Below are 113,277 nucleotides of genomic sequence, written 5' to 3'. Positions count from 1 at the left end.
TGCCAGCGCACCAGCAAGGCGGCCACCACCGCCGCCACGGAACCGAGCAGGTCGCCCAGCACGTGCAAGGTCGCGCCGGCCAGGTTGATGTCGTCGTGGGCATGGCCGTGCAAGGTGCGCAGCACCAGCAGGTTCACCAGCAGGCCAATCACCGCCACCACCAGCATCATCCCCGACAGGATCGGCTCCGGATGGAACAGCCTCGCCGCCGCCTCATAGGCAATGAAAGCCACCAGCGCAAACTGCGTGAGCGCATTGACGAAGCCGGCCAGCACTTCGAGGCGTCCATAACCGTAACTGCGGCGCGCGTCGGCTGGCCGGCGGGCGAACCAGGCGCCGGCGACGGCGAGCAGCAGTGCGAGCGCATCGATCAGCATGTGGCCGGCATCGGCCACCAGGGCAAGCGAGCCCGACCAGAAGCCGCCGACCATCTCGACCAGCATCATGGCCGCGGTCAGCACGAACGCGAAGATCAGCTTGCGCTCGCGACCGCTGGCGCCGTCGTGGCCATGGCCGTGCGCATGATCGTGATCATGGCCATGCGCATGGTCGTGCTGTTGATGGTCGTGCGTGTGCACGTGGGCCGTATTCATGGGCGAATGCTAGGAACCGGGGGGCCCGTTACACAATCACGGCGGACCGGGCCGCCGTCGTCATGGCGCAAACTGGGCGTCGTGCGCATGCGCCGCGCGATGCGTGCGCAGGTTGATGAAATGCGCCGTCGCCACCAGCAGGCCACCGCAGGTCACCAGCACGCTGTGCAGTGCAATGGAATAGTGCTCGGCGAATGTCACGCCGGTGATGAGCAGGGCCAGCCCCGGCAGTGCAAGCAGCAAGGGAAGCTGTCGATGGTGGTGGCGATAGCTGCTGAGCAGGCTGGCCAGCGCCAGCGCGCAGGCGAACATCACGAAGCCGCGTTCGAATCCCTGGCCAGCCAGGAAACCCAGCCCCAGCAGCGGCAGCAACGCGAGCACGAACGGCAACGCGGCGCAGTGGATCGCACAGAGGAACGACGCCATCGCGCCGACCCTGTCGAGCAGTGACCACCAGCGGGATTTGTTCTCTTGTCGGGCATCCATCGGATCGGACCGGAGCGCATCGCAGGTCGGGCTGGGTCAGCCCCGGAAGCGACATGTTACATTATAACGCCCCTGGCGCAAACGACCCCGACCGGGGCAGCCCGCGGGCTGCCCGTCAGGCTTTCCGGCAGTTCTTGCAGAGGCCGTGGACTTCCAGGGTCTGCGCCTGGGGCCGGAAACCGAAGGCCCTGGCCTGGGCCTCGATCAGCTCGGCCACGCGCTCGTCGCACACTTCCTGGGCGCTGGAGCAGTTGTCGCAGATCAGGAACGGCACCTGGTGCGCCTCGGCCGGGTGATGGCAGGAGACGAAGGCATTGATGGACTCGAGCTTGTGGATGAAGCCGTGCTCGAGCAGGAAATCGAGCGCGCGGTACACCGTGGGCGGCGCCGCATTGCCGTGGCGCTCGCGCAGCTGGTCGAGCAGGTCGTAGGCCTTGACCGGCTTGCCGGCGGCCGCGACGAGCTCCAGCACTTCCTTGCGCAGCGGCGTGAGGCGCAGTCCGCGTTCCTCGCTGGCATGTTCCACCGCACGCACGAAGCTCCTGGCATCGTCGTGATGGTGGTGGTGCACATGCGGCTTGAAGACGGTTTCGGTCAAAGCTTTCACCTCGCTGCCGATCATACACCGCCACCGGGGCCAGCCCGGCTCAGCGCCCCGGCGGCAGCGGCGGTGGCAACGCGCCTCGCTTCGGCCGCGGCTGCACGAGGATCACGATCCAGCCGATCGGACCGAGCGCAGCCGACCAGGCCAGGCCGGCCACCGTACGCCCGCGCCACCAGCCGAGCAGCGCGCCGACCGCCACGAACACCACGTTCCACCAGAACAGGGTCGTCCATGGCACCAGCGCCAGCAGGTTCAGGAAGATGTGCAGGAACGCGTCCGGGGCGTCCGGATCGACGCCCTGGGTCGCCTTGGCCAGCAACTCATCCATGCCCATTCCTGCGCGCCGCCGGCACGGGGGCGGAGCCTCAGCCCCGGGCCCGCGCGATGGCGTCGTCGATGCGACGCAGGGCCTCGGCCCGGCCCGCGAGGAATACCGTGTGGTCGATCGACGGCGACACCTGCGTGCCGGTCATCGCCACGCGCAACGGCTGGGCGATCTTGCCCATGCCCAGTTCGAGCGCGGCAGCCATCTGCTCCACCGCCAGATGGATGGCTTCAGGCGTCCACTCGCTCGCGGCGAAGCGTGCCCTCGCTTCATGCAGCACGGCCACGGCACCGTCGTTCTGCAGGTGCTTGGCCACCGCCTTGTCGTCCCATTCGGTGATCGGCCCGTACCAGATCTTCGCGCGCTCGGCCATTTCCTTCAGCGTCTGCACGCGGTCGCGCAGCGCGACGATGACGTCGGCGGGCCGCGGTCCCTGGCTGAAATCGATGCCGGCCTGGGTGAGGTGCCACTCGAATTCCGGCGCGATGGCGGCCGGATCTTCCGACTTGAGGTAATGCTGGTTGAGCCAGGACAGCTTGGTGACGTCGAAGCGCGACGCCGCCTTGTTGACGTCGCTGATGTCGAACAGGCGCACCATCTCCTCTTCCGAGAAGATCTCCTGGTCGCCATGCGACCAGCCCAGGCGCACGAGATAGTTGAGCAGCGCGTGCGGCAGGAAGCCGTCGTCGCGATACTGCATGACGCTCACCGCGCCATGGCGCTTGCTGAGCTTCTGCCCATCGGGGCCAAGGATCATCGGCAGGTGCGCAAACTCCGGCACCGGCTTGCCAAGCGCCTTGTAGATGTTGATCTGGCGCGGCGTATTGTTGACGTGGTCGTCGCCGCGGATCACCTCGGTGATGCCCATGTCGATGTCGTCGACCACCACGGCGAAGTTGTAGGTCGGCCAGCCGTCGGAGCGGAAGATCACCAGGTCATCGAGTTCGGCATTGGCCCATTCGATGCGACCCTTCACCTTGTCATCGAAGACCACCGTGCCTTCCAGCGGATTCTTGAAGCGCATGACGCGGTTCGGATCGTCGCGATAGGGCTCGTTGCGGTCGCGGTAGTAGCCGTTGTAGCGCGGCTTCTCGCCCTTGGCATACGCAGCCTCGCGCATGGCCTCGATCTCGTCCTTGGATTCGTACGCGTAGTACGCCAGGCCCGCCTTCAGCAGCTCGTCGGCCACCTGCTTGTAGCGCTCCAGGCGCGCGGTCTGGTAGATCGGGCCGTCGTCGTGGTTGAGGCCCAGCCACTGCATGCCGTCGAGAATGGCCTGCACGGCCTCTTCGGTAGAGCGCTCACGATCGGTATCCTCGATGCGCAACACGAACTGCCCGCCGCGACGGCGCGCTTCCAGCCAGCAGTACAGCGCCGTGCGGGCGCCGCCGATATGCAGGAAACCGGTGGGGCTGGGAGCGAAACGGGTGCGGACGGTCATGGGATGCTTTCGACAAGGACTCAAGGGAAGTGAACGATTTTAGCCGATACGGAGTCATCCGCCGATGCATGCTTCACCCTGCCAGGGCGGCAGGTCGTGCGCTGGCGGCCCTGGGCTGCCTGGCGCTTGCCCTGCCCTGCCATGCGGACAACCCGGGCTATGACCGGCCAGGCCTGGGATTCACGCCAGCCGTGCTGGACCCGGGCCAGGTCACCATCGAACAGGGCTTGCCCACGTGGACGCGTGATACGCAAGGCGGCATGGTGCAGTCGCAATACACCACGGACAGCCTGATCCGGCTCGGCATCGGCGGCCCTTTCGAAGCGCAGCTGGGCACCTCGCCGTTCAATGCCATCCATCAGCAAGGCCAGGGCACGGACGCCTGGAGCCATGGCCATGGCGACACCATCCTGGCGCTCAAGTACGCGCCTTCAAAACCCGGTGACTTCTTCACCTGGGGCCTGCTGGGCAGCGTGGAATTCACCGATGGCGCGCAGGGCGTGCGCAGCGATCGCCGGCAATACTTGCTTGGCGCCGACCTGAACTGGCAGGTGGCCGACGCCGACACGGTGGGTACTTACCTGGAAGACGTGCGCACCGCTGGCCAGGACCAGCTGACGGTGGCGCTCAACGAGAACCACCAGCTCAACAAGAGCGTCACCGCTTATGTCGAGGCCGCCTGGGTACGCCTACCCGGCGCTGGCAGCGGCACCGAGGCGGGCGCCGGGCTGGCGTGGATGGTCAGCCAGCGCGTGCAGCTCGATGGCGGCCTGCGGCACCGCCTCGGCGGACATGCCCAGCAATGGATGGCCAGCGTGGGCGTCTCGGTGTTCCTCGGCCACTGATCCGTTCGGGACCATGGCCGAGGCACGCCGCTACTTGACGTGCACGGTGATCTGCCGGGACACCAGCGGCGGATCGAACGGAATGTGGTTTTCGTCCGCCAGCTCCAGTTGCAGCGTGTGCGTGCCCGGCGTCAGCTTCACTGTCGTTTCGGTCTGGCCGTTGCCGAAGTGCAGATGCTGTTCGTCCTTCGGGATCGGCTGGCTGGCGGCGGGCAACTCTTTCACGTCGACCAGCAGATGGTGATGGCCGGTGCCTTCCTTCTTCACCCCGGCCGGTGCCACGCCCATGCCCTTGAGGCCGAACACCACGGTGACGTCCGGGCCGACCGTGGCGCCGTCCTTGGGCGAAACGATGTAGACCTCGGCGCCCGCGGGCGCCTTCGTCGTCGGCAGCGCCGGCGCATCGGCAGCGAATGCACTGCCGGTCAGGGTAGCGAGTGCGAGGGCAAGCAGGATGCGTTTCATCGGCGTGTCTCCACGGTGAAAGGTCCATCCAGTGTACTCGCGAAAACTCCGGCATGGCTTCGCGCTCGGCCGGCGCCCGGCGCGCGTCACGAGGACGTCACATACACGCCATGCCGCCGCAACGCCACGGGTGGAACCTGCTCCGGGCCAGCCAACGGTATGTTCTAGTGCGCATCGGCATTGTCAGCGAAACCTATCCACCCGAAATCAATGGCGTGGCACTGACCGTGCACAGCCTCGCCGCCGGACTGGCGTCACAGGGGCACACGGTCGACCTGATTCGCCCCCGCCAGCAGCAACCCTTCAATGACGAACCGGGCATCGTCGCCCTCGAGGTACGCGGTGCATCGTTGCCGCGCTACCCGGGGCTTCGCTTCGGGCTCCCTGCGGGCGGTACGCTGCGGGAGCGCTGGAAGCGCCTGCGACCCGATGCGATCTACGTGGCGACCGAGGGCCCGCTGGGCTGGTCCGCCGTGCGCGCCGCGAAGCACCTGGGCATACCCACGGCCACCGGCTTCCATACCCGCTTCGACACCTACGCCGACCACTACGGCATCGGCTTCCTCACCCCGGTCGTGCGCAACTACCTGCGTCGCTTCCACCGCCGCGCGGCGGCCACGCTGGTGCCCACCGATGCGCTCGCGCAAGAGTTGTCCGCACTCGGCGTCGAAACCGCGCGCCTGCTCCGCCGCGCCGTCGACACGCAGCTGTTCCATCCGCGCCACCGGCTTGCCAGCCTGCGCGAACGCTGGGGTGTCGATGGCAACACGCCCGTCGTGCTGTACGTGGGCCGCATCGCGCCGGAGAAGAATCTCGACCTGGCAGTGCGCAGCTTCCGCGCCATCCAGCGCCACGTGCCGAACGCGCGCTACGTATGGGTCGGCGATGGTCCGGCGCGCGCGGCGCTGCAGGCCGCCAATGCGGACTTCATCTTCGCCGGCATGCAGCGCGGCGAGTCGCTGGCGCAGCACTACGCCAGCGCCGACCTGTTTCCTTTTCCCAGCCTCAGTGAAACCTTCGGCAACGTCATTCTCGAAGCCCTCGCCTCCGGCCTGCCGGTGGTGGCTTACAAGGAAGGCGCCGCACGCGAGCACCTGCGCAATGGCCACAACGGCTACTGCATCAGCCCGGGCGACGAGAAGGCCTTCATCGAATCGGCGACCACGCTGGCCTGCAACGCGAGCCTGATTCGCCACATGGGCCGCGCCGCGCACGCAAGCATCGCCAATCTTTCGCCGGACGCCGTCATCCGCGAATTCGAGCACCTGTTGCGTGAACTGGCCGAGGAGAACGTGCATGAACGCGATGCCGCCGCTGCACACGCCTGAACTTCCCGCCGCCCCCAGGTTCGCGATTGACCGCCGCATGTGCGTCGCGGCCAATCGCTGGGGCACGCGGCGCGCCGTCGGTGCATTCTTCGGCGTCATCAGTCGCCTCGGCGACGGCGTGTTCTGGTATGCGCTGATGCTGGCGCTCGCGCTCATCGATGGTCGTCGCGGCCTGCTCGCCGCGGCGCAGATGGCCGTGACCGGACTCACTGCGCTGCTGCTGTATCGCCTGCTCAAGCGCTGGACCCGCCGGCCACGCCCGTTCCGCGCCTGCCCCGGCGTGATTGCCCACGTGCCGCCGCTGGACGAGTTCAGCTTCCCTTCCGGCCATACCCTGCAGGCGGTGAGCTTCACCGTCGTCGCACTCGCCTGGTATCCGCTGCTCGCGCCGCTGCTGCTCGGCTTCACCACCCTGGTGGGCGCCTCGCGCGTGATCCTCGGCCTGCATTATCCCAGCGACGTCATCGCGGCCACGGTCATCGGCACGGCACTGGGCGCACTTTCCCTGTGGCTGCTGCCGCTGCACGCATGGATCGGCTGAGGGGCGACCCGGGCACGCATTGCGCATTCCTTCCGCAACGCGTCGCAACCTCTTTGCGCTCAAGCGGATAGCCCACCTATCCACAAGCTTTTCCCGCAGGCATCCACACTCTCTGTGGAAAACCGCGCAGGTGCCGCGCTGTCACCGCGTTGCGCGCGCTGCGCAATCCTTCGCCACGGCGTCGCAATGGCATGCAGCAACAAGCAGTTGCGATGGTTTTCCACAGCTTTGTTCGTGCTGCATCCACAGCCGCTGTGGACAACGTACATGCAGGCAGTGGCGCACGATGGCCAAAAGCTGCGCACGGCGTGACAAGTGCTTGTCGCCAAAGCAGTGAATCGCGCTTGTCCACAGGCTTGTACGGAGGACATCCACCATCGCTGTGGAAAACTGCACGACCCGCGCGGCGCCCTGGTCAAAAGCTCAGCACGGTGTACCAAGTGTTTGTTGGCAAAGACGCGATGCGCACTTTTCCACAGGCTAACCCGACCCGCATCCACACGCGCTGTGGACAACTGCCATGCGAGGCAAAAAAAAACGCCTCGCTGGGCGAGGCGCTGTTCGCGTTCGTGCAACCGGTGCGATGGCGATCAGGCCGCGCGCGGCGCCTTCATCATGATGCCGAGCAGGTCGGCCAGCTTGTCGCGCATTTCGCGGCGATCAATGATGAGGTCGATCGCGCCGTGGTCGACGAGGAACTCGGAACGCTGGAAGCCTTCCGGCAACGTCTCGCGCACGGTCTGCTCGATCACGCGCGGACCGGCGAAGCCGATCAGTGCCTTCGGCTCGCCCACGTTGATGTCACCCAGCATGCCCAGGCTCGCCGACACGCCGCCGGTGGTCGGGTGGGTCAGCACGCTGATATACGGCACGCCGGCATCGCGCATGCGCGCCAGCGCAGCCGAGGTCTTGGCCATCTGCATCAGCGAGAACAGGGATTCCTGCATGCGGGCGCCGCCCGTGGCGGAGAAACACACCAGGGCGCTGCGATCGGCCAGCGCGCGCTCGGCGGCGCGGGTGAACTTCTCGCCCACCACCGAACCCATCGAGCCGCCCATGTAGGAGAACTCGAACGCCACGGCCATCAGCGGGCGGCCCTTCAGGCGACCGCTCATGGCGATCAGCGCGTCTTTTTCGCCGGTGGACTTCTGTGCCGCCACGATGCGGTCGCGGTACTTCTTCGAATCACGGAACTTGAGCGGGTCGCTCGGTTCCATGCTCGCCCACAGTTCCTGCGCGGAACCCGGGTCCAGCAGCGAATCCAGGCGCGCGCGCGCATCGATATTGTGGTGATGGCCGCACTTGGGGCAAACCATCAGGTTGCGTTCCAGTTCCGGCCGGTACAGCACCGTGCCGCAACCGCCGCACTTCTCCCACACGCCCTCTGGCACCTTGCCCTTGCCGGCGATGCCGTTGCCCTGCGTGCGGGCACGCGGAGTCATGATTTTCTGGAGCCAGTTCATCGCAACACCTCAAACGTTCATGACGCGACGCCGCGTCAGACGCGACGTGTCCTCAATGCGCATCCAGCGCGGCGCGGATCGGCGCCAGGAAGGCGCTGGCCCGCGCGGTGATGTCGTCGACATCGTCCGCACCCGCCAGCCGCTCCACCAGGGCGCTGCCGATCACCACCGCATCCGCGAAGCCGGCGATGGCCCGGGCCGACTGCGCATCGCGCACGCCGAAACCCACGGCCACCGGCGCCCTCGAGCTTGCCCGGATATCGGCCACGCGCGCGGCGATGTCGCTGGTGCTCAATCGTGCCGCGCCCGTGATGCCGGCGAACGAGACATAGTACAGGAAACCCTGCGCCGACCCGCACAACTGCACCATACGCGCGGGTGCGGTGGTGGGCGCCGCCAGCAGGATCTGCTGCAGCCCGGCATCCCGCAGCGGCTGCAGCACGGCCGACTCCTCCAGCGGGCAATCGACCACCAGCACGCCATCCACGCCGGCCTGCACCGCCTCGGCGGCGAAGTTGCCGTAGCCATGGATCTCGATGGGATTGAGGTAGCCCATCAGGACGACCGGCGTGTCCGCGTCGCGCTGGCGAAACTGCGCCACCCAGCCCAGCACGTCGGCCAGGCCCACGCCTTTCGCGATGGCGCGTTCGCTGGCGTGCTGGATCACCGGACCGTCGGCCATCGGATCGGAAAACGGAACGCCCAGTTCGATCACGTCGGCGCCTGCAGCCACCAGCCCGTGCATCAGCGCGACGGCGTGCTGCGGCGACGGATCGCCCGCCGTGACGAACGGAATCAGGCCCGTGCGCCCGGCCGCCTTGAGCTGGGCGAAGCGGCGATCGATGCGGCTCATACCTGCACTCCTTCGCGCGCGGCGATCGTATGCACGTCCTTGTCGCCGCGACCTGAGAGGTTGCACAGCACCAGGGCGTCCTTCGGATACTCGCGCGCCAGCTTGATCGCCTGCGCCACGGCATGGCTCGACTCCAGCGCGGCGAGAATGCCCTCGGTGCGCGCCAGCAGGTGGAACGCCTCCAGCGCCTCGTCGTCGGTGACGCCAACGTATTCCGCGCGGCCGGCATCCTTCAGGAACGCATGCTCGGGGCCGACGCCGGGGTAGTCGAGCCCCGCCGATACCGAATGCGTCTCGGTGATCTGGCCGTTGTCGTCGCACAGCACGTAGGTGCGGTTGCCATGCAGTACGCCGGGCCGGCCGGCCGCCAGCGACGCGGCGTGGTGTCCCGTCGCGATGCCCTCGCCCGCCGCTTCGGCGCCGACGATGCGCACGCCTTCGTCGTTGAGGAACGCATGGAACAGGCCGATCGCGTTGGAACCGCCGCCGACGCACGCGGTGATCACATCCGGCAGGCGGCCGAACTGTTCGCGCACCTGCAGCCGCGCCTCGCGCCCGACGATGGAGTTGAAGTCGCGCACCATCAACGGATACGGGTGCGGCCCGGCCACGGTGCCGATGATGTAGAAGGTGTCGGCCACGTTGGTGACCCAGTCGCGCATCGCCTCGTTGAGCGCGTCCTTCAGCGTCTTCGAACCGGATGTCACCGGCACCACCTCGGCGCCAAGCAGCTTCATGCGGTAGACGTTGATCTTCTGCCGCTCGATGTCGACGGCGCCCATGTAGACCACGCACTTGAGCCCGAAGCGCGCCGCCACCGTGGCACTCGCCACGCCATGCTGGCCGGCGCCGGTCTCGGCGATGATGCGCGGCTTGCCCATGCGCCGGGCCACCAGCGCCTGGCCCACGGTGTTGTTGATCTTGTGCGCGCCGGTGTGGTTCAGGTCCTCGCGCTTGAGCAGGATGCGCGCGCCGCCCACGTGCTGGGACAGGCGCTCGGCGTGGTACACCGGACTGGGACGGCCGACGTAGTACTTCAGGTCGCGATCCAGCTCGGCCAGGAAGTCCGGATCCCGGCGCAGGCGCAGATAGGCCTCGGTCAGCTCGGCCAGCGGCGCCATCAGGGTCTCGGCCACGTAGCTGCCGCCGTAGTCGCCAAAGCGCCCGTGTTCGTCGGGGTAGGCGCTGAAATCGGTGATCTTGCTCATCGAGCCACTCGTCAGCCAGCGGCGGAAGGCCTCCGCCATGCGCCCGCCAAGCTACTCCAACGAGGCCCGCTCCAAAAGCGATATGATGACCATGACACGTCAGGAAAACTCACCTATCCATGCCGCGCACCCTACCCTCGCTGAACGCCCTGCATGCCTTCGAGGCGGCCGCCCGACTGGGAAGTGTCAGCCAGGCAGCGCGCGAACTGCATGTCACCCATGGTGCCGTGAGTCGACACATTCGCGCACTTGAGGACGAGCTTGGCCTGGCCCTGTTCCAGCGCCAGGGACGGGGGCTGGCACTGACGCCCGCGGGGCAGCGCCTGCGCGACACCAGCACGGCCGCGTTCGCCCAGCTGCGCGAGGCCTGCGACGAGCTGCGCCAGGACGGATCCCGGGCTCCCTTCGTGCTCGGCTGCCCGGTGAGCCTGCTGGCGCGCTGGATGATCCCGCGACTGGAGCGGCTCATCGCCGACCTGCCCGGGCTGGCCCTGCACCTGCGCCCGCAGGAGGCGCCGGTCGACGATGCCCTGGCGGGGCTGGATGCGGCAGTGCTGGCCGGCGAGCCACCGTGGCCGGCGGCCTGGCAGGCCTACCCGCTGGCGCGCGAACGCGTCGGACCGGTGGTCAGCCCGTCGTTTGCACAGGCGCATGGGCTGGCCGCCCGCGGACCCGAGGTGCTGCTGCAGCTGCCGCTGCTGCACACGCTGTCCCGTCCCGGGGCGTGGTCGAGCTGGGCCAAAAGCACCGGACTGGCGGAACCCGCGACGCACCCGGCGCACGGTTACCCGCACCTCTATCACCTGCTTGAAGCCGCGGTGGCCGGCCGCGGCGTCGCCATCGCTCCTGCCCATCTGGTGGCCGATGACCTGGCGTCGGGTCGCCTCATCGCGCCCTGGGGCTTCCAGGACACCGCCGCACAATGGGTGCTGGCCACGCCGGCACGCCTGCCGGCGGAGCGGTCGGCCACCCTGGCCGCGTGGCTGAAGCGCGAATTCGAAGCCCCGGCGCAGGCTCAGAGGTAACGCCGGATCCGCTCCAGCAACTTCGCCGACTGCGCTGCGTCGAGCTCGCCCAGCCAGCCGCGGCGCGCTGGCGGAATATGCGCGGCGGGGTCTTCGTCGGCAAACACGTAGTGGTCGAGCAGCTCGCGCCACGCGGCGCGCTCGGCCGGCGGCAGCGACTTGAACAGCAGGATGCAGTGGAGCAGTCCACCCAGGCGCGTGTTCGGCACCATGCCGGCGCCATGGCTGGGCTTCCACCAGTAATTCACCAGCGCATTGAGCGGCCCCAGCGAAGCCACGTGGTGCCACCACATCGGCGGGATATAGATGGCATCGCCCGGTTCGAGGTCCGCCACCAGCGCATGCTCCATGGCGAGCTTCAGGCGCGGGAAACGCGGGTCATCGAGCCGGTCGAGCCGCGCCATGCTGATGGCCGCTCCGGTGGGCGCGAAATCCAGCGGACCGATGTAGAGGTTGCGCACCTGCTCCGGCGGAAACAAGGTGAAGCGCCGCGCCCCGCACACCACGCAGGCGACGTTGTGGTACTCGTCGAAGTGCGCAGGCGTGGTGACCCGGTTGCCCAGCCACACGCGCGGCTTGATCGACGCATCGAGCAAGGGCATCGCGTGGTCGGCGGGAAATCCCGGCAGGCACGCCTCCACGGCTGCACTCTGCAAGGCCACGCCCGGCGCATCAGCCTGTCCTGCGGTCTGCAGCAAGCGTTGCAGGCCCTGGCTGACGGTCACGCGGTGGCGGCTGAAGTTGAACGCCTCGACGTCGCCGCGATAGCCGATCACGCCTTCTTCTTCGGGTGGCATCAGCAGGGCGTCGACCGGCGTGCCATTGTCGAGCGCCGCCAGGCGTGCGGCGAAGGCACGATCCGATTCCGCCGCCGCCTGCACCACCGGCCACTGCCTGACCAGGCCCCGGATCACCAGCGGGCGTTCGTGGCGAATGATGTCGTCCAGCGCGCCGGCCTGGCCGTCGTAACTGAACTCTTCCATGGAAGCTGGCATGTCTGACCCGGGCACAGGGAGCGATCGTCAGGCCATGCTAGCGTGCCGGCCCCGAGGCCGTCATCGTCAGCTCATCGACGCGCGTCGGCGGCGCGCACGGCGTGCACGAAGGCTGCCATCTTCTGCGCATCCTTGATCCCGGCGGCCGACTCGATGCCGCTGGCAACGTCCACCGCCCACGGGCGCGCGATGCGGATCGCCTCGCCGACATTCGATGCCGTGAGGCCACCCGCCAGGATCAACGGCTGCGACAGCTTCGCCGGCATCAGCGACCAGTCGAAGGCCCTGCCCGTGCCACCGGCCTCACCGAGGCCATGGCCGTCCAGCAGCAGGCCGGCCGCACCGGGAAACGCACGCAGGCGAGGCAGCGCGGCCGCGCCCTCGCCCATCGCGATAGCCTTCAGGTAGGGTCGGCCGAACTGCGCGCACCAGTCGTCCTGCTCGTCGCCATGGAACTGCAGCAGGTCCGGCTTCACGGCGTCGATGACGTCCTGCACGAATGCCGCCTCGTCATCCATGAACAACGCCACCGTGGTGACGAACGGCGGCAAGGCGCGGGCGATGGCACTCGCCGTTTCGGGCGACAGGCGACGCCGGCTGCGCGCGGTAAAGACCATGCCGATGGCATCCACGCCGAGCTCCGCCGCCAGCAGCGCGTCCTCGACCCGGGTCATGCCGCAGCATTTGATGCGGGTCACTGGCTCACCTCTGCGGGGAGTCCCCACCGCGACTCGTAGCGCGGGCCGAGGAAGGTCAGCCCCGAGGCGAGCGCGGTCGGACCGGCGACTTCGCGATTGCGCCCCGCCAGCAGTTCGCCGATCCACGACACCGGCTGTTCGCCGCGCCCCACCGGCAGCAGCGAGCCGACGATATTGCGCACCATGTGATGCAGGAAGGCATTGGCCTCGATCTCGATGACGACCTGCTCGTCCTCGCGGCGCACGCTCACCGCCAGCACTTCGCGTCGCGCATGCGCGGCCTGGCAGGACACGGCGCGGAATGCGCTGAAGTCATGCTCGCCGATCAATACCTGCGCCGCCTCGTGCATGCGTGCGGCATCCAGCGGCAGGCGCTCCCAGGTGACGTAGCGGGCATCCAGCGCGGCGCGCACCTGGCGATTGAGGATGCGGTAGCGATAGCGCCGGCTGCGCGCGGAAAAACGCGCATGGAAGCGCTCGTCCACCGGCTGCGCCCACAGCACCGCCACGCTGGGCGGCAGGTTGGAACAGGTGCCGAGGACCCAGCTGCGCATGTCGCGCTGCACCTCGGTGTCGAAATGGACGACCTGGCAACGGCCGTGCACGCCGGCATCGGTGCGCCCCGCGCAGGTCACGTCCACCGGCTGCGCGGCAACGAACGACAGCGCCTGCTCCAGCGCGCCCTGCACGGTGTCACCGTGGCTCAGCCGCTGCCAGCCGAAGAAGTCGGTGCCGTCGTATTCGATACCCAGGGCGATGCGCATGAAGAAAGCGGACACAAAAAATGGAGGCGCACAGCGTAGCAGGCCCCAAACGAACCCGGGCCGGCAAGGCCGGCCCGGGTGGGAACTGCGTCGATCGGACGAAGAGCGTCAGCGGATGCTGTCGAGCAGGCGCTTGGCCACGTCCTTCTGCATCTGCGTGCCTTCGTGCATCACTTCCTCGAGCATCGCATGGGCACCGTCCGGATCGCCCATGTCGAGGTAGGCACGCGCCAGGTCGAGCTTGGTGTCGACCGGGTCGTCGCTGAATTCGCCGTCGTGAGCCACGCTACCCGCGGCCAGGTCATCCGCCGGCTCGGCGAACTGCCAGGTCGAGGCATGGGTCTTGACCTCTTCCTCGACGTCCTGCTCCAGCGTGGCGGCCGAGGCATGCGCCGGCGCGGCGTCATGCGCCTGGGCCGGGCGCGGCGTCAGGTCGAAGTCGAAGTGGTACTCACTGACCTTGTGATGGGTGTTGGCGGGCTGCGACGGAATCGGCGGCAGTTCGTGGTCGTCGCGATCTTCGGCATAGCGGCCCAGATCGAAATCACCGAGCGCCTCGCGCTCGTCCTCGTCGCGCGGCGGCAGCGGCGCGCCGTGGGCGAACAGCGGATGCTCCGGCACCAGGTCCTCGCCCATGTGCACCACGTCCTGCCATTCCGGCTGCTGCGGGTCGCCGATATGGGCGTGCATGGCCTCGGCCGCGGCCTCGAAATGGTCGACGTCGCGGCGGCTGTAGTAGAGGCTCACCAGCTCCAGGTGCAGGTTGATGTCATCCGGATGCTCGGCCAGCTGGTCGAGCAGTTCGTCCTGGTCCGGATCTTCGCTGCCCACATTCGCCAGCGCCGCCGGACCGAAGCGGTCGGCCAGTGACGGGGACCCGGCCACGGCGGCCGGCTTGCGGCCACGGCCACGCAGGGCGAGCAGCAGCAACAGCACGGCGGCACCGGCACCGGCACCCCACGCCCAGGTCTGCATGTACCAGGGCTCTTCTTCCGCCACCGGCGCCGGCTTGGCGGCCGGCGTGACCGCAGGCTTCGCGACCGGGGGCTTGGCAACGGCGGCGGCCGTGCTGGCGTGCGCCGGGGCGCTGGCACTGGCGGCGGCGGCAACGGTGGGCGCCGAGACGGCCGGGGCCGGCGCGGCTGCCGAGCTGGCGGCCTTGGCCATGCTCTCGGTGGCCGTGGCGGGGGTCGATGCGGTATGGGTCGGTGCACTCACGGCAGGGGCGGGCTTGGCCCCCGCCTCGGCCGGGGCGGCGGCAGCCTTGCGGGCCTCGGCCAGCTTGTGCTGCAGCTCGGCAATCTCGCTGTCCTTGAGCGAAAGCAGGCGCTCGTTCTTGCCGTTGATGTCTTCCAGGTCCTTCAGGCGCGTCTTGAGCTCGTTGCCCTGCTGCTGCAGGGTGGTGAGCGCCTCCTGGCTGCGCAGCAGGTCGTCGTGCAGCGCGGCCATGCCCTTTTCGGCCTTCTCGGCCTTGCCACCACGACCGGCGGCGCTGTCGGCGCCCTCCTTGGCCGGGACGAGCGCCAGGTGGTCGCCGGCGGGAGCCGACGCCGTGGGTGCCGACGAGGCGTTCGCGCGCGTGGCCGCATCGGCCACGGTGGTCGGCGTGCGGGCGGCGCCCGAGCGCCAGTCGCCGTTCTGGCGGCGGACTTCGGCCACCGCCGCCGCGACGGCCATCGCCTGCGCATCATCGCGCGACGGCACGCGCAGCACGGCACCCGTCTTGAGGGCGTTGATGTTGTCGCGGTAGAAGGCGTCCGGGTTGGCCTGCTTCAGCGCCAGCAGCATCTGGTTGACGTCGACGCCGTCCGGCGCCGTCTGGTGTGCGATGGCCGAGAGCGTCTGCCCGCGCTCGACCGGGCCAAAGCTGCCGCCGGCCGCTACGCGCGGCGCAGGCGCCGGGGCCGGCTTGGCCGGCTTCGCTTCCGCGGCGGGGGCCGGAGCCGGCGCCGGGGCGGCGGCCGTGCTCTGGCTGCTGGCCGGCGCGGCGGCAGCGGCAGCCGCACGGCGGGACGGCTTGGCGGCCGCCTGCACCGGGGCGCTGGTGGCCGGGACGCTGGCGGCGCTGTTGGGCGGGTCGAGCAGGATGGTGAATTCGCGCAGGCTCTTGCCGGTACTGTTGTTCACCTCGACCAGCAGGTCGAGGTAGGGGTCGTTCACCGGCGCGCTGCTGGTGATGCGGATGACCTTCTTGCCATTGCCACCGTCGACCACGGCGAACTGCAGCGGAATCGTCGGGCCGGCGGCGACACCCGCCTGGGCGGCGTCTGCGGCCGAAGCGAGGCGCGCGGAGAGATCCTGCAGCTCGGCCGGGCTGGCCGGATTGAGCGGTATTTCCGCCAGCAGGGGCTGGCCCAGCGCTGACTTGACCTGAATCTGCCCCAGCTCCAGTGCCGCTGCCTGGCTGCTGCCCAAGGCGAGCGCCAACAGCACCGACAGTTTCAACGAACGATTCATCGTGTATTCCCCCGAACGACCCCGTGACGTTTCTTGTTGGCTTGCCGCAAGGCGGCAGCACCCGGAACGAGGGGTCACTTTAGTTAGGTAACGGCCAATCAACAATAGCGCCGGCCGATGCTTACGCCATCTTGCTGTGGTTTGTTCTTGCCTGCAAAGGCGCCGTGGACCTGCCCGTCGCTACGGGTGCCCGCCACCCTGCGGAGCCGCCTTGAGCGCCTTGAGCTGCTGCTCGAGCTCGGCAATCGCCTGGTCCTGCTGCCTGAGCTTCTCGTCGGCCTGGTGCGTGCGCGCCTCTTCCCGCGCCACGTCACCCTGCAGCTGCCTGACCTGGACCTGCTGCTTGGCGATGGCGTGCTCCATCTGCGCCTGCGCGCGGGCCTGGTCCCCCGTGACCTGCACCTCGGCCGCCCGAGCCGGCGCCACTCCTGCCAACACGCACAACGCCAACCCGGACAGCACGATTTTCATTACAGGTAATCCTTGATAAGCAATTCGGCGATCTGCACGGCGTTGAGTGCCGCGCCCTTGCGGATGTTGTCGGCCACGATCCACAGATCGAGGCCACGTTCATGGGAAATATCCTCGCGGATGCGACCGACGAAGACCGGGTCCTTGCCCGCGGCGTCGCCGACCGGCGTGGGGTAGCCGCCGGCCTTGCGTTCGTCCATCACCACCACGCCCTCGGCCTGCTCCAGCAACGCACGGGCTTCGTCCGCACCGATCTTCTCGCGCGTTTCCACGTGCACGGCCTCGGCGTGGCCGTAGAACACCGGCACGCGCACGGCGGTCGGGTTCACCTGGATGGTGGCGTCCTCGAGGATCTTGCGCGTCTCCCACACCATCTTCATCTCTTCCTTGGTGTAGCCGTTGGGCTGGAAGTCGTCGATGTGCGGAATGACGTTAAAGGCGATCTGCTTGGAGAATTTCTTCGGCTCGACGTCCTGGAAGCTCAGCATCGCGGCGGTCTGCTGGCCCAGCTCTTCCATGCCGCTGCGCCCCGCGCCGGACACGGACTGGTAGGTCGCCACGTTGATGCGCTCGATGCCCGCCGCGCGATGGATCGGCGCCAGCGCCACCAGCATCTGCATGGTCGAACAGTTGGGGTTGGCGATGATGCCGCGCGTCGTGTAGTCGGCGATCGCGTGAGGGTTCACTTCGCTCACCACCAGCGGGATGTCGTCCTGGTAACGGAACTCGGAGGTGTTGTCGATCACCACCGCACCCGCCGCCGCCGCGCGCGGCGCGTGCTCGCGGCTCACCGAGCCGCCGGCGGAGAAGAACGCAATGTCGACGCCGTCGAAGTCGTAGTCGGCAAGATTGCGCACGGTGAGCTGTTTGCCACCGAACTCGAGTTTGTCGCCCGCCGAGCGCTCGCTCGCCAGGGGCACCAGTTCGCTGACCGGAAAGTCCCGCTCGGCCAGGATGGCCAGCAGGGTCTCACCCACGGCGCCCGTCGCGCCGACCATTGCCACCTTGTAGCTGCTCTTCTTGCTCATGTCCCGGTATCAGGTAGGAGGATTCGGAAAACCGCCCCGGCGGTGCCGATCTCCGCATCAGCGGAAATCTAGCCGGGGTGGCGCGCAAAACAACCTGCGACACGCGCGGGCGTGAAAGTCATCACGCTTTGCGTGCGGCCCAGGCGTCCATCACGGCTGGATTGAGCGGCGTGGGCGGCTTGCCGGCCGCCTCGCCAAACCCCAGCGCTGCAATCACATTGTCCGCGGCGATGTTGGCCATGTCGCGGCGCGTATCTTCGCTGGCGCTGGCGATATGCGGGCTCAGCACCACATTGTCCAACGCCAGCAGGCCCGGATGCACGGCCGGCTCGCCCTCGAACACGTCGAGGCCGGCCGCGGCCAGCCTGCCCTCACGCAGCGCCGCCGCCAGGGCCGCGTCGTCGACGATGCCGCCCCGTGCGATGTTCACCAGCACGGCCGAGGGCTTCATCTGCGCCAGCTCGGGCGCGCCGATGGCATGCCGGTTGGCCGCGGTGTAGGGCAGCACCAGCACCAGGTGGTCGGCCAGGCGCAGCAACTCGGGCTTGGACACCAGCGTGGCGCCGCACGCGCGCTCCAGCGGCTCGGCCAGGCGGGAGCGGTTGTGATAGACCACCTTCATGTCGAAGCCGGCCGCGCGGCGCGCGATGGCCTGGCCGATGCGGCCCATGCCGAGAATGCCCAGCGTGCGGCCATGCACGTCCACGCCCAGCCAGTCGTCGAAGCGCATCTGGCTGCCGGCCCACTGCCCCGCCCGCAGCCAGCGCTCGGCGGCCCCCACGCGACGGGCGGCGGCGAGCATCAGCGCCCAGGCATAGTCCGCCACGCTCTCGTTGAGCACTTCGGGCGTATTGCTGGCCAGGACGCCGGCGCGGGTCAGCGCATCGACATCGAGATTGTTGAAGCCCACGCCCAGGTTGGCCACGACCCTGAGCCGCTGGTTGCCCGCCAGCGTCGCCGCGTCCACCTTGTCGGTCAGTCCCACGATGGCGGCATCGACGCCGGCCAGGCGTTCCTTCAGTTCCGAGGGGCTGCGCGGACGCTCCACCGCCTCCGCCTGCACGTCGAAGTACTCGGTCAGTCGCGCCAGCACATCGGGAAACAGGGGACGGGCAACCCAGACTTTCGGTTTAGCGGTCATCGTTACGAACATCGCCTCTGTGCGGGCAAAACTGTCGCGGCAGCCTCGCCTGGATACTAGGGAATGCGTGGACTCACGTCGCCCACGTCGCCGCACTGGGCGCGGTGGCGCAACGCGTGGTCCATCAGCACCAGCGCCACCATCGCCTCGGCGATGGGCGTGGCACGGATGCCCACGCAGGGGTCGTGGCGCCCCTTGGTCACCACCTCGACCGGCTCGCCGGCGAGGTTCACGCTGCGTCCCGGGATGAGGATGCTCGAGGTGGGCTTGAACGCCATGGACGCCACCACGGCCTGGCCCGTGCTGATGCCGCCAAGGATGCCGCCGGCATGATTGGACGTAAAGCCGTCCATCGTCATTTCATCGCGGTGCTGGCTGCCATGCTGCGCGACCACGCCGAAACCGTCGCCGACCTCCACGCCCTTCACGGCATTGATCGACATCAGCGCCGCGGCCAGGTCACCGTCCAGCTTGCCGTAGATCGGCTCGCCCCAGCCCGGCGGCACGCCTTCGGCGACCACGTTCACGCGCGCACCCACCGAGTCCCCGGATTTGCGCAGGGCATCCATGTACGACTCCAGCACCGGGATTTCATGCGCGTCGGGCCAGAAGAACGGGTTCTGCTCGACCACGCCCCAGTCGAAGCTGCCGGGCGTGATCTCGCCGACCTGCGCCAGGTAGCCGCGCACGCGCACGCCATGGCGCTCGGACAGCCACTTCTTGGCGATCACGCCCGCCGCCACGCGCATGGTGGTCTCGCGCGCCGACGAACGGCCGCCGCCGCGTGGATCGCGGATGCCGTATTTCTGCCAGTAAGTGTAGTCGGCGTGGCCGGGACGAAAGGTCTGCTCGATGTTGCCGTAATCCTTGCTGCGCTGGTCCGTATTGCGGATCAGCAGCGCGATCGGCGTGCCGGTGGTGCGGCCCTCGTACACGCCGGAAAGGATCTCCAGCTCGTCCGCCTCGCGGCGCTGCGAGGTATGCCGGCTCCTGCCGGTTGCACGGCGATCGAGGTCGGCACGGAACTCTTCCGCCGCGAGCGGCAGCCCCGGTGGGCAGCCGTCGATCACGCAACCAATGGCGGGACCATGGCTTTCGCCAAAGGTGGTGACGGTGAAGAGTTTGCCGAAGGAGTTGCTGGACACGAGGCTCGGGTCGTCTGCAAGGAAACTCTCACAGCTTAGCGCGATGCGGCCTCGCCTGCGTTTTCCGCCGGGGGCGCGGACCATTCATGCGCCAACAGGGCGAACACCAGGTCATCGACCCACTCGCCCCGGAGCATCAGGCTCTGGCGGAAGTGGGCCTCCTGGCGCAGGCCCAGCGCCCGCATCAGGTTCACGCTGGGCAGGTTGCGCGGGTCGACCGAGGCATGCACGCGATGGACGCCCATGGTGCGGAACAAGGCCTCCAGCACGGCAGCCAAAGCCTCGCGGGCATAGCCCCTGCCCTGATGCGCCGGCGCCAGCGTGATGCCGACCTCGGCCTGATGGTCCGCGGACAGGCAGAGCCCCAGGTCGCCGATCAGCCGGTCGTCCTCGCGCAAACGGATCGCCCGCTGGAACCAGCTCCCCGCCACGGGTGAGGCCATGCCCACCTGGTCGTGGATGAAGCGCTGCACGTGCGCCACGCACTGGGGCTGCCAGCCCTGGTAGCGCGCGACCTCGGGGTCGCCGCGATAGCCCAGCAGCGCTCCGGCGTCCTGCTCGTGCAAGGCGTCGAGCCGTAGCCGGGGCGTCTGCAGCTCCACCGGGCGGATCAGCGGCCCCGGCGCGCCGCGGCAGCGGCGCGGATCGCGTCGGCATGCTCGATGAGGTCGCGGCGCTCCAGCGCAAACACGCCCATCGCACCCACCTTGAACTCGATCCACACGAACGGCACTTCCGGCAGCAGCGCGGCCAGGGCATGCTCGCTTTCGCCCACTTCGACGATCAGCAGGCCGTCCTCGGTGAGGTACTCGGTCGCCTCGTCGAGCATGCGCACGCAGATGTCCAGGCCATCCTCGCCCGAGGTCAGGCCCAGCTTGGGCTCGTGGCTGTACTCGCCCGGCAGCGCGGCGTACTCGTCCTCGGTGACGTAGGGCGGGTTGGAAACGATGAGGTCGTAGCGACGACCCTTCAGGCCGCTGAACAGGTCGGACTTGATCGCTTCCACGCGACCTTCCACGTGCTGGAAGGCGATGTTCTCGCGCGCCAGCGACAGCGCGTCATCGCTGATGTCGACGATGTCCACCTGCCAGTCGGGGTTGTACTCGGCCATGGCAATGCCGATGCAGCCCGAACCGGTGCAAAGGTCCAGCGCACGCTCGACTTGGCGATGGTCCAGCCACGGCGTAAAGCCCGCTTCGATCAACTCGGCGATCGGCGAACGCGGCACCAGCGCGCGGCGGTCACTCTTGAACTTCAGCCCCGCGAACCAGGTTTCGCCGACCAGGTAGGCCACCGGCAGGCGCTCGGTGACGCGACGCTCGATCAGGGCCAGCACGCGCTCGCGCTCTTCGGTGGTCAGCCGGCCCGCGCCATAGGCCGGCGGAATGTCCGGCGGCAGGTGCAGGCTGGCCAGCACGAGGTGGGTCGCCTCGTCGATCGGGTTGTCATGGCTGTGCCCGAAGGTGAGTCCGGCCGCCGAGAAGCGGCTGGCGCCGTAACGGATGAAGTCGATGATGGAGGCGAGTTCGTGGGTCACGGCGGTTTACTGGCGTCGAGGGGTCGCAAAGTATAGCCGGTGTGGGGGCGGGGGCCGTCTGAGGCGTCCCTGGTGGACTCTTTGCCCCTCCCGCTCCCCGCCGCGGAGAGAGGGTGCGGGCTCGCGATCGCGCTGATGCCCGTAGTCAAAGAAAAGCAACCCAAAGAAAATGGCCTGAAAGGCTGGCAGCGGTACGTTGGCTACAACCTTTGGGGTCATGGGCAAGCCACGTGGGCGTTACGTGCTACTTCACGCACAGCGGCTACACCGAGGGGCGTCGCGGCAGAGAGGACTTAAGGCACGCTCCACGGAAGTAACCCTTCTCCCTTCGGGAGAAGGTGCCGGCAGGCGGATGAGGGTTCGGGCGAAGCGCAAGACAGAAAGGCCGAGCAAGCCCCGCACCCTCACCCCAACCCCTCTCCCGAGGGGAGAGGGGCTAAGTGCGGCGGCGCCACGCATTGCCTTAAGCCCTCAGTACATCGCCGCGTCGCGGAGTAGCCGCAGTCCCTGAGGTGACACCAAACGCCAAGTGGCTTGCCCCTGCCCCCAATGCTTGTAGCCAACGTACCGCTGCCAGCTCTGCAGGCTATTTTCTTTGGGCTACTTTTCTTTGACTCCGGGCATCCTGCCCTCCGCCCTTCGGGCCGGCTTTGCCGTTCGCACGCGGTCCTGCGCGTGCGTGGGCCAGCAAAAGAAAAGTGACTCGAGCGTCCCACGGGGACTAGCTTCGCGTCGCCGGCAGGCGATCGAAACGCCCGCTGCGTAAGCGGCACCCTGGCGATAGCACCCGGCTGTCGCCCTATTTAAGAGAGTAGGAACAAAAGCCCCCCCCACAAACGCCCCCATGCGTAATCGCCCCCGCTTCGTTCATACTTGGCGGATGACTTTCAACGTACTCCTCCAATACATGCTGCCCCACCGCGCCCTGTCGCGAGTGGTCTACTGGGCCACGCGCTGGACCTTCAAGCCGTGGAAGGATTTCCTGATCGGCACGGTCGTGCGCAACTACCAGGTCAACATGGCCGAGGCGGCGCAGCCTGACCCGCTGGCCTATCAGCACTTCAATGCCTTCTTCACCCGCAAGCTGCGGGCCGATGCGCGGCGCGCCGATGCCGACCCGGGCATCCTGTTGTCGCCCGCCGACGGCAAGATCAGCCAGATGGGCAAGATCGTCGATGGCCGCATCTTCCAGGCCAAGGGCCAGGACTACACGGCGGCCGAACTGCTGGGCGATGAAGCCAGCGCGGCGCCCTACCGCAACGGCCGCTTCGCCACGATCTACCTCTCGCCGCGCGACTACCACCGCGTGCACATGCCGTTGAGCGGCACGCTGAGGGAAACCGTGCACGTGCCGGGACGCATCTTCAGCGTGGCGCCGTTCGCGGTGGAGGCGATTCCACGCGTGTTCGCGCGCAACGAACGCCTGGTCTGCCATTTCGACGGCGAGCACGGTCCGTTCGTGGTGGTGATGGTGGGCGCGGTGCTGGTGTCGAGCGTGGCCACCGTGTGGGACGGCCTGGTGATTCCGCCCTATGCGTCCTCGATCGGTCGCAAGTCCTTCACCGGCCAGAACATTACGCTGGAGCGCTTCGCCGAAATGGCGCGCTTCAACATGGGCTCCACGGTGATCCTGCTGTTCCCCGACGGCACGGCCGAGCTCGATGCCCTGCCCTCCCAGCAGTCGGTGCGCGTGGGCGAGCGACTGGGCCTGCTGCCCCGGTCCTGACCCGCCGGCGCGTCAAATTATTGGCGCACCCGGTGACGCATCCGGTCGTTTTGTGACGTTTTTGGCGCATCGAGGCGTCGGGCGTGGCTATGCTGCTGGCACAGTGACGCCGCTGCTGGGCGTCCTTCCCAGGCCAGATCGAGGACACCTCATGCGCATCGTGACCCGGCTCATCGCCATGAATCGCGGACGACAGCTCAACCGGCAGTTCCGCGAGATCGAGCAAGCCATCCAGGCCATGCCCAGGCGCAGCCGCGCCCGGCTGGGCACGATGGCCTTGCGGGAAATCGGCCAGGCCTCGCGCAGCGACTTCCCGCACCTGTACGGCACGCCGCCGGAAGAACGTTACCTGCCGTGGGGGCAAGGCACCGACATCGGTTTCGCGCGCGCCCGTTCGGACAACGCCGAGGTCGCCATGCGCGGCATCGCGCTCTGGCTGGCCGCGGCTTTCCACGAGACCAAGAACACGCCCTTCGCCAATCTTGAACCCCACCACCGCCAGCTCGTGCGTATCCTGCGCGAACTGAAGGTGGAACACCGCGCCGACCCTACGCAGCCCTGGATGCAGGCGCCGGCCGCCGCCTGAAGGCCGGGGTCGTGAAGGAACAACGCCGCCCCAGGGGCGGCGTTTTTCATTCCGGCGACGGCAAGGCAGCCCGCCTCAGCGGCAGCTCGGCAGCTTGAGCGCCTGCCCTGGCTTGAGGTGCTGGTGCTTGATGTCGTTCATCTGCGCCACCTCCTGCACCGAGGAACAGCCCAGTTTGCCGACGATGCCCACCAGCGTGTCGCCACGCTTGACCACGTAGCTTCGCGTCTTGGTCGTATTGGCCGTGCGCGTGGCGGGCGGCGCCGGCGTGGACACCGGTGTCGACGGCACCACCGGCAACACGGCCGTATGCAGGTCATTGGCGAGAATCGGCCAGGGACCATCGGCACAGCGCGCTTCGTAAGGCTTCTCCAGCGACTTGGGCACCATGATGCGCACGCCGGTCGGCTGGGCCAGCTGCGGGTCAAGGCGCGGATTGAGGTTGCGCAAGGTGCGGAACCAGCCATCGCTCATGCCACCGGCCGAACCGAGACAGACGGTCAGCTCGGTAAGCGACGCAGGCCGCTTGAGCACGATGCTACCCGGCGCACCGTCCATGCGCGGGAAGCGCAGGTTGTAGCTCTCCGGATGCAGGAACAACCAGGCGGCGGCTAGCACGGCCGGCACGTAATCACGGGTTTCCTGCGACAACTGGTTGTAGATGCGCGGGTCGTAGAAGCTGACGGCGGTATCGTCGCCCACCAGCCGTCGCATGCGCCCCTCGCCGCCGTTGTACGCGGCCAGGGTCAGCTCGAGGTTGTTGTTGAAGGCCTTGAGCTGCTCGTCCATGTACTCGCCGTTGGCACGCGCCGCGGCGGACGGATCGAAGCGTGAGTCGAAGCCATCCTCGGTGTTCAGGCCGAAGCGCAGGCCCGTGGCATACATGAACTGCAGCGGCCCGGCCGCGCCGGAGCGCGAGATCGCATGTACCTTGCCGCCGGACTCCTTGGCGAGGATGCCGAACAACAGCGCTTCAGGCAGATCCTGCTTCTGGTATTCGGGCCACATCTGGTAGCGCAGGAATTCGTAGTTGACGTAGGCGTCCATCAGGTTCGGACGCCATTGGGTCAGCCACATCTCCAGCGCGGCCTTGACCGGACCGTTCATCGCGATCAGCTGCGAAAGCTGCTGGCCACGCAGCAGGGTCACGCTGCGCTGCGCCTCGGGCAGGCTGGCCGCACCGGTCTTGCCGCTGGCACTGCCCTCGGGCGCTTCATCGCCCGCGCCGTCGATATCGTCGCCCAGGGAGAAGTTGCCGTCCTTCAGCCGCAACAGGCGGTCGAAGGCGGAGAAGAAGCGCTGGGGATCGCAGCCCGGCGTATTGCCGCATTGCGCCGAGGCATTCTTCAGCTGGTCAAGCGACGCATCCAGCGTCTTCTGCGAGGCCTGCGCATTGCCCGCGCGCGCCTGCGCCAGCGCGGTCTCGTAGCCCTTGCTGGCCTGGTCGAGTTGCGCATACAGCTGGTTGGCCTGGGGCGTGGGGCCCTTGCCCGTGGTGGCGCAGGCGCCGAGCAGCACGATGGCGCCGGCCAGGGGGGCCATGCGCAGGGAACGGGGGAAGGCACGGAAAAACATGGACGACTTCACTGTCAGATCGAAGGGCCGACATTACTGCGCACCGGGCGCGAGACTCAACACATAAAAATCGTCTGGGCCATCATCGCGGTTGGCTACAATCGCCAGGCAACCAACGGACGGAATGCCATGACTGAGATATTCATCGGCCGCAACGACAGCGCCAGCGTCGGCCTCGACCCGCACTACGGCAATCGTCACGGCATGATCGCCGGCGCCACAGGGACCGGCAAATCCGTGTCGCTGATGGTGCTCGCCGAAGGCTTCTCGAAGCTGGGCGTGCCCTGTTTTCTCGCCGACGCCAAGGGCGACCTTGCCGGCCTGGCGATGCCGGCGGCCGAAGCGGGCGACAAGCTCAAGGCGCGCCTGGCCAGGCTGGACATCACCGACTGGAAGCCGCAGGCCAACCCGGTGATCTTCTGGGACATCTACGGCAAGCTCGGTCACCCGGTGCGCGCGACCATCAGCGAGATGGGGCCGACCTTGCTCGGCCGCGTCCTCGAGCTCAACGACACGCAGGAAGGCGTGCTCGAAGTGATCTTCAAGGTGGCCGACGACCAGGGCTGGCTGCTGCTCGATCTGGCCGACCTGCGCGCCTTGCTCGGTTTTGCGGCCGAAAACGCCAGGGACATTTCCACCCATTACGGCCTCATCAGCACGCAAAGCATCGCTGCGATCCAGCGCGCCGTGCTCAAGCTCGAACAGGATGGCGCCGACCGCTTCTTCGGCGAGCCGGCGCTGGAGCTGGCCGACCTGATGCGGCAGGACATGAGCGGACGCGGCGTCATCAACGTGCTCGCGGCGGACCAGTTGATCCTCAAGCCGCGCCTGTATTCCACCTTCCTGCTGTGGCTGCTGTCGGAGCTGTTCGAACAGTTGCCGGAAGTCGGCGACCTCGAGCAACCGAAGCTGGTGTTCTTCTTCGACGAAGCGCACCTGCTGTTCGACGACGCGCCGCCAGCACTGCTGCAGCGCGTGGAACAGGTGGTGCGCCTGATCCGTTCCAAGGGCGTCGGCGTGTATTTCTGTTCGCAGAATCCGGATGACGTGCCGGGCAACATCCTCGGGCAGCTCGGCAACCGGATCCAGCACGCGCTGCGCGCTTTCACCCCGCGCGACCAGAAGGCGGTGAAGGCCGCGGCCGAGACCTTCGTCGCGAACCCGAGGCTCAACGTGGCCGAAGCCATCACCCAGCTTGCGGTGGGCGAGGCGCTGGCTTCCACGCTGCGCGACGGCGGCGTGCCTTCGCCGGTGGAGCGCGTGATGGTGACCACGCCGACCGCGCGCATCGGCGCCATCACCGAGGCCGAGCGCGCCACGGTACGCCAGCGTTCGCCGGTCGGCGGCAAATACGACGGCGCCGTCAATCGCGAATCGGCCGCTGAAATGCTGGCCAAGCGCGCCGGCGAGAAGGCCACTGACGTGGCAGGCGCCGCGAAGAATGCACCGGCCGGCGCTGCACCCGAGGGTCCGGGCTGGAGCGACGCCGTGCGTGACGCATTGCTGGGAACCAGCCGTCGCCAGGGCATGATCGAGGCCATGGCCAAATCCGCCAGCCGCGCAGTCGGTTCACGACTGGGCCAGCAGATCGTACGCGGCGTGCTGGGCGGCATTTTTGGCGGCAAGCGCTGACACGATGGCCACCACGCCATGACCCGCATCGCCACCGTTTCACCGGACACGCCCTTTCGCGACCGCTTCGTGGCCGGTTTCGGCTATCCGTTGCGCGGGGCCGGGCTGACCACGTGCATCGCACTGGCCGTGGCGCAGTACCTGGCGATCCTGCCGAGCTTCCTGGGCCTGTTCGCGAGTTTTGCGCTGTGGACGGCGACCTGGCGGTATGCCGCCACCTGCATGATGCACACGGCCAACGGTTACGCCGACCCGCCCGATCTCGGCGTGGAGGAAAACCCGGGCGCCGGGCGCGGCCTTACCGTGGCGCACCTGTTCGCCGTCTCGTTGTGCGTGCTCAGCGCCCTGTTCTACCCGCCCCTGGTGTGGCCGCTGATCGTCCTGTTCGCGCTGGTGTTGCCCGCCATCGACATGTCGATGGCCTTTGACGGCGATATCGAACTGGCACTGAGCCCGCTCACCTGGCGCGACGTGATCAGCCGGTTCGGCGCGGCCTACCTGATACCCGTGGCGCTCAATCTCGCGACCGGCGGGCTGATCCTGGCGGCGTCCATCGCCACCGGCCACCTGCCCCGGCTGGTGTCGCTGCCGCTGTTCGCGTTTGCCTATACCTACCTGATCATCCTCAACCTGCACTTGATGGGCGCGATGATCCACCAGCGCCATGAGCGTTTCGGCATCGAGCCGGAGGCCGAAGCCCTGGTGCGCGAAAACGGCCAGGACGATGATGACCGGCTGCTGCATGACGTGCAGGCCGTGGCGGCGACCGACCGGCGTGCCGCCATCGCCATGCTGGTCGCACGCATGCAGAGCCGCAGCGCTCCCACGCCGCTGCACCTGGCCTACCGGCAGCTCTTGCGCGACGAAGGACTGCACGATGCACTGCTCGTGCACGGCCAGATATGGATTGCCGCGTTGATGGCGGCTGGCGAACCCCGTCGCGCGCTGGGGCTGGTGCAGGAGTGCATGGAGATCGACACCGCCTTCGTGCCCGACGATCCGGGCAACGCGGGGGCACTGGCCGAATTCGCCGCGCGCTCGGGCATGGCCCGCCTGGCGCTGAAGCTTTGCCGGGGGTTCCTGGCGGCGTGGCCTCGCTCGCCCGAGGCACCGCGCCTGGGCCTGCTGGCCGCGCGCCTGCTGGCCGACCCACTGGCGCAGCCGACGGAAGCCATCGTGCTGCTCGGCCGGCTGGCCGCTGCGTGGCCGGAACACCCGTTGCGCGGGGAAATCGACGCCCTGGCCGGGCAGCTCGGGCAAAGCCGCCCCGCCTGAACACTTGCGGCAGGCCGGCGCGCGACTGCCCGGTTGCGAGGCTCGCAACCGCGGGTGTAGCTTGCTCTGGCAATCCCCCTGTTGATTGGTGTGCACCGCCCCGCTCGAGAGCGATACCGGCGCTCCCTGGTTGTGTTCGGACCGGCTCACTGGCACCCAAATGCACGAGGAGGATTCCATGCGTCATCTAATGGGCAAGTGTCTCTGGCTGGGCCTCGCACTGGCGACCCCGGCGGTCTTCGCGCAAAGCGCCGCAGCCGCGAAGGAACCCAGCCGCGCGATCGTTTCGCTCTATCGCGTCGCGCCGGGCAAGCACGTGGCGTTCCTCAAATGGATGGCCGATCGCGATGCCATCGACAAGCAGCTCGGCCTGCCGCGCGCGCAGTGGTACGCGCACTTCCAGGGCGATTCGTGGGACTACGTGGCCGTCGCGCCCGTGCTCACCGATGCGCAACAGAAGAAGGAAGACGATGCCGCCAAGGCGAAGGGATTGACCACGGGGCCGAAGTCTTCGATCGAGTTCCGCGAGTTCATCGCCTCGCACACCGACACCTTGACCTTCGGGCCGATGACGGTAAGCGAGATGGCCACCGCCATCAACAACCCGTAGCACGCACGCAGGCCCGGGGCGGCCACGTGCCGCGCCGGGCCGGTGCGTCCGCCAGGCCTGCGCCGGTTACTATCCACCCATGACACGCAGAGCACGGATTTTCCACGCATGACCCGCTGGCGACCGCCCGCCCCGCATTCCACGGCCATCATCACCCGCGAAGGCTTCGAAAAACTCAAGGCCGAACTGGACCACCTGTGGCTCACGCTGCGCCCTGAAGTGGTCAAGGCGCTGGCCGCCGCCGCGGCCGAAGGCGATCGCTCCGAAAATGCGGAGTACACCTATCGCAAGAAGCAGCTCGGCGAGATCGACCGTCGCGTTCGCTACCTGAGCAAGCGCATTCCGTCGCTCAAGGTGGCCGAAGGCGCGCCGGCCGATCGCGAGGTGGTGTTCTTCGGCGCGAGCATCGAACTGGAAAACGTCGCTACCGGCGAGAGCCTGCGCTATCGGATCGTGGGTCCGGACGAGACCGATGCCAAGCTGGGATGGATCAGCATCGACTCGCCGCTGGCCCGCGCCGCACTGAAGAAACGGCTCGACGACGAGTTCGAAGCGGAACTGCCGGGCGGCCCCACGCGCTTCGCCATCGTCGCCGTGAGCTACTGAGCCGGGGCGAAGCCACGGCTCGACCCGCCCCGCCCGGTCAGTGGCCCGCCTGCATCTGCGCGGCGATCTGCGCCTGGTGCGCCTCGTAGAAGCGGATGTTGTCCGGATTGACCCATACCTGATTGAGGTTGCCGGCCAGCGAGGGATCCTTGCGCGCCTGCGCGGCGAGAGCCGCATTCATCAGTGCAATGTTGGCCAGCATGAATTCGCGCGGCGTGAAGCCATGTTTCTTCACCAGCGCCGGAATGCGCGGATCGCCCGCCATGGCCTGCCTGGTCAGGTCGTCCAGGTTGTGCACCTTGGCCGGATCCGGCGCCGCCTGGGGCGGTATGCCCGCCGCGCGGGCTTCCTGGGTCGCTGCCATCAGGCGATTGAACACGTCTTCGTTGAGGGTGTAGTTCTTGATCTGCTGCTTGTCCGCATCCGGCAGGCTCGACGGCCCGAGCTGGGCATGGGCGAGCGGCGCGGCGCCCAGGGCAAGCGTGAACAAGGCAAGGCAGCAGGCGCGAATCGCAGGTCCAAACGCTGGCATGGGGACTCCATCATGGGGTGACGACGACCGACCGGGTCGACTGGCCGCCACACCCTAGCACCCGCCGCTTGAATGCCCGCTCAGCGCCGCAACAGCTGGGCCATCGCCTTGCGGTAATCGCTGTCGATCTGCTTCAGCCGCGCATCCCGGGCCTGGCCGTTGATCCAGCGCCCGTGTTCGGCCTGCTCGCGCACCAGCCGGAATTCCAGGTCGACGAACGGCTGCAGCACGCGATTGTCCGCCACGGCAAAACCCGCGAGGTCCGGGATGCGCGCCAGGTTCGCACGCTCGCGTTCACCGGCGGCACCGGGCGAGTGCCCATAGCCGCGCATGAAGGCGATGAGCTGGGTGCGCAGCGGCTCGGGCATGGCATCGCGCACCACCAGGACGCCGGAGGGAATCAGCGTCGAGCGCCAGATCACCCGGATCTGCGCGGCCTCGCTGGGGAAATTCCGCCGGAACAGTTCCAGGTCCGGGTTGTTGCTGCTTGCCACGTCCACCTCGCCGTTGGCCACGGCGAGCGCATTGTTCTGGTGATTGCCGACCCGCACGCTGGCAAAGAAGGTGTCGGAATTGAGCCCGAGCGGTGCAAACACCTGGGCCTCGGGTGCCACGTAACCGGTGACGGAGAGCGGCTCGCCGCGCGCATAACGCCATCGGCCAGGGCTGGCGAGCAGGCCTTTCAGGCTCTGGATCGGGCCATCCGCGCGCACGATCAGCATGGCGACATTGCCTTTCGCGCCGTCGCTGCGCACGAATTGCGCGACCACACTCATGCGCTGGTGCTGCACGGCCTCGATGGCAAGGCGCCCGGACAGGAAGGCGATATCCACGCGCTGGTCGCCGATCGCGCCGGACAAACCGGCATAGCTGCTGACCGACACGGCCGTCACCGGATGCCCGAGCTTCCGGGTCAGGTCCTCCAGCAGCGGCCGCCACTGCTCGCGCGATTCGGCCGCGCTGCCAATCGGCAGGATGCCGAAATGGATGGGGGTGGAGTCGTTCGGCCCGGCCTCTTCGGCGTGCAGCATCGGGCACAGCCCCAGCAGGCAAACCAGCAGGCTCGCCCAGTGCAACCGTCTCCGAGATCGACCCAAGCGCACCCGACAAGCCGTATCCATCCGCCCGCTCCCAGCGCTCCGCTGCACCGGCGTTGTAGCGCGATTCCCGTGCCGCCGCAATTTTACCGGTGGTAAAGGCCGTGCACGGCGGCTCAGAGGCGCGCGGGAGGCGGGTAGGCACGCCCTTGGCGGAGGGGCTGGTAGCAGGGAGTCTGGCGATGGAAAGCCTCCTCGGCACTGCCCGGATGCCACCCCGGGAGGCCGGACAATGGCAGCGGCCGCAGGTCCAGCGGGTCGTGCAGCAGGCTCCCGTTGGCAATCGCCGCAGCGCAGGCCATGGCCGACTCGCCATGGTTTGCGTCGGCCAGGAACACCAGCGCCTTGCCCACCAGCAGTTTGCCCGGCGCCAGCGCATGCTCCAGCAGCGCATGGCCGAACATCTCGACCGAGGCGCGACCGTCCTGCCAGGCGGCACGTTCGTGCCAGAACAGGCCAAGCCAGTCATGCGCATCCCATAGCGCCAGCAGCCCCGCATCGCGCAGCGTCACGATCACACCCGCTTCGTCGAAGTGCGTCATGGCGTACTGCGCACGCGAGCGCTGCTTGATCCCCATGTGGGCGATTTCGGCAACCTGCCGTGCGTTGAGCGCACGCTTGATGGCCGGATGGCGCAGCCACACCAGCGCATTGAACAGGTCATGCCAGTTCGCTGCGCGTGTGGCGATCTCGCCACGCGCGGCAATGCGTTGCTCGTAGTGCAGGCCGTCGTCGAGCAAGGCCGGCGTCTGCGCCACGAAGCGCTCGGCCATGGCGGCCGGCCTGGCTGCATTGAGTGCGTCGATGGAGGGCCAGTCGGCGCCCTGCAGCCACCCGGCATGGGCTTGCCAGGCAGCCAGCGGCAGGCGCGAAAAGACGGCGGGCTCGACGGCGCTGCGTGCTGGCGCGACATAACGCATCACGCCATCGCCCCGCCGAGGCTCAGCCTGCCAGGCGCGCGTGCAGGTCGTGCTCGTCGGCTTCTTCCACCACCACGTCGACGAACTGGCCCGGCTTCAGCGACTGACCGTTGGCGATGTGCACCACGCCATCGATTTCCGGTGCATCGGCCGCCGAACGCGCGACGGCGCCGTCAGCGCCGGCCTCGTCCACCAGCACCTTGATGGTGCGGCCGATCTTGCGCTCCAGCTTGGCGGCGGAAATCTCCGCCTGCACCGCCATGAACTGCTCCAGGCGATCTTCCTTCAGCTCCTCGGACACTGCGCCCGGCAACTCGTTGGCCTTGGCGCCATCCACCGGCGAATAGGCGAACGCGCCGACGCGATCGAGCTCGGCCTCGCGCAGGAAGTCCAGCAACTCCTCGAACTCGGCATCGGTCTCGCCCGGGAAGCCGACGATGAAGGTACTGCGCAGGGTGATGTCCGGCACCGCCTGGCGCCAGTTGCGGATGCGCTCCAGCGTCTTGTCGATGTTGCCCGGGCGCTTCATCAGCTTGAGGATGCGCGGACTGGCGTGCTGGAACGGGATGTCCAGGTACGGGAGGATCTTGCCCTCCGCCATCAACGGCATCACCTCGTCCACGTGCGGATATGGATAGACGTAGTGCAGGCGCGTCCACACGCCGAGCTCGGACAGGCCCTCGCACAGCTCGGTCATGCGCGTGCGGTAGCTCTTGTCGCGCCACTGGCGCTCGGCGTACTTCACGTCCACGCCGTAGGCGCTGGTGTCCTGCGAGATCACCAGCAGCTCCTTGACACCGCCCTTGACCAGTCGCTCGGCCTCGAGCAGTACTTCATCGACCGGGCGCGAGACCAGGTCGCCACGCATCGACGGGATGATGCAGAAGCTGCAGCGGTGATTGCAGCCTTCGGAAATCTTCAGGTACGCATAGTGCTTGGGCGTGAGCTTCACGCCGGTATCCGGAATGATGTCGAGCAGCGGATTGCGCCTGGGCGGCAAGGCGCTGTGCACGGCACTCATCACGCTGGCGTAGTCCTGCGGGCCGGTGATGGCCAGCACATCCGGATAGGCCTCGCGGATCAGCTCCGAGCGCTTGCCCAGGCAACCGGTGACGATCACCTTGCCGTTCTCGTGCAGCGCCTCGCCGATGGCGTCCAGCGACTCCTGCACGGCCGCATCGATGAAGCCGCAGGTGTTGACCACCACCGCATCGGCCGCGCCGTAGCTGGGCACGATCTCGTAACCCTCGACCTTCAGCTGGGTGAGGATGCGCTCGGAATCGACCAGCGCCTTGGGGCAGCCAAGACTGACGAAACCGACTTTGGGTGAGGCCTGCGACATGGGTGGGCAACCGTAACTATGCGGAAAACGGACCATTATACGTTACGACCACCCCTTTCCCTGAATGGCTAGAATTCGCCTTTGCCGCCAACGGAATCGCAGCCATGGGCCAGACCATCCATCTCAACACCACGCGCATCCAGTGCATCGGCGCCTACCTGGCCGAGCCCGCCGGCAAGCCCAAGGGCGGCATCGTGGTGATCCAGGAGATCTTCGGCGTCAACGCGCACATGCGCAGCGTCGCCGACCGCTTTGCCGAAGCGGGCTACACGGCAATCGCACCGTGCTTCTTCGATCACCTCGAGACCGGCGTGGCGCTCGGTTACGACGAGGCCGGTTATGCGCGCGGCAAGGCGCTGGTCACCGAACTGGGCCTGGAGCGCGCGGTGGAAGACGTGGCCAGCGCGGCGGAGGCGATTGCTTCCGCGGGGCGCATCGGCACCGTGGGTTACTGCTGGGGCGGCACGGTCGCCCTGCTCTCGGCGCTGCGCCTGGGGCTGCCATCGGTGAGCTACTACGGGGCGCGCAACCTGCCCTTCCTCGGCGAACAGCCCAAGGCCCCGGTGATGTTCCACTTCGGCGAGCGCGACCGCAGCATTTCACCGGACATGGTGCAGAAGCACCGCCAGATGCTGCCGCAGATGGAGCTGTTCACCTACCCCGCCGACCACGCGTTCAATCGCGACGTGGGCGACCAGTACGACGAAGGCAGCGCGAAGCTCGCCTATGCGCGCACGCTGGCATTCTTCGACCGGCACCTGGCGCATCGCGCATGAGCGAGACCGGCTTCGTGCTCGACCCGCGACTGCAGGCCGATACGCGTCCCGTTGCATCGCTCGCGCTGTGCGAGGTGCTGCTGATGAACGACACGCGCTTCCCATGGCTGGTGCTGGTGCCAAGGCGGCAAGGCGCGGTCGAGATCTGCGACCTGCCGGCCAGCGGGCAGGCGCTGCTCTGGGACGAAGCCAGCCAGGCCTCGCGCGCGCTGCGCGCCGTCGCGCCCTTCGACAAGCTCAACCTGGGCGCCCTGGGCAATATCGTGCGACAGCTGCATGTACATGTCGTCGGGCGTCGCGAAGGCGATGACGCATGGCCGGGTCCGGTATGGGGCAGCGGTCCTGCCCGGCCTTACGGGGAAGATGCGCTGGAGCCCCTGCTTGCCCGACTGCGCGACGAACTGGCCCGCGTGCCGCGCTGAGCGCGGCCGACCTCCCTGCAGACTGCACAGGCAAAAAAGCCCGCGGATCGCTCCGCGGGCTTTTTGCATCACCGACAGCGATCAGTAATGCTGCTGCGGCGGCGCTGCGTCGCCAGCCTTCGGCGGTGCCTTGTAGTCTTCCAGCTCACGCGCCTTGGTATCGACGACGCTGATCTTCTTCAGCGTGCCGCCGTCGTCGTAGTACACGGTGAAACCGTAGTCGATCTGCAGGCGCGCCATGTACTGCAGGTGCTGCTTGCGGATCTTGGATTCGTCGCTGGGCTCGAGCAGCACGGTCTTGGGCAGCTTGCCCTGATCCTTCAGATAGGCGAAGTGGCTGCCGGTATCGAGCGCCGAGAGCACCGCACCATCGACGACGAACTGGCCGCTCTTGTAGGCCTGGATCACCGCATCGAACTGGCTCTTCATGTCAGCGGTGCGCACTTCGTCCTTGGTGCCGCCGCGATGGCAACCGGCCAGCACCAGCATGCTGCCCAGCAGGATGGCTGCGGCCGCACGGCTCAACAGCGTGGGAAAACGGGTCATGCGGGATCTCCTGCAATGCATCGGTTAAACAAAAGGGAGTGTAGCGCCGCCCCGGACCAACGCACCGGACCCGGACGGCATTCATTCAGCTGTCGCGTGACCCCGGTCGCAGATGCGCGTGGGACGCACGCGGTCCACGCGCTCAGGTGCGCGGCAAGGTCACGCCCTGCTGGCCCTGGTACTTGCCGCCGCGATCCTTGTAGCTGGTCTCGCATTCCTCGTCGGATTCGAGGAACAGCATCTGCGCGACGCCTTCGTTGGCGTAAATCTTTGCGGGCAGCGGCGTGGTGTTGGAGAACTCCAGCGTCACATGGCCCTCCCACTCCGGCTCCAGCGGCGTCACGTTGACGATGATGCCGCAGCGGGCATAGGTGCTCTTGCCCAGGCAGATGGTGAGCACCTTGCGCGGAATCCGGAAGTACTCGACCGTGCGCGCGAGCGCGAACGAATTGGGCGGAATGATGCACACGTCCGCCTCGACATCGACGAAGCTGGTCGGGTCGAACGCCTTCGGGTCCACGATGGTCGAGTTGATGTTGGTGAAGATCTTGAATTCGCGGGCGCAGCGCACGTCGTAGCCGTAGCTCGAGGTGCCGTACGAAACGAGCTTGTTGCCGTCGCGCACCTTGACCTGGCCCGGCTCGAACGGCTCGATCATGCCGTGCTGCCCGGCCATGCGGCGGATCCACTTGTCGGATTTGATGCTCACTCGAACTCCCGCGGGGGCTGTCTGTCGCGCCGGATGGCGTAAAGACCGGCAAAATAGCGGAAATGGCTGTCGCACCGCCAGTCGCCCGGCGCGCGATGGGGCACTTCCCCTGCTGCGGCGTGAGGCTTCCCCGCCGGTCATCCCGTCGCAGGCCGGGCCATCCCTGCGGTAGCCGGGAGCCGCAGGGCTGGCGTGCGACGCCTTACGGCGCCCCCTGCACCATGATCTTGCCCAGCCCCAGCGACTTGTTGCGCGGCTGGCGCGAAAGCCGGCCGGCGGTATGGCGCGCGATTTGCCGGTAACGCGCGGCCAGGTCGGACTCGGGGATCGCCGCCACGGTCGGCGTGCCGCCGTCAGCCTGTTCGCGGATGCGGATGTCCAACGGCAGCGAGCCCAGGTAGGCCACGCCGTACTGCGCCGCCATGCGCGCGCCGCCACCTTCGCCGAAGATGTGTTCCTCATGGCCGCAGCTCGAGCACACGTGGGTGGCCATGTTCTCCACCACGCCCAGCACCGGCACCTCGACCTTCTCGAACATCTTCAGCGCCTTGCGGGCGTCCAGCAGTGCGATGTCCTGCGGCGTGGTGACGATGACCGCGCCAGCCACCGGCACCTTCTGCGAAAGCGTCAGCTGGATGTCGCCGGTGCCCGGAGGCAGGTCGACGATCAGGTAATCGAGCTGTTCCCAGCGGCTGTCGTTGAGCAATTGCATCATGGCCTGGGTCACCATCGGGCCGCGCCAGATCATCGGCGTCTCTTCGTCGACCAGGAAACCGATCGACATGGCCTGCAGGCCGTGCGCCTCCATCGGGATGATGGTCTTGCCATCCGGCGACTGCGGCTTGCCGCTGATGCCGAGCATGCGTGGCTGGCTGGGGCCGTAGATGTCTGCATCCAGCACGCCGACCCTGGCGCCTTCCGCCACCAGCGCGAGCGCCAGATTGGCCGACACCGTCGACTTGCCCACGCCACCCTTGCCCGAAGCCACCACGATGATGTTCTTCACGCCCGGCAGCGGCGCCAGCGCGCCTTGCACCTTGTGCGAGTAGATGCGCGTGCCGACCGACACCGTGGCCACCGCGATGGCCGCATCGGCCTCCAGCGCCTGTTTCGCGCTGAGGGTCAGGGCCTCGACCGCACTGGCAGCCGGATAACCCAGCAGGATATCGACCGAGACACGGTCGCCATCCACGCCCACGGCGCGCACGGCATCGGCCAGCGGGGCGCCGGTATGGGGGTCTTCCAGCTCGCCGAGAATGCGGCGGACCAGGGCTTCGCTCGCCTGCGTCATATCGGATGGTGGGCTGTCATGGGGGTCCGCCATTATGCCAGCCCCGGCCGCCAAACCGGGGCCGCAGGCTTGCGCATTGCAACTTGACGGCCTTGCGCGGCGTCGGTCAGGCTGCATCCATACTGTTTCGTACGGGAGGGATCACTCATGAAGTCACTGCTTCGCCTTGCGGTAGCTGCGTGCCTGTTGCTGGGTACCGGCGCCCTGTTCGCCGCCGAAAACACCCCGGTGGGCACCTGGAAGACCATCGATGATGAAACCGGCAAGCCCAAATCCATCGTGCAGATCACCGACAACGGCGGCGAGCTGAAGGCGACCGTGCTGCAGGTGCTGCAGTCGGACGACGGCCCGCATCCGTTGTGCAAGAACTGCGACGGCGAGCGCAAGAACCAGCCCGTCGAAGGCATGAACATCATGTGGGGCGTGCACAAGGACGGCGACGTGTGGGACGGCGGCAAGATCCTCGACCCCAAGACCGGCAAGGTCTACAAGGTGAAGCTGCAGCCTAGCGCAGACGGCAGCAAGCTCACCGTGCGCGGCTATATCGGCTTCTCCCTGCTCGGTCGCAGCCAGGAGTGGCAACGCCAGCCGTAAGGCGGCGCGACTCCCTCTCCCCGCGGGAGGGGGAGTCCTTCCGGGCGCTGCCCGCTTCCTGCACCCGCGCTGCATGCGCGGATCCCGCCACGGCCGGGGCCACCGCGGCACGATGGTGGGCTCGGTGATGGCCGTCCAGACGTCGGCAAGCTGAGGCAGCGGTGGCACGCGTGCCATAATGGACGGCCCCTTCAGTTGTTGCCGCCCATGAGCCGACGCCTTCTCGTCACCAACGCACTGCCCTATGCCAATGGCCCGCTCCACCTGGGTCATCTGCTGGGTTATATCCAGGCCGATATCTGGGTGCGGGCGCAGCGAATGCAGGGCAACGAGGCGGTGTACGTCTGCGCGGACGACGCGCACGGCACGCCGATCATGCTGGCGGCCGAAAAGGCCGGCCTGTCGCCGGAGACCTATATCGAGGGCATCCGCATCGGCCATGAGGCGGACTTCGCCGCCTTCGGCGTGGCGTTCGACCACTATCACTCGACCCACTCCGACGAGAATCGCGAACTCGCCTCGCTGATCTACACGCGGCTGCGCGACGGCGGCTTCATCGCCCGGCGCGACATCCAGCAGCTGTTCGACCCGGAAAAGGAAATGTTCCTGCCGGATCGCTACATCAAGGGCACCTGCCCGAATTGCGGCACGGCCGACCAGTACGGCGACAACTGCGAGAACTGCGGCGCCACCTACGCGCCGACCGATCTGGTCAATCCGTACTCGGTGATGTCGGGCGCAACCCCGGTGTTGCGCGATTCGGAGCACTACTTCTTCGAACTGGGCAAGTTCGAGCCGCTGCTGCGGGACTGGTTCGCCGGCAAGCTCTCCGATGGCCAGCCGGTGGCCAACAGCGGCGTGGTGGCGAAACTGCGCGAGTGGCTCGACGGCGGCCTGAAGGACTGGGACATTTCGCGCGATGCGCCCTACTTCGGCTTTGCCATCCCCGACGCGCCGGGCAAGTATTTCTATGTGTGGCTGGACGCGCCGGTCGGCTACCTGGCCAGCTTCAAGGCCCTGTGCGATCGCACGAACCTGAAGTTCGAAGATTTCCTGGCGGCCGACAGCCATGCCGAACTGCACCATTTCATCGGCAAGGACATCATCAATTTCCACGGCCTGTTCTGGCCGGCCATGCTGCATGGCGCGAACTTCCGCACGCCCACCGCGCTGCACGTGAACGGCTACCTCACCGTCAACGGGGCCAAGATGTCCAAGTCGCGCGGCACCTTCATCAAGGCGCGCACTTACCTCGACGCCGGGCTGCATCCGGAATTCCTGCGCTACTACTTCGCCAGCATGCTCAGCGACACCCCGGTGGATGTCGACCTCGACCTGAAGACCTTCGAGGAGCGCGTGAACTCGCACCTGGTCGGCAAGTGGGTGAACATCGCCAGCCGCACCGCCGGCTTCGTGCACAAGTATTTCGACGGCCGCCTGGCGCCGGGCTTCAGCCACGAGGAACAGGACCTGTGGCGGCAGCTGCTGTCGCAGTACGGCGATGTCCCCGCGCTGTACGGTGACGGCGAGTTCGCCGAAGTCGCGCGCCGCTTCGTGGCCATGGCCGACCTGGTGAACGGCTACATCGCGGCGAAGGCGCCGTGGGCGATGGCCAAGGATGAGTCGCGGCGCGAGGAACTGCACCAGGTGTGCTCGTTCGCGCTCGCCGCGTTCCGCCTGCTGGCCGGCCTGCTCAAGCCGATCCTGCCGGCCACGGTCGAAGCGGCGGAGCGCTTCCTGTCCGCGCCGATCACCGGCTTCGAGGACGCCTGCGCCGAGCTGCACAACCATACCGTCAACGTGTTCGAGCCACTGCTCGGGCGCATCGACCCGAAGCATGTCGAGGCCATGGTGGACGCGTCAAGGGATTCCCTCGCGCCCGTCGACGCCAAGCCTGCCCCCAAGAAATCCAGGGAACCCAGCAAGACCATGAGCGAAGCCAGCACCGCACCCGCCGCCGCCATCGACGGCGCCGCGATCATCAGCATCGACGATTTTGCCAGGCTCGACCTGCGCATCGGCAAGGTCACCGCCTGCGAATTCGTGGACGGCTCGGACAAGCTGCTGCGTTTCGAACTGGATGCCGGCCCGCTCGGCACGCGCCAGATCTTCTCCGGCATCCGCGCCGCCTATGGCGAGCCGGAGAAGCTGGTGGGCCGCAACGTGGTGTTCATCGCCAACCTCGCCCCCCGCAAGATGCGCTTCGGCCTGTCCGAGGGCATGATCCTGTCGGCCGGCAACGGCGGCAGCGACCTGTTCCTGCTCGATGCGGACCAGGGTGCGACGCCGGGCGCCACCGTCCGCTGACGCCACACGCCGATGTCGCTGGCTGACCGCATCGACGCAATGCTGCCGCAGACGCAATGCGAGCAATGCGGTTACCACGGCTGCCGCCCCTATGCGGAGGCGATTGCCCGCGGCGAGGCGAACATCAACCAGTGCCCTCCGGGCGGCGCCGCCGGCATTGCCCGTCTCGCCGCGCTGCTGGACGTGCCCGCGCTCCCGCTCGACCCCGCGCATGGCGTCGAGAAACCGCGCACGCTGGCGCGCATCGTGGAGGCCGATTGCATCGGTTGCACCAAATGCATCCAGGCCTGCCCGGTCGACGCCATCGTCGGTGCGGCCAAACTGATGCACACGGTGATCACGGATGACTGCACCGGCTGCGAACTGTGCGTGCCGGCCTGCCCGGTGGACTGCATCGCGCTTGAGCTGATGCCGCTGGCGCAGGTGAACGACGCCGGCCACGCGGACGCTGCACGCGCGCATTTCATGCGACGCGAGACGCGGCTCGCGCGCGAGCATGCGCGGCGCGAGGCGGAACTCGCGGCCCGCAAGGCCGATGTGGGCACCACCGTGGCACAAGGCAACCCGGTGCTCGAGGCACTGGCCCGCGCCCGCGCAAAACAACAAGGAAAGACCACGTGAAGAAGGCCGATGTCGTCGAGCTGTTCACCCGCCTGCGCGAACTCGATCCCCATCCCACGACCGAACTCAACTACAGCACGCCGTTCGAACTGCTGGTGGCGGTCGTACTCTCCGCGCAAGCCACCGACGTCGGCGTCAACAAGGCGACAAAAAAACTTTACCCCGTTGCTAACACGCCCCAGGCCATCCTCGATCTCGGCGAAGAGCGGCTCAAGCAGTTCATCAGCACGATCGGCCTGTTCAACAGCAAGGCGAAGAACGTGATCGCGCTGTGCCGCATCCTGGTCGAGCAGCACGCTGGTGAAGTGCCGCACACGCGCGACGCCCTGGAAGCGCTGCCGGGCGTCGGCCGCAAGACAGCCAACGTGGTGCGGAACACGGCCTTTGGCGTTCCGACCATCGCCGTGGACACGCATATCTTCCGTGTCGCCAATCGCACGAGCCTGGCGCCCGGCAAGGACGTGCGCGCGGTGGAAGACAGGCTCGAGAAAGTTATACCGGCCCACTTCAAGCAGGACGCGCATCACTGGCTCATCCTGCATGGCCGCTATGTGTGCAAGGCACGCAAGCCCGATTGTCCGCAATGTGTCATCCGCGACCTGTGCCGTTACAAGGACAAGACGATGGCGGGCTGAAAATGCATGACGAGTGGCACGGTAGCCGCTCCGCGCACTGCAAAACATCATAAATCCATCAGCATTTCGTGCGACTTCCTCAAGCTTGCGAGTGCGCGGCGGACTATCTTCAAACCTCCCCCGGATAGGTCATCCCCGTTAGGAGGCCACACCATGAAGCGCTTGATCATCCCCGCCGTCGTTGCGCTTGGCTTTGCCTGCATCGGGCAGGCCAACGCAGCTGTCGAAACCTACACTGTCGACCTCAATGGCTATGCCATTGTCGGTTTCGTCGGCAGCACCCCGGAAGATTTCGCTCGCGCCCAGCAGCAGGCCAATGGCTGGGAAGTCCAGCGTCATCTCATGCTCAAACCGCAGTCGATGAAGGCGGTCGCCATCAACCAGTCCGAGAACACCGCCATGACCCGCGATGAACTCAGGTCCGCGATCATCGCTGCTGCGCTGGCCAAGGTGCCCTGAGCGGCTACGTGGGCAACGCGCTTTCACTTGCGCCATCTCATTGGCGCTAATACAGGGAGAATGACGGCGGACAGCAGTCCGCCGTCTTCTTTTGCGTGCGCCCCGGTGGCGAAGCCGCCAACCGACCTCGCGCGTCTCACCCGCCAGCGTGACGCATGGCCGGCAGGGCAAAAAAAAACGGCGGGCTAAGCCCGCCGTTTGTCCATCCTTGGGTCGAACTCCATTGCGATAGCCGTACCGACTGATCAGAACGGGTAGTAGCGGAAGCTCGTGAAGAACATGTCTTCCTTGGCCTTCGGCGAAGCGGCGCCGTTGGTGAGCACGCCGTTGACGAAGCCCTGGCCGGCGAAGGCCTCCTTCTCGGTGTGCGAGTACTGCGCACCGAACTGCATCCTGCCGAACTTGCCCTGGTAGAACTTCCACCAGAAGCCAGCCGTGCCCTGCCAGATGTCCTTGGCGTTGCCCACGCAGGTGGCGGCAGCGGCGCCAGCCGTGTCGCAACCACTGTTGTTGTAGGCCGGGTTGCCGTAGCCGAGCTGGACGATGCCGCCGTTGTAGGCCTGGAAGTCCTTCTTGCTGTCCGACTCGCGACCGCCGAACAGGTAGACGTCGACGTCGGGGTTGGCGTGCCAGGTGAGGCCCGTCAGAATCATGTTCTCCTTGATCGGAGCGAGGTTGCCGTTCGGGCTGAAGGTCACGTCAGCCATCTGGGCGCTGCCGTAGCGGCCGATGCCCTTGCCCGACATGCCGGAGATCTGCCAGTCCAGCGTCTTGTCGATGAGCGGCAGCACCGCGCCGAGACCCCAACCGCCGCCCCAGGTGTCGTGGTTGGTGTTGTTGTAGCGGTTGTAGAAGGAACGGGCCAGGCCGAACACTTCGTAATGACCGTAGCCCGGATCGGCCGCGAACTTCACGATCACGTCGGGGATGTGGTTAAGCGACAAGGTGTTGGCCGAGTCGAAGCCCGAGCCGGCGGTGATGTTGTACGCCTGCTGCTGCACCGGCGCCTTGGCCTGGTTGGGGCTGGAGTAGAACGTGGTCTGCGGGTTCTCGATCGAGATACCCAGCCAGTACTTCTTGTCCCAGTCCTTGACCAGGCGGATCTGCGCCTGACGTGCCCAGGTGAAGCCCGGCAGGTACTGGGCGTCGATCTGCGGCGGGGTCAGCTCGGTGCGCGGCATGATGCCCTTGCTGTTGAGCGTGAGCAGCGACCAGTTCTGGCCGGCCAGCAGGTGCAGGCCCGAGGTATCCCAGTCGGAGGTCAGGTAGACGTTGCGGATGCGCGGGTTGAACGAGTTGCTCTCGTTCGAGTTCGCGGTCTGGGCGCCGCCCAGGAAATCCATTTCGATGTAGCCGGCCAGATGGGTGGTCGGGTTCACGTCGCCCTGGGCGAGCGCGGAGAGGCGGCTCTGGCGGGCGCTCAGGCGGAATTCGGCCATGTGCTGCGTCTGCACGTTCTTGTACGGAATCGCGCTGTAGTTGGAGGCGATGTCCGCGCCTTCCTGGGCCGAACGGTAGATCGACTCGGCGGCGAGGAAGCCGCCCAGGGTGATGTTCACGCCCTTGTAGGCGATCTTGTCGGCCGACTTCTTCACCGTGGCGTCGGTCGCGGCAACCTGCTTCTGCACCTGCTCCACGGCGTTGCCGGTGGAAACGTTGATGTCAGACTGCGCGTCGGTACGCTGTTCCAGCTCGACGACCTTCGCCTGCAGGGCCTGCAGCTGCGCCTTCAGCGCCTCGATTTCGGCCGACTGCGTGGACTGGTTCGAGCTGGACGACTTCGCCGGGGCCGGGTCGGCCATGACGTGGAAGCTGGTAACGCCCAAACCGGCAGCAACGGCTACCGCGAGCAACTTGGAACGCATGGTTATTCTCCGCATGTAGGTAGGAATCACCTGGACCGCCCCCTTCGATCTCCGGCCGTCCAAGCACGACGGGGAGAATGAGGTCACCCCTTTACCGTTATGTGCATGTTATGTGACACAACCATGACATTCGCCCCCGCACGTCCCCAAACGGACATGCACGAGGAGTAGCCTGCCGGGCGGAAAATTCGGCATGACTGATATGCTTGCGGGATGGAAAACCTCAGCAACAGCCTGGCCGACCGCATGGCGGAACGGTTCCGCGGCTTTCTTCCGGTGGTGGTGGACGTGGAAACCGGCGGCTTCGATGCCGACCGCGACGCACTGCTGGAAATCGCCGCTGTCATCCTGCACATGACGCCCGAGGGCTATCTGCAGCCGCGGCCGGCCGTTTCCGCCCACGTGCACCCCTTCCCCGGCGCCAACATCGACCCGCGCGCGCTGGAAATCACCGGCATCGATCCGGACAACCCGCTGCGCGGCGCGCTCGACGAGCGCGTGGCGCTGGAACACGTGTTCAAGCCGATCCGTGAAGCGATGCGCGAGGCCGATTGCCAGCGCGCGATCCTGGTGGGCCACAACGCCGCGTTCGACCTGGGTTTTCTCAACGCGGCCGTGCGGCGCACGGCGCACAAGCGCAATCCGTTCCACCCCTTCAGCTGCTTCGACACCGCGACCCTGAGCGGCCTCGCCTTCGGCCAGACCGTGCTCAGCAAGGCAGTGCAGGCGGCCGGCATTCCGTTCGACACGCGCGAGGCGCACTCGGCCATTTACGACACCGAGCGCACCGCGGAATTGTTCTGCACCATCGTCAACCGCTGGCGGCGCCTCGAGTTGTTCGAGCGCGAGCAACTCGACCTCGAGTCCCTTTAAGCGATGTAAAGCTCGACCGGGCCCGGGACGCCCTTCGGCACCCCGGGCTTAATTCGTTTTTAATCAGTGCCATATGACAGTCAGCCCTCGATTGTCATATGGATGAAACATTGAGCTCATTTCATTGCAACACGGCGCGCATGAAATAACGGCGGGCGGGAATCCCCCGAGACCCTTATCGCTAAGGAGCAACCGTGTTGATCTCAACCAAATCTCTGTCTCGCATCGGCACGACCGCTGTGTTCGCCGCGGCGTCGCTGTTTGCCATGGGCGCGCAGGCGACCGACATCACCGGCGCAGGCTCGAGCTTCGTCTACCCGGTGCTCTCGAAGTGGTCCGCGGGCTACGCCGAAAAGACCGGCAACAAGCTCAACTACCAGTCCGTCGGCTCGGGCGCCGGCGTGGCGCAGATCAAGGAAGGCACCATCGATTTCGGCGCCACCGATGCACCGGTGAAGGCTGAAGACCTTGCACAGTTCGGCCTGGGCCAGTTCCCGGTCGTGGTCGGCGGCATCGTGCCGGTGGTGAACATCCCGGGCGTCGAAGCCGGGCAGATCAAGCTCGACGGCACCACGCTCGCCGACATCTTCCTCGGCAAGATCACCATGTGGAATGACCCGCGCATTGCCGCGATGAACGCGGGCGTGAACCTGCCGACCAAGAAGATCACGGTCGTGCATCGCTCGGACGGCTCGGGCACCTCGTTCAACTTCACCAACTACCTGTCCAAGGTCAGCACCGACTGGGCAAGCAAGGTGAAGTTCGGCACGGCCGTCGAATGGCCGACCGGCGTGGGTGGCAAGGGCAACGAAGGCGTGTCCCAGTACGTCAAGCAGATCACCGGTTCGATCGGCTACGTGGAATACGCCTACGCCGTGAAGAACAAGATCAGCTGGGTCAACCTGAAGAACGCCGCCGGCCAGGTCGTCGCGCCCAGCGCCGAGGCCTTTGCCGCCGCCGCCGCCACCGCCGACTGGGGCAGCGCCAAGGACTTCAACGTGATCATGACCAACGCCTCGGGTGCGCAGGCATGGCCGATCACGGCCACCACCTGGGTGGTGATGTACAAGAAGGCGAAGAACGCCGAGCACGCCAAGGTTGCGTTCGACTTCTTCAAGTGGGCGCTGGAGAGCGGCCAGAAGGACGCCGCCGCACTCGACTACGTCGCCCTGCCCGATACCCTGGTCAAGAAGATCGAGGCTTACTGGGGCAGCGAGTACAAGCATTGATACCGGGTCGCGCCGGTCATGCTACGGCAACCGGCGCGGTCTAACGTCAACGCCTGGATGGCACGGCACGGGCCGCCCGATCATCATCGGGCGGCTTGTTGCTGAGCGAACCCAGGCCATGGCACACGTTTACCGACCGGACGGACCCGCACTCCGCCGCCTCCGAGACAGCTGAGGGATCGACATCACATGCAAGCGAACGTAGGCGCCGTCGCCTCGACCATGGCACAGGAGGAACGCGCGCACAGCGACGCGCGGCACGACCGCCTGTTCGCCTGGCTGCTGAAAGGCTGTGCCCTGCTGGTGCTGGCCTGCCTGCTCGGTGCCGCAGGGGCCACGCTGTGGGGCGGGCGCCATGCGTTCGGCACGTTCGGCTGGCACTTCCTGACCAGTTCCACCTGGGATCCGGGCAGCGACACCTACGGCGCGCTCGTGCCGGTCTACGGCACCATCGCCACCTCGCTGATCGCCTTGCTGATCGCCGTGCCGGTGAGCTTCGGCATTGCGCTCTATCTTTCCGAAGTGTCTCCCCCCTGGCTGCGCACGCCGGTTTCCTCGGCGATCGAGCTGCTGGCGGGTATCCCTTCGATCATCTACGGCATGTGGGGCCTGTTTATCTTCGCGCCCTTCTTCGCCGACCACATCAAGCCCTGGCTCACCAATAACCTGGGCAACAAGCCCGACGACGGCAAGCTGTCGTGGGTGGCCGAACACGTGCCCTTCGTGGGTAGCCTGTTCGGCAGCGATTATCCGTTCGGCGCCAGCGTGCTCACGGCAGGCATGGTGCTGGCAGTGATGATCATTCCGTTCATATCCTCGGTGATGCGCGAAGTGTTCCAGACCGTGCCCACCCGCCTGAAGGAGTCTGCCTATGCGCTCGGCTCCAGCACGTGGGAAGTGTCGTGGGACATCGTGCTGCCGTATACGCGCTCGGCCGTGATCGGCGGCATCTTCCTCGGCCTTGGCCGCGCGCTCGGCGAAACGATGGCGGTGACCTTCGTGCTGGGCAACGCGATGAAACTGTCGCCGTCCATCCTCGATCCGGGCGCGTCGATCGCCTCCACCATCGCCAATCAGTTCAGCGAGGCCGCCGGCCTGCAGAAATCCACGCTGATGGCGCTGGCCTTCCTGCTGTTCGTGGTCACCTTCTTCGTGCTGCTGATCGCGCGCTGGATGCTGCGCCAACTGGCCCACAAGGAGGGTCGCTGATGGGCAGCAATTCCGGACTCTACCTGCGCCGCCGCTTCACCAATGCGCTGGCATTGACGCTGAGCATGGTCGCCACCCTGGTCGGCCTGGTCTTTCTCGCCTGGATCCTGTGGGAGACGCTGCGCCAGGGCATTGGCGCGCTCAACTTCAAGCTGTTCACCAAGATCACCGCCTATGGCGAGGACGGCGGCCTGCTCAACGCCATGGTCGGCAGCCTGATCATCAACTTCATCGGCATCGCCATCGCCACGCCCATCGGCGTGCTGGCCGGCGCTTGGCTGGCCGAGTACGCCAACCGCACGCGCCTGGGTGAAGCGATCCGCTTCCTCAACGACATCCTGCTGTCGGCGCCGTCGATCGTGCTGGGCCTGTTCGTCTACACCATCATCGTGCTGCCTACCACGGCGATCACCAGCGGCAACACGACGTTCTCCGGCCTGGCCGGCGGCGTGGCGCTGGCGCTGATTGCCCTGCCGGTGATCGTGCGCACCACCGATGAAATGCTGCGCCTGGTGCCTTCCACGCTGCGCGAGGCCTCGCTGTCGCTGGGCATACCGCAGTGGAAGCTCACCACGCAGATCCTGATGCGCTCCGCGCGCTCGGGCATCATCACCGGCGTGTTGCTGGCGCTGGCGCGCATCAGCGGCGAGACGGCGCCCCTGCTGTTCACCGCGTTCGGCAACAACTACCTGACCTTCAACCCGATGGACAAGATGTCCAGCCTGCCCCAGGTGATCTACCAGTACGCCAACGACCCCGGCGAGGCGATGCATGCCATCGCCTGGGCCGGCGCCTTCGTGGTCACCATGTTCGTGCTGCTGCTGAGCCTTGCTTCCCGTCTGGTCCTTTCACGCAACAAGGTGTCCCATGACTGAGTCCGCTGCCGCCGGCATTCATCCGCAGTCCGCGGCCACGCACGCCCCGATCGCGCCGACCAAGATCAAGGTGCGCGACCTGCACTTCTACTACAACGGTTTCCATGCGCTCAAGGGCATCAGCATGGACATCCCGGAGAAGAAGGTCACCGCCATCATCGGCCCCTCGGGCTGCGGCAAGTCCACCCTGCTGCGCATCTTCAACCGCATCTATGCGATCTACCCGAAGCTCGAAGCCAAGGGCGAGATCGTGCTCGATGACGAGAACATCCTGGACGCCAGCTATTCGATGAACCGCCTGCGCAGCAAGGTCGGCATGGTGTTCCAGAAGCCGGTGCCGTTCCCGATGACCATCTTCGAGAACGTGGCCTACGGCATCCGCCACCACGAAAAGCTTTCGCGCGCCGACATGGACATCCGCGTGGAGCAGGCGCTGCGCAGCGCCGCCCTGTGGGACGAGGTGAAGGACAAGCTCAAGCAGAGCGCGCTGAGCCTGTCCGGCGGCCAGCAGCAGCGCCTTTGCATCGCCCGCGGCATTGCGCTCAAGCCCGAGGTGCTGCTGCTCGACGAGCCGACCTCGGCGCTGGACCCGATCGCCACCAGCCGCATCGAACAGCTGGTGGAAGAGCTCAAGAGCGAGTACACCATCGTCATCGTCACCCACAACATGCAGCAGGCAGCGCGCTGTTCCGACCTCACCGCTTTCATGTACCTGGGCGAGCTGATCGAGTTCGATCGCACCGAGCAGATCTTCACCAAGCCGGGCAAGAAGCAGACCGAGGATTACATTACGGGTCGCTTCGGTTAAAGCATGCGATATCCCCTCTCCCTTCCGGGGAGGGGCTAGGGTGATGGGCCACGAAACCCCACCCTTCCCTACTGGACTCACAAGAGAATCCACATGAGCGGCAGCAGCAAAGAACACATCATCAAGAGCTACGACGACGAGCTGACCCGCCTCACCGGCGAGATCGTGCGCATGGGCGAGCTTGCCGTGAGCCAGCTCGAAGCGGCCATTGACGTGATCGACCGCCGGGACGAGCGCGCCGCGCAGCACGTGGTCAACAACGACGATGCAATCGACCAGCTCGAGCAGGAAATCAGCCACGACGTGGTGCGCCTGCTGGCGCTGCGTGCGCCGATAGCCGGCGACCTGCGCAACGTGTTCGCCGCCCTGCGCATCGCCGCCGACATCGAGCGCATTGGTGACTACGCCGCGAACGTGGCCAAGCGCTCCATTCCGCTCTCGATGGTGGCTCCCATCGCGCCAACCAGTGGCCTGGGCTACCTGGCCGAACTGGCCGCGCAGGAAGTCCGCGATGTGCTGATCGCCTACCGCGACCGCGACGCCGAGCGTGCCTACCAGGTATGGAAGGACGACGCCGAGCTGGACGAGGCCTATACGGGTTACTTCCGCCAGCTGCTCACCTACATGATGGAAGATCCGCGCAACATCACGCCGTGCACGCACCTGCTGTTCATGGCGAAAAACATCGAGCGCATCGGCGACCACGCCACCAATATCGCCGAGAGCATCTGGTACCAGGTCAACGGGGAACCGCTCACGGCCCAGCGCGCCAAGCGCGACTTCACGTCCAACCCGGAACTGACCAAGCTGGGTCACAAGCAGGACTGAGCCTGGCTTGCGCTCGCCCCTCTCCCTCCGGCGACCCGAAGGTAGTCCCAGTGGGAGAGAGGGGTTGGGGTGAGGGTGCGGGGCTTGCGTAGCCTTGCAGGGTCGCGCTCCGCCCGAACCCTCATCCGCCTGCCGGCACCTTCTCCCGAAGGGAGAAGGGTTGCTTCGATGGAAGCTGCATCAGCCCCTCGCCGCCAATTCACGGGGTGAACTTGCTGCCCGCCTCGCGCAATTCACGGCGTGCCCTGGCCGAATGCAGGATGCCGTAGATGCCGATGACGATCCACGCCACCATCATCAGGAAGGCCGGCCAGTTCATCGACGCCACGCCAAACACCAGCGACAGCGCCACGCCGAGCGCACCCAGCACGTTCATCAACTGATAGACCAGCCCGTTGCCGTGCAGCTTGTGTGCCTGCAGCAGCAGGAAGGCGAGCAGCACCAGGACCACGCCGATATAGCCCGCCCAGTCATGCCATAAGAACGTCATCGCTTCTCACTCCTTTGGCGCAATGCCTCGAACAGCACAATGCCGGTCGCCACGGAGACATTGAGGCTCTCCATCATGCCAGGCATGGGAATCTTCGCCACGAAATCGCAGGTCTCGCGGGTCAGGCGCCGCATGCCCTCGCCTTCGCTGCCAAGCACCAGCGCCACCGGCCCCTTCATGTCGATGCTGTACACCGAGGTGTCGGTATCGCCGGCCAGGCCGGTGATCCACACGCCGGCATCCTTGAGCATGCGCAGCACCCGTGCCAGGTTGGTGGCGGCGATCAGCGGCACGCGATCGGCGCCGCCTGCGGAGGCCCTGCGCACCACCGGCGTCAGGCCCACGGCGCGATCCTTGGGCACGATGACGGCGGTGGCGCCCGCCGCCGCGGCACTGCGCAGGCAGGCGCCCAGGTTGTGTGGGTCGGTGATGCCGTCCAGCACCAGCACCAGCGCCTCCTGCCCCGCTGCCGTCAGCAGGTCGGGAAGGTCGTTCTCGCTGCCCAGCGGCGGCGCTTCATAGCGCGCGACGATGCCCTGGTGGCGCGCTTCGCCGGCAATCTTTTCCAGTTGTTCGCGCGGGCGGTGATGCACCGGGATGTTCAGCGCCTTGGCGCGGGTGGCCAGTTCCTGCACGCGCGCATTGCGCTGCCCCTGCTCGACCAGCAGCTCGCGCACGCGCGCCGCGTCGTTGCTCAGGGCCCCTTCGACCGGATTGATGCCGACGATCCAGCTCTCACTCATGACTTGCCTTTTTTCTTGCCGGCCCCGCGGGCCTTGGAGGTTGCCCTGGATGCGGCGTCCTTCATCGCCTTGAACCCGCCCTTCGCCGCCGTCTTGGCCTTGGAGAACATGCTCGTGCCGCTTGCCGGCTTCTTGCCGGCCACGGGCGCATCCTTCTTTGCCGCCCCCGTCGTTCGCGTGCTGGCAGCCGGCGCATTATCGCGCGGGCCGGCATGCGCCGTCGCCTTGCCGCCCTTGGGCAGCGAATAGCGTTCGCCAGCCGCCGCGTAGTCGTAGCGGCGCTCGCCGCGTGCCGGCGGCGGTGTCGCCGCACTGCGCGGCGCGACCAGGCGGAAATCGATCTTGCGATCCTCCAGGCTGGCGCGCAGCACCTGGATGCGCACATGGTCGCCCAGGCGGAACTGGACGCCGCTGCGCTCGCCCTTCAACAGGTGCCGCACCGGATCGAAGTGGTAGTAGTCATTGGAAAGCTGGCTGATGTGCACCAGCCCCGACACCTTCGATTCGTCCAGCTCCACGAACAGGCCGAACGAGGTGACGCCGGTGACAGTGCCCTCGAATTCGCTGCCCACATGCTTGGACATCCACGCGCACTTGAAGCGCTCATCCACGTCGCGCTCGGCTTCCTCGGCGCGGCGCTCACGCTGCGAGCAATGCACGGCCATGGCCGCCATCGCGCTGGGCGTATAGCTGTAGTCGCTCGGCTTGCCGCCGCTGATGGCGTAGCGGATCGCACGATGCACCAGCAGGTCCGGGTAACGGCGGATCGGCGAGGTGAAATGCGCATACGCTTCCAGCGCCAGGCCGAAGTGCCCGCGGTTGTCCGGCTGGTAGGCGGCCATGCTCTGCGAGCGCAGCAGCACCGACTGGATCAGCTCACGCTCGGGGCGGTCGTGCACCAGGCGCAACACGTCGGCGAAGTCGCCCGGGGTCACTTCCTCGACCGGCGGCATGCGCAGCTTGAACTCGCGCAGGAACTGCTGCAGGTCCTCGTATTTTTCCGCCGGCGGCGGCTCATGGGCGCGGAACAGCGCCGGGATCTTCTTCTTTTCCAGGAACAGCGCCGCCTGCACGTTGGCGGCGATCATGCATTCCTCGATCAGCTTGTGCGCATCGTTGCGCTCGGTGGCGCCCATGGATTCCACTTCGCCGCGCTGGTCGAGGCGGAATTTCACCTCCGGCGTTTCGAAATCGATCGCGCCACGGCGCTTGCGCTGCGCCGCCATCAATTTGTACAGCCCGTGCAGGTGCTCCAGCTGCGGCATCACGTCGGCCAGCTCGTGCCGTGCGTCGGCGTCCTCGAGGCCAATGGCCTGCCACACGCGGTCGTAGGTCAGGCGGGCGTGCGAACGCATCACCGCGTCGTAGAACCGGGAACGGACCACCACGCCCTCGGCATCGATCTGCATGTCGCAGACCATGCACAGGCGCTCGACCTTGGGATTGAGCGAGCAGATGCCATTGGACAGCGTCTCGGGCAGCATCGGCACCACGAAGCCCGGGAAATACGTCGACGTGCTGCGTTCGTACGCTTCGCGATCGAGCGCATTGCCCACCTTCACGTAATGCGACACGTCGGCAATCGCCACCACCAGGCGATAGCCACCGCCACGGCGCGGTTCGGCGTACACGGCGTCGTCGAAGTCGCGCGCATCGGCGCCATCGATCGTCACCAGCGGCAGCTTGCGCAGGTCGGTGCGTCCCTCGCGCTCCGCCGCGGTGACTTCCGGCTCGACCTGGGCGGCGTCGCGTATCACGGCGTCCGGCCAGTCGTGCGGCAAGTCATGGCTGGCGATGGCCATTTCCACCAGCAACGACGGCTGCAGGCGTTCGCCGAGCACGGCGCGAATGGCGCCCAGCGGCCCACGGTGCTGCGTCGGCGGATCGGTGATCTCGGCGACCACGATCTGGCCGGAGCGCGCGCCCATGTCCTGGCCCGGCGCGATCATCACGTCCTGGTGCAGGCGGCGGTCATCGGGCGCCACCAGGGTCACGCCGTTGTCCACCACCACGCGCCCAACCAGGCGCGGCGAGCGACGCTGCAGCACCTCGACGATGGCGCCCTGCTTGCGTCCGCGCCGGTCGATGCCGACCACGCTGGCCAGCACGCGATCGCCGTGCAGGACCATGCGCATCTGCTGCGGCGACAGGTACAGGTCATCGCCACCGCCATCCGGCCGCAGGAAGCCATAGCCTTCGGCATTGGCGAGCACCACGCCGGGAATCAGGTCCAGCTTCTGGGCGGGCGCATAGCCGCCGCGCCGTCCGAGCAGCAGCTGGCCATCGCGCACCATCGCGCCCAGGCGCTTGCGCAGCGCATTGAGATCGTATTCATCGGCCAGCGACAGCGCCTCGGCGATGCGCGCCTCGGTCAGCAGTTCGCCGCGCGACTCCAGCAATTCGAGGATCGCCTCGCGGCTCGGAATGGGGCGCTCGTAGCGCTGGGCCTCACGCTCGGCATGGCGATCGGCGACCTGGCCGACGGGCTTGCGCGAAGACGGGTCGATCGCGGAACGCTTGGCGCGGGGGGCGGCCTTTTTGGGTGCCGGGGAACCCTTCGGGGCGCCCTGTTTGCCGTCGCGCGGTTCTCTTTTTTTGGTCACGTCCTTGCCTTTTGTCGGATGTCGGATCGCGAATGCCGCGTTCCGATGAAAAATCGGTGAAAGAATAGTTGACAACCCACCGACACATGCCTAATCTACGCGGCTCACGCAGCCCAAAAAGCACAGCGTGACACCTGCCCAGGTGGCGGAATTGGTAGACGCACTAGTTTCAGGTACTAGCGGGTAAAACCGTGGAGGTTCGAGTCCTCTCCTGGGCACCAATTGTAGACGAAGCCCGCAGCGATGCGGGCTTTGTCGTTTCCGGGGTTTGGTGTTGTGCACCGACGCGACGGCTGGTCGCGCGGCGCGCCCGATCTGCCGCGCGCACGCTGCGCCTTGCGCAGCCCGCCGCAACGCGGCTTCACATCGACTTCACCGCGTCGCGCTCATCACAAGCCGCTGCGACCTTGCGCGCGCGCTCGCATGACAGCTGCATGCTAGGCTAACGATTCCAATCCAGGTACAGCCCTTCTGCCTCGCTGAGGTACGCATGGAATCGTCACCGGAGCTGGACCAAAAGCGTCGGGAACGGACGGCCTTCCTGCTGTTGACCGTAGCCCTGTTTCCCGCGCTCGCCGTGGCCATCATTGCCTCGTACGGATTCGCGGTGTGGATCTGGCAAATGTTCAGCGGCCCGCCCGGGAGTTGACCATGTCCTTCCGCCACGCGCCGCGCGCGCGTCCCCGCAAGCCTGCTGATCGCCACGTGCGCACCGATGGCACGGGGATGGCGTCGTGAGCGGCGAACAGCACATTTCCAGCCTGCTCGTCTGGCATCGGCACGAGGTCGCGCCGGCGCTTGAAGCCCTGGTGGAAACGCTGCCCGGGCTGGATATCGCCCTGCGTGGCGAAGGTCGCTGCGTGATCGTGTGCGAGACCGATGACCAGCGCGCACTGCTGGATCACATCGACGCGCTCCAGGCGCTGCACGGCGTCGTGAACGTGTCGCTGATCTATCACCACGTGGAGTCCCGCGCCGAGCTCGACGAGCCGGTTCGAGCAAGCCTTTCGCCTGAGAGGAGCTGACGTATGACCATGACGCGTCGGGAATTCATACGGAACACGGCCGTCGCCATGGCCGCCCACGTGGCGGGCATCGCCCTGCCGGCGGGTGCCACCAATGTGCTGCTCGAAGGCGACCTGACGCAGCTCAAATGGAGCAAGGCCCCCTGCCGCTTCTGCGGCACCGGCTGCGGCGTCAATGTCGCGGTCAAGAACGGCCGCGTCGTCGCCACCCATGGCGACCAGCTCGCCGAGGTCAATCGCGGGCTCAATTGCGTCAAGGGCTACTTCCTCTCCAAGATCATGTACGGCGCGGATCGACTCACCCAGCCGATGCTGCGCAAGAAGAACGGCGCCTATGCCAAGGACGGCGACTTCACGCCCGTCTCCTGGGACGAAGCCTTCGACCTGATGGCCGGACAGTTCAAGCGCGTGCTGAAGGAGAAAGGCCCGGGCGCCGTGGGCATGTTCGGCTCCGGCCAGTGGACCATCTGGGAAGGCTACGCCGCCAACAAGCTGTTCAAGGCGGGCTTCCGCAGCAACAACCTCGACCCAAACGCGCGCCATTGCATGGCTTCTGCCGTGATGGGCTTCATGCGCACGTTCGGCATGGATGAGCCGATGGGTTGCTACGACGACATCGAAGCCACCGACGCGTTCGTGCTGTGGGGCTCGAACATGGCCGAGATGCATCCCATCCTGTGGACACGCGTGACCGACCGGCGCCTGTCCAACCCGCACGTCAAGGTGGCGGTGTTGTCCACCTTCGAACATCGCAGCTTCGAGCTGGCCGACATCCCGATCGTGTTCACGCCACAGACGGACCTGGTGATCCTCAACTACATCGCCAACCACATCATCAAGACCGGCCGCGTCAACAAGGACTTCGTCAACCAGCACACGACCTTCAAGCGCGGCGTCACCGACATTGGCTATGGCCTGCGGCCGGACAATCCGCTGGAGGTGAAGGCGAAGAATGCCAAGGATCCCGGCGCCGGCGAGGCGATCGACCTCGAGCAGTTCGCCGCCTTCGTGGCGCCTTACACGCTGGAAAAGGCCGTGGAGATGACCGGCGTGGAAAAAGGCTGGCTGGAGCAGCTGGCCGAACTGTATGCCGATCCCAAGACCAAGGTGGTGTCGTTCTGGACCATGGGCTTCAACCAGCACACGCGTGGCGTGTGGGCCAACAACATGGTCTACAACCTGCACCTGCTCACCGGCAAGATCTCCACGCCGGGCAACAGCCCGTTCTCGCTGACCGGCCAGCCGTCCGCCTGCGGCACGGCGCGCGAAGTGGGCACCTTCAGCCATCGTCTTCCGGCCGACATGCTCGTGGCCAACCCCGAGCATCGAAAGCACGCCGAGGAAATCTGGAACATTCCCCACGGCATCATCCAGCCCAAGCCCGGCTTCCATGCCGTGGAACAGAACCGCAAGCTGCGCGATGGCGTGCTCAACGCCTATTGGGTGCAGGTGAACAACAACATGCAGGCCGGCGCGAACCTGATGCAGGAGACCTACCCCGGCTATCGCGACCCGCGCAATTTCATCGTCGTCTCCGACGCCTACCCCACCGTCACCGCGCAGGCAGCGGACCTGATCCTGCCCGCCGCGATGTGGGTGGAAAAGGAAGGCGCCTATGGCAACGCCGAACGGCGCACGCAGTTCTGGCATCAACTGGTGAAGGCCCCGGGCGAGGCGAAGTCGGACCTGTGGCAGCTGATGGAATTCTCCCGGCGCTTCACCACCGACGAATGCTGGCCGGCCGACATCCTGGCCGCCAACCCGCAGTTCAAGGGCAAGACGCTGTTCGACGTGCTGTTCAAGAACGGCAAGGTCGACAAGTTTCCGGCGTCGCAACTGGAAGCCGGCTACGACAACGACGAGTCGGCCGCGTTCGGTTTCTACGTGCAGAAGGGCCTGTTCGAGGAATATGCCGAGTTCGGCCGCGGCCACGGCCACGACCTCGCCGATTTCGACGCCTATCACCAGGCGCACGGCCTGCGCTGGCCGGTGGTCAACGGCCACGAGACGCGCTGGCGCTATCGCGAGGGCAGCGATCCTTACGTCAAGGCCGGCACTGGCTTCCAGTTCTATGGCAATCCGGACGGCCGCGCCGTGATCTGGGCGCTGCCCTACGAGCCGCCGCCCGAAGTGCCCGACGCCGAGTACGACCTGTGGCTGGCCACGGGTCGCGTGCTCGAGCACTGGCATTCGGGCTCCATGACCATGCGCGTGCCCGAGCTGTACCGGAGCTTCCCCGAGGCCGTGGTGTTCATGAATCCCGACGACGCCAAGTCACGCGGACTCAAGCGCGGCGATGAAGTGAAAGTGGTATCCCGCCGCGGCGAAATGCGTTCGCGCATCGAGACGCGCGGCCGCAACCGCATGCCGCCCGGCGTGGTGTTCGTGCCGTGGTTCGACGCCGGCCAACTGATCAACAAGGTCACGCTGGATGCGACTGACCCGATCTCCAAGCAAACCGACTACAAGAAGTGCGCGGTCAAGGTCATGGCCGTCTAGGAGGCCACCGGTATGCGCGACAAGCCTTTCCTCATCCTTGGCGGCATCGTCGTCCTGGTCGTCGCCATCGTGGCTTTTGCCGTGGGCGAAAAGATGGGTCGCGCGCCGGCACCGCACGCCGCGGTCGCGACGTCGGCCGCGACGAGTACGCCGCCGCCAGGCGCCCGGTCGGCACCCGCCGAGGAAGCGCCCGCCGGCGTCCAGATCGATGGCATCCGCCGCGGCGTTCCGGTGGACAAGGAGGGCGCGCCGCCGCTGCTGGCGCGGGTCGAGAACGCCGACATCAAGCGCAATCGCGCCTATCCGATGCAGCCGCCAACCATTCCCCACAGCATCGACAACTACCAGATCGACAAGAACTCCAATCGCTGCCTGCTCTGCCATGCGCGCGCCAATGCCGACAAGTTCCAGGCGCCCCCGGTCAGCGTGACCCATTACATGGATCGTGACGACCAGTTTCTCGCCACCATTTCCCCGCGCCGCTACTTCTGCAACCAGTGCCACGTGGTGCAGACCGACGCCAAACCGCTGGTGGCCAACACGTTCAAGGACGTCGACACCGTGCTCTCCGAAGCCAAGGAGCACTGACGATGTGGCAACGGATCAGGCAGTGGGCCATGGCGTTCTGGCACACGGTGCGCCGGCCAAGCATCCACTACAGCCTCGGCTTCCTCTCCCTGGGCGGTTTCATCGCCGGCCTCATTTTCTGGGGCGCGTTCAATACCGGCCTGGAAGCGACCAACACGGAAGCCTTCTGCACGGGTTGCCACGAGATGCGCGACAACGTGTTCCAGGAGCTGAAGACGACCATCCACTACAGCAGCCGTTCGGGTGTGCGCGCCACCTGCCCCGACTGCCACGTGCCGCACCACTGGACCGACAAGATCGCACGCAAGATGCAGGCCTCCGAGGAAGTGTGGGGCAAGATCTTCGGCACCGTGGATACGCGCGAGAAGTTCCTCGACCATCGCCTTGAACTGGCCGGGCACGAGTGGGCGCGACTGAAGGCCAACGACTCCCTCGAATGTCGCAATTGCCACAACTACACCTCGATGGATCTCACGCGCCAATCGACGCGGGCCGCCGAGATCCACAAGCGCTGGCTGGGCTCCGGGGAAAAGACCTGCATCGATTGCCACAAGGGCATCGCCCATCACCTGCCTGACATGACGGGGATTCCGCAGGGTTGAGGCCCGAGGCAAGGCGGCGTGCGGCCAGGCCCTTCACATTCTGTGCATTGCGGGGCTGCCGCAGGCGAGTAGCGTATCCGCTTGCGACGCAATGGCCGGCGTCATCCTCAGCCTGGTGACGCCCTGCGGGCCACTGCGCCGCAGGCCATGAACGGTACGGATTTACTGCTAGCGCGGTGTGTTCCACGGGGCCGGTGCAAGTTGACCTCGCTGGCGATGGCCGGCGCGCTGTGCGCGGGCCCGGTGCAGGCCGACGAGCATGCCTGGCATCTGGAACTCCAGGGCGAGCTCAGCTCCCCCACCGGTTGGGTGCAAGTACGCGAGAACGCCATCGAGGGCACGCGGCTGCATTTCGACCATGACCTCAACGTCAACCACATGCAGTCGATCCGTCTGCTGGCGTGGAAGCCGCTATCGGACGTGAGCGAGTTGCACTTCGGCTTTTCGACCAGCCAGCTGGACGGCAACGCCACCACCGAGGTGCCGGTGTACTACAACGGCACCACCATCGCGCCCGGGCGACTGGATACCGTCACGCGTTTCCAGGACTTCATCGCGTTCGATGCATCGTACTGGCATCGCCTGATGGATCTGGGTCAGGGCGGCCGCCTCTGGTGGAGCGCCGGGGCCACCTACGTGATGCTCAACTTCAAGCTCAGCGGCACCATCGCCGCTGACAGCGTGGGCAACGAACTCAAGGAAGATTTCTACGTGCAGGAGTTGCCGGTACCGGTGCTGGGCCTGCACTTGCGCTACCCGCTGACCGACGAGCTCCGCCTCACCGCCGATGGAAGCTGGGGCCGCCTGCCGTGGGTCAACAGCTTCCGCACCGAGGGCGGCGAAGTGCGGCTGGCGCAGACCAACTGGGAGGTCGTGCTGGGCCTCGAGTACGCGTTCTCACCGCACTGGAAGCTGGAGGGCTACGCCTTCCATCGCTACTTCGGCCAGGACGAGCGCAGCCACGAGGATGGCAACCAGATCCGCCTGGGCACCAATGGTGGCGGGCTTGGCGTCGACTACGAGTTCTGATCGCCGGCCATGATTCAGCGGCCGGGTGCGGGCTCGACGCGCGGCGGCCCTTTCAGTTCGATCATGTTGCCCTGCGGGTCGTAAAGGTAGATCGACGGGCCCTCGCCCCTGGCCCCGTAGCGCGAGCCGATCTCGCCCATGCGCACACCATGGGCCTTGAGGTGGGCGACGATGGCGTCCTCGTCGTAGTTTTCCACCCGCAGGCACAGGTGATCCATGTTGTGCCCTTCGGTGCCCGGCGCCGCCCCGCCGAGCCGGCCCAGCTTGCCGTCCAGCGCCACCAGGTCGATCAGCGCATCCCCTGCGCGCAGTTGCACCAGGCCGATCTCGTCCTGCCGCCGCTCCTCGCGGCAACCCAGCACCTCGCAATAGAAGCGCTGCAGGGCATCGATATCAAGCACGCGCAGCACAACGTGGTCGATCTGGGCGAGCTGGAACGGGGGTGGCTTCATGGGGGGTACTCGCCAGGCGGGGCCTCACATCTTAAGCCTGCTGAGACTTGCCCGGCACAACCACCAACAGGCCACCCCGACGGGCAGCCAAACCCGCCTCCGGGGCCTTATAATCGCTGTTTAGCGTGTGGTGGGAGAAGCGGCGCGAGCCGCTGCCGAAGGCGCAAAAGCCCGTAATCGCTCAGGCCCCATACCATCACCCGCACCAACACTCTGGAGAGACCGGTTCAATCCGGCGCCGAAGGGGCACGAAGCGCGAGCTTCCAAACTCTCAGGCAAAAGGACAGAGGGGCGCTACACGTGCGGCTTGCACGTCCGGCCGTTGTCGGCCAATTACGGACGCCCCTGTCATGAGTCAGAACGCCAATCCTTCCCTGCGTGACCTCGAACACCACGACGCTTTCATCGAGCGTCATATCGGCCCCAACGACGCCGAGATCGCGCAGATGCTGCGCGTGGTCGGCTATGACTCGCTGGAAGCGATGACCGATGCCATCGTGCCGGGCAAGATCAAGTCGCCGGCTCCGCTGGCCCTGCCCTCGCCGATCACCGAAGTGGAAGCGCTGGCCAAGATCCGCGCCATCGCCGACAAGAACCAGGTATTCCGCAGTTTCATTGGCCAGGGCTACTACGGCACGCTCACGCCCAACGTCATCCTGCGCAACATCCTGGAGAACCCGGCGTGGTACACGGCCTATACGCCGTACCAGGCGGAGATCTCGCAGGGCCGCATGGAAGCGCTGATCAATTTCCAGACCATGTGCGCCGACCTGACCGGCATGGAGATCGCCAACGCCTCCCTGCTGGACGAAGGCACCGCGGCGGCCGAGGCGATGACGCTGGCCAAGCGCTCGGCCAAGTCGAAGTCCAATACGTTCTTCGTCTCCAATGCCGTGCATCCGCAGACGCTGGAAGTGATCAAGACCCGCGCCGAAGCGATGGGCATCGACCTGCACATCGGTGCCGACAGCGAGGCCGGCAGCGTCGAGAGCTACGGCGTGCTGCTGCAGTACCCGAATACCTTCGGCCAGGTCAACGACTACAAGGCACTGGCCGATGGCGTGCACGCGCGCCACGGCGTGGTCTGCGTGGCCACCGACCTGCTCGCGCTGACCCTGATCGCCGCGCCGGGCGAATGGGGCGCCGACATCGTGGTCGGCAACACCCAGCGCTTTGGCGTGCCGTTCGGATTCGGCGGCCCGCACGCTGCCTTCATGGCCTGTCGCGACAGCTACAAGCGCTCGATGCCGGGCCGCCTGATCGGCGTGTCGATCGACGCCGAAGGCAAGCCGGCCTACCGCCTCACGCTGCAGACGCGCGAGCAGCACATCCGCCGCGAGAAGGCCACTTCCAACATCTGTACCGCGCAGGTGCTGCTGGCGGTGATGGCCAGCATGTACGCCGTGTACCACGGTCCGGAAGGGCTGGTACGCATCGCCCGTCGCACGCATCGCCTCGCCGCGATCCTCGCCGGCGCGCTGCGTGACGCCGGCGTCACGGTTGGTCCGGACTTCTTCGACACCCTGCACGTGGTCAATGTCGACGCCGCCGCTCTTCATGCGAAGGCCCGCGCCGCCGGCATCAACCTGCGCCAGATCGACGCCGGCAGCGTCGGCATCAGCCTGGATGAAACCACCACGCGCGCCGACGTGATCGCGCTGGCCGCGGTGTTCGGCGCCACGATCAGCGACATCGACGCGCTCGACGCCAAGACCGGTGATGCCCTGCCCGCCGGCCTGCAGCGCAAGAGCCGTTTCCTCACCCATCCGGCCTTCAACACGCACCACAGCGAGCATGAACTGCTGCGCTACATGCGTTCGCTGGCCGACAAGGATCTGGCGATGGATCGCACCATGATCCCGCTGGGCAGTTGCACCATGAAGCTCAACGCCACCGCCGAGATGATCCCGGTGACGTGGCCGGAGTTCGCCAACATCCATCCGCTCGCTCCGGCCGACCAGGCCACCGGCTACAAGCAGCTGATCGACGAGCTGGAAGCGATGCTGGTGGAGTGCACCGGCTACGACGCCGTCAGCCTGCAGCCGAACTCCGGCGCCCAGGGCGAATACGCCGGCCTGCTGGCGATCCGTGCCTACCACCGCTCGCGCGGCGAAGGCCATCGCGACATCTGCCTGATCCCCGAATCGGCCCACGGCACCAACCCGGCCTCCGCGCAGATGTGCGGCATGCAGGTGGTGGTGACCAAGTGCGACGCCAACGGCAACGTGGACGTCGCCGACATCAAGCGCGCCGCCGAGAAGTTCAGCGACCGCCTTGCCGCGCTGATGATCACCTACCCGTCCACGCACGGCGTGTTCGAGGAAGACATCGTCAGGATCTGCGAGATCGTCCACGAGCACGGCGGCCAGGTGTACACCGACGGCGCCAACATGAACGCGCTGGTCGGCGTGGCCAAGCCGGGCAAGTGGGGTTCGGACGTGTCGCACCTCAACCTGCACAAGACCTTCTGCATTCCGCACGGCGGCGGCGGCCCGGGCGTGGGTCCGTGCGCAGTGAAGTCGCATTTGGCGCCCTTCCTCCCGCGCACGTTCGGCGGTGAAGGCGACGTGGGCATGGTCAGCGCCGCCAGCTTCGGCTCCGCCTCGATCCTGCCGATCAGCTGGATGTACATCACCATGATGGGCGCCAGCGGCCTGCGCCGCGCCACCCAGGTGGCGCTGCTCAACGCCAACTACATCGCCAGGCGCCTGGCACCGCACTACGAGACGCTCTACACCGGCCGCAACGGCCTGGTGGCGCATGAGTGCATCCTCGACCTGCGCCCGCTCAAGGACGCCACCGGCATCGGCGCCGAAGACGTGGCCAAACGCCTGATCGACTTCGGCTTCCACGCGCCGACGCTGAGCTTCCCGGTGGCCGGCACGCTGATGGTGGAGCCGACCGAAAGCGAATCGCAGTACGAGCTCGATCGCTTCATCGACGCCATGATCCAGATCCGCGACGAGATCCGTGCCGTCGACGAAGGCAAGCTCGACCGCGAGGACAACCCGCTCAAGCACGCCCCGCACACCGCCGTGATGGTGTCGGCTTCCACCTGGACCCACGCCTACACGCGTGAGCTGGCCGCGTTCCCGCTGCCCAGCCTGAAGTTCCAGAAGTACTGGTCGCCGGTGGCCCGCGTGGACAACGTCTACGGCGACAAGAACGTGTTCTGCAGCTGCGTGCCGGTCGAAGCGTTCAAGGGCGAGATCGAAGCGTTCAGCGAGCCGAACGTGGCGTAACCCACCCGCTTCGCCCCGATAGTCGAAAGGCCCCCGCGAGGGGGCCTTTTTTCTGGCGTCGTGCGCAGCCGGATGGCCAGGCCTGGCCCCGCCATCCACCTGCATTCGCGGTAAGACAACGTTGTCATGCAAGGCTCGCTCATGACGCGAAGACGTCCAGACGTCTGAATCGGTCTAGTCGCGGCGCACCATGGCAAACCACCAGCAATCACCGGGCAAGAAGGCTTGTTCGCGCTGCAATGCACGAAAAACACGCCGCATGGCGGCATATAGCCATCCGTCCATATCGACGACACTCGGGCTCCGAATTCACAACGGCGGTCACGGTTTGCGCGGTCCTTTGAGGACAACGTTGTCAGGAGTGGACACGAAGTGACCTCGCAATGACTCCGGCAAGTCATCGCATGCACGGATGCATGGGGACGCCCGCTGCCGATCGGATATCGGCCAGTCGCCAGGGAACCAATCCGCCTCAGTGATGCAACACAACCAGGAGACGCTTCCATGCACGTGAAGAAGTCGGTTGTTTGGTTACGCACGGCACTCAACGCGATCGGCACCACCGCGGGTGGCGCCATGGCCATGAGCCTGATGACGCTGGCCCCCGTCCAGGCCGTCCACGCCACCCCTACCTGCGCGGCGGCGTGGAGCGCCACCGCCGTCTATACCGGCGGCATGACCGCCAGCGAGAACGGCACCAACTATGTCGCCAACTGGTGGACGCAGGGCAATGATCCGGCCACCAACAACGGCGGCTCCGGTTCGGGCCAGCCGTGGACGTCGCAAGGCGCCTGCACGGGCGGCACGTCCGGCGGTGGCGGCACCGGAGGCGGCGGTACCGGCGGCGGTGGCGGCCCGACGAATCCGCCTGGCACCGGCGCGCACCTGGTGTTCAGTCCCTACAAGGACGTGACCATCAACCTCAACTGGAACACCAACGTCATGCAGACCGCGGCGGCGACGGGCTCGTCGATTCCCGTGGTCGGCAGCGGCAGCCTCAAGTCCAGCTACGTGACCAACCTCGGTGCCATCACCCTCGCCTTTGCCACCGGCGAATGCGGCAGCGAGAACTGGGGTGGCGTCCCGGGTGCCAGTTTCGCCAGCGCCAATGTTTCTGCGCTCTCCAATGCGGGCGTGTCCTACGTGGTCTCCACCGGCGGCCAGGCGGGCAGCTTCACCTGCGGCAGCACGGCGAACTTCGCCACGTTCCTGTCGCGCTACATGTCGCCGCAGATGGTGGGCGTGGACTTCGACATCGAAGGCGGCCAGTCGCAGGCGACCATCAACAACCTGGTGGCTGCCGCCGTGTACGGCCAGTCGCTGTATCCCAACCTGCGCTTCTCCTTCACGCTCGCCACGCTGGGGGCGTCGGACGGCAGCTACGGTGGCGTGAACAGCCTGGGCGACATGGTTGTGCGGGCCATCAAGGCCTCGTCGCTCACCAACTACACCATCAACCTGATGACCATGGACTACGGCTCGTCGGCCACCTCGTACTTGTGCGTGGTATCGGGCAGCAGCTGCGACATGGGCCAGTCGGCCATCCAGGCGGTGAAGAACCTCGAGCACACCTATGGCATCTCGCCGAACAAGATCGAGATCACCCCGATGATCGGCATGAACGACGCATCGAGCGAGAACTTCACCATCGCCAATGCCGACGCGATCACGACCTACGCGGTGGCCAACGGCCTCGCCGGCATCCACTTCTGGTCGCTCGACCGCGACACGCCGTGCAACCAGAGCTATGCCTCGCCGACCTGCAACTCGGTGCCGTCCAGCACGCCGCTGCAGTACACCAAACGCTTCCTCAGCGACCTGGGACGCTGAACGGCCGCGCGCGAACCGGCATCACGCCTCCGGTTCGCGTGTTCCATTCCGTCCCTCGGAAAAACAAAAGCCCCGCTCGAAAGCGGGGCTTTTGTCATCTCGACGTCTGCACGAACGATCAGGCGAACGGATCGTCCAGCACGATGGTGTCATCGCGGTCGGCGCCGGTGGCGACGAGCGAGAGCTTGCAGCCGGACAGTTCTTCCACGGCGCGCAGGTAGGCGCGGGCGGCGGCGGGGAGCTTGTCCCACTCGCGGATGCCGGCGGTGGATTCCTCCCAGCCCGGGAACTCCAGGTACACCGGCTTGCACTCGGCCCAGCCATCCGCATCGAGCGGGGCCAGTTCACGACGCTTGCCGCGGTATTCGTAGGCGATGCAGACCTTGATGGTCGGCAGGCCGTCGAGCACGTCGAGCTTGGTGATGGCCAGGCCGTTGATGCCGTTGATCTGCACGGCGCGCTTGAGCGCGACCAGGTCGATCCAGCCGCAGCGGCGCGGACGGCCGGTGCTGGCGCCGAACTCGTTGCCGACCTTGCGCAGGCGCTCGCCCATCTCGTCCTCGAGCTCGGTCGGGAACGGACCGCCGCCGACGCGCGTGGCGTAGGCCTTGCAGATGCCCAGCACGTAGTCGATGTCGCCCGCGCCCACGCCGGTGCCGGCGAGCGCGCCGCCCACGGTGGTGTTGGACGAGGTCACGTACGGGTAGGTGCCGTGGTCGATGTCGAGCAGCGCGCCCTGCGCGCCTTCGTACAGGATGTGTCCGCCTTCCTTGCGCACGTCGTGCAGGATGGTGGCGACGTCGTCGACCATCGGGCGGATGAACTCGCCATAGGCCAGCGCGTCGTCCAGCACCGTCTGGAAGTCGACCGGCTCGGCCTTCAGCCACTGGGTGAGGATGAAGTTGTGGTACTCCACCGCCGCCTTGACCTTCTCCGGCAGCTCGTGCGGATACATCAGGTCGGCCACGCGCACGCTGCGGCGGGCCACCTTGTCCTCATACGCCGGGCCGATGCCGCGGCCGGTGGTGCCGATGGCCGACTTGCCTGCGGCGATCTCGCGCGCCTTATCGACGGCGATGTGGTACGGCATGATCAGCGGCGTGGCCGGGCTGATCTTCAGGCGCGAGCGCACTTCCACGCCCTGCGCCTCCAGCTCTTCGATTTCCTGCTTGAGCGCCTGCGGCGACAGCACCACGCCATTGCCGATCAGGCACAGCGCATCATCGCGCAGGATGCCCGAGGGGATCAGGTGCAGCACGGTCTTCTTGCCCTTGATCACCAACGTGTGGCCGGCGTTGTGGCCGCCCTGGAAACGCGCCACGGCCTGGACCCGCTCGGTCAGAAGGTCGACGATCTTGCCCTTGCCTTCGTCGCCCCACTGGGCACCTAGGATGACTACTGACTTGCCCATGATCTTGCTCTCGCTAATTTGAAAATCGGATGCCCCGAAGGGCAGCAAACAGACCGAAGCCTCCATCCGTCATTCCCGCGAGGGCGGGAATCCAGCGCCGTTCAGGTCACTGGGTCACTCGCTAGCACCCGCCCCTGCCCGGGGCCGCCCTTGCGGGCGTTCTGCGTGCGTCGCGCGTGTCCTGCCGGTGCAGGGACGACGCCGAGGCTCCATGGAAAATCCCGATGGCTTCAAGCGGCCCATCCGCCGCATCAATTCAATGCATCAACTGCAGCGTTACCAGCCCGATCCCGATCGCGGCGGCGCCAAACAGCCGCAGCGTGCGCGGCTTCAGTTTCACCGCCTCTCGCATGGTCGCCTGCCAGCCACGGGGCGCGGCAAACAGCACCAGGCCCTCGATCACCAGCATCAGGCACAACGCTGCCACCAGTTCACGCGACATCGCCCCTCACCACTCAGCGCCTGGACGACGCGCCGTCATTGAAATACTTCAGGAACTCCGAGTCCGGCTTGAGCACCAGCACGCCCTTGCCGTCATGGAACGACGTACGGTACGCGCTCAGGCTTCGATAAAACGCGAAGAACTCCGGATCCTGGCCATAGGCCTGCGCATAGATCGCCGCCGCCTGCGCGTCGCCCTCGCCGCGCACCTTGGCCGCGTCACGCTCGGCCTCGGCCTTGAGGATCTGGCTCTGGCGATCGGCATCGGCCTGGATCGTCTCGGCCGCCTGCTGGCCGGTGGAGCGCAGTTCGTTGGCCAGCTGCTTGCGCTCCGCGCGCATGCGCTTGTAGACCGATTCGCTCACTTCGTCCGGCAGGTCGATGCGCTTGATGCGCACATCGACCACGTCGATGCCCAGGTTCTTGCGCGCGGCGATATCCGTCTGCTTGCGCACGCGCTCGGTGATGTCCTTGCGGCCGCCGGCGATCAGTTCCTGCAGGGTGCGCGCATTGAATTCGAAGCGCAGCGCGTCCTTGACGATGGGCGTCAGGCGATTGGCGGCCTGCAACTCGTCGCCTGCGGTGGCTCGGTAATACGCGGCGTTGTCGGCAATGCGCCACTTCACGTAGAAATCGACGTTGACGCTCTTCTTTTCGGACGTGAAATAACGCTCGGGCTGCGCTTCCAGGGTCAGGATGCGGTTGTCGAACGCAATGTTCTGCTGGATGAAAGGCAGTTTGAAATGCAGGCCGGGCTTGTCCCCGGTGCGCACGATGCGGCCAAACTGCAGCACCAGCGCGGTCTGCCCCTCGTGCACGACGAACATGCTGTTGAAGCCGATCAGCACGAGCAGCACGACAATGATGCCGGATACATACTTCATGGCTGCTTCTCCTTGCCGGTCATCGCGTCGTTGCCCGCGGACTGCATCACCGCGCCCACGCCCGGTACGTCCTTGCCGGTGGCGCGATCCAGCGGCAGGTAGATCATGTTGCGGCCACCGGAACCATCAAGCACCTTGGGGTTGTTGGACATCACGTCCTCGACCGTCTCCAGCCACAGGCGGCGACGGGTCACGTCCGGCGCGGCCTTGTATTCCTTCAGGATCAGGTTGAAGCGCGACGCGTCGCCGGTGGCGCGGGCCACGCGCTCGGCGGCATAGCCCTGGGCCTGCGCCGCGATGCGCGCGGCTTCGCCGCGGGCGACCGGCACCACCTGGCTGGCGTAGGCACGTGCGTTGTTCTCGGTGCCCTGCTTGTCTTCGCGCGCGGCATTGACGTCGTCGAAGGCGTCCTTCACTTCCTGCGGCGGGGCGACGTTCTGGAAGCTCACGTCCGTCACGATCAGGCCGGCGTCGTAGATATCCAGCGTGTCCTGCAGGATTTCGCGCGTCTGTTGCTGCAGTGTGTCGCGCGTCTGCGCGATGGCGGCAGGCGTGGCGGCCGTCGCCGGGGCCGTCGCGGTGCCGGCGCTGGCCGGCGCGGCCACCGGCTCGGCGCCCGGGCTGGTGAGGATGTTGTCCATCACATTGGCGCCCACCACCGTGCGCACGGCCGCCTCGGCCGCCTGGCGCAAGGTGTCCTCAGGCTGGCCACTCACCGAGAACAGGTACTTGCGGGCGTCCGAGACCTGGTATTGCACGTTGAAATCGACCGAGATGATGTTCTCGTCACTGGTCAGCATGCGCACCTTGTCGGACACGGAGCGGATCTCCGTGGTCCCGACCTTGGTGACCGTCTCGATGGGACGCGGGAACTTCAGGTGGAAGCCCGGCTGCAGGGTGCGCGAGTACTGGCCGAAGCGAAGCACCACGCCAGCCTGGCGGGTGTCGACGATGGTGTAGCTGCTGAGCAGCAACCAGGCCAGCACCAGGGCCAGCAGGATGGTGAAGATGCCGCCCGCGCCGCCGCCAAGCTTGCCCAGGCGGTTGCGGAACTGCTTGAGCATGTCCTCCAGGCCCGGCTTGCTGCCGGACTGGCGGTTCTTGCCCCACGGATCGCGCTGCCCGTTACCGGGTTCGTTCCAAGCCATTGGGTCAGTCTCCTTGAGGCCGCTGGGAGGCCGGCAACATTGGCCGGAAAACAACACGTTGAACGGGTTTGGACATGGTGTCGGGTGCTTGTCGTGGCAAGTGTACCGCCCGGGCACGGATGGCCGCACAAACACCGGGCATTCTACCAGAGCCGGATGGGGATTCGAGCCGGCGCGTGGTTCCGTCGTGCCAACGGGATGGCACGCGCCGCGTGGCGGCCTATTCGACCGTGCCGAGCAGGTCCCGCAGCAGGGCCGCCTCGGCCGCGCTGCCGCCGCTCAGGGGCGCGATGACGCTGCGTGGCGCATCGATGCTCAGGCGCCAGCCCTGTTCGTCGACAGCTTCCCCGGCAATCGCCCCGGCTGCCTTGAGGCGGGCATGCAGGCGCCCGGCGGACAACGGCAGGCGCAATTCGGACTGCACGCGCTCGCCGCCCAGCAGTTCGCCCAACGCCTGCTGCAGCAGCTCCAGGCCCGCGCCGGTGGCGGCGGACAGCCACACCGCCTGCGGGCGCCCGTCGGCATCGCGGTCGATGCGCGGCTCGCTGCCGGCCAGGTCGATCTTGTTGAAGACCCGCAGCTGCGGCAGCTCACCGGCATCGATTTCCTCCAGCACGGTGTCGACCACCCGCGCCAGGCGCTCGCGCTCCTCGTCGGCGGCATCGCTGACGTGGAGCAGCAGGTCGGCGTCGCGCGCCTCGGCCAGGGTGCCGCGGAAGGCGGCGACCAGGTCATGCGGCAATTCGCGGATGAACCCCACCGTGTCGGCCAATACGGCCGGGCCGCAGGACAGGCCATCGAGCTTGCGCACGGTCGGATCCAGGGTGGCGAACAGCAGGTTCGCGGCGAACACGTCGCCCTCGGTCAAGGCGTTGAAAAGGGTGGACTTGCCGGCGTTGGTGTAACCCACCAGGGCGACGCGGGGCACCGTGTTGCGCAGTCGCGCCCGGCGTTGCTGGCCGCGCTGGGTCTGCACTTTCTCCAGCCGCTTGGTCAGCATCTTCACGCGTTCGGCGAGCAGGCGGCGGTCGGTTTCCAGCTGGGTTTCACCCGGGCCGCGGTTGCCGATGGCGCCGCCGCGCTGGGTGTCCAGGTGGGTCCAGCCGCGCACCAGCCGGGTGGCGAGATGCTTGAGCTGGGCCAGCTCCACTTCGAGCTTGCCCTCGTGCGAGCGCGCGCGCTGGGCAAAGATGTCCAGGATCAGGCCGGCCCGGTCCACCACGCGGATATTGAGCAGCTTCTCGAGGTTGCGCTCCTGCACCGGCGACAGGATGTGATCGATCAGCACCACGTCCGCCTCGAGCGCACGCGCGGCTTCGCCGACCTCGTCGGCCTTGCCGGTGCCGATGTAATAGCGGGGATTGGGTACGTCGACGCGGGCCGGGATGCTGCCCAGGATCTCGGCGCCGGCCGATTTCACCAGCTCGGCGAACTCTTCGGCGCGTCGCTCCGCATCGCCTTCGCCGCGCGAATGCGGCAGGACGAGGATGGCGCGGTCGCCTTTCTTTTGACGATCAAACACGAGGGCAGCATGACCTTTGTGGAAACGCCGCGCCGCGAGCAGGCTGCCCGCGGCGCAAGGCTGGAATGGGAAAGTGTATGTCGATACACCGCCGGGCGATCACGCCGCGGCGGGCCAGGCCGATGGAAACCTGGCGCCTCCCACTCACATGGGTGGTCTGGCCCCGTGAATCAACCTTCGGTTTCGGGAGCCCCGATCGAGGCCTCGTGACCCTCATGACCGTCGTGGCCATTGCCCATGCGTACGTTGCGGCTGGGCACCACGGTCGAGATGGCGTGCTTGTAGACCATCTGGCTGACCTGGTTGCGCAGCAGCACCACGAACTGGTCGAACGACTCGATCGTGCCCTGCAGCTTGATGCCGTTGACCAGGTAGATGGCGACCGGGACGCGCTCCCGACGCAGTGCATTCAAAAACGGATCTTGCAACGATTGCCCTTTGGACATTTCTTGTTCTCCCCTCGCAACGGACGGGTCGGATAAAAGACGCACGAGGCGCCCCGACCCAAGGCAAAGGAATATTAACCACTTTTAAATCGTTGATGAAAGAGAAAATGCACGCTTTGCGCGGGTGTGAACAAGACGTTCACAAAGCCGCTCCAGATGGGCCGGTGCCGTCGAGAAACAGCTGCAGGGCCCGCGAGGCATGCCCGGCCAGACCGGGCCGATCCGGATCGAGCACGCGTGCGTCGAGTTCGCTGCGCAGCCAGGTGATCTGGCGCTTGGCCAGCTGCCGGGTCGCAAAGATGCCGCGATCACGAAACTCGGCCGCATCGGTCTGGCCATCCAGATGCTCCCAGGCCTGGCGATAACCCACCGCGCGCATGGCCGGCAGATCCGGGTGCAGGTCGCCGCGTGCGCGCAACGTGCGCACTTCATCGAGGAAGCCCGCCTGCAGCATGGCATCGAAGCGTTGCGCGATGCGCGCATGCAGGGGCACGCGGTCCGCCGGCAACAAGGCCAGCTTGAGCACGCGCCACGGAAAACGCTCGCCGCTGCCGCCGCGCTGTTGCTCGGACAGGGGCCGGCCGGTCAGCTCGATGACTTCCAGCGCGCGCTGGATGCGCTGCGCATCGTTGGGACCGATGCGACGGGCCGCCGCCGGATCGAGTCGCCCGAGGCGCTCATGCATCGCCGGCCAGCCAAGCGTCGCGGCCTCGGCGCCGAGGCCTTCGCGAATGGCCGCACTGGCCTCCGGCAGCTGCGACAGGCCCTGTTGCAGCGCGCGGAAGTACAAGCCCGTGCCGCCAACCAGCAGTGGAACCCTGCCCCGCGCGGTGATCGGCTGCATCGCCGCGATGGCATCACTGCGGAAGTCCGCCGCCGAATACGGCTCGGCAGGGTCACGTATGTCGATCAACCGGTGCGGGTAGCGTGCGAGCGTCGCCGCATCGGGCTTGGCCGTGCCTATATCCATGCCGCGGTAGACCAGGGCCGAATCGACGCTGATCAGCTCGACCGGAAAATGCTCGCTCAGCGTGCAGGCGAGCGCCGTCTTGCCCGACGCGGTCGGGCCCATCAGGAAGACTGCGAGCGGGCGCTGGTCGATCGGCATCCGCGGATTCTAGTGGCGAAGGCTGCCTCCCGCCTCCGTCGCCACCACCCACCTGCCCTGATCCGCGCATGCAGGCCAGGTCCGCCCGCCGTCAGTCGAGGAACTCCACCTTGCCGCCGACCAGGTGGTACATCGAACCGACAATCTTGATCTTGTCGTCCTTCTCCAGTCCGGCCAGCACCGCGCTGCCCTTGCGGATGGCTTCCATGGTGTGGCGTACGTTGGTGACGGCCACGGCATCGACGAAGGCGTCGTTCTTGCTGGTGCGTGCACCGCTGAACTGCGTGGCCTCGACCGCCGGCTTGATCTTGTCGAGCAGGCCGGTGAGGTTGCCGAGTTTGGCGCTGTCGATGGCGCCCTTGATCGCGCCACAGGCGCTGTGGCCCATCACCAGCACCAGCTTCGCGCCAGCCACCGCACACGCAAATTCCATGCTGCCCAGCAGGTCGTCGTTGGCAATATTGCCGGCCACGCGCGCATTGAAGGTATCGCCGATACCGGCGTCGAGGATGATCTCGGCCGGAGCGCGCGAGTCGATGCAGCTGAGGATCACCGCGGCAGGATACTGGCCACCGGCACTGCTGCGTTTCTGCGCCAGATAGTCGTGCTCCTGCATCTTGCCGGTGCGAAAGCGCTCATTGCCCTCCTTGAACATGGCGATGACCTGGTCGGGCGTCATCGCGTCACGCTGCTCCTTGGTCAGGGCCGCCGCCTGGGCCAGTCCCGGCAGCAGCCAAGAGGCACCGCCAGCCAGGCCCAGGGCCGCCAGACCCAGCGCCGATTTCAACAGAGTGCGTCGCTCCGCATCCGGCGCCGCGCCACCACAGCCGTGCTCGTGCTGATTCATAACGCCTCCGGGGTGTGCCACCAAAGGAAGACGTGTACTGCACGCGGCAGGCCATGAAACCGGCGTGAAGCGCCAGGCTCGCCCCGCCGGACGGCGGCGGGCGCCAGCTTGTTCTTCGGTGCGCCCGGTCACACTTCCCGCAGGCGGTCGTACAAACTTGCGACCCCGGATCCCGGCGCTGCCAGGGGCAACGCTGCAGTGCAGGAGGTCGTCGCCCCGCCCAGCTTCTATAATCGACGTTTTCCTGTCATCCCCCCCACGGAAATACCATGCCTCAGATGATGAAAGCCCTGGTCAAGCGCAACCCCGAACAGGGCATCTGGATGGAAGAAGTGCCCGTTCCCGAGGTCGGCCCCAACGAGGTGCTGATCAAGATGGAGAAGACCGCTATCTGCGGCACCGACCTGCACATCTACAAGTGGGACGAGTGGTCGCAGCGCACCATCAAGCCGGGCCTGACCATCGGCCATGAGTTCGTCGGCCGCATCGTCGAGATCGGCCCCGGCGTCACCGGCTACAAGATCGGCGACCGCGTCTCGGCCGAAGGCCACATCGTGTGCGGCCACTGCCGCAACTGCCGCGCCGGCCGCCAGCACCTGTGCCCGAACACCATCGGCATCGGAGTGAACCGCAATGGCGCGTTCGCCGAGTACATGACCATGCCGGCCTCGAACCTGTGGCCGATCCCGGACCAGATCCCGTCCGAGCTGGCCGCCTTCTTCGATCCCTACGGCAACGCCGCGCACTGCGCGCTGGAGTTCGACCTGATCGGCGAGGACGTGCTGATCACCGGCGCCGGCCCGATCGGCATCATCGCCGCCGGCATCGCCAAGCACGTGGGCGCCCGCAACGTGGTGGTCACCGACATCAACGACTACCGCCTGAAGCTGGCGGCTGACATGGGCGCCACCCGCGTGGTGAACGTGGCCAACCAGTCGCTGAAGGACGTGATGAAGGACCTGCACATGGAAGGCTTCGACGTGGGCCTGGAAATGAGCGGCAATCCGCGCGCCTTCAACGACATGCTCGACTGCATGTACCACGGCGGCAAGATCGCCCTGCTCGGCATCCTGCCCAAGGGCGCCGGCATCGACTGGGATCGCGTGATCTTCAAGGGCCTCACCCTGCAGGGCATCTACGGCCGCCGCATGTACGAGACCTGGTACAAGATGACCCAGATGGTGCTCACCGGATTCCCGCTGCAGAAAGTGCTGACCCACCAGATCCACATCGACGACTTCCAGAAGGGCTTCGACCTGATGGACGCCGGTACGTGCGGCAAGGTGGTCTGCTCCTGGAGCTGAGCGAATCCTGTCACAGCTTCGCTTTCCCGCCGGGAAAACGATGCTGAAGCCTCGGCCGCACGGGTAAACTCTTGCGCGTGCGGCCGACAGAATCGCCGGGATTGTGAAGGTGTGATGCCCCCCGGGCTTCACACGGTCGGCACGCGATGTCATGGGAGCATCGTCGGATGGTCGATCTTTTCAGCAGCCCCCGCATGGCCGCAGGACGCGACCGCGCCCTCGCCGTCTACCGATCACGCCGCGTCCGCAAGGCGCTGGTGATCCTGGCCATCGTGCTGGTGATCTTCGGCCTGCTTGGCTTCCTGGCTGCGCCTTCGATCATCCGCAGCCAGATCGAAAAGCGTGCCAGTGATGCCCTGCAGCGTCCGGTGACGCTGGGCGCCGTGCACCTCAACCCCTATACCTTGCGACTGGAACTCGACCAGCTGCATATCGCCGATCGCGATGGCAAGTCGGCCTTCGTCGACATCGACCAGGCGGTGATCAACACGTCGTGGTCGTCCGTGTTCCGCATGGCCCCGGTGCTGGACGAACTGGCCCTGCAGCACCCGCGCATCCGCATCGTGCGCACGGCCGACCAGCAGTTCAACTTCAGCGACATCGTCGAGCGCTTCACCGCCAAGCCGTCCGACCCGAACGCGCCGCCGACACGCTTTGCGCTGTCCAACATCAGCGTGCATGCCGGCGACATCCAGTTCGACGACCAGGCCATGAAGGCCAGCCACCATGTCGAGAAGCTGGAGCTTGGCATTCCGTTCATCGCCAACCTGCCCAGCGATACCGACGTGTTCGTGCAACCCTTGCTGTCGATGAGCGTGGATGGCAGTCCCGTGCATGTCGAAGGCCATGCCAAGCCGTTTGCCGACAACCGCGAATCGACCGTCAATTTCCGGCTGGAACGCCTCGATCTGGCGCGCTACATGGGCTATGTGCCGACGCCGCTGCCGGTGAAGATTCCCAAGGGCCTGCTCAGCGGCGACCTGGTGCTGCATTTCGTGCAGACCAAGCCCACGCCGCAACTGCAACTCACCGGCAAGCTGCAAGCGGATGACTTCGTCCTCGACAGCAGCAACGGCCAGGCCATCCTCAACCTCGGCCGGGGCACGGCCGACGTGACCGACGTGCAACCGCTGCAGTCGCGCTATGTGCTGGGCTCGCTCGCGCTCGACCGTGCGCAGCTCTACTACACGGCGGGCCCCGAAGGCCACAGCAACTTCGACACGTTGCTGGCGCCGCCGGCGAAAGCGGAAGCCGGCAAGAAGGTCGAGCCGACCGACCTGCGCATTGCCTCGATGACGCTCACCGGCAGCACCATCCACTACACCGATGCCGCCGGCGGCAAGATCGACCTGGGCAACCTGCACGGCGGCATGCAGGGCCTGAGCATGCTGGCAGCGCCCGTGGCAAGGCTCGACATGACGGCGCAGCTCTCCGGCGGCGAACTGGCCATGAAGGGCACGGTGGACCTGGCCAAGGACAAGCTCGTCGCCACGCTGAACCTCAAGCAGGTCGAGATGGCGCCACTGCAGGCCGCCACCTACCAGGGCCTGGCCGCGCGCGTGACCAAGGGCAAGCTCGATGCCACCGGCCAGCTGCAGGTGGACTGGGGCACGCCGTTCAACGTGCACCTGGCCGATGCCCATGCCACCGTGACCGACTTTGCGATGGAACCGCAATTCAAGGGTCACGGCCCGCCGGTGGCGTGGACCACCATGGAAGCCGAGATCACGCAGGTCGACCTGGCGACGCAGCAGGCGCAGCTGGGCACGGTCAAGGCAGCCGGCCTGAGCCTCGATGTGCAGCGCGACAACAAGAAGTACATCAGCCTGGTGGATCTGTTCGCCGCCAAGAACGCCTCCGCGAAGAAGCCCGCGGCCAGCGGGCCGCCGTGGCACTGGAGCATTGCGCATCTGAACGTCGACAACGCGGCGATCGCCTTTACGGACATGGCGGCCGGCGACAAGCCGGTGACGATCAAGGTCGATGCGGTCACCGGCGGCATGGACAACCTGAGCGACAGGCTCAACGAGCCGCGCGACATGAAGCTGTCGGGCACGATCGGCAAGGGCAACTTCGTGGCGAACGGCAAGGTGCAGCCCATGCCGACGCTGGCCGATATCCAGCTGGAGACGAAGCGGCTGGATATCGCGGACTTCCAGCCTTACATCAGCGTACCGCTGAACGTGGTCGTCTCCAGCGCACGCATCACCAGCAGCGGCAAGGTGCACTACGACGGGCGCAGCGCGGAGCCGAAGTTCACCTACAAAGGCAATGCGGCGCTGGAACAGGTCCGCATCCAGGACAAGCTCACCGGCGACGACTTCCTGCGCTGGCGCACGCTGAGCGGCAGCAACCTCGACGTGGCCTATAGCCAGGGAACGCCGCGCATGCACGTGGGCGGCCTGGTGCTCAGCTCGTTCTATGCGCGCGTGATCGTCAACCCCAACGGCACGCTGAACCTGTCGGAGGTCGTGGCCAACCCCGAAGCCGCGCCGGTGTCGGTGACACGCGCGGCGAATGAGCAGCCGGGTGGCGCGGCGGTCCCGCCGAAGGCGCCTGCGCCGGCCGCCACGGCTGCACCGGCCACGGCCGCCGCGCCGTCCAAGACCACCAAGGGCACGACCACCACCGCCACGGTTCCGGCCGGCGCCGCGACGCCCGCGGCGGACATCCGCATCGGCGGCATCACGCTGCTCAATGGCCAGCTCAACTACACCGACAACTTCATCAAGCCCAACTACACGGCCAACCTCACCAAGTTGACCGGCAAGATCGGCGCCTTCGCCACCACGCCGGGCGATCCGCCCGCCTTGCTGTCCGTGCAGGCGGCGCTCAACGACGACTCGCCGGTCGACATCGACGGCACCGTCAATCCATTGCAGCCGGTAGCCTTTCTCGACATCAAGGGCAAGGCCAACGAAGTGGAACTCACCGGCCTGAGCGCGTATTCCACCAAATACACGGGCTATCCCATCACGGCAGGCAAGCTGACGATGGACGTCCACTACACGCTGGACCAGCGCAAGCTCAATGCCGACAACCACATCTTCATCACCCAGCTGACCTTCGGCGATCGCAACGAGAGTCCGGGCGTCAGCCACCTGCCGGTGAAGCTGGCCGTGGCCCTGCTCAAGGACATGCAAGGCAATATCGACGTGAACGTGCCGGTGTCCGGCTCGCTGGACGATCCGCAGTTCAGCATGGGCGGATTGATCTGGCGCGCCATCGGCAACCTGATCGCCAAGGCGGTCACCGCGCCCTTCCGCCTGCTCGGCGCAGCGTTCGCCGGCGGCGAGCACGAGGACCTCGGCTACGTCGAGTTCGACCCGGGCTCCGCCGTCCTCGACCAGGAGGCGCAGGATCGACTCGGCAAGATCGTGGCCATGCTCAACCAGAAGAGCGCCCTGAACCTCGACATCATCGGCCGCATCGATCCGTCGAAGGACCAGGATGGCCTGCGCAAGGTGACGGTGGACAACCAGGTCCGTCGCGCCAAGGCGCTCGACCAGGGTGGCAAGAACGTCGATACGTCGGACGCCGCGCTGGCATCGGTCGACGTGACTCCGGACGAATACGAGAAGTATCTCAGGCGCGCGTACAAGGACGCCGATTTCCAGGGCAAGCCCAAGAACATCATCGGCCTGAAGAAATCGCTGGAACCGGACGAGATGCGCAGCCTGATGGAGACCAACGTGGCCGTCGACGACGCCGCCATGCGCGACCTCGCGCAACGCCGCGCCACCGCGGTGCAGGCGTGGCTGAAGGGCAAACTGGACGACAAGCGGGTCTCGCTCAAGGATCCCAAGCTCGACACCAAGGACATCGACGACAAGGGCAAGACCACGCGGGTGGAATTCGGCTTGCATCAGGGGTGAAGCATTCGGCCTTTTGCCCCCTCGCCCCGCCGGGGAGAGGATTGGAGTGAGCCCCCAAAGGGGGTAAAGGGCGAGAGCTCGCGGTGGCGTGGATCGGGCCTGATCGTGTGGCCTTTCTTTCTTCGTTCCCGAGCGATTTCGCCAGCTTGCCGCTTACGCAGCGGGCGTTTCGACCTCCTGCCGGAGGCCGAGTCACTTTTCTCTTGCTGGCCCAAGAGAAAAGTAACCCAAAGAGAATGGCCTCAAGAGCTCGCGGCAAAGGGCTGGATACAGACCGGAGCGGTCTTGGGGTCCCGATGCGGGACACCTCCGCCTCTGCGTAGCCGCTTCACTGCAACGCGCCTGGGCGTCGAGGGCTTAAAGCCGAGCGCTGCGCGCCTTGGCTCCCCCTCCCCGGAGGGGAGAGGGACTAAAAGCTCGCCTTCCCACACCAGCCCCAAAGGCTCAAAATAGCCTTTTGACCCAGCTGGAATACCCCCCATGAGCTACCCCGGCCAGTCTCGCTTTGCCAGCGAACTCGAATCGATCCGCGAGCAGGGCCTGTTCAAGGCCGAGCGCATCATCACCTCGCCGCAGTCCGCGAAGATCCGCCTCGACAGCGGCAAGGAAGTGCTCAATTTCTGCGCCAACAACTACCTTGGCCTGGCCGATCATCCCGACGTGATCCAGGCCGCCAAGGACGCGCTCGATACCCACGGCTTCGGCATGGCCTCGGTGCGCTTCATCTGCGGCACCCAGGACCTGCACAAGCAGCTGGAGAAGAAGATCGCCGGGTTCTTCGGCACCGAGGACACCATCCTCTACGCCGCCTGCTTCGATGCCAACGGCGGCCTGTTCGAGCCGCTGCTCGGCGAGGAGGACGCGATCATCTCCGACGCGCTCAACCACGCCTCGATCATCGACGGCATTCGCCTGTGCAAGGCCAAGCGCTTCCGCTACGGCAACTGCGACATGGCGGACCTGGAGAAGCAGCTGCAGGCCGCGGACGCCGCCGGTGCGCGTACCAAGCTGATCACCACCGACGGCGCGTTCTCGATGGACGGATTCATTGCACCGCTGGATGAGATCACCGCGCTGGCCGAGAAGTACAACGCCCTCGTGCATATCGACGAATGCCATTGCACCGGCTTCCTCGGCGACACCGGCCGCGGCTCGGCCGAGGTCAAGGGCGTACTCGACAAGATCGACATCATCACCGGCACCCTGGGCAAGGCGCTCGGTGGCGCCCTGGGCGGCTTCACCACCGGCCCGCGCGAAGTGATCGAGATGCTGCGCCAGCGCTCGCGTCCGTATCTGTTCTCCAATTCGCTGCCGCCCCATGTCGTCGCCGCGGGCATCAAGGTGTTCGACATGCTGTCCTCGGCCGGCGACCTGCGCGAACAGGTGAAGGCCAACACGGCCTACTTCCGCGAACAGATGACCAAGGCAGGCTTCGACATCAAGCCGGGCGTGCATCCGATCGTCCCGGTGATGATCTACGACGCCAAGAAGGCGCAGGCGATGGCGACCGAGCTGCTGGAAGATGGCATCTACGTCACCGGCTTCTTCTATCCGGTCGTGCCGCAAGGCCAGGCGCGCATCCGCACGCAGATGAGTGCGGCGCACACGCGCGAACAACTGGACCAGGCGATTGCCGCATTCACCAAGGTGGGCAAGAAGCTGGGCGTGATCTGAGTCCCCACCACCGAAGAGGGCACCAAGCCCTCTTCGTTCGGGCGCAGCGCGTCTTCCATTGAGTGGACCCGAAAAATGCCGGGCACCTGAAAGCTTGCCTGAGATGACTAGGACTGGCCCAGCGCCCGCACCTCAGCCTCGCTGAGGTGCCGCCACTGCCCCTTGGCCAATTCGCCAAGCACCAGTGACCCGATCGCCACTCGAATCAACCGCAACACCGAAACATCGTGGGCCGCCAGCAAACGGCGGATATGCCGGTTGCGCCCCTCGTCGAGCACGATTTCCAGCCAGGCGTTCTTTTCGCCCTGGCGCAACAAGACGGCGCGTCGCGCGGCAAGGCGTTCGCCCTGCTCCGTCACGCCTTCGACCAGCGCATCGAGCAAGGCCTGATCGGGAAGGCTGTCGACCTGCACGTGATACGTCTTGTCGACATGATGCTTCGGCTCGGTGAGTCCCGCGGCCCACACGCTGTCATTGCTCAACAGCAGCAAGCCCTCGCTCGCCTTGTCCAGACGCCCCACCGGCCCCAGCCATGGCAAGCCCGCGCTCTTGAGCAGGTCGTAGACGGTGTCGCGACCGCGCTCGTCCGCTGCGCTCACCACGATGCCACGCGGCTTGTTGAGCGCGACGTAGATGCGCTTGCTGGCCGCCACCGGCTCGCCGTCGAGGGTGATGCGCTGGCGTTGCGCATCGGCCGGGCGCTCGGGATCGAGCACAACCCTGCCATCGACCGTCACCCTGCCCTCGCGCACCGCTTTCTCGGCCTGGCTGCGCGAACACACGCCAAGCTTGCTGAGCACGCGCGCCAGTCCATGACGCGGCTCGGCGGCAGTGCGTACGGGACGGCTGGGTCGGTCAGGACGCATGAAAGGCCAAACGTTGGGATCGTGGTCAGCGCCATGGTAGGCGATCAGCCGCAGGTTGCGCCAAAAGAAAAGCCCGGCCGGAGCCGGGCTTTTCGGTACTGCCGGACAGGTCGATTACTGCTTGACCTGCAACTCCGTACGACGGTTCTGGGCGCGGCCAGCATCCGTGTCATTGCTGCCAATCGGATTGTCCTTGCCGTGGCCGATCGGTCCTTCCAGACGGCTGGCGGCGATGCCGTGAGCGGTCAGGTAATCGAACACGATCTTGGCGCGACGCTGCGACAGATCCTGGTTGTACGCGTCCTTACCCACCGAGTCGGTGAAGCCGGCAACGTTGACCTTGACTTCCGGGTAGCGCTGCAGGGTGTCGACGGCCTGGTCCAGGACGGCGATCGAGTCGGCAGACGGCTCAGCCAGCGCCTTCTTGATGTCCGTCTCGCCCTTCTTCGGGCGATCGAACTTGAAGTTCACGCCACGCAGGTCGATCACGACCTTCTGCGGGCAGCCGTCCGGACCGACGATGGTGCCAGCCGGGGTGTTCGGGCACTTGTCGTCGCAATCGTTGACGCCGTCGCCGTCGCTGTCGAGCTTGGAGCAGTCCGGGGCAACCGGGGCCGGTGCAGCAGCGACCGGGGCAGCCGCCGGCTCACCGAAGCGCGACACGATGCTCAGGCCGAGGAACCAGTCGCCGTAACCGTTCTTTTCCGGCTGGGTCTTGTCGTCCCAGTCGTAGCGGTAACCCGCTTCGACGCGGAAGTCGGTGCTGGCGGTAATCGTCTTGGACACGCCCGCGCCCAGCTCAGCCGCCGGCGACCAGCCGTGGTCGGCCGCGCTCTGGTGGTAGCTGCCCATCACGCCGACGAGGGCGTACGGACGCCATGCGTTCCAGTCGCCGTAGTAGAAGCGAGCGGCCACGCCGTAATTGTTGTTGGCCCAACGACCGCCGCCCACCGAGCTGTCGGTGTCGCGCTTGGTGCGATCGATGAACAGGTCGATCGACGTGTTGGGAGCAATGAAGCGACCAACGCCGAGGCCATAGTAGAACTGGCGGCTATTGGTATTGCGATCGGTGTCGTTGTAGTAACCACCCACCGTCGGGGCAACGTACCAGCGGCCATCGTAGCTCGGCGTGGTCGTCGCACCGGCAGTGTTGTCTTGCGCGTGAACGGCACCTACGCCGCCCAGGGCCAGGGCAATCAGGAAGTACAAGCCCTTACGATTCATCAGGTGTCTCCTTGTTTTATTGGTATTCGCGTCCGTTCCCACCCCAGACGGACAGCGCGCGTCAAAGCTGACTTCAACAGCCAGGGACTTGTGCCGTCCCTTTGCCTTGCGTCCCGATCAAAAAGTTTCACAAGACTGCAAGCGCGGCGGAGTGTAGCAAAACCGTTAACTTCATCGCACGCATAACGAGACGGCGTTGGTGAGCTGTGGTTCAGGCAAGCATGGATTGCATGCAATGCGCACAAAGTTGCTGCGACAACATGTCCGCATGTTCAGCGCATGGAGTGCGCGCACACGCTTGCAAAAAGAAAAGCCCGGCAATTGCCGGGCTTTTCTTACATTGCTTGTCGTTCGATTACTGCTGAACTTGCAGCTCCGTACGACGGTTGCGTGCACGACCAGCATCCGTGTCGTTGGTGTCGATCGGGTCGTTCTTGCCATGACCGATCGGGCCTTCGAGACGACTGGCGTCGATGCCGTGCGCGGTGAGGTAGTCGTACACGATCTTGGCACGACGCTCCGACAGGCTCTGGTTGTAGTCGTCCTTGCCCACCGAGTCGGTGAAGCCGGCCACGGTGACGTGCACCTGCGGATAACGCTGCAGCGTGTCGACTGCCTGGTCGAGCACGGCGATCGAATCCTTGCTCGGTTCGGCCAGTGCCTTGCCGATGTCCTTCTCGCCCTTCTTCGGACGATCGAACTTGAAGTTCACGCCGCGCAGGTCGATCACGACCTTCTGCGGGCAGCCGTCCGGACCGACGATGGTGCCGGGCGGAGTGTTCGGGCACTTGTCGTCGCAATCGTTGACGCCATCGCCATCGCTGTCCATCTTCGAGCAATCCGGCGGCGGCGGCGGCGCGGCGGCCACGGGTGCAGCGGCCGGCTCGCCGAAGCGCGACACGATGCTTACGCCGAGGAACCAGTCACCGTAACCGCTCTTGTTCGATTGGGTCTTGTCGTCCCAGTCGTAGCGGTAGCCACCTTCGACGCGGAAATCGGAACTGTCGGTGATGGTCTTCGACACGCCGACGCCGAGTTCAGCGGCCGGATCCCAACCCTTGTCACTGTTGTTCTGGTGGTAGCTGCCGATCAAACCACCGAGCAAGTACGGACGCCAGTCGGTCCAGTCACGGAAGTAGTAGCGCGCCGCGACACCCCAGTTGTTGTTCGCCCACGAGCCGTTGTCCGTGGGAACGCCGTTGATGTTGATGTTGTCGCGATCGCGCTTGGTGCGATCGAAGAACAGGTCAAGCGAGAAGTTCGGGGAGAAGAAGCGACCAACGCCGAGGCCGTAGTAGAACTGGCGGCTGTTGGTGTTGCGATCGGAATCGTTGTAGTAGCCGCCCACGGTCGGCGCGATGTACCACCGACCGTCATAGCTTGGCGTCGTGGTCGGCTCCGTGCTGGAAGTATTGTCCTGCGCGTGAACGGCGCCTGCGCCGCCCAGGGCGAGGGCAATCAGGATATACAAGCCCTTACGTTTCATCAGGTGTCTCCTCGTTTATTGGTGTACGCGTCCGTTCACCCCAGACGGGAAATGCATCAGTCGTGGACCCAATCTCCTGTCGAACCCACGAACATGACCTCAGAACTTATGAAGCTTGATTACCCGAAACGGGCGCGGAGTAGTTTAGCAAAAGTTAAACTATTGCAAATCGACCCCAAACGCCCGTTCATTTTCTGCTCACGCCGTCTTTACAGCGTGAAGAAACCCAGGAACTCCTGAATGGGCATGGCGTCCAGCCTTGCCGGGTCCGCCGTGGCATTCAGGATCGCCTCGACCCGATGGGTCGGCAAATGGCCGCGCAGGGCTGCCTCGAACTTCTTCAGCAGCAGGGGAATGCCCTCGGCACGGCGTTTGCGGTGGCCGATCGGGTAGTCGGTGGAGACCTTTTCGGTGCTGCTGCCGTCCTTGAAGAAGACCTGGACCGAATTCCCGATGTAGCGCTTGTCGGGGTCGAAGTAGTCCCTGGTGAACTGCGGGTTCTCGCTGACCACCATCCTGTCTCGCAGCGCATCGATACGCGGGTCGGCGGCAACATCGTCGTTGTAGTCGTCGGCGGTGAGGCGACCGAAGATCAGCGGCACCGCCACCATGTACTGGATGCAGTGGTCGCGGTCGGCGTAGTTGGCCAGCGGACCGGTCTTGTCGATGATGCGCGCGCCCGCTTCCTGCGTCTCGATCACGATCTTCTCGATCTGGCCGATCCGGGCGGCGACCTGGCCGTGGAGCTTCATCGCGCACTCGACGGCCGTCTGGGCGTGGAACTCGGCCGGGAAGCTGATCTTGAACAGCACGTTTTCCATCACGTAGCTGCCAAACGGGCGCTCGAACTCGAAAGCCCTGCCCTTGAAGGCCACGTCGTAATAACCCCAGGTTTTGGCACTGAGCGCGGACGGATAGCCCACCACGCCGAGGTAAACAGCGTTGATCGCATGGGTGACGGCGCGACGGCAGGCGTCGCCGGCCGCCCAGCTCTTGCGCGGGCCGGTATTGGGGGCATGGCGGTAGGTGCGCAGGGCGCCGTTGTCGATCCAGCTGTGCGACACGGCGGTGATGATCTGCTCCCTGGAGCCACCCAGCATGGCCGTGGCGACCGCCGTGGAAGCCAGGCGCACCAGGATCACGTGGTCCTGGCCGACGCGATTGAAGCTGTTCCTGAGGGCGTAGCACCCCTGGATCTCGTGCGCCTTGATGGCGTAGCCGAGCACGTCGCGCACCGTCATCGGCTCGCCGCCTTCGCGCGCCGCCTTGCGGCCCAGGTAGTCGGCCACGGCCAGGATGCTGCCCAGGTTGTCCGATGGGTGGCCCCATTCGGCTGCCAGCCAGGTGTCGTTGAAGTCCAGCCAGCGCATCTGCGTGCCGATGGCGAAGGCCGCCTGGACCGGGTCCAGCTCATGGCTGGTGCCCGGCACGCGGGCACCGCCCGGCAGGATCGCGCCCGGGACGACCGGGCCGAGGTGCTTGACGCACTCGGGGAACTTCATGGCCATCATCGCCGTGGCCAGCGAGTCCAGGAGCATCAGGCGCGCCGTGTCGTACGCCTCGCTGGAATCAATCCGGTAGTCGACGACGTAATTGGCGACATCGACCATCGGCTGGTCGGGATCGGGACGCCGGGCGGAGCGGATGTCATGCGCACTCATGAGGCTCGCCTCGTGGCAACACGGGAAACCGCCATGGAATCGGCATGGCCCGCCCCTGTCGTTTGACGCAAACTCTTTCGACGTGGCCCGACTCTGTCGCCGTGGCGAAGAAGCCAGGCCCCATCCCGGCGGGCTCAGCCCACCGGCACGCGCACCCAGCCTTCCATCAGCACGCGTGCGCTTCGGCTCATGATCGCCTTGGTGACTGTCCACGTATCGTCAACCAGCGCCGCCTCGGCACCCACCCGCAACGTCCCCGACGGATGGCCAAAGCGCACCGCCTGCCGCTCACCACCGCCAGCGGCCATGTTCACCAGCGTGCCGGGAATGGCCGCTGCCGTACCGATGGCCACGGCCGCCGTACCCATCATCGCGTGGTGCAGCTTGCCCATCGACATGGCGCGCACGAGCAGGTCGATGTCGCCTGCGGTCACGGGTTTGCCGCTCGAAGCAACGTAGTCGGCCGGCTTGGCGACGAAGGCCACCTTCGGCGTGTGCTGGCGCGTGGCGATCTCGTCGAGCGATTTGATCAGACCCATGCGCAGCGCACCGTGCGCGCGAATGGTCTCGAACATCGCCAGTGCCTTCGCATCGCTGTTGATGGCGTCCTGCAGTTCGGTGCCGCTGTAGCCGATGGCGGCGGCCTCGACGAAGATCGTGGGAATGCCGGCATTGATCATGGTCGCCTTGAGCGTGCCCACGCCCGGCACCTCGAGGTCGTCGACCATGTTCCCGGTCGGGAACATGGCGCCGCCGGCGCCCTCTTCCTCGGCGGCCGGATCCATGAATTCCAGCTGCACCTCGGCGGCCGGGAACGTCACGCCGTCCAGTTCGAAATCACCCGTTTCCTGCACCGCGCCGTCGGTCATCGGCACATGGGCAATGATCGTCTTGCCGATATTGGCCTGCCAGATGCGCACCGTGGCGATGCCGTTGCGCGGCACGCGCGCCGCGTCGACCAGGCCACCGGCAATGGCGAACGGACCGACCGCCGCCGACAGGTTGCCGCAGTTGCCGCTCCAGTCGACGAAGGCCTTGTCGATCGCCACCTGGCCGAACAGGTAATCCACGTCGTGACCCGCGCGACTGCTGCGGGACACGATCACCGTCTTGCTGGTGCTGGAGGTGGCGCCGCCCATGCCGTCGATCTGCTTGCCGTAGGGATCGGGGCTGCCGATCACGCGCATCAGCAGCGCATCGCGAGCCGTACCCGGCACGCGTGCCGCCTCGGGCAGGTCATCGAGGCGAAAGAACACGCCCTTGCTGGTGCCCCCGCGCAGGTAAGTGGCGGGAATGCGGATCTGGGGAAGCTGTGGCATGTGTGTTGTCCTGTTTTTACCGGGCCCCGCCCGCGCGCAACGCGCGAACAGAGTCACAAGCGCAAGGTGATACTAACTGGGCGCCCCAATGAACCCGTCATTCCCGCGAAAGTGAGAACGACGGGCAAGAGTTGACGCCCTCATTGGGTAGACAGCGGTCAGGCCGCCTGCGACGCTTCGAGGAAATCCTGCGCGAAACGCTGCAGCACGCCACCTGCGTCGTAGATCGACACTTCTTCGGCGGTGTCCAGGCGACAGGTCACCGGTACCTCGAGGCGCTCTCCGTTCTTGCGATGGATGACCAGCGTGAGGTCTGTGCGCGGCGTGCGTGCGCCGACCACGTCAAAGGTCTCGGTGCCGTCGATGCCGAGCGTCTTGCGGTTCGTGCCGGGCTTGAACTCCAGCGGCAGCACGCCCATGCCGATCAGGTTGGTGCGGTGGATGCGCTCGAAGCCTTCGGCCGCGATCGCTTCCACGCCGGCCAGCCGCACGCCCTTCGCCGCCCAGTCGCGCGACGAACCCTGCCCGTAGTCGGCGCCCGCGATGATGATCAGCGGCTGCTTGCGATCCATATAGGTCTCGATCGCCTCCCACATGCGCATCACCTTGCCTTCCGGCTCCACGCGCGCCAGCGAACCCTTCTTCACTTCGCCATTGACGACGGCCATCTCGTTGAGCAGCGTCGGGTTGGCAAAGGTGGCGCGTTGGGCGGTGAGGTGATCGCCGCGATGGGTCGCGTACGAATTGAAGTCCTCTTCCGGCAGGCCCATCTTCGCCAGATATTCACCCGCCGCGCTGTCCAGAAGGATCGCATTCGACGGCGACAGGTGGTCGGTGGTGATGTTGTCACCAAGCACCGCCAGCGGACGCATGCCCTGGAGCGCGCGCTCGCCCGCGAGGGCACCCTCCCAGTACGGCGGACGGCGGATGTAGGTGCTCTGCGCGCGCCAGTCGTACAACGGCGCGGCACTCGTACCGGTGCGGCCGGTGCGCGCAAACATCGGCTCGTAGACCTGGCGGAACTGCTCGGGCTTGACGCTGGAGGCAACGATGGCGTCGATTTCCTCGTCCGACGGCCAGATGTCCTTGAGCGTCACCGCCTGGCCATCGGCATCGACGCCGAGCACGTCCTTCTCGATGTCGAAACGGATGGTGCCGGCGATGGCGTAGGCCACCACCAGGGGCGGCGAGGCGAGAAACGCCTGCTTGGCATACGGATGGATACGGCCGTCGAAATTGCGGTTGCCGGACAACACGGCGGTGGCGTACAGGTCGCGGTCGATGATCTCCTGCTGGATCGCCGGATCGAGCGCGCCGGACATGCCGTTGCAGGTGGTGCAGGCGAACGCGACGATGCCAAAGCCGAGCTTCTCCAGCTCGGGCAGCAGGTTCGCTTCCTTCAGGTACAGCTCCACCGCCTTGGAACCGGGCGCGAGCGAGCTCTTCACCCACGGCTTGCGCGTGAGGCCACGCACGTTGGCGTTGCGCGCCAGCAAGGCCGCCGCGATCACGTTGCGCGGATTGCTGGTGTTGGTGCAGCTGGTGATGGCCGCAATGATGACGGCGCCATCGGGCATCTGGCCCGGCTGCTCGGTCCACTCACCCGCAATGCCGCGCGCGGCGAGATCGGAAGTCGGCAAGCGCTTGTGCGGGTTGGACGGGCCGGCCATGTTGCGCACGACCGACGACAGGTCGAACGTGAGCGTGCGCTCGTATTGCGCGTTCGCCAGCGTGTCGGCCCACAGGCCCGCGACCCTGGCATAGGTTTCCACCAGCTTCACCTGCTCGTCGCTGCGGCCGGTGAGGCGCAGGTAATCGGTGGTCTGCTTGTCGATGAAGAACATCGCCGCGGTGGCGCCGTATTCGGGCGCCATGTTGGAAATCGTCGCGCGATCGCCCAGCGTCAGGCTGGACGCGCCTTCGCCGCGGAACTCCAGGTACGCGCCAACCACCTTTTCCTTGCGCAGGAACTCGGTGAGCGCGAGCACGATGTCAGTGGCGGTGATGCCGGGCTGGCGCTTGCCGGTGAGTTCGACTCCGATGATGTCGGGCAGGCGCATCCATGAGGCGCGGCCGAGCATCACGTTCTCCGCTTCGAGACCACCGACGCCGATGGCGATCACGCCGAGCGCGTCGACGTGCGGCGTGTGGCTGTCGGTGCCGACGCAGGTATCGGGATAGGCCACGCCGTCCTGGACCTGGATCACCGGCGACATCTTCTCCAGGTTGATCTGGTGCATGATGCCGTTGCCCGGCGGGATGACGTCGACGTTCTCGAACGCCTTCTTGGTCCAGTTGATGAAGTGGAAACGGTCCTCGTTGCGACGATCCTCGATCGCGCGGTTGCGGGTGAACGCATTCGGGTCGAAGCCGCCGCACTCCACCGCCAGCGAGTGGTCGACGATCAGCTGCACCGGCACCACCGGATTCACCTTGGCCGGGTCGCCGCCGCGCTCGGCGATGGCATCGCGCAGGCCGGCCAGATCCACCAGCGCCGTCTGGCCGAGGATGTCATGGCATACCACGCGCGCCGGGAACCACGGGAAATCGTGCTCGCGCTTGCGCTCGATGAGCTGCCTGAGCGACTCGGTGAGGATCGCCGGATCGCAACGACGCACCAGGTTTTCGGCGAGCACGCGCGAGGTATACGGCAGCGTGTCATACGCACCTGGCTGGATCGCATCCACGGCGGCACGCGCATCGAAATAGTCCAGCGACGTGCCGGGGAGGGATTGGCGGTAGACGGTATTCATAAATATCAGGAACCCTGGAGATTAACGCCCGACGGACCGCAGGCCGACACTCGGCGCGCCCCCGTTGCTCGATCGACAGGTGCGGACTGTCTCGTGGGCCATCGACGCGCACGCCCGGGCGGATGGGTTGGCACCCGGCGCGTGTCCCGACGGCTGAATTTCCCGTGCTGGCGACCGCGGCGAGTGTCTAACCCGTCACCAGGGCACGATCGAGAAATCGCACTATCTAGCTCGCGATTGTAACGCACGCCTCCCGGGCGTGACCCGGCCGGAACCTGCGTTCGTACCCCCCAAAACGATGGGGCGCCATGCACACCGCCGGCTCCATCGGGCCTGCCCGTCACGCGCCTGCGCAGGGCGTGCGACAGCCACACGGCGCCCGCCACGCGGCTGCCGCCAATATCGTTGTAAAACAGACGACTGGGGAGAGCGGCAGCGACAGCGTTGCTTGTGCCGCGCCCATGGGTGCGGGCGCAAGCCTTTCTGCCGACGCGTCCGGCTTGACTGGCATGCATGGCGGCATCGAGAATGCGCAGATACTGATCCCAAAAGGGAGTAGTTCGGGGTACGGCGTCCTGCGTACCCTTCCGGTGGTCGTCATCACGAGCGGAATCCCGCTCCGGTCACCGTGGCGGCCCTGCCGTGAACGAGACTTTTGCAGTGATGACGGGCCGCGCGTGTCCGTCGTTGCTGCAAAGTCCGACGCGCAGAGAGCCCCTCATGGAACTCACCGATTTTCTCTCCGGCCTGTTTGCCATCATCCTGCTGGACCTCGTGCTGGCCGGCGACAACGCCATCGTGATCGCCCTGGCGGCGCGCAACCTTCCCAGACAGATCCAGACCAAGGCCATCGTCTGGGGCACGGTCGGCGCCATTGCGGTGCGACTGGTGCTCACCGGCATCGTCGTTTACCTGCTCGAATTGCCTGGCCTGATGCTGGCGGGCGGCGCGCTGCTGTTGCCGATTGCATGGAAGCTGCTGAAGCCGGATGCGCAGGCTCCGCACGAGGTCGATCCGGCAAGCAGCTTCTGGACCGCCATGCGCACGATCATCGTGGCCGACGCACTGATGGGCCTGGACAACGTGCTCGCCATCGCCGGCGCCGCCAAGGGCCACATGGTGCTGGTGGTCATCGGGCTGGCCATCAGCGTGCCCCTGGTCGTGTGGGGATCGACGCTGATCCTGCGCCTGATCGAACGCTTTCCCATCGTCGTGTATATCGGTGCCGCCGCCATCGCCTGGACGGCCGCACGCATGATTTCGCACGACGGACTGCTGGCGCCGTGGTTCGATCAACATGACTGGGCCACCTATGCGCTCGATATGCTGCTCGTGGTCGGTATCTGCGGAGGCGGCTGGCTGGCCAATCGAAGGCGACTGCGTCGCCGGATCGAAACCTGAGGCGATCGCCGCGGGTCGGCGACACGCCACCGCCATTCCCCGGAGACACGACACATCACGCGGCATGACCCGCCGGGCGCATGCCGCAAGAGGGTCCCAGATCCCGATTTCCGCTGGCGGCCCCAACGCGTGCCGATGGATCAGTACATCATCGGCACGCGCACGGTCACGGTGGCGTCGGGCGTATCGCGCGTGACACCGATGCCCAGCGTGAAGTTCAGCGTGCGCTTTTCATTGAAGCGCCAGGAGCCACCAAGCAGCAGCGTGCCGAGCACGTACTTGCTCGAACCGGGCACGGTCTTGTTGTTCTGCTTGGTCGGGCCGACCCAGCTCTGGTCGTAACCGATACTGATGGACGCCTTTTCATTGAGCCCAAGGCCCATGCCGATGCTGATGTCGGCCACGTTGCCCACTTGCACCTTGCCCAGGTTTTCCTTGCCCGAAAGCAGCAGGTTGCGGGTCACGTTGTCGCGCGGGAAGTTGTACAGGTAACTGACGTTGCCGAAGAACACCGCCGGATCGGAGGGATACAGCCAGGTGACGCCCGGCTGCAGCGAGTAGAAGCCGGAGCCCGTCGGCAAGGTCAACGGCAGGCCGGTGCCCGTCGCTTCCAGCCCGGGCTGCCCGATCACGTTTTCCACGCAACGCTGCACGCAGTCGGTAGTGACTTCAAACGGATCCTTGCCGGTGCGCGACTTGAAACGCAGCCAGCCAACGTAGAAGGCCTTGTCCGGCCCGCCCACGTTGAGCTGGTACCGCGCGGTGGCCTCGACATCGCCGATGCCGCTGCCGCTGGCGGCAAAGGCCCTGTCGGTGGCCGATCCCGTGAAGAGTTCGCGGCTGATGGTATCGGTGTGCGTATACACATAGGGCACGCGCACTTCCAGTTCGAGGCGACTGGTCAGGCCGTAACGTACCGCCAGGGCGCCGGTCTGCGTGGTGGTCTTCACCTGCCGGGCGTCGATGAGGCCGATCAGGATCGCGGGAATCACCGTGTAGCCGATGAGATCAACGCGATTGACCGACGAATAGCCGAACTGATACGCCGGTTCGAACACCCACTTGCCCTTGGGTGTCAGCACGCCGGGCTGCTCGAAGATCGGCGCCACTTCCGGCGGCCGCGTATCGGGCTGCGGCGCCTGCCCCACCGGCTTGGTGGGCGTATCGGCGGGTTCCGGTGCACTGGCGGCCAGTTCGGCGGCCGCCGGCATCGGCAGCGCTGACACGCCGGGGCCCGCCGCTGCCACGCTGCCGGCGCGCTGCTTGTCCAGCACATCCATGCCCACGGCATGCCGCAATGCCCGATAGTCGGCTTCCTGCGCAGCCAACGCACGCTTCATGACGTCGAGCTGCTCAATTTGCGCGGAGATCTGGCTGCGCATCGCATCGATGCGCTCGCCCTGCTCGGTCACCTGCTTGCGGATGTCGGGTGAGACGCCAGCCGGATTGGCAGCGGACGCCGCGGAAGATCCCGCTGGCGCTGTCGCTGCGGCCGCCGCTGCGATGGCCGGTGCTGGTGCTGGTGCTCGTGTCGATACGGGCGTGGCTGCCGGTGTCGCTGCGGGCGTCGCTACGGACGCCGCTGCGGATGACGCTACAGGCGTCGCTGCCGGTGCCGCTGCCGGTGTCGCTGCGGGCGTCGCCACGGGCGCTGCTGGGGATGCCGCTACAGGCGTCACTGCGGGTGTCGCTACGGGCATCGCTACAGGCATCGCTGCGGGTGTCGCTGCGGGTGTCGCGGCGGGTGTTGCCGAAGGTGGGGCGGCGGCCGCCACCGTCGGTGGCGGTGCGGGTGTCGGTGCGGGTGTCGCCGCAGGTACCGCTACCGGTGCAGGTATGGGGGCTGGCACCGCTGGCGCGGTGATCGACGCGCTCCCCGCGGGTGCGTCCGGGCTCTTTTGGGCGGCCACCGGAAGGCCAAGGAACACCAGGCCGGCACACCCGGTTGAGCAGAGATATCGCCACGTTAGGTTTCGCATCATGCTTCCTCATGAATCATGGTTCGATGTCGTGGTCTTCGAAGCGCAGCCGCCGGGCCCTCGCACGCCAAGCACTCCGCCGTGGCTAGTCCACGGCGGAGTACCAACGGGCGAGTGCACTATTCATTCGTCAATGCCCCAGGGATTGCACCAAAGCGGATTGCAAAGTGTTTTGCAGATTCATCGCACGGAACAACTGCAGCGAATTCACCGATGCGTTGAGTGTTGTCAGTGCCTGGATATTCTGGTTGTTCAGGCTGTTCTGGATGACGGTTGCGCCACTGGCCTGGCTGAAAGCCCGCGGATCGATGCTGTTGCCCGGCCCTACCTGCACCACGTTCGTGGTGTTGAGCGCCGCTGCCACGGCACTGGCCTGGTCGGCGGTGATATGCCCGATGTCGGGGATGTTGAAACTGGTGGAGGCAACCAGATTGCCGTTCACGTAGACCGCGCGATCGAACCCGAACGAGGCGACCAGTCCGTTGCCGAGGTCGACGCCACCGCGCATCGCGTCCAGCGTGCTTGCATTGACGGGTGTCCAACCGGCCACGTCGGCCAGTTGCAGGTCGCTGACATCGTTCAAGGTCTGCGGTAGCGACGGAGATGCGTCCGTCGCGCTGCTGGCGGCTACCGTGGTCACGTTCGCCGGTACGGCGGGCGCTGACGTCGGCGCGGGCGCGGCAACCGTCGCAGGCGCTGGCGAGGCCACCGCAGCCGTCGCGGGCGCAACAACAGTCGCCGCCACTGGCGCGGCCACCGGAGGCGTCACGGGCGCAACAACCGTAGCCGCCTCTGGTGGCACCACCGGAGTCGTCGCGGGCGCGGGAACCGCAGCGACTGCTGGCGCGGCCGCCGGAGTCGTCACGGGCGCAGCAACCGTCACGACCGCTGGCGAAGCCGACGGAGTCGTCACGGGCGCAGCAACCGTCGCGACCGCTGGCGAGGCCTCCGGAGTCGCCGCAGGCGCGGCCGGCTCAGGAGCCGGTTCGGTCGGAGCAACCACTGGCAACGACACCGCCGTGGCTGGCGCCGATGGCGCGACCTGCGGCGCGTCCTGCGCCAGCGCACCGTGCGCCCACAGGCAGCCGAGGCAACAGACCGTGCCCACGCCGGTGAGACGAATACCAGGCTTCATCGCGTTGCTCCTCACAAATCCTCCGGACCGCGTTTCGGCATGGTTATGTTGTAAAGGCTGCCGCGATCGATGCCGATGCTGAGGGCCGCCTGAGGCGCCGCCCTCCAGTCACTCGGGTTGTTGAACACCGCCAGGTCGCGGCGGTTGTGAATGACGAATACCAGGCCATTGGTCCACGCCGCCATGAACCGGCTCAACGGCACCGCGCGGGTACCCAGCGCGGGATCGCCGACGAGCACACGATCGTTGGCCATGCCCTTGATCACCACGAAATGGTGATAGCCCCTTTCGTCGACCAGCACGATGGCGGGCAGCTTCTCCTGGCTCAGCTTGGCAAGCGGCACGCGGAAGCCATCGGCCTGGAAGCCGTTGGCTGCGAGGAATCGCTTGATGTCGAGCATGGAAAAGCCCTCCCGGTTGATCTTGGCCTGATCACCGTGGGCATACATCTCTTCGAAGGCAGCCTGCTCGCTGACCGGGTAGCCGTACTGATAGGTCAGCAGCGTCGCCACCGCGGCCGAGCCGCAGCTGAAGTCGTACTTCTGACGGATGGTGTTGCGAAAGCGGGCTTCCTTGATGCTGGTCAGATGCAGCGTATAAGTCTCGCCCTGCACCCCCACCACGCCGACCGGCGTCGCCGCATGCCCTCCCATCGGCAGCGCCGCCATCAGGACCAGCAGCGCCACCTTCCTGCTCATGGCTTGAATTGAACGTTGACGACGGTAGCGTTCTGGATCAGCACATTGCTTCCCGAATTCTGGATCACCATCGGGATGCCGGCCGCGCCGTTGAACGAGTTGCCGTCAATGAGGTTGTCGCCTGAAATCACGTGATCGGCGGTCGTGTTGTTGACCGTCCCGTCCAGCGTGGTGTTCTGCTTGATGTTGGTACCACCGCTCGCATTGGCAAGCGTTTCGTTGTCGGCGCTCTGGCCAAGTCCGTCCGCGGACGCAGCCCCTTCACCTTTCGTCGCGGCCGCGTAAACCGCCAGTGGCGAGCCCTGGCCGCTTTCGATGTATGCCGCCGGAATCTGGCCGTCCTCGGCCCACACTGCCGCGGGTAACGCGACCGCGCCCAGCGCGACCACTCCCACCACCCACCTGACGGAACGCATAGCCCTATCTCCCTTAGCCTTGCAAACCACGTTGCACCTGCACTCGGCTGCGTTGCGGACTCACCACCTCAGCGTGCCATCGCGCAGATGCGGAAGGGCACGGTGGAGCGCAAGCGCCCCACCGTGCCGGGTTGCTACTACTCAGTGACCGAGGTTCAGGTTGGCCTGGACATTCACACTCTGCTGAAGCAGCGATGCCTGACCGCTGTTCTGCGCGATGATCGTCACGCCCGCGGCAGCTGCCGCAGCGCTGTTCATCTCGTTGTGCATGTCGAAGGTGCCAGCGTCGGCATAGGACATCCCGCCTGCGCCGCCTGCTGCACCCGCACCACCCGCGCCTGCACCACCGGTGCCTGCGCCGCCCGCGCCACCTGCCGCACCTGAGCCAGCCGTCGACGATGCTGAACCGCTGGTGCCGCCCGTCGAGGTTGCTGCGCCGCTGGTATTGGTGGCGGTGCCACCCGTGCCAGCGCCGCCTGCCCAAGTACCATTACCGCCCGTTGAGGTGCTGGTGTTGGTGCCGTCGCCCCGTGCACGTGCATGTGCACTGGCGTAGTTATCACCGTCGCTGTCGCCGCCCCAGGCATTGGCACTGCCCTTGGCGGAACCAGAGTCGGCGCCGCTACCGCCGGCATGACCGCTGCTTGCACGGGCGTTGCCACCGTCGCCGCCCGATCCGCCACGACCACCCTCACCCTTGCCGCCAACACCCTTGCCGCCGTTACCGCCACGGCCGCCATTGGCGTCGCCATAGTTCTTTGCGACGTTGCCGATGTCATGCACATAGACATCCGACACTTCGCCGCTAAGCGTGCTGTTGGCTACGGCATTGCTGATATTGAAGGAGTCGGCGATTGACGAGGTTGCCGTTCCGCCGTTGTTTGCTGCGGCAGCACCCTGACCTGAGGCGTCGGAACCACCGGAATTGAACGCATCCGTGAAGGTCTTGGTATGCGTGCTCGAGTCGGTCTTGGTAATGGTCTTGCTATGTGTACTGGAGTCCGTCCTATTGGTGGTGAGCGTTCCTGAATTGTCGCTGTTGTCGTCTGCGAAGGCGGGGAGTGCCAACCCCAGGCCCAGCACGATCGCTGTTGCGATAAGAGTCTTACGCATAGTCATTACTCCTGGAACGATGCGGTGACCCCCTGTGTTGCTGGAGTTGCCGATCCAGCATGTTCTGATCGCAACATGCGTGCCACTACGCCGCATTGCCCGTTCACGCTACTGAAGCGTACAAAATCAGTTGCTTGGGGAGACTCATGGCCACTGATTCTGGCTCCGGTCAGGCATGTCAAAGACCGATGTGATTCAAACCTGTTACACCCCTCTGCACGAACATCCCCGGCAGGCCGACATAAAGGATCGAACATGAGCCGCTCAATCATGGTGTTGCAGGACATTGCGTGCACTGACTTTCGGAGTGAATCGGGTGTATCAGTTGTGTAACAGCCCTGCACACAAAACGATAGCAATGTCGTACAGGGTCCTGAACCGTAACGAAAGACAAAAAAAAGAGGGAGCCACTGGCTCCCTCCCGTTACACCCTGAAAATGACAGGTTTCAGCGCTTTTCCATCGGCACGTAAACCTGGTCTTCGGGACCGGTGTAGTTGGCGCTCGGGCGGATGATCTTGCCGTCTTCGCGCTGTTCGATCACGTGCGCGCTCCAGCCCGAAGTACGGGCGATCACGAACAGCGGGGTGAACATGGCGGTCGGCACGCCCATCATGTGATACGCGCTGGCCGAGAACCAGTCGAGGTTGGGGAACATCTTCTTCTGTTCCCACATCAGCTTCTCGATCTTCTCGGACACATCGAACAGCGTCGGGTTGCCGCCTTCGGTGCAGAGCTTGCGTGAAACTTCCTTGATGATTTCGTTACGCGGATCGGACACGGTGTAAACCGGGTGGCCGAAGCCGATGATGATTTCCTTGCGCTCGACGCGGGCACGGATGTCGGCCTCCGCCTCGGCGGCGTTGCGATAGCGGGCGATGATCTCCATCGCCACTTCGTTGGCGCCGCCATGCTTCGGGCCGCGCAGCGCGCCAATGGCGCCGGTGATGGCCGAGTAGATGTCCGAGCCGGTGCCGGCGATGACGCGTGCCGTGAAGGTCGACGCGTTGAACTCGTGCTCCGCATACAGGACCAGCGACTTGTCCAGCGAATGCGCATGCAGCTCGCTCGGCTTCTTGCCATGCAACAGGTGCAGGAAGTGGCCGGCGATGGATTCGTCCTCGGTTTCCGTCTCGATGCGCTTGCCGTTGTGGCTGAAGTGGAACCAGTACAGCAGCATCGAACCGAAGCTGGCCATCAGGCGATCGGCGATGTCACGCGCGCCGGTGACGTTGTGGTCGTCCTTCTCCGGCAGCACGGTGCCGAGCACCGAGGCACCGGTACGCATCACGTCCATCGGATGGGTGGCGGCCGGCAGCAGCTCCAGCGCGCTCTTCACCGGGGCAGGCAGGCCGCGCAGGCGCTTGAGCTTGGCGCGGTACGCATTGAGCTCGGCCCAGTTGGGCAGCGCGCCGTGCACCAGCAGGTAGGCCACTTCCTCGAAGCAACCCTTGGCCGCCAGGTCGTGGATGTCGTAGCCGCGATAATGCAGGTCGTTGCCGCTGCGGCCGACCGTGCACAGCGCGGTATTGCCCGCGGCCACGCCGGACAGGGCGACGGATTTCTTCGGCTTGGGAAGGGTTTGTTCAGTCATTCGGACCATCTCCTGGAGACACGTACTGCATCAGACATGGGCGGCAGCGGGCTGCCGCCTGGGTTCGTTGGACGGACGATCAGGCCTTCTTGGCGAACAAATCGTCCAGGCGGCGCTCGTACTCGTGGTAGCCGATGCGGTCGTAGAGCTCTTCGCGCGTCTGCATCGTGTCGATGACATTGCGCTGGTGACCGTCGCGGCGGATGGCGGTGTAGACGTTCTCGGCCGCCTTGTTCATGGCACGGAACGCCGAAAGCGGATACAGCACGATGCCGACGCCGGCGGAGGCGAGTTCCTCCACGCTGAACAGCGGCGTCTGGCCGAATTCGGTGATGTTGGCCAGCACAGGTACCTTCACCGCGTCGACGAAACGGCGATAGGTCGGCAGGTCGTAGGCCGCCTCGGCAAAGATGCCATCGGCACCGGCCTCGACACAGGCGATGGCCCGCTCGATGGCGGCGTCCACGCCGTCGACGGCGATGGCGTCGGTGCGGGCGATCAGGAAGAAGTCGGCATCCGTCTTGGCATCGGCGGCGGCCTTGACTCGGTCAGCCATTTCGCCCACCGGGACGATCTCCTTGCCCGGACGGTGGCCGCAACGCTTGGCGCCGACCTGGTCCTCGATGTGGCAGGCCGCAGCGCCGAACTTGATCAGGCTCTTGACCGTGCGCGCGATGTTGAACGCACTGGGGCCAAAGCCCGTGTCGATGTCCGCCATCAGCGGCAGGTCGCACACGTCGGTGATGCGGCGCACATCGGTGAGCACATCGTCCAGGGTGTTGATGCCCAGATCCGGCAGACCGAGCGAGCCGGCCGCGACGCCACCGCCCGACAGGTAGATGGCGCGGTAACCGGCGCGCCTGGCGAGCAGCGCATGGTTCGCGTTGATGGCACCGATCACCTGCAAGGGGTGTTCGGCCGCGAGGGCGGCACGAAACTTCGCGCCGGGGGATGCGATCTGGGCCATGGAACCTCCGCGTAAAACAGCGATTTTAGCGCAGCGGGCGTATACACCCTGTTGCGCGGCAGCATGAAAAGTTTCGAACGCTGCGTATCACGTTTCCTCCCCCCTCTTTGGGGGGGAGGCGCGAGGCGGCGGCAGGGGCAACTTCAGCTGCCCTGCTCCGGTCCGCGCTCCAGCGCACGCCGGACCTCTTCCAGAGCGCCAGGATCGTCCAGCGTCGACAGGTCGCCCGGATCGGTGTGCTGCACCAGTGCCTGCAGCGACCGCCGCAGCAGCTTGCCGGAACGCGTCTTGGGCAGCGCGTTCACCACGTAGATGCGCGCCGGCCTGGCCAGGCCACCCAGCTGATCCACCACGCGCTGCTGCATCGCCTTCGCCACCTCGACCGGGCCTTCCGTGACGCCCTGCTTCAGCGTCGCAAACACCACCGGCACCTGCCCCTTCAAGTCGTCGTGGACGCCGACCACCGCGGCTTCGGCACAGGCGGGATGGGTCGACACCGACTCCTCGATCTCGCGCGTGCCGAGCCGATGCCCGGCGACATTGATGACGTCGTCGGTGCGGCCCAGGATCGTGGTGTAGCCGTTCTCGTCGCGAATGGCCCAGTCCAGCGAGCTGTAGAGCAGCTCATTGAAGTGGCTGAAATAACTGTTGATGTAGCGCTCATCGTCACGCCACACGGTGGTGAGGCAGCCGGGTGGCAGCGGCGGCAGGAAAACCAGCACGCCCTTCTGGTTCGGCGGCAGTTCGTCGCCGGTGTTCTCGTCGATGACCTTCATGCGATAACCGGGGCTGGGCAGTCCCGGCGAGCCGAACTTCAGCGGCTTCAGGTCCAGTCCCGGCATCAGCGTGATGGCCGGCCAGCCGGTTTCGGTCTGCCAATAATTGTCGATCACCGGCACGCCGAGGCCATCGGTAATCCAGTGCGCGGTCGGCTCGTCCAGCGGTTCCCCGGCCACGAACAGCCACTTCAGCCCAGACAGTTCGTACTTGCGCAGCCAGCTTGCGTCCTGCTTCTTCAGCATGCGGATGGCGGTGGGCGAGGAAAACATGCTGCGCACGCCGTAGCGCTCGCACAGCTGCCACCAGATGCCCGGGTCCGGGTTGGTCGGCAGCCCTTCGTACAACAGCGACGTGGCGCCGCCGATCAGCGGCGCATAGACGTTGTACGAATGCCCGACCGCCCAGCCCACGTCGGAGGTGGAGAACATCACCTGGCCCGGCGCGATGTCGAACACGGTGGTGATCGACATCGCCATCGCCACGGCGTAGCCGCCCACGTCGCGCTGGATGCCCTTGGGCTTGCCGGTGGTGCCGGAGGTATAGAGCAGATAGCTCGGCTCGTTGGACTCCAGCCACGTCACCGGCACCTCGGCGCCCTCGTAGGATGCGCGCAGGCTCGCATAGTCCAGATCGCGGCCGGCGATGCGGGTCATCTGCGGATCGAGGCCGCGATCGACCACCAGCACGTGCGGGGGACCATGAGTCGCCTCTTCCAGCGCCGCATCGACCAGCGGCTTGTAGGGAATGACTTTGCCGCCGCGCATGCCGGCATCCGCCGCAATGAGCAGTTTCGGCTGCGCGTCGTCGATCCGCAGGGCGAGGTTGTGCGCCGCGAATCCGCCAAAGACCACGGAATGGATGGCGCCGATGCGCGCGCAGGCCAGCATGGCAAACACCGCCTCGGCGATGTTGGGCATGTAGATGACGACGCGGTCGCCCTTGTCCACGCCGAGCGAGGCGAGCAAGGCGGCGAAGGTGTTCACCTCGCGGTAGAGGTCGCGGTAGCTGAGCTCGCGGGTGACATGGGTTTCGGTGGAACACGCCACCAGCGCCAGCTGGCCACCGCGATCGGCAAGGTGCCGATCGACGGCGTTGTAGCAGAGGTTGGTGGTGCCACCGACGAACCAGCGGCGAAACGGTGGATGGGAGTAGTCGAGGATCGTTGCGGGAGGCGTGTCCCAGTGGATCCGCCGCGCCTGCTCGGACCAGAATAATTCCGGCTGCTCCACCGACTGGCGATAGAACTCCTCGTAGCGCATCGCCCTACTCCTCTCTCTGTTGCCGATCCGGGCTAGCCTAGATCAGCACCGCGATGGGGGCCTTGCGACCTTGGTCGAGCCGGCGCGCGCGTACCAGCGCGCGCAAACAACCGTCAGAGGCAGGACACCGCCGCGTCGCGATAGGCGGGGTTGTAGGCCGCCTTGGCGTTCTGGCTTTCGTACATCATCACCTGTGCGCCCGTGCCATCGGCGGTCACGGTGACCAGTTCGTGCGCGCCCGACTTGTCGTTGGCCGACAGCGAGCCTTCATCACTCTTGCTTGACGCACTGACCTCGGCCGACCCGGCCCATTTTGCGCGCACGCATTCGAGATAGGTGGGGATGTCCTTGTTCGTGCGGCTGCTCAGCTTGGGCGTGCTGTCGCGCAGGCCATGGGTGCCGCCACAGGCGACCAGCAAGGCACAGGCAGAGATCGCAAGAAGTTGTTTCATATCCGCTATCCGTTGGGCGTTCTGCCGATTTTACCCATCTGCCGTGGCATCGCCAGTCACCGGGCGCACCCGTGTTCGGACACACGCCTGCCAAAACAAATGGGCGACCGAAGCCGCCCATTTGTTCCATCGAAACGCCCAGCGGCGCGCGATGCCTTACTTCTTCGCGAACAGATGCTCGACGCCGGCGCGCTCTTCGCGCAGTTCCTTGTCGGTGGCATCCATGCGGGCACGCGAGAACGCGTTCACGTCCAGGCCCTGCACGATCTCGTACTTGCCGTTCTTCACCGTCACCGGGTAGCCGTAGATCACGCCCGGGGCGACGCCGTACGAGCCATCGGACGGGATGCCCATCGACGCCCAGTCGCCTTCCGCCGTACCCATCGCCCAGGTGCGCATGTGATCAACCGCCGCCGAGGCAGCCGAAGCCGCCGACGAAGCGCCGCGCGCCTTGATGATGGCCGCGCCACGCTGCTGCACGGTCGGGATGAAGTCGCTCTCGTACCAGGCCTGATCGACCAGCGACAGCGCCGGCTTGCCACCCACGGTGGCGTGGTGCAGGTCCGGGTATTGGGTGGAGCTGTGGTTGCCCCAGATGGTCATCTTCTTGATATCGGTGCTGTGCTTGCCGGTTTTCTCGGCCAGCTGCGACAGCGCGCGGTTGTGGTCCAGGCGCACCATCGCGGTGAAGCACTTCGGATCCAGGTCCGGCGCGTTCTGCTGGGCGATCAGCGCATTGGTGTTGGCCGGGTTGCCGACCACCAGCACGCGCACGTCACGCTTGGCGTGATCGTTGAGGGCCTTGCCCTGCGGGCCGAAGATGGCGCCGTTGGCCTCGAGCAGGTCCTTGCGCTCCATACCCGGGCCGCGCGGACGTGCACCGACCAGCAGCGCATAGTCGACGTCCTTGAAGGCGACATTGAGGTCGTCGGTGGCCACCACGCCAGCCAGCGTCGGGAACGCGCAGTCGTTGAGTTCCATCACCACGCCCTGCAGGGCGGGCAGCGCCGGGGTGATTTCCAGCAGGTGCAGGATCACCGGCTGGTCCGGGCCCAGCATGTCGCCCGCGGCAATGCGGAACAGCAGGGCGTAGCCGATCTGGCCGGCGGCGCCGGTAACGGCAACTCGAACGGGGGCTTTCATCGGAGAAACTCCTTCAACTTGGCTAGTCGTAAAAAAATGGAACCCACGCAACGCCGCAACATCACGACACCGTCATTCCCGCTTTCGCGGGGATGACGAGCGAGAGGTGCGGCCTTTTTGATATGTCCGTGAGGCATGAGGTGATGAACCATCAGGTGAGTTCTGCAAAGAACGCCTGGATACGGTCCAGCCCAGGCTGCAATTGTGCCGTGGGACAGGTGTAGGAAATGCGCAAGGCGCGCGGCTCGCCGAAGGCCGAGCCCGGCACGCAGGCGACGCCCTTGGCCTCCAGCAGCGCGGCGCAGAAGTCGACGTCGCTGTCGATGCGCACGCCGTTGTGGCTCTTGCCGAACGCCACGGAAATATCGGGGAACGCATAGAACGCACCTTGCGGACGCGGACACACCACACCCGGGATGGCGTTCAGCGCCTTGACCACCAGATCGCGCTTGCCGGCGAATTCCGCGCACTTGGCCTGCGGAATCTCCTGCGAACCGCTGAACGCGGCCACGGCGGCGGCGGTGATCACTTCCGGCAGGCTCGTGATGTGGTTGGAATTGAGCGTCGTGATGGCCTTGGCCACACTCTCGGGGCCGGCGATGAGGCCCACGCGCCAGCCCGGCATGCCGTAGGTCTTGGACACCGAGTCGACGAAGATCACGCGGTCCTTCAGATCCGGCTTCACGTGCACGAAGTTGTGGTAACCGATGCCGTCGAACACCATCGAGTTGTAGATGTCGTCGGTGATGACCCAGGTATCCGGGTACTTCGCCAGCACCTCGGCCAGCGCGGCGATTTCATCGCGCGTGTAGACCATGCCGGTCGGGTTGGACGGGTTGTTGAACAGGAACACTTTCGGCTTGCGCGCCAGCGCGGCGTCGAGCTGCGCGGGCGTCAGCTTGTAGTTCTGTTCCGGGCCGCAATGCAGGATGTTGGCCTTGGCGCCGAGGATGTCCGCGATGTCGCGATACGTGGTCCAGAACGGCGCTGCGAAGGCGATTTCGTCGCCCTCGTTCAACAGTGCCTCGCCCAGGTTGTACAACACCTGCTTGGCGCCGATGCCGATGGACAGGTGGGCGCGCGTATAGCCGGTGAATCCAAGCTTTTCGATATGGGCCAGGAAGGCGTCCAGCAGCGCGTCGGCGCCGCGGTTGCTGCCGTACTGGCCGGAGTCGTGCGAGAGCGCTTCGCGTGCGGCGGCGTAGACATGCTCGCCAGGAAGGAAATTGGGGACGCCGATGGAGAAGCTGATGATGTCGCGGCCGGCAGCCTTGAGCTGCTTGGCCTTTTCGGCGATCACCATGATCGCGCTGGGCTTGGCGCGACCGACACGCTGGGCAAGCTGGGGCATGACTTCCTCTTTAGCGGGGACGAAGACAGCAAACCCGGCGATTTTAGCATGCGGCGGCGCGTCATCAGCCGGTCGTGCACGAGTTGCCGTCGCCATGGGCGGTCGCGGGGGTTGGCAGGGCCCGCGGAATGCCGGCCGGCCCTGCCCCGGAACGTGCACGTTCGCCGCCGCCGGCGCATGATGCGCAAGCCGACTGTAGCCAGGCCAGCAAGGAGGAAACGGAAGGCAGCAGGCGCGCCGGAGGCGGCCTGGCCATACACACTCAGGAGACTCCCCGTACTCTCACCAAGGACACACGAATATGCATTGGCTATGGGTATTCATTGTCGGACTGGTTGTGGGTCTTATCGCCAAGATGCTGACGCCGGGACGCGACCCGGGCGGCTTCATCATCACCGCCATCCTGGGCATCGCAGGCTCGTTCATCTCGACCTATATCGGCGAGAAGCTCGGACTATGGGGTGAAACCGGCGCGGTGCATTTCCTGGGATCGATCGGCGGCGCGATCATCCTGCTGGCGATCTATCACTTCGTGTTCAAGCGCAACACCGCGACGTGAAGGCGGTGCCGCATCGGCGACGCAGTGCGCGTCGCCGGTGCGTCTTCTTCATGGACACTCAGGCCGTATTGCTGCCGAACAGTTTGCCGGCGAGCGAGGCGAGCGAGCCCAGGTCGAAACCACCCGCACCCTGCGCCGGGACCTGGCCGTCCGGAGTCAGGTGATCGACGGCATGCGGCAACACCTGCGAGAGCTGGCCCAGCAGCTGGTTCTGGTCGACACCCATCTTGCCCGCGGCCTCCTGCACCAGCGAACCCAGTCCACCATTCTGCAGGGCCTGCCCCAGCTGGTCGCCCGACACCGCCTGGTTGGCGCCGGTGCCGACCCAGGACTGCGCCGCCTCGCCCAGGCCATGTTGCTGCAGCATGGCAACCAGTCCCTGCACTCCTCCCGCCTTTTCAATCAACGCTCCCGCTATCGAAACGAGCGAGGAGCCACCAGCCGCATTGGCCTGACCACCACCGAGCAGATCGTTGAGAAATGACATGACTGCATCTCCTGGGGATTGGGGAATCGCACATCGTGTGTCGTGTGGAGCCCGTCGATTCTAGGCTCCTGCAAAGTGCATCGCCACGGCCATGCAGGCATGAAAAAAGCCGCCGTTCGTCGAACGGCGGCTTTTCACGCGAAACGAACAGACGTGCTCAGCCGCGCTCGTCGAGCACCGCGTTCCATTCCTTGACGCGATCGGCCTGCGCGGCCAGCAGCGCATCGACGTCGCCGTCGACGATGACCTTCTCGATCACGTCGCCCTGGCGGATCGCATCGACCACGGCCTGGTCCTGCGGACCCACGACTTCGCCGAACACGCTGTGCTTGCCGTCCAGCCACGGCGTGGCGCCGTGGGTGATGAAGAACTGGCTGCCGTTGGTGCGCGGACCGGCGTTGGCCATCGACAGCACACCCGGCTTGTCATGGCGCAGCGAGGCATCGAACTCGTCCTCGAAGCGGTAGCCCGGGCCACCGCGACCGCTGCCTTCCGGACAGCCGCCCTGGATCATGAAATCGGCAATGACGCGGTGGAACGACAGGCCATCGTAGTAGCCACGGCGGGCCAGATTGACGAAGTTGGCCACGGTCACCGGGGTCTTGTCCGCATGCAGGCGCAGGTGGATCGGACCGCGGTTCGTGTTGAAGGTGACGTTGATGGTCATCGTAAGTCCTTGTTTCTAAATGGCAGCGCGCGACGCCGGGCGCCCTGCGGGTCGGCAAGGATACTCCAGCGGCGTCGCATGCAGGACGGTGCGCCTCCCATCCCGCGTCACCCCGGCCCGACCACCCGGGACGGCGGCAGATCAAGCTGCGCCGGCGCAAGGGCGTTGGTTCCGCGTGGTTGCGGCGTGGGCGTCGGCACCACCGCCGGCCAGGGAGCGCCCTCATACAGATGCGCCCACAGGCGATCCAGCGCGGCATAGCCATAGGGCAGCAGCGGAACGTAGCGGTCGCCAAAGCCCGGCAAGGCGAGGAACGCATCGAAATGCTGGGCGTTGGGCACCTTCCAGTACAACGGATGACCGCCGTTGGCGCGCAGCCAGGCGATATAGGGTTCGGAAGTGAAGGTCGTGGGCAAGAGGCCATCGGCGGCACCGTGCACCACCCACACCGGCAGGCTGGCCCGCGGCGGCTTGACCACCGTACCCGCCACGCTGTCGCGCAAGGCCTGCGTGCTGGCCTCGGTGTCTTCCCACAGCGCCCGCAAGCACAGGGCACCGGGCAAGCTCGGGTCGGCCGAATGATCCGTGCCACCGAAAAGCCCTACGCCGTTGCCCGGCGGAATGCCCGTGGCGTCCGACCACCAGCTGGCGCGCGTGGCCACGTCGGCCGCGCCCGGCGAGCCATTGGGCGCCAACGCGGCATAGCGGAATCCGCACGGCATCTCGGTGGCGCCGCGGCGCATATAGGCGGAAGCGTAACCTGCGGTCACGGTGCGCCAGGCGTCGAAGCTGGTGGTGGATGCGGCCGCCTCCAGGGCTTCGTCGGTCCAGCCGGCTGCGCGCAGGTGGTCATAGGCCTGCGCCGCCTGCGCGTTGATGCGATCGCCGCCGAGCATGCCGCGCTGGTGAAGCTGGTGGCAGCGCTGGGCCCATGCCATCGGCTGCTCGCCCTTGGGCGTGCGCGCAAGCGGCGTCGCTTCAAAGCGCGGATCCAGCAAGGCGCACGGCAACCACAGCGAGGCCTCCGTCGCATAGTCGTAGAGCGCCCGGCCCTGCCCCGGCACCAACACGTCCGGTTCCAGCGACACCACGCCGGCGAGCATGCGCTCGTCGTCCAGTCCGGCCGCCTGCAGCACGGCGCCGCCGCCGTTGGAAAGACCGGTGGCGATGATGCGCGTGTTGTCGGCGGTGAACGGCGCCTGGTCAGGATAAGCACGGTCGAGCATGGCCAGCCCGAACTGTGCGGCCTGCAGTACATGCCGCCCCCAGTCCGCTTCCGGGTTGTCGCCCGAATGGAGATGTTTCACGGCGATGCCCGCCTGATGCCGTTCGGCGGGCGGCTCGAATTCCAGGATCATCTTGCCGCGCCGCGCCCGCGTGCCATCGAGCGCCACGCCGCTGTCGTCGGCGTAGTCGAAATAGCCGGTGCCGCTGCCCTTGTCGGTATAGGCCACCGCGCAGCCGCGCGGCAGTCCCCATGCGCCGGCCAGGGCGATGGCACCGTAGATGCCGCGCGAACCGGAAGACGCGGTGACCACCAGGCAGCGATGCGCGCGGTCAAAGGCATCCGGCGCCTGCAGCAACACGCGGTGCGGTGAATGGGCGCCGGGTATCCAGGCAAACGCCTGGTATTCGCGACCGGGCACGTCGGGTACGGCACCGTAGGCACTGCCGTAACCGCCCAGCGGTCCAAGGTCGGCGATGCCTTTCCAGCTGGTCTGGATCGCGCGTCGCCGCAGTTCCGCCGGCGTGGGTTGCAGGGGATGCACGAACGGCGGCGGCGCCGCCGTCAATCCCGCCAGGCCCAGGCCCGCACTGAGCAGGTCATCGCCGGCGCGGTGCTCGGTGACACGCACTCCGCCGCGCACGAAATCGGGGCTGGGCATGCCGGACTCCTTGGTCGCGGGCGGGGTCGCGCACGACGCCAGTACCGGCGCGAGCAACAGGATCCATCGGGGAAGGCGATTGTTCATGCCGTCCACCTAAAAAAGCGGGAGCAGGCTCACCATCCACGAAAGTCGAGCACAGGCGCAGTGGCAGGCGCGTGAGGACGGGCCCCGGGCGGATGCAGCAGTTCGCCCGCCGATGCGGTCCAGGGCGGGCCGCCGGACCGGCCTGAACGGATTTGTTAAAGCATTTCAAGCAAGCTGTCACATAAGTCCGTATAATCCTCAGGTTATCCCTCCAGAAACCTCACGTGACGGCCTTGCGCCGCCCGAGCCCACCTCATGTCCATCGAAAATCTGCGCAATATCGCCATCGTCGCCCACGTCGACCACGGCAAGACCACGCTCGTCGACCAGCTGCTCAAGCAGTCCGGGACGCTCTCCGAGCGCACCGTGCTGGCCGAGCGCGTGATGGACAGCAACGACCAGGAAAAGGAGCGTGGCATCACGATCCTGGCCAAGAACACGGCCATCACCTGGGAAAACAAGAAGACCGGCGCCAAGAACCGCATCAACATCGTCGACACCCCAGGCCATGCCGACTTCGGCGGCGAGGTGGAGCGCGTGCTGTCGATGGTGGACACCGTGCTGATCCTGGTCGACGCAATGGACGGCCCGATGCCGCAGACGCGTTTCGTGACGCAGAAGGCATTCGCCATGGGCTTCAAGCCGATCGTGGTGGTCAACAAGGTTGACCGCCCCGGCGCACGTCCGGAGTGGGTGGTCGAGCAGGTGTGGGATCTGTTCGAGAAGCTCGGCGCCACCGACGAGCAGATGGAATTCCCGATCGTTTACGCCTCGGCGCTGAACGGTTACGCCTCGCTGGACGAGAACGCCCGCGAAGGCGACATGACCCCGCTGTACGAAGCGATCATGCAGCACGCGCCCAAGCCGGACGTCGATCCGGACGGCGCCTTCCAGATGCGCATCAGCCAGCTCGACTACAACAACTTCGTCGGCGTCATCGGCATCGGCCGCATCCAGCGCGGCACCCTGAAGAAGGGCATGCCGGTCGCCGTGATCGACCGTGAAGGCAAGAAGCGCCAGGGCAAGATCGGCCAGGTGCTCGGCTTCCTCGGCCTCGAGCGCATCGAGCAGGATTCCGCCGAAGCCGGCGATATCGTTGCCATCTCGGGCCTGCCCGACCTGACCATTTCCGATACGGTCACCTCGCTCGACACGCCCGAAGCGCTGCCCGCGCTGAGCGTGGACGAGCCGATGATCAGCATGACCTTCCAGGTCAACAACTCGCCGTTCGTCGGCAACAAGGATCTGTCGGGCGGCAAGTTCCTTACCAGCCGCCAGCTGCGTGAGCGCCTCGACCGCGAAAAGGTGCACAACGTGGCGCTGCGCGTGGAAGACGGCTCCGACGCCGACAAGTTCCTGGTCTCGGGCCGTGGCGAACTGCATCTGTCGGTGCTGATCGAAAACATGCGTCGCGAGGGCTACGAGCTGGCCGTGTCGCGTCCGGAAGTGATCATCAAGGAAATCGACGGCCAGAAGATGGAGCCGATCGAGCAGCTGGTCGTCGACATCGAAGAGCAGCACCAGGGCGGCGTGATGGAGCGCCTGGGCATCCGCAAGGGTGACCTGAAGAACATGGTGTCGGACGGCAAGGGCCGCGTGCGCCTGGAATACCTGATCCCGGCGCGTGGCCTGATCGGCTTCCAGAACCAGTTCAAGACCCTGACCCAGGGTTCGGGCCTGCTGTTCCACGTGTTCGACCATTACGGCCCGTACACGCCGGTGGCAATCGCCAAGCGCCTCAACGGCGTGATGATCGCCAACGCCGGCGGCACCACCCCGGCTTACTCGCTTGGGCCGCTGCAGGATCGCGGCAAGCTGTTCGCCGCCGAGGGTGACTCGGTGTACGAAGGCCAGCTGATCGGCATCCATGCCAAGGACAACGACCTCACCGTCAATGCCATCAAGCCGAAGCCGCTGACCAACATGCGCGCCTCCGGCAAGGACGATGCGATCCAGCTCACCCCGGCGACCAAGTTCTCGCTGGAGCAGGCGCTGGACTTCATCGACGACGACGAGCTGGTCGAAGTCACCCCGAAGGAAATCCGCATGCGCAAGAAACACCTCACCGAGAACGATCGCAAGAAGGCCTCGCGCGGCGTGGCCTGATCCCTCCCGGATCGGGTATCGACGAAAGGCCACCGCAAGGTGGCCTTTTTTTCGTGCATACCGCTGACAAGGCGTTGACACAACTCCCGCGCATAGTCACCATGCGCGCGCCCCGCTCCCGGGGCTACCCAGAGATCACTCCATACCCATGGACAGCGACCCTTCCAGTCGCGTCCGCCTGGCCTGTGCGCGGGCCGGCGGCGCGTCAACCAACGATCACGGCGCGGCCGTGAGCGGCCACTAGGTTCGCCTGGCCCGCTCGTTCCGCGCCTTTGCACGGAATGAGCAATGAAGTACGCACGTTTTCTCCTGGTCGCAGCGCTGCTGGCCACCCCCATGTTTGCGCGTGCCGACGAGGCACCGCTGTTCGTGCCGCAGTGGCTCGGCGCGCAGTACACCTTCATCGACCAGCACCAGTATTCGCTGCACTCGCCCTACGCCGGCGCGCTCAGCCTGCGCCCTGACGGCGACACCGAGCGCTCGCACACCTTCGGCGCCTATTTCGGCGTCGCCCTGCCGGCGCACTTCCAGTTCTATTTCGACGTGGAGATGTTCAAGGGCGAAGGCGTCTCCGGCGCCACCGGCCTTGGCGGCCTCACCAATGGCGACGTGATCCGCTCGGGCAGCGCAGGCCTGCCCAAGAAGCCTTACGTGGCCCGACGCTATCTGCGCTGGTCGCTGCCGCTGGGCGATGAGGCCAGCGACATCGAGCGCGCGCAGGACCAGTTGCCCGGCAGCCAGGCGGCGCGACGCATCGAGGTGAAGATCGGCAAGATGGCCGTGAGCGACGACTTCGACAAGAACCGCTACGCCGGCGGCACGCGCTCGCAGTTCATGGACTGGTCGCTGTTCAACAACACCGCGTGGGACTTCGCCGCCGATACGCGTGGCTATACCGATGGCGTGATGATCGCCCTGGTCAACCCGACCTGGACGCTGCGCTACGGCATCTACCGCATGCCGTATGAAGCAAACGGCCAGAAGCTGGTCAGTTCGCTGGGAGATTCGAACGGCCAGCAGCTCGAGCTGACCCTGCAGCCGCACGCCGATGGCGCGGTCCTGCGCCTGCTCGCCTTCCGCAACACGGCGCGCATGGGCATCTACCGTGACGCCATCGCCGTGGCGCTGGCCACGGGACAGGTGCCGGACATCCATGCGGACGACGCCCCCGATCGCCACAAGTACGGCTTTGCCGTGAACGGCGAGCTGCCGCTGGCCGACCACGGCGACACCGGCCTGTTCATGCGCGCGGGCTGGAACGATGGCCGCACCGAGTCGTTCGTGTTCACCGAAGTGGACCGCTCGCTGAGCGGTGGCTTCCAGCTCTCCGGCGCGCACTGGGGCCGCGATGCGGACCACGTCGCCGTGGCGCTGGCGATCGATGCCCTGTCCTCCGCGCACCGCGATTATCTCGCGCTCGGCGGCAACGGCTTCGTGCTTGGCGATGGCGCGCTGCATTACGGCCGCGAGCAGATCGTCGAGGCGTATTACAGCTTTGCGCCGGTCGCGCACCTCACCATCAGCCCGGACGTCCAGTACATCCGCAACCCGGGCTACAACCACGATCGCGGGCCGGCGCGATTCGCCGGCGTGCGCGCACACGTGGAGTTCTGACCGGCTCAGCCCGCCATCTGCGCGCGTTCCAGCGCGGCGATGCGCCGGTCCAGGCGCGGGCCGAGATAGCAGTGCGATCCGCACGGCAACAGGCCCGCTTCGCCAAAGGCGCGCAGGTACCAGGACGGCGCGCGCGAATGGAAGCCGTGCAGGTCGCCATCGACGCCGTCGCGGCTGGTGAACACTTCGAGGAAGGCCACGCCCTCCAGCATCTCACTGATGCCTGACAGGCCCGCGCGGATCTCGGCGGGCTTGAGGTAATGCAACACGTCGGTGCACACGATCAGGTCGAAGCGATGGTCGAAGCGCAGGTGCTCGAGCTGGCCGAAACGCGCCAGCCCGATGTTGCGGCTGCGTCCGTAGCGCGCGACGGCATATTCGCTCGCATCCAGCCCCTGGTAATGGAGGCCCGGCCGCAATGCACGCAGCGGCGCCCGCCACACGCCTTCGCCGCAGCCCACGTCCAGCACGCTGCGCACGGGACGCCCGAGGTAGTACTCCGCCTGCGACACCGCCATCGCCACCTTGCGCTTGAGTTCCGCCGGCGAACCCACCGCGTGGTCGGGGTGGCGATACCACTTGTCGAAATAGGCGCGATCGTAGATTTTCTGCACAAGGACTCTCCGGCAAACACGTCATATTAAGGCCTGTCGGCCTGCTTCCGATGGCCTGCCGCAGGAATCACCTGCCGTGAACATGGCTCGCGAGAGCATGGTGGCGGAGGAGCTGGGAGTACATCGGCATGCCCACGATCCGCATTCGCATGACCGGCAGCCGCGACGACGCGGACACCTTGCTGTCGACCCTGCACGGCATCGACGGCATCGAGCACATCGAGGAAATCGATGACCAGACGGCCATCATGCGGGACGACTCCAGCTCCAGCGACCTGATCGACGACAACGGCGGCGAACTGTTCCTCATCGAGGTTCTGGCCGCCGACAGCCTGCACGCGGACGCCGTGCGCGCCGTCACCGAGGTCGAGGCCTCGCTGTTGGGCGCCGTGGTGGAGTTCGTCGACGAGTTCTAGGGCCATCCGGCCGCCTGCGGGACCCGCCGGGCGCGGTGCCGCCGCCCGGCCGGGGCAGCGGAAGCCCGCCTCTCCTGAATGCTTCCCCTGGACGCCCCCCGCCCGGCGACCCGGTTCCGGTAAGCCGAACGACAACTGCTGCGTTGACACTCCCCGGCAGCCGTCGCTGTTCGCCTTCGCCATCCGGAGTCCCGACGCATGCACCCAAGCCCCAAGGCCGTCCAACGCCGCGTTCGCCCCCTGCTGGCCATGCTCGGCCTGCTGCTCGTGCTCGGGTCCGCCGGAGCCAGCGCGGAAGGCCCGCGCCCGCTGAGCCAGGACGACATCGACTGGCTAAGGCGCGACGGCTTCGAACTTGACAGCGCCACCGTCGCGCGTTACCGCGAGCTGGGTCGATCGCGCTTCCTCGATGAGCAGCTCAGCGACCGCAACGGCGACCCGCTGCCGCCGGCCATCTTCGACCTGATCCACAGTTACGAGGTGGCGCGCACGCCTACCGAATCCCTGCTCGGCGAGCTGCGCGACGGGCAGCAGAAGATCAAGGACATGCCCGACGGCGACCCCAGGACCGCCGCGAAAAAGGCCGAGCAGCAACATGGCAACGAGCTGTTGCAACAGGCGCAGCAGATCGAATTGCTGCACGCGGTCTACGGGCAGAACCAGCTGAAGGAACAGATGGTGTGGTTCTGGCTGAACCACTTCAGCATCTACGGCGCCAAGGGACGCGTGCGCTGGGTGGCCGCCGACTATGCGCAGAACGCCATCCGGCCGCACGCCCTGGGCAAGTTCCGCGACCTCGTGATGGCCACGCTGCAGAGCCCGGCCATGATGGAGTTCCTCGACAACGCACAGAACGCCCGGGACCACGTCAACGAAAACTACGCACGCGAGCTGATGGAACTGCACACGCTGGGCGTGGGTTCCGGTTACACGCAACAGGACGTGCAGCAACTGGCGCTGATCCTCACCGGCTCGGGCGTTGCGCCCTTGCGCGACCGCCCTGCCCTGCGCACCCACCCTCGGTTTGCCGCCAGCTTCGTGCGCAAGGGCATGTTCGAGTTCAACCCGATGCGGCACGACTACAGCGACAAGCTGCTGCTTGGGCACCGGATCAAGGGCAGCGGCTTCGACGAAGTGGCCCAGGCGGTCGAGCTGATTACCCGCCAGCCAGCCTGCGCGCAATTCGTCTCCAGGAAGCTGGCCGAGTACTTCGTGGCCGACGAACCGCCGCCGGAACTGGTCGCGAAGATGGCCAGGACGTTCGCGCAGACGGACGGCGATATCGCCCAGGTATTGCGCACCATGCTCGAATCGAAGGAACTGCCCGCCAGCTACGGCAAAAAGTTCAAGGACCCGATGCAGTTCGTGGTGTCCTCGGTGCGCATGGCCTACGACGGCAAGCCCATCGCCAACGCCAAACCACTGCTCAACTGGCTCAACCAGCTGGGCGAGCCGGTATTCGGGCGACTGACGCCGGACGGCTGGCCGCTCGATGCCAGCGGCTGGTCCAGCTCGGGGCAGATGGCCAGGCGCTTCGAGATCGCCGGCGCCATCGGCACCGGCAACAACCGCCTGCTGACTCCCGAGGGCATGCTGAAGGTCGGCGGCGATTTCCCCATGCTGGCCACGCGGCTCTACTACGACACCTTCGAGCCGCGCCTGAGCACGCCGACGCGCGATGCGCTGGCCAAGGCCACCACGCAGCAGGAATGGAACACCTTCCTGCTCTCCTCGCCCGACTTCAATTACCGCTGAATCCATCGGAGCATCCGGCATGAACCGACGCGATTTCCTGCTTGCCGCCGCCACCGCCGCCGTCGCCGCGCCGGCGCTGTCGTTCTCGGGCCGGCTGTTTGCCGCACCCGCGGACACGCCGCGCTTCCTGCTGGTGTTCCTGCGCGGCGGCTACGATTGCAACAACCTGCTGGTGCCCTTCGGCAGCGACTTCTACTACGAGTCGCGGCCCACGCTGTCGATCGCCAGGCCCGATCCGTACAACAGCAACAGCGCGATCGGCCTCGACAACCAGTGGGGCCTCAATCCGGTGCTGCGCGATTCCCTCTACCCGCTGTGGCAGAAACGCCAGCTGGCCTTTGTGCCGTTCGCCGGCACCGACGACCT

General features: G+C 66.2%; 103 protein-coding genes, 1 tRNA gene and 1 riboswitch (2 of these 105 cut by a window edge). Of the genes, 43 read left to right on the top strand and 61 right to left on the bottom strand.

Features of this window, described 5'->3' with window-relative positions; all coding sequences use genetic code 11:
* The 5 genes from ACXU4B_RS01595 to gltX all read right to left on the bottom strand — a co-directional run.
* Window positions 1-593, bottom strand: the 5' portion of a protein-coding gene (locus ACXU4B_RS01595) for a cation diffusion facilitator family transporter (protein WP_131407135.1). Its footprint begins 388 nt before the window's first position; only the first 593 of its 981 coding nucleotides appear in the window; it begins with the start codon at window positions 591-593; its stop codon lies off the left edge, out of view.
* 60 nt (window positions 594-653) lie between these two features.
* Window positions 654-1,079, bottom strand: coding sequence for a MerC domain-containing protein (locus ACXU4B_RS01590; RefSeq protein ID WP_131407133.1), 426 nt, complete (start codon window positions 1,077-1,079; stop codon window positions 654-656).
* Window positions 1,080-1,194: 115 nt separating this feature from the next.
* Window positions 1,195-1,701 carry a transcriptional repressor gene (locus tag ACXU4B_RS01585; protein ID WP_131407130.1) on the bottom strand — a complete coding sequence of 169 codons (507 nt, stop codon included), beginning with the start codon at window positions 1,699-1,701 and terminating at the stop codon, window positions 1,195-1,197.
* A gap of 25 nt (window positions 1,702-1,726) precedes the next feature.
* The gene (locus tag ACXU4B_RS01580) at window positions 1,727-2,011 is read right to left on the bottom strand and encodes a hypothetical protein (protein ID WP_131407128.1); all 285 of its coding nucleotides are present in this window, start codon (window positions 2,009-2,011) and stop codon (window positions 1,727-1,729) included.
* A gap of 37 nt (window positions 2,012-2,048) precedes the next feature.
* Window positions 2,049-3,449, bottom strand: coding sequence for a glutamate--tRNA ligase (gene gltX, locus ACXU4B_RS01575; protein ID WP_131407126.1), 1,401 nt, complete (start codon window positions 3,447-3,449; stop codon window positions 2,049-2,051).
* A gap of 68 nt (window positions 3,450-3,517) precedes the next feature.
* Between gltX and ACXU4B_RS01570 the strand changes: the two genes are divergently transcribed.
* Entirely contained in the window at window positions 3,518-4,294 is a 777-nt protein-coding gene (locus tag ACXU4B_RS01570; RefSeq protein WP_131407123.1) for a transporter family protein, read from the top strand.
* 30 nt (window positions 4,295-4,324) lie between these two features.
* On the opposite strand, the gene ACXU4B_RS01565 is transcribed toward ACXU4B_RS01570, so the two are convergent.
* Complete coding sequence (locus tag ACXU4B_RS01565; RefSeq protein WP_131407120.1) at window positions 4,325-4,759, bottom strand: DUF4399 domain-containing protein; 435 nt, start codon at window positions 4,757-4,759, stop codon at window positions 4,325-4,327.
* A gap of 167 nt (window positions 4,760-4,926) precedes the next feature.
* Between ACXU4B_RS01565 and ACXU4B_RS01560 the strand changes: the two genes are divergently transcribed.
* A complete protein-coding gene (locus ACXU4B_RS01560; RefSeq protein ID WP_131407117.1) occupies window positions 4,927-6,087 on the top strand; it encodes a glycosyltransferase family 4 protein in 1,161 nt (386 codons plus the stop codon).
* On the top strand, window positions 6,056-6,628 hold the full coding sequence (locus ACXU4B_RS01555; protein WP_131407115.1) for a phosphatase PAP2 family protein: 573 nt from the start codon (window positions 6,056-6,058) through the stop codon (window positions 6,626-6,628). Before ACXU4B_RS01560 ends, ACXU4B_RS01555 begins: the two co-directional genes overlap by 32 nt.
* 590 nt (window positions 6,629-7,218) lie before the next feature.
* Here the strand turns inward: ACXU4B_RS01555 and accD are convergent.
* The 3 genes from accD to trpB are packed head-to-tail and all read right to left on the bottom strand — an operon-like array spanning window position 7,219 to window position 10,152.
* Window positions 7,219-8,091, bottom strand: a complete 873-nt coding sequence (gene accD / locus ACXU4B_RS01550) for an acetyl-CoA carboxylase, carboxyltransferase subunit beta (protein ID WP_131407111.1) — start codon at window positions 8,089-8,091, stop codon at window positions 7,219-7,221.
* A gap of 52 nt (window positions 8,092-8,143) precedes the next feature.
* Complete coding sequence (gene trpA, locus ACXU4B_RS01545) at window positions 8,144-8,944, bottom strand: tryptophan synthase subunit alpha (RefSeq protein ID WP_131407109.1); 801 nt, start codon at window positions 8,942-8,944, stop codon at window positions 8,144-8,146.
* Complete coding sequence (trpB, locus tag ACXU4B_RS01540) at window positions 8,941-10,152, bottom strand: tryptophan synthase subunit beta (protein WP_131407107.1); 1,212 nt, start codon at window positions 10,150-10,152, stop codon at window positions 8,941-8,943. Before trpB ends, trpA begins: the two co-directional genes overlap by 4 nt.
* A 119-nt stretch (window positions 10,153-10,271) precedes the next feature.
* Here trpB and ACXU4B_RS01535 point away from each other — a divergent pair, with 119 nt between their 5' ends.
* Window positions 10,272-11,177 carry a LysR family transcriptional regulator gene (locus ACXU4B_RS01535; protein WP_131407105.1) on the top strand — a complete coding sequence of 302 codons (906 nt, stop codon included), beginning with the start codon at window positions 10,272-10,274 and terminating at the stop codon, window positions 11,175-11,177.
* On the opposite strand, the gene ACXU4B_RS01530 is transcribed toward ACXU4B_RS01535, so the two are convergent.
* From ACXU4B_RS01530 to prmB, 10 genes are all read right to left on the bottom strand, one after another.
* A complete protein-coding gene (locus tag ACXU4B_RS01530; RefSeq protein ID WP_131407103.1) occupies window positions 11,168-12,172 on the bottom strand; it encodes a cupin-like domain-containing protein in 1,005 nt (334 codons plus the stop codon). The genes ACXU4B_RS01535 and ACXU4B_RS01530 overlap by 10 nt on opposite strands.
* Before the next feature lie 71 nt (window positions 12,173-12,243).
* Entirely contained in the window at window positions 12,244-12,870 is a 627-nt protein-coding gene (locus ACXU4B_RS01525; protein ID WP_131407101.1) for a phosphoribosylanthranilate isomerase, read from the bottom strand.
* Window positions 12,867-13,634, bottom strand: a complete 768-nt coding sequence (truA, locus tag ACXU4B_RS01520) for a tRNA pseudouridine(38-40) synthase TruA (protein WP_131407099.1) — start codon at window positions 13,632-13,634, stop codon at window positions 12,867-12,869. The genes ACXU4B_RS01525 and truA overlap by 4 nt, the downstream gene beginning before the upstream one ends.
* 108 nt (window positions 13,635-13,742) lie before the next feature.
* A complete protein-coding gene (locus ACXU4B_RS01515) occupies window positions 13,743-16,091 on the bottom strand; it encodes a FimV/HubP family polar landmark protein (protein ID WP_131407097.1) in 2,349 nt (782 codons plus the stop codon).
* Window positions 16,092-16,271: 180 nt separating this feature from the next.
* On the bottom strand, window positions 16,272-16,562 hold the full coding sequence (locus tag ACXU4B_RS01510; RefSeq protein ID WP_131407095.1) for a hypothetical protein: 291 nt from the start codon (window positions 16,560-16,562) through the stop codon (window positions 16,272-16,274).
* The gene (locus ACXU4B_RS01505; RefSeq protein WP_131407093.1) at window positions 16,562-17,590 is read right to left on the bottom strand and encodes an aspartate-semialdehyde dehydrogenase; all 1,029 of its coding nucleotides are present in this window, start codon (window positions 17,588-17,590) and stop codon (window positions 16,562-16,564) included. The genes ACXU4B_RS01510 and ACXU4B_RS01505 overlap by 1 nt, the downstream gene beginning before the upstream one ends.
* A 121-nt stretch (window positions 17,591-17,711) precedes the next feature.
* Window positions 17,712-18,731 (bottom strand): 2-hydroxyacid dehydrogenase, encoded by a 1,020-nt coding sequence (locus tag ACXU4B_RS01500; protein WP_131407091.1) that lies wholly within the window; start codon window positions 18,729-18,731, stop codon window positions 17,712-17,714.
* 56 nt (window positions 18,732-18,787) lie between these two features.
* Entirely contained in the window at window positions 18,788-19,876 is a 1,089-nt protein-coding gene (aroC, locus tag ACXU4B_RS01495; protein ID WP_131407089.1) for a chorismate synthase, read from the bottom strand.
* A gap of 35 nt (window positions 19,877-19,911) precedes the next feature.
* The gene (locus ACXU4B_RS01490; RefSeq protein WP_131407086.1) at window positions 19,912-20,478 is read right to left on the bottom strand and encodes a GNAT family N-acetyltransferase; all 567 of its coding nucleotides are present in this window, start codon (window positions 20,476-20,478) and stop codon (window positions 19,912-19,914) included.
* An 8-nt stretch (window positions 20,479-20,486) separates the two neighbouring features.
* Window positions 20,487-21,413 (bottom strand): 50S ribosomal protein L3 N(5)-glutamine methyltransferase, encoded by a 927-nt coding sequence (gene prmB / locus ACXU4B_RS01485; protein WP_131407084.1) that lies wholly within the window; start codon window positions 21,411-21,413, stop codon window positions 20,487-20,489.
* Between the two features lie 880 nt (window positions 21,414-22,293).
* Between prmB and asd the strand changes: the two genes are divergently transcribed.
* Together asd and ACXU4B_RS01475 are read left to right on the top strand one after the other, a co-directional pair.
* Complete coding sequence (asd, locus tag ACXU4B_RS01480; protein ID WP_131407082.1) at window positions 22,294-23,139, top strand: archaetidylserine decarboxylase; 846 nt, start codon at window positions 22,294-22,296, stop codon at window positions 23,137-23,139.
* A gap of 151 nt (window positions 23,140-23,290) precedes the next feature.
* Window positions 23,291-23,725: a hypothetical protein gene (locus tag ACXU4B_RS01475; RefSeq protein WP_131407079.1), complete on the top strand. Its 435-nt coding sequence runs from the start codon at window positions 23,291-23,293 to the stop codon at window positions 23,723-23,725.
* A gap of 75 nt (window positions 23,726-23,800) precedes the next feature.
* Here ACXU4B_RS01475 and ACXU4B_RS01470 read toward each other — a convergent pair whose 3' ends face one another.
* Window positions 23,801-25,300, bottom strand: a complete 1,500-nt coding sequence (locus tag ACXU4B_RS01470) for a transglycosylase SLT domain-containing protein (RefSeq protein ID WP_131407077.1) — start codon at window positions 25,298-25,300, stop codon at window positions 23,801-23,803.
* Between the two features lie 129 nt (window positions 25,301-25,429).
* Here ACXU4B_RS01470 and ACXU4B_RS01465 point away from each other — a divergent pair, with 129 nt between their 5' ends.
* The 4 genes from ACXU4B_RS01465 to greB all read left to right on the top strand — a co-directional run bounded on the left by ACXU4B_RS01465 (window position 25,430) and on the right by greB (window position 29,423).
* Window positions 25,430-26,932 (top strand): helicase HerA-like domain-containing protein, encoded by a 1,503-nt coding sequence (locus ACXU4B_RS01465; RefSeq protein WP_131407075.1) that lies wholly within the window; start codon window positions 25,430-25,432, stop codon window positions 26,930-26,932.
* Window positions 26,933-26,950: 18 nt separating this feature from the next.
* The gene (locus tag ACXU4B_RS01460) at window positions 26,951-28,207 is read left to right on the top strand and encodes a hypothetical protein (protein WP_131407073.1); all 1,257 of its coding nucleotides are present in this window, start codon (window positions 26,951-26,953) and stop codon (window positions 28,205-28,207) included.
* A 178-nt stretch (window positions 28,208-28,385) separates the two neighbouring features.
* On the top strand, window positions 28,386-28,817 hold the full coding sequence (locus tag ACXU4B_RS01455) for a hypothetical protein (RefSeq protein WP_131407071.1): 432 nt from the start codon (window positions 28,386-28,388) through the stop codon (window positions 28,815-28,817).
* 108 nt (window positions 28,818-28,925) lie between these two features.
* A complete protein-coding gene (greB, locus tag ACXU4B_RS01450; protein ID WP_131407068.1) occupies window positions 28,926-29,423 on the top strand; it encodes a transcription elongation factor GreB in 498 nt (165 codons plus the stop codon).
* 37 nt (window positions 29,424-29,460) lie between these two features.
* Here the strand turns inward: greB and ACXU4B_RS01445 are convergent, their stop codons facing one another.
* The 4 genes from ACXU4B_RS01445 to rimO all read right to left on the bottom strand — a co-directional run bounded on the left by ACXU4B_RS01445 (window position 29,461) and on the right by rimO (window position 33,314).
* Complete coding sequence (locus tag ACXU4B_RS01445; RefSeq protein ID WP_131407066.1) at window positions 29,461-29,955, bottom strand: hypothetical protein; 495 nt, start codon at window positions 29,953-29,955, stop codon at window positions 29,461-29,463.
* An 80-nt stretch (window positions 29,956-30,035) separates the two neighbouring features.
* Window positions 30,036-31,031: a phosphate/phosphite/phosphonate ABC transporter substrate-binding protein gene (gene phnD, locus ACXU4B_RS01440; protein ID WP_240733982.1), complete on the bottom strand. Its 996-nt coding sequence runs from the start codon at window positions 31,029-31,031 to the stop codon at window positions 30,036-30,038.
* Window positions 31,032-31,168: 137 nt separating this feature from the next.
* Window positions 31,169-31,972, bottom strand: coding sequence for a DUF3025 domain-containing protein (locus ACXU4B_RS01435; RefSeq protein WP_131410240.1), 804 nt, complete (start codon window positions 31,970-31,972; stop codon window positions 31,169-31,171).
* 22 nt (window positions 31,973-31,994) lie between these two features.
* Window positions 31,995-33,314: a 30S ribosomal protein S12 methylthiotransferase RimO gene (gene rimO, locus ACXU4B_RS01430; protein ID WP_131407062.1), complete on the bottom strand. Its 1,320-nt coding sequence runs from the start codon at window positions 33,312-33,314 to the stop codon at window positions 31,995-31,997.
* 104 nt (window positions 33,315-33,418) lie between these two features.
* Between rimO and ACXU4B_RS01425 the strand changes: the two genes are divergently transcribed.
* On the top strand, window positions 33,419-34,090 hold the full coding sequence (locus ACXU4B_RS01425) for a dienelactone hydrolase family protein (RefSeq protein ID WP_131407060.1): 672 nt from the start codon (window positions 33,419-33,421) through the stop codon (window positions 34,088-34,090).
* The gene (locus ACXU4B_RS01420; RefSeq protein WP_131407058.1) at window positions 34,087-34,512 is read left to right on the top strand and encodes an HIT domain-containing protein; all 426 of its coding nucleotides are present in this window, start codon (window positions 34,087-34,089) and stop codon (window positions 34,510-34,512) included. Before ACXU4B_RS01425 ends, ACXU4B_RS01420 begins: the two co-directional genes overlap by 4 nt.
* 81 nt (window positions 34,513-34,593) lie before the next feature.
* On the opposite strand, the gene ACXU4B_RS01415 is transcribed toward ACXU4B_RS01420, so the two are convergent.
* From ACXU4B_RS01415 to apbC, 3 genes are all read right to left on the bottom strand, one after another.
* A complete protein-coding gene (locus ACXU4B_RS01415) occupies window positions 34,594-35,058 on the bottom strand; it encodes a hypothetical protein (protein ID WP_131407056.1) in 465 nt (154 codons plus the stop codon).
* A 142-nt stretch (window positions 35,059-35,200) separates the two neighbouring features.
* Window positions 35,201-35,767: a dCTP deaminase gene (gene dcd, locus ACXU4B_RS01410; RefSeq protein ID WP_131407054.1), complete on the bottom strand. Its 567-nt coding sequence runs from the start codon at window positions 35,765-35,767 to the stop codon at window positions 35,201-35,203.
* Window positions 35,768-35,969: 202 nt separating this feature from the next.
* Window positions 35,970-37,058: an iron-sulfur cluster carrier protein ApbC gene (gene apbC, locus ACXU4B_RS01405; RefSeq protein WP_131407052.1), complete on the bottom strand. Its 1,089-nt coding sequence runs from the start codon at window positions 37,056-37,058 to the stop codon at window positions 35,970-35,972.
* A 147-nt stretch (window positions 37,059-37,205) separates the two neighbouring features.
* On the opposite strand from apbC, the gene ACXU4B_RS01400 reads away from it, so the two are divergent.
* The 5 genes from ACXU4B_RS01400 (at window position 37,206) to ACXU4B_RS01380 (ending at window position 41,674) form a co-directional block, all read left to right on the top strand.
* Complete coding sequence (locus ACXU4B_RS01400) at window positions 37,206-37,652, top strand: DUF2147 domain-containing protein (protein ID WP_131407050.1); 447 nt, start codon at window positions 37,206-37,208, stop codon at window positions 37,650-37,652.
* A gap of 207 nt (window positions 37,653-37,859) precedes the next feature.
* Complete coding sequence (gene metG, locus ACXU4B_RS01395; protein ID WP_131407048.1) at window positions 37,860-39,959, top strand: methionine--tRNA ligase; 2,100 nt, start codon at window positions 37,860-37,862, stop codon at window positions 39,957-39,959.
* Window positions 39,960-39,998: 39 nt separating this feature from the next.
* Window positions 39,999-40,580 (top strand): RnfABCDGE type electron transport complex subunit B, encoded by a 582-nt coding sequence (locus ACXU4B_RS01390; RefSeq protein WP_458910825.1) that lies wholly within the window; start codon window positions 39,999-40,001, stop codon window positions 40,578-40,580.
* Entirely contained in the window at window positions 40,577-41,215 is a 639-nt protein-coding gene (gene nth, locus ACXU4B_RS01385) for an endonuclease III (RefSeq protein ID WP_131407044.1), read from the top strand. The genes ACXU4B_RS01390 and nth overlap by 4 nt, the downstream gene beginning before the upstream one ends.
* A 153-nt stretch (window positions 41,216-41,368) precedes the next feature.
* Window positions 41,369-41,674 carry a hypothetical protein gene (locus ACXU4B_RS01380; protein ID WP_131407042.1) on the top strand — a complete coding sequence of 102 codons (306 nt, stop codon included), beginning with the start codon at window positions 41,369-41,371 and terminating at the stop codon, window positions 41,672-41,674.
* A 245-nt stretch (window positions 41,675-41,919) separates the two neighbouring features.
* On the opposite strand, the gene ACXU4B_RS01375 is transcribed toward ACXU4B_RS01380, so the two are convergent.
* Window positions 41,920-43,539, bottom strand: coding sequence for a hypothetical protein (locus ACXU4B_RS01375; RefSeq protein WP_131407040.1), 1,620 nt, complete (start codon window positions 43,537-43,539; stop codon window positions 41,920-41,922).
* A gap of 213 nt (window positions 43,540-43,752) precedes the next feature.
* On the opposite strand from ACXU4B_RS01375, the gene rnt reads away from it, so the two are divergent.
* The 6 genes from rnt (at window position 43,753) to phoU (ending at window position 49,361) form a co-directional block, all read left to right on the top strand.
* Entirely contained in the window at window positions 43,753-44,412 is a 660-nt protein-coding gene (gene rnt, locus ACXU4B_RS01370) for a ribonuclease T (RefSeq protein WP_131407038.1), read from the top strand.
* 194 nt (window positions 44,413-44,606) lie between these two features.
* Window positions 44,607-45,641 (top strand): phosphate ABC transporter substrate-binding protein PstS, encoded by a 1,035-nt coding sequence (gene pstS / locus ACXU4B_RS01365; RefSeq protein WP_425481345.1) that lies wholly within the window; start codon window positions 44,607-44,609, stop codon window positions 45,639-45,641.
* A gap of 189 nt (window positions 45,642-45,830) precedes the next feature.
* Complete coding sequence (gene pstC / locus ACXU4B_RS01360; RefSeq protein ID WP_131407036.1) at window positions 45,831-46,850, top strand: phosphate ABC transporter permease subunit PstC; 1,020 nt, start codon at window positions 45,831-45,833, stop codon at window positions 46,848-46,850.
* The gene (gene pstA, locus ACXU4B_RS01355) at window positions 46,850-47,725 is read left to right on the top strand and encodes a phosphate ABC transporter permease PstA (protein WP_131407034.1); all 876 of its coding nucleotides are present in this window, start codon (window positions 46,850-46,852) and stop codon (window positions 47,723-47,725) included. The genes pstC and pstA overlap by 1 nt, the downstream gene beginning before the upstream one ends.
* Window positions 47,718-48,533: a phosphate ABC transporter ATP-binding protein PstB gene (gene pstB, locus ACXU4B_RS01350; protein ID WP_131407032.1), complete on the top strand. Its 816-nt coding sequence runs from the start codon at window positions 47,718-47,720 to the stop codon at window positions 48,531-48,533. The genes pstA and pstB overlap by 8 nt, the downstream gene beginning before the upstream one ends.
* A 93-nt stretch (window positions 48,534-48,626) precedes the next feature.
* Window positions 48,627-49,361: a phosphate signaling complex protein PhoU gene (gene phoU / locus ACXU4B_RS01345; RefSeq protein ID WP_131407030.1), complete on the top strand. Its 735-nt coding sequence runs from the start codon at window positions 48,627-48,629 to the stop codon at window positions 49,359-49,361.
* Window positions 49,362-49,560: 199 nt separating this feature from the next.
* Here phoU and ACXU4B_RS01340 read toward each other — a convergent pair whose 3' ends face one another.
* The 3 genes from ACXU4B_RS01340 to rnr are packed head-to-tail and all read right to left on the bottom strand — an operon-like array spanning window position 49,561 to window position 53,197.
* Window positions 49,561-49,851, bottom strand: a complete 291-nt coding sequence (locus ACXU4B_RS01340) for a CBU_0592 family membrane protein (RefSeq protein WP_131407028.1) — start codon at window positions 49,849-49,851, stop codon at window positions 49,561-49,563.
* Window positions 49,848-50,594 (bottom strand): 23S rRNA (guanosine(2251)-2'-O)-methyltransferase RlmB, encoded by a 747-nt coding sequence (gene rlmB, locus ACXU4B_RS01335; protein ID WP_131407026.1) that lies wholly within the window; start codon window positions 50,592-50,594, stop codon window positions 49,848-49,850. Before rlmB ends, ACXU4B_RS01340 begins: the two co-directional genes overlap by 4 nt.
* Window positions 50,591-53,197, bottom strand: coding sequence for a ribonuclease R (gene rnr / locus ACXU4B_RS01330; RefSeq protein WP_131407024.1), 2,607 nt, complete (start codon window positions 53,195-53,197; stop codon window positions 50,591-50,593). Before rnr ends, rlmB begins: the two co-directional genes overlap by 4 nt.
* A gap of 136 nt (window positions 53,198-53,333) precedes the next feature.
* On the opposite strand from rnr, the gene ACXU4B_RS01325 reads away from it, so the two are divergent.
* The 7 genes from ACXU4B_RS01325 to ACXU4B_RS01295 all read left to right on the top strand — a co-directional run bounded on the left by ACXU4B_RS01325 (window position 53,334) and on the right by ACXU4B_RS01295 (window position 58,940).
* Window positions 53,334-53,418 (top strand) — tRNA-Leu (locus ACXU4B_RS01325).
* Window positions 53,419-53,687: 269 nt separating this feature from the next.
* Entirely contained in the window at window positions 53,688-53,846 is a 159-nt protein-coding gene (gene napE, locus ACXU4B_RS01320) for a periplasmic nitrate reductase, NapE protein (RefSeq protein ID WP_131407022.1), read from the top strand.
* Window positions 53,847-53,931: 85 nt separating this feature from the next.
* Window positions 53,932-54,222: a chaperone NapD gene (locus tag ACXU4B_RS01315; RefSeq protein ID WP_240733981.1), complete on the top strand. Its 291-nt coding sequence runs from the start codon at window positions 53,932-53,934 to the stop codon at window positions 54,220-54,222.
* 3 nt (window positions 54,223-54,225) lie between these two features.
* Window positions 54,226-56,721, top strand: coding sequence for a periplasmic nitrate reductase subunit alpha (gene napA, locus ACXU4B_RS01310; RefSeq protein WP_131407020.1), 2,496 nt, complete (start codon window positions 54,226-54,228; stop codon window positions 56,719-56,721).
* A 12-nt stretch (window positions 56,722-56,733) separates the two neighbouring features.
* Entirely contained in the window at window positions 56,734-57,309 is a 576-nt protein-coding gene (locus tag ACXU4B_RS01305; protein WP_131407018.1) for a nitrate reductase cytochrome c-type subunit, read from the top strand.
* A gap of 2 nt (window positions 57,310-57,311) precedes the next feature.
* On the top strand, window positions 57,312-57,911 hold the full coding sequence (locus tag ACXU4B_RS01300; protein WP_131407016.1) for a NapC/NirT family cytochrome c: 600 nt from the start codon (window positions 57,312-57,314) through the stop codon (window positions 57,909-57,911).
* 201 nt (window positions 57,912-58,112) lie between these two features.
* Window positions 58,113-58,940 carry a hypothetical protein gene (locus ACXU4B_RS01295; protein WP_131407014.1) on the top strand — a complete coding sequence of 276 codons (828 nt, stop codon included), beginning with the start codon at window positions 58,113-58,115 and terminating at the stop codon, window positions 58,938-58,940.
* A 14-nt stretch (window positions 58,941-58,954) separates the two neighbouring features.
* Here ACXU4B_RS01295 and ACXU4B_RS01290 read toward each other — a convergent pair whose 3' ends face one another.
* Window positions 58,955-59,392 (bottom strand): VOC family protein, encoded by a 438-nt coding sequence (locus tag ACXU4B_RS01290; RefSeq protein ID WP_131407012.1) that lies wholly within the window; start codon window positions 59,390-59,392, stop codon window positions 58,955-58,957.
* 203 nt (window positions 59,393-59,595) lie between these two features.
* A riboswitch (glycine riboswitch) is annotated at window positions 59,596-59,689 on the top strand.
* Window positions 59,690-59,742: 53 nt separating this feature from the next.
* Between ACXU4B_RS01290 and gcvP the strand changes: the two genes are divergently transcribed.
* On the top strand, window positions 59,743-62,634 hold the full coding sequence (gcvP, locus tag ACXU4B_RS01285; RefSeq protein ID WP_131407010.1) for an aminomethyl-transferring glycine dehydrogenase: 2,892 nt from the start codon (window positions 59,743-59,745) through the stop codon (window positions 62,632-62,634).
* 504 nt (window positions 62,635-63,138) lie between these two features.
* Entirely contained in the window at window positions 63,139-64,464 is a 1,326-nt protein-coding gene (locus ACXU4B_RS01280) for a carbohydrate-binding protein (RefSeq protein ID WP_131407008.1), read from the top strand.
* A gap of 118 nt (window positions 64,465-64,582) precedes the next feature.
* On the opposite strand, the gene ACXU4B_RS01275 is transcribed toward ACXU4B_RS01280, so the two are convergent.
* The 8 genes from ACXU4B_RS01275 to ACXU4B_RS01240 all read right to left on the bottom strand — a co-directional run bounded on the left by ACXU4B_RS01275 (window position 64,583) and on the right by ACXU4B_RS01240 (window position 72,271).
* Window positions 64,583-65,875, bottom strand: a complete 1,293-nt coding sequence (locus ACXU4B_RS01275; protein ID WP_131407006.1) for an adenylosuccinate synthase — start codon at window positions 65,873-65,875, stop codon at window positions 64,583-64,585.
* Window positions 65,876-66,131: 256 nt separating this feature from the next.
* Window positions 66,132-66,317, bottom strand: coding sequence for a DUF2065 domain-containing protein (locus ACXU4B_RS01270; RefSeq protein WP_131407004.1), 186 nt, complete (start codon window positions 66,315-66,317; stop codon window positions 66,132-66,134).
* 13 nt (window positions 66,318-66,330) lie between these two features.
* Window positions 66,331-67,200 carry a protease modulator HflC gene (gene hflC / locus ACXU4B_RS01265; RefSeq protein ID WP_131407002.1) on the bottom strand — a complete coding sequence of 290 codons (870 nt, stop codon included), beginning with the start codon at window positions 67,198-67,200 and terminating at the stop codon, window positions 66,331-66,333.
* Window positions 67,197-68,348, bottom strand: a complete 1,152-nt coding sequence (gene hflK, locus ACXU4B_RS01260; protein ID WP_131407000.1) for an FtsH protease activity modulator HflK — start codon at window positions 68,346-68,348, stop codon at window positions 67,197-67,199. Before hflK ends, hflC begins: the two co-directional genes overlap by 4 nt.
* 220 nt (window positions 68,349-68,568) lie before the next feature.
* Window positions 68,569-69,870, bottom strand: a complete 1,302-nt coding sequence (hflX, locus tag ACXU4B_RS01255) for a ribosome rescue GTPase HflX (protein WP_131406998.1) — start codon at window positions 69,868-69,870, stop codon at window positions 68,569-68,571.
* Between the two features lie 170 nt (window positions 69,871-70,040).
* On the bottom strand, window positions 70,041-70,316 hold the full coding sequence (gene hfq / locus ACXU4B_RS01250) for an RNA chaperone Hfq (protein ID WP_131406996.1): 276 nt from the start codon (window positions 70,314-70,316) through the stop codon (window positions 70,041-70,043).
* Window positions 70,317-70,455: 139 nt separating this feature from the next.
* Window positions 70,456-71,424 (bottom strand): tRNA (adenosine(37)-N6)-dimethylallyltransferase MiaA, encoded by a 969-nt coding sequence (miaA, locus tag ACXU4B_RS01245; protein WP_131406994.1) that lies wholly within the window; start codon window positions 71,422-71,424, stop codon window positions 70,456-70,458.
* Between the two features lie 91 nt (window positions 71,425-71,515).
* Window positions 71,516-72,271 carry a carbonic anhydrase family protein gene (locus ACXU4B_RS01240; RefSeq protein WP_131406992.1) on the bottom strand — a complete coding sequence of 252 codons (756 nt, stop codon included), beginning with the start codon at window positions 72,269-72,271 and terminating at the stop codon, window positions 71,516-71,518.
* 269 nt (window positions 72,272-72,540) lie between these two features.
* Here ACXU4B_RS01240 and tdh point away from each other — a divergent pair, with 269 nt between their 5' ends.
* The 3 genes from tdh (at window position 72,541) to kbl (ending at window position 79,124) form a co-directional block, all read left to right on the top strand.
* Window positions 72,541-73,575, top strand: a complete 1,035-nt coding sequence (tdh, locus tag ACXU4B_RS01235; protein ID WP_205746491.1) for an L-threonine 3-dehydrogenase — start codon at window positions 72,541-72,543, stop codon at window positions 73,573-73,575.
* Between the two features lie 194 nt (window positions 73,576-73,769).
* Window positions 73,770-77,450, top strand: coding sequence for a DUF748 domain-containing protein (locus ACXU4B_RS01230; protein WP_240733980.1), 3,681 nt, complete (start codon window positions 73,770-73,772; stop codon window positions 77,448-77,450).
* 480 nt (window positions 77,451-77,930) lie between these two features.
* Window positions 77,931-79,124 (top strand): glycine C-acetyltransferase, encoded by a 1,194-nt coding sequence (kbl, locus tag ACXU4B_RS01225; protein ID WP_131406988.1) that lies wholly within the window; start codon window positions 77,931-77,933, stop codon window positions 79,122-79,124.
* Window positions 79,125-79,231: 107 nt separating this feature from the next.
* On the opposite strand, the gene ACXU4B_RS01220 is transcribed toward kbl, so the two are convergent.
* The 6 genes from ACXU4B_RS01220 to acnD all read right to left on the bottom strand — a co-directional run bounded on the left by ACXU4B_RS01220 (window position 79,232) and on the right by acnD (window position 88,433).
* The gene (locus ACXU4B_RS01220; protein ID WP_131406986.1) at window positions 79,232-79,990 is read right to left on the bottom strand and encodes a pseudouridine synthase; all 759 of its coding nucleotides are present in this window, start codon (window positions 79,988-79,990) and stop codon (window positions 79,232-79,234) included.
* 114 nt (window positions 79,991-80,104) lie between these two features.
* A complete protein-coding gene (locus tag ACXU4B_RS01215; RefSeq protein ID WP_131406984.1) occupies window positions 80,105-81,214 on the bottom strand; it encodes an OmpA family protein in 1,110 nt (369 codons plus the stop codon).
* Between the two features lie 355 nt (window positions 81,215-81,569).
* Window positions 81,570-82,700, bottom strand: coding sequence for an OmpA family protein (locus ACXU4B_RS01210; RefSeq protein ID WP_131406982.1), 1,131 nt, complete (start codon window positions 82,698-82,700; stop codon window positions 81,570-81,572).
* Window positions 82,701-82,909: 209 nt separating this feature from the next.
* Window positions 82,910-84,361 carry a bifunctional 2-methylcitrate dehydratase/aconitate hydratase gene (locus ACXU4B_RS01205; RefSeq protein ID WP_131406980.1) on the bottom strand — a complete coding sequence of 484 codons (1,452 nt, stop codon included), beginning with the start codon at window positions 84,359-84,361 and terminating at the stop codon, window positions 82,910-82,912.
* Between the two features lie 134 nt (window positions 84,362-84,495).
* Window positions 84,496-85,680, bottom strand: a complete 1,185-nt coding sequence (gene prpF, locus ACXU4B_RS01200) for a 2-methylaconitate cis-trans isomerase PrpF (protein ID WP_131406978.1) — start codon at window positions 85,678-85,680, stop codon at window positions 84,496-84,498.
* Between the two features lie 158 nt (window positions 85,681-85,838).
* Window positions 85,839-88,433, bottom strand: coding sequence for a Fe/S-dependent 2-methylisocitrate dehydratase AcnD (gene acnD / locus ACXU4B_RS01195; RefSeq protein WP_131406976.1), 2,595 nt, complete (start codon window positions 88,431-88,433; stop codon window positions 85,839-85,841).
* 720 nt (window positions 88,434-89,153) lie between these two features.
* On the opposite strand from acnD, the gene ACXU4B_RS01190 reads away from it, so the two are divergent.
* Window positions 89,154-89,834: a TerC family protein gene (locus ACXU4B_RS01190; protein WP_131406974.1), complete on the top strand. Its 681-nt coding sequence runs from the start codon at window positions 89,154-89,156 to the stop codon at window positions 89,832-89,834.
* 140 nt (window positions 89,835-89,974) lie between these two features.
* On the opposite strand, the gene ACXU4B_RS01185 is transcribed toward ACXU4B_RS01190, so the two are convergent.
* Window positions 89,975-91,246 (bottom strand): acetate kinase, encoded by a 1,272-nt coding sequence (locus ACXU4B_RS01185; RefSeq protein WP_240733979.1) that lies wholly within the window; start codon window positions 91,244-91,246, stop codon window positions 89,975-89,977.
* A gap of 17 nt (window positions 91,247-91,263) precedes the next feature.
* On the opposite strand from ACXU4B_RS01185, the gene ACXU4B_RS01180 reads away from it, so the two are divergent.
* Window positions 91,264-91,698 (top strand): hypothetical protein, encoded by a 435-nt coding sequence (locus ACXU4B_RS01180; protein WP_165583102.1) that lies wholly within the window; start codon window positions 91,264-91,266, stop codon window positions 91,696-91,698.
* Window positions 91,699-91,943: 245 nt separating this feature from the next.
* Here the strand turns inward: ACXU4B_RS01180 and ACXU4B_RS01175 are convergent, their stop codons facing one another.
* The 10 genes from ACXU4B_RS01175 to ACXU4B_RS01130 form a co-directional block, all read right to left on the bottom strand.
* Entirely contained in the window at window positions 91,944-92,948 is a 1,005-nt protein-coding gene (locus tag ACXU4B_RS01175) for a hypothetical protein (RefSeq protein WP_131406972.1), read from the bottom strand.
* Window positions 92,949-92,959: 11 nt separating this feature from the next.
* The gene (locus ACXU4B_RS01170) at window positions 92,960-93,634 is read right to left on the bottom strand and encodes a C39 family peptidase (RefSeq protein WP_458910824.1); all 675 of its coding nucleotides are present in this window, start codon (window positions 93,632-93,634) and stop codon (window positions 92,960-92,962) included.
* An 8-nt stretch (window positions 93,635-93,642) separates the two neighbouring features.
* Complete coding sequence (locus ACXU4B_RS01165; RefSeq protein ID WP_458910823.1) at window positions 93,643-94,062, bottom strand: hypothetical protein; 420 nt, start codon at window positions 94,060-94,062, stop codon at window positions 93,643-93,645.
* A gap of 141 nt (window positions 94,063-94,203) precedes the next feature.
* Window positions 94,204-95,175 (bottom strand): hypothetical protein, encoded by a 972-nt coding sequence (locus ACXU4B_RS01160; protein ID WP_205746489.1) that lies wholly within the window; start codon window positions 95,173-95,175, stop codon window positions 94,204-94,206.
* A gap of 447 nt (window positions 95,176-95,622) precedes the next feature.
* Window positions 95,623-96,768 (bottom strand): bifunctional 2-methylcitrate synthase/citrate synthase, encoded by a 1,146-nt coding sequence (gene prpC / locus ACXU4B_RS01155; RefSeq protein WP_131406968.1) that lies wholly within the window; start codon window positions 96,766-96,768, stop codon window positions 95,623-95,625.
* Between the two features lie 79 nt (window positions 96,769-96,847).
* Window positions 96,848-97,735 carry a methylisocitrate lyase gene (prpB, locus tag ACXU4B_RS01150; RefSeq protein ID WP_131406966.1) on the bottom strand — a complete coding sequence of 296 codons (888 nt, stop codon included), beginning with the start codon at window positions 97,733-97,735 and terminating at the stop codon, window positions 96,848-96,850.
* 143 nt (window positions 97,736-97,878) lie between these two features.
* Window positions 97,879-99,801, bottom strand: a complete 1,923-nt coding sequence (prpE, locus tag ACXU4B_RS01145) for a propionate--CoA ligase (protein WP_338069385.1) — start codon at window positions 99,799-99,801, stop codon at window positions 97,879-97,881.
* Between the two features lie 86 nt (window positions 99,802-99,887).
* Entirely contained in the window at window positions 99,888-100,226 is a 339-nt protein-coding gene (locus tag ACXU4B_RS01140) for a hypothetical protein (RefSeq protein WP_131406962.1), read from the bottom strand.
* A 156-nt stretch (window positions 100,227-100,382) separates the two neighbouring features.
* Window positions 100,383-101,369: a malate dehydrogenase gene (locus ACXU4B_RS01135; RefSeq protein WP_131406960.1), complete on the bottom strand. Its 987-nt coding sequence runs from the start codon at window positions 101,367-101,369 to the stop codon at window positions 100,383-100,385.
* A gap of 151 nt (window positions 101,370-101,520) precedes the next feature.
* Window positions 101,521-102,720 (bottom strand): pyridoxal phosphate-dependent aminotransferase, encoded by a 1,200-nt coding sequence (locus ACXU4B_RS01130; protein WP_131406958.1) that lies wholly within the window; start codon window positions 102,718-102,720, stop codon window positions 101,521-101,523.
* 301 nt (window positions 102,721-103,021) lie between these two features.
* On the opposite strand from ACXU4B_RS01130, the gene ACXU4B_RS01125 reads away from it, so the two are divergent.
* Window positions 103,022-103,279, top strand: a complete 258-nt coding sequence (locus ACXU4B_RS01125; protein WP_131406956.1) for a GlsB/YeaQ/YmgE family stress response membrane protein — start codon at window positions 103,022-103,024, stop codon at window positions 103,277-103,279.
* A gap of 58 nt (window positions 103,280-103,337) precedes the next feature.
* Here the strand turns inward: ACXU4B_RS01125 and ACXU4B_RS01120 are convergent, their stop codons facing one another.
* The 3 genes from ACXU4B_RS01120 to ACXU4B_RS01110 form a co-directional block, all read right to left on the bottom strand.
* On the bottom strand, window positions 103,338-103,766 hold the full coding sequence (locus ACXU4B_RS01120; protein WP_131406953.1) for a YidB family protein: 429 nt from the start codon (window positions 103,764-103,766) through the stop codon (window positions 103,338-103,340).
* A 157-nt stretch (window positions 103,767-103,923) separates the two neighbouring features.
* The gene (locus tag ACXU4B_RS01115; protein WP_131406951.1) at window positions 103,924-104,433 is read right to left on the bottom strand and encodes a peptidylprolyl isomerase; all 510 of its coding nucleotides are present in this window, start codon (window positions 104,431-104,433) and stop codon (window positions 103,924-103,926) included.
* A 107-nt stretch (window positions 104,434-104,540) separates the two neighbouring features.
* Window positions 104,541-106,406: a 3-hydroxybutyrate oligomer hydrolase family protein gene (locus ACXU4B_RS01110; RefSeq protein ID WP_131406949.1), complete on the bottom strand. Its 1,866-nt coding sequence runs from the start codon at window positions 106,404-106,406 to the stop codon at window positions 104,541-104,543.
* Window positions 106,407-106,661: 255 nt separating this feature from the next.
* Between ACXU4B_RS01110 and typA the strand changes: the two genes are divergently transcribed.
* Both typA and ACXU4B_RS01100 read left to right on the top strand, forming a co-directional pair.
* Window positions 106,662-108,512 (top strand): translational GTPase TypA, encoded by a 1,851-nt coding sequence (gene typA / locus ACXU4B_RS01105; protein ID WP_131406947.1) that lies wholly within the window; start codon window positions 106,662-106,664, stop codon window positions 108,510-108,512.
* Between the two features lie 288 nt (window positions 108,513-108,800).
* A complete protein-coding gene (locus ACXU4B_RS01100) occupies window positions 108,801-110,126 on the top strand; it encodes a carbohydrate porin (protein ID WP_131406946.1) in 1,326 nt (441 codons plus the stop codon).
* A gap of 5 nt (window positions 110,127-110,131) precedes the next feature.
* Here ACXU4B_RS01100 and ACXU4B_RS01095 read toward each other — a convergent pair whose 3' ends face one another.
* Window positions 110,132-110,740 carry a class I SAM-dependent DNA methyltransferase gene (locus tag ACXU4B_RS01095; protein WP_131406944.1) on the bottom strand — a complete coding sequence of 203 codons (609 nt, stop codon included), beginning with the start codon at window positions 110,738-110,740 and terminating at the stop codon, window positions 110,132-110,134.
* A 128-nt stretch (window positions 110,741-110,868) separates the two neighbouring features.
* On the opposite strand from ACXU4B_RS01095, the gene ACXU4B_RS01090 reads away from it, so the two are divergent.
* From ACXU4B_RS01090 to ACXU4B_RS01080, 3 genes are all read left to right on the top strand, one after another.
* The gene (locus ACXU4B_RS01090; RefSeq protein WP_131406942.1) at window positions 110,869-111,156 is read left to right on the top strand and encodes a hypothetical protein; all 288 of its coding nucleotides are present in this window, start codon (window positions 110,869-110,871) and stop codon (window positions 111,154-111,156) included.
* Window positions 111,157-111,354: 198 nt separating this feature from the next.
* Window positions 111,355-112,911 carry a DUF1800 domain-containing protein gene (locus ACXU4B_RS01085; RefSeq protein ID WP_131406940.1) on the top strand — a complete coding sequence of 519 codons (1,557 nt, stop codon included), beginning with the start codon at window positions 111,355-111,357 and terminating at the stop codon, window positions 112,909-112,911.
* Between the two features lie 19 nt (window positions 112,912-112,930).
* Window positions 112,931-113,277, top strand: partial view of a DUF1501 domain-containing protein gene (locus ACXU4B_RS01080; protein ID WP_131406938.1) — the start only. It continues 856 nt past the right edge of the window; 347 of the gene's 1,203 nt are visible here — the first part of the coding sequence; the start codon lies at window positions 112,931-112,933; the stop codon falls past the right edge of the window.

The organism is Dyella soli (assembly GCF_054482295.1).
This window is presented reverse-complemented; position numbering and strand designations above follow the sequence as displayed.

What these genes read in the sequence shown, in the direction of transcription:
- ACXU4B_RS01590 (WP_131407133.1), bottom strand. Translation starts at nt 1,079, where the DNA reads ATGGATGCCCGACAAGAGAACAAATCCCGCTGGTGGTCACTGCTCGAC.
- ACXU4B_RS01585 (WP_131407130.1), bottom strand. Translation starts at nt 1,701, where the DNA reads ATGATCGGCAGCGAGGTGAAAGCTTTGACCGAAACCGTCTTCAAGCCG.
- ACXU4B_RS01580 (WP_131407128.1), bottom strand. Translation starts at nt 2,011, where the DNA reads ATGGATGAGTTGCTGGCCAAGGCGACCCAGGGCGTCGATCCGGACGCC.
- gltX (WP_131407126.1), bottom strand. Translation starts at nt 3,449, where the DNA reads ATGACCGTCCGCACCCGTTTCGCTCCCAGCCCCACCGGTTTCCTGCAT.
- ACXU4B_RS01570 (WP_131407123.1), top strand. Translation starts at nt 3,518, where the DNA reads ATGCTTCACCCTGCCAGGGCGGCAGGTCGTGCGCTGGCGGCCCTGGGC.
- ACXU4B_RS01565 (WP_131407120.1), bottom strand. Translation starts at nt 4,759, where the DNA reads ATGAAACGCATCCTGCTTGCCCTCGCACTCGCTACCCTGACCGGCAGT.
- ACXU4B_RS01555 (WP_131407115.1), top strand. Translation starts at nt 6,056, where the DNA reads ATGAACGCGATGCCGCCGCTGCACACGCCTGAACTTCCCGCCGCCCCC.
- accD (WP_131407111.1), bottom strand. Translation starts at nt 8,091, where the DNA reads ATGAACTGGCTCCAGAAAATCATGACTCCGCGTGCCCGCACGCAGGGC.
- trpA (WP_131407109.1), bottom strand. Translation starts at nt 8,944, where the DNA reads ATGAGCCGCATCGATCGCCGCTTCGCCCAGCTCAAGGCGGCCGGGCGC.
- trpB (WP_131407107.1), bottom strand. Translation starts at nt 10,152, where the DNA reads ATGAGCAAGATCACCGATTTCAGCGCCTACCCCGACGAACACGGGCGC.
- ACXU4B_RS01535 (WP_131407105.1), top strand. Translation starts at nt 10,272, where the DNA reads ATGCCGCGCACCCTACCCTCGCTGAACGCCCTGCATGCCTTCGAGGCG.
- ACXU4B_RS01530 (WP_131407103.1), bottom strand. Translation starts at nt 12,172, where the DNA reads ATGCCAGCTTCCATGGAAGAGTTCAGTTACGACGGCCAGGCCGGCGCG.
- truA (WP_131407099.1), bottom strand. Translation starts at nt 13,634, where the DNA reads ATGCGCATCGCCCTGGGTATCGAATACGACGGCACCGACTTCTTCGGC.
- ACXU4B_RS01515 (WP_131407097.1), bottom strand. Translation starts at nt 16,091, where the DNA reads ATGAATCGTTCGTTGAAACTGTCGGTGCTGTTGGCGCTCGCCTTGGGC.
- ACXU4B_RS01510 (WP_131407095.1), bottom strand. Translation starts at nt 16,562, where the DNA reads ATGAAAATCGTGCTGTCCGGGTTGGCGTTGTGCGTGTTGGCAGGAGTG.
- ACXU4B_RS01505 (WP_131407093.1), bottom strand. Translation starts at nt 17,590, where the DNA reads ATGAGCAAGAAGAGCAGCTACAAGGTGGCAATGGTCGGCGCGACGGGC.
- ACXU4B_RS01500 (WP_131407091.1), bottom strand. Translation starts at nt 18,731, where the DNA reads ATGACCGCTAAACCGAAAGTCTGGGTTGCCCGTCCCCTGTTTCCCGAT.
- asd (WP_131407082.1), top strand. Translation starts at nt 22,294, where the DNA reads ATGACTTTCAACGTACTCCTCCAATACATGCTGCCCCACCGCGCCCTG.
- ACXU4B_RS01475 (WP_131407079.1), top strand. Translation starts at nt 23,291, where the DNA reads ATGCGCATCGTGACCCGGCTCATCGCCATGAATCGCGGACGACAGCTC.
- ACXU4B_RS01470 (WP_131407077.1), bottom strand. Translation starts at nt 25,300, where the DNA reads ATGTTTTTCCGTGCCTTCCCCCGTTCCCTGCGCATGGCCCCCCTGGCC.
- ACXU4B_RS01465 (WP_131407075.1), top strand. Translation starts at nt 25,430, where the DNA reads ATGACTGAGATATTCATCGGCCGCAACGACAGCGCCAGCGTCGGCCTC.
- ACXU4B_RS01460 (WP_131407073.1), top strand. Translation starts at nt 26,951, where the DNA reads ATGACCCGCATCGCCACCGTTTCACCGGACACGCCCTTTCGCGACCGC.
- ACXU4B_RS01455 (WP_131407071.1), top strand. Translation starts at nt 28,386, where the DNA reads ATGCGTCATCTAATGGGCAAGTGTCTCTGGCTGGGCCTCGCACTGGCG.
- greB (WP_131407068.1), top strand. Translation starts at nt 28,926, where the DNA reads ATGACCCGCTGGCGACCGCCCGCCCCGCATTCCACGGCCATCATCACC.
- ACXU4B_RS01445 (WP_131407066.1), bottom strand. Translation starts at nt 29,955, where the DNA reads ATGCCAGCGTTTGGACCTGCGATTCGCGCCTGCTGCCTTGCCTTGTTC.
- ACXU4B_RS01435 (WP_131410240.1), bottom strand. Translation starts at nt 31,972, where the DNA reads ATGCGTTATGTCGCGCCAGCACGCAGCGCCGTCGAGCCCGCCGTCTTT.
- rimO (WP_131407062.1), bottom strand. Translation starts at nt 33,314, where the DNA reads ATGTCGCAGGCCTCACCCAAAGTCGGTTTCGTCAGTCTTGGCTGCCCC.
- ACXU4B_RS01425 (WP_131407060.1), top strand. Translation starts at nt 33,419, where the DNA reads ATGGGCCAGACCATCCATCTCAACACCACGCGCATCCAGTGCATCGGC.
- ACXU4B_RS01420 (WP_131407058.1), top strand. Translation starts at nt 34,087, where the DNA reads ATGAGCGAGACCGGCTTCGTGCTCGACCCGCGACTGCAGGCCGATACG.
- ACXU4B_RS01415 (WP_131407056.1), bottom strand. Translation starts at nt 35,058, where the DNA reads ATGACCCGTTTTCCCACGCTGTTGAGCCGTGCGGCCGCAGCCATCCTG.
- apbC (WP_131407052.1), bottom strand. Translation starts at nt 37,058, where the DNA reads ATGACGCAGGCGAGCGAAGCCCTGGTCCGCCGCATTCTCGGCGAGCTG.
- ACXU4B_RS01400 (WP_131407050.1), top strand. Translation starts at nt 37,206, where the DNA reads ATGAAGTCACTGCTTCGCCTTGCGGTAGCTGCGTGCCTGTTGCTGGGT.
- metG (WP_131407048.1), top strand. Translation starts at nt 37,860, where the DNA reads ATGAGCCGACGCCTTCTCGTCACCAACGCACTGCCCTATGCCAATGGC.
- ACXU4B_RS01390 (WP_458910825.1), top strand. Translation starts at nt 39,999, where the DNA reads ATGCTGCCGCAGACGCAATGCGAGCAATGCGGTTACCACGGCTGCCGC.
- ACXU4B_RS01380 (WP_131407042.1), top strand. Translation starts at nt 41,369, where the DNA reads ATGAAGCGCTTGATCATCCCCGCCGTCGTTGCGCTTGGCTTTGCCTGC.
- ACXU4B_RS01375 (WP_131407040.1), bottom strand. Translation starts at nt 43,539, where the DNA reads ATGCGTTCCAAGTTGCTCGCGGTAGCCGTTGCTGCCGGTTTGGGCGTT.
- rnt (WP_131407038.1), top strand. Translation starts at nt 43,753, where the DNA reads ATGGAAAACCTCAGCAACAGCCTGGCCGACCGCATGGCGGAACGGTTC.
- pstC (WP_131407036.1), top strand. Translation starts at nt 45,831, where the DNA reads ATGCAAGCGAACGTAGGCGCCGTCGCCTCGACCATGGCACAGGAGGAA.
- pstA (WP_131407034.1), top strand. Translation starts at nt 46,850, where the DNA reads ATGGGCAGCAATTCCGGACTCTACCTGCGCCGCCGCTTCACCAATGCG.
- pstB (WP_131407032.1), top strand. Translation starts at nt 47,718, where the DNA reads ATGACTGAGTCCGCTGCCGCCGGCATTCATCCGCAGTCCGCGGCCACG.
- phoU (WP_131407030.1), top strand. Translation starts at nt 48,627, where the DNA reads ATGAGCGGCAGCAGCAAAGAACACATCATCAAGAGCTACGACGACGAG.
- ACXU4B_RS01340 (WP_131407028.1), bottom strand. Translation starts at nt 49,851, where the DNA reads ATGACGTTCTTATGGCATGACTGGGCGGGCTATATCGGCGTGGTCCTG.
- rlmB (WP_131407026.1), bottom strand. Translation starts at nt 50,594, where the DNA reads ATGAGTGAGAGCTGGATCGTCGGCATCAATCCGGTCGAAGGGGCCCTG.
- napE (WP_131407022.1), top strand. Translation starts at nt 53,688, where the DNA reads ATGGAATCGTCACCGGAGCTGGACCAAAAGCGTCGGGAACGGACGGCC.
- napA (WP_131407020.1), top strand. Translation starts at nt 54,226, where the DNA reads ATGACCATGACGCGTCGGGAATTCATACGGAACACGGCCGTCGCCATG.
- ACXU4B_RS01305 (WP_131407018.1), top strand. Translation starts at nt 56,734, where the DNA reads ATGCGCGACAAGCCTTTCCTCATCCTTGGCGGCATCGTCGTCCTGGTC.
- ACXU4B_RS01300 (WP_131407016.1), top strand. Translation starts at nt 57,312, where the DNA reads ATGTGGCAACGGATCAGGCAGTGGGCCATGGCGTTCTGGCACACGGTG.
- ACXU4B_RS01290 (WP_131407012.1), bottom strand. Translation starts at nt 59,392, where the DNA reads ATGAAGCCACCCCCGTTCCAGCTCGCCCAGATCGACCACGTTGTGCTG.
- gcvP (WP_131407010.1), top strand. Translation starts at nt 59,743, where the DNA reads ATGAGTCAGAACGCCAATCCTTCCCTGCGTGACCTCGAACACCACGAC.
- ACXU4B_RS01280 (WP_131407008.1), top strand. Translation starts at nt 63,139, where the DNA reads ATGCACGTGAAGAAGTCGGTTGTTTGGTTACGCACGGCACTCAACGCG.
- ACXU4B_RS01275 (WP_131407006.1), bottom strand. Translation starts at nt 65,875, where the DNA reads ATGGGCAAGTCAGTAGTCATCCTAGGTGCCCAGTGGGGCGACGAAGGC.
- ACXU4B_RS01270 (WP_131407004.1), bottom strand. Translation starts at nt 66,317, where the DNA reads ATGTCGCGTGAACTGGTGGCAGCGTTGTGCCTGATGCTGGTGATCGAG.
- hflC (WP_131407002.1), bottom strand. Translation starts at nt 67,200, where the DNA reads ATGAAGTATGTATCCGGCATCATTGTCGTGCTGCTCGTGCTGATCGGC.
- hflK (WP_131407000.1), bottom strand. Translation starts at nt 68,348, where the DNA reads ATGGCTTGGAACGAACCCGGTAACGGGCAGCGCGATCCGTGGGGCAAG.
- hfq (WP_131406996.1), bottom strand. Translation starts at nt 70,316, where the DNA reads ATGTCCAAAGGGCAATCGTTGCAAGATCCGTTTTTGAATGCACTGCGT.
- miaA (WP_131406994.1), bottom strand. Translation starts at nt 71,424, where the DNA reads ATGCCGATCGACCAGCGCCCGCTCGCAGTCTTCCTGATGGGCCCGACC.
- ACXU4B_RS01240 (WP_131406992.1), bottom strand. Translation starts at nt 72,271, where the DNA reads ATGAATCAGCACGAGCACGGCTGTGGTGGCGCGGCGCCGGATGCGGAG.
- tdh (WP_205746491.1), top strand. Translation starts at nt 72,541, where the DNA reads ATGCCTCAGATGATGAAAGCCCTGGTCAAGCGCAACCCCGAACAGGGC.
- ACXU4B_RS01230 (WP_240733980.1), top strand. Translation starts at nt 73,770, where the DNA reads ATGGCCGCAGGACGCGACCGCGCCCTCGCCGTCTACCGATCACGCCGC.
- kbl (WP_131406988.1), top strand. Translation starts at nt 77,931, where the DNA reads ATGAGCTACCCCGGCCAGTCTCGCTTTGCCAGCGAACTCGAATCGATC.
- ACXU4B_RS01220 (WP_131406986.1), bottom strand. Translation starts at nt 79,990, where the DNA reads ATGCGTCCTGACCGACCCAGCCGTCCCGTACGCACTGCCGCCGAGCCG.
- ACXU4B_RS01215 (WP_131406984.1), bottom strand. Translation starts at nt 81,214, where the DNA reads ATGAATCGTAAGGGCTTGTACTTCCTGATTGCCCTGGCCCTGGGCGGC.
- ACXU4B_RS01210 (WP_131406982.1), bottom strand. Translation starts at nt 82,700, where the DNA reads ATGAAACGTAAGGGCTTGTATATCCTGATTGCCCTCGCCCTGGGCGGC.
- ACXU4B_RS01205 (WP_131406980.1), bottom strand. Translation starts at nt 84,361, where the DNA reads ATGAGTGCGCATGACATCCGCTCCGCCCGGCGTCCCGATCCCGACCAG.
- prpF (WP_131406978.1), bottom strand. Translation starts at nt 85,680, where the DNA reads ATGCCACAGCTTCCCCAGATCCGCATTCCCGCCACTTACCTGCGCGGG.
- acnD (WP_131406976.1), bottom strand. Translation starts at nt 88,433, where the DNA reads ATGAATACCGTCTACCGCCAATCCCTCCCCGGCACGTCGCTGGACTAT.
- ACXU4B_RS01190 (WP_131406974.1), top strand. Translation starts at nt 89,154, where the DNA reads ATGGAACTCACCGATTTTCTCTCCGGCCTGTTTGCCATCATCCTGCTG.
- ACXU4B_RS01175 (WP_131406972.1), bottom strand. Translation starts at nt 92,948, where the DNA reads ATGAAGCCTGGTATTCGTCTCACCGGCGTGGGCACGGTCTGTTGCCTC.
- ACXU4B_RS01165 (WP_458910823.1), bottom strand. Translation starts at nt 94,062, where the DNA reads ATGCGTTCCGTCAGGTGGGTGGTGGGAGTGGTCGCGCTGGGCGCGGTC.
- ACXU4B_RS01160 (WP_205746489.1), bottom strand. Translation starts at nt 95,175, where the DNA reads ATGCGTAAGACTCTTATCGCAACAGCGATCGTGCTGGGCCTGGGGTTG.
- prpC (WP_131406968.1), bottom strand. Translation starts at nt 96,768, where the DNA reads ATGACTGAACAAACCCTTCCCAAGCCGAAGAAATCCGTCGCCCTGTCC.
- prpB (WP_131406966.1), bottom strand. Translation starts at nt 97,735, where the DNA reads ATGGCCCAGATCGCATCCCCCGGCGCGAAGTTTCGTGCCGCCCTCGCG.
- ACXU4B_RS01140 (WP_131406962.1), bottom strand. Translation starts at nt 100,226, where the DNA reads ATGAAACAACTTCTTGCGATCTCTGCCTGTGCCTTGCTGGTCGCCTGT.
- ACXU4B_RS01135 (WP_131406960.1), bottom strand. Translation starts at nt 101,369, where the DNA reads ATGAAAGCCCCCGTTCGAGTTGCCGTTACCGGCGCCGCCGGCCAGATC.
- ACXU4B_RS01130 (WP_131406958.1), bottom strand. Translation starts at nt 102,720, where the DNA reads ATGCCCCAGCTTGCCCAGCGTGTCGGTCGCGCCAAGCCCAGCGCGATC.
- ACXU4B_RS01125 (WP_131406956.1), top strand. Translation starts at nt 103,022, where the DNA reads ATGCATTGGCTATGGGTATTCATTGTCGGACTGGTTGTGGGTCTTATC.
- ACXU4B_RS01120 (WP_131406953.1), bottom strand. Translation starts at nt 103,766, where the DNA reads ATGTCATTTCTCAACGATCTGCTCGGTGGTGGTCAGGCCAATGCGGCT.
- ACXU4B_RS01115 (WP_131406951.1), bottom strand. Translation starts at nt 104,433, where the DNA reads ATGACCATCAACGTCACCTTCAACACGAACCGCGGTCCGATCCACCTG.
- ACXU4B_RS01110 (WP_131406949.1), bottom strand. Translation starts at nt 106,406, where the DNA reads ATGAACAATCGCCTTCCCCGATGGATCCTGTTGCTCGCGCCGGTACTG.
- typA (WP_131406947.1), top strand. Translation starts at nt 106,662, where the DNA reads ATGTCCATCGAAAATCTGCGCAATATCGCCATCGTCGCCCACGTCGAC.
- ACXU4B_RS01100 (WP_131406946.1), top strand. Translation starts at nt 108,801, where the DNA reads ATGAAGTACGCACGTTTTCTCCTGGTCGCAGCGCTGCTGGCCACCCCC.
- ACXU4B_RS01090 (WP_131406942.1), top strand. Translation starts at nt 110,869, where the DNA reads ATGCCCACGATCCGCATTCGCATGACCGGCAGCCGCGACGACGCGGAC.
- ACXU4B_RS01085 (WP_131406940.1), top strand. Translation starts at nt 111,355, where the DNA reads ATGCACCCAAGCCCCAAGGCCGTCCAACGCCGCGTTCGCCCCCTGCTG.